Annotated in this window: 102 protein-coding genes, 1 tRNA gene, 2 pseudogenes and 1 riboswitch (2 of these 106 cut by a window edge); of the genes and pseudogenes, 62 read left to right on the top strand and 43 right to left on the bottom strand. The window is 66.0% G+C overall.

Translation table 11 applies throughout. The features are described from left to right. Positions 1-68 carry the beginning of a hypothetical protein gene (locus tag QGN32_RS04635; protein ID WP_326547475.1) on the bottom strand. Its footprint begins 127 nt before the window's first position, so only the first 68 of its 195 coding nucleotides appear in the window; the start codon lies at positions 66-68; its stop codon lies off the left edge, out of view. Between the two features lie 184 nt (positions 69-252). Between QGN32_RS04635 and QGN32_RS04630 the strand changes: the two genes are divergently transcribed. Together QGN32_RS04630 and QGN32_RS04625 are read left to right on the top strand one after the other, a co-directional pair. Then, the gene (locus QGN32_RS04630) at positions 253-948 is read left to right on the top strand and encodes an Ntn hydrolase family protein (RefSeq protein ID WP_326547474.1); all 696 of its coding nucleotides are present in this window, start codon (positions 253-255) and stop codon (positions 946-948) included. 59 nt (positions 949-1,007) lie between these two features. Continuing rightward, positions 1,008-1,652 (top strand): GNAT family N-acetyltransferase, encoded by a 645-nt coding sequence (locus QGN32_RS04625; protein ID WP_326547473.1) that lies wholly within the window; start codon positions 1,008-1,010, stop codon positions 1,650-1,652. An 8-nt stretch (positions 1,653-1,660) separates the two neighbouring features. Here QGN32_RS04625 and QGN32_RS04620 read toward each other — a convergent pair whose 3' ends face one another. From QGN32_RS04620 to crcB (QGN32_RS04610), 3 genes are read right to left on the bottom strand one after another with little or no spacing between them, the layout of a single operon-like run. Next, entirely contained in the window at positions 1,661-2,728 is a 1,068-nt protein-coding gene (locus tag QGN32_RS04620; protein ID WP_326547472.1) for a DUF190 domain-containing protein, read from the bottom strand. After that, positions 2,725-3,090, bottom strand: a complete 366-nt coding sequence (gene crcB / locus QGN32_RS04615; protein WP_326547471.1) for a fluoride efflux transporter CrcB — start codon at positions 3,088-3,090, stop codon at positions 2,725-2,727. The genes QGN32_RS04620 and crcB (QGN32_RS04615) overlap by 4 nt, the downstream gene beginning before the upstream one ends. Beyond that, positions 3,087-3,485 (bottom strand): fluoride efflux transporter CrcB, encoded by a 399-nt coding sequence (gene crcB / locus QGN32_RS04610; protein WP_326548931.1) that lies wholly within the window; start codon positions 3,483-3,485, stop codon positions 3,087-3,089. The genes crcB (QGN32_RS04615) and crcB (QGN32_RS04610) overlap by 4 nt, the downstream gene beginning before the upstream one ends. A gap of 65 nt (positions 3,486-3,550) precedes the next feature. On the opposite strand from crcB (QGN32_RS04610), the gene pgm reads away from it, so the two are divergent. The 3 genes from pgm (at position 3,551) to QGN32_RS04595 (ending at position 6,590) form a co-directional block, all read left to right on the top strand. Beyond that, positions 3,551-5,197 (top strand): phosphoglucomutase (alpha-D-glucose-1,6-bisphosphate-dependent), encoded by a 1,647-nt coding sequence (pgm, locus tag QGN32_RS04605; RefSeq protein WP_326547470.1) that lies wholly within the window; start codon positions 3,551-3,553, stop codon positions 5,195-5,197. Further along, positions 5,194-6,462 carry an MFS transporter gene (locus QGN32_RS04600; RefSeq protein WP_326547469.1) on the top strand — a complete coding sequence of 423 codons (1,269 nt, stop codon included), beginning with the start codon at positions 5,194-5,196 and terminating at the stop codon, positions 6,460-6,462. The genes pgm and QGN32_RS04600 overlap by 4 nt, the downstream gene beginning before the upstream one ends. A 55-nt stretch (positions 6,463-6,517) precedes the next feature. Then, positions 6,518-6,590, top strand: a tRNA-Ala gene (locus tag QGN32_RS04595). A 131-nt stretch (positions 6,591-6,721) separates the two neighbouring features. Here QGN32_RS04595 and QGN32_RS04590 read toward each other — a convergent pair. Continuing rightward, complete coding sequence (locus QGN32_RS04590; RefSeq protein WP_326547468.1) at positions 6,722-8,308, bottom strand: HNH endonuclease signature motif containing protein; 1,587 nt, start codon at positions 8,306-8,308, stop codon at positions 6,722-6,724. A 210-nt stretch (positions 8,309-8,518) separates the two neighbouring features. Between QGN32_RS04590 and QGN32_RS04585 the strand changes: the two genes are divergently transcribed. The 4 genes from QGN32_RS04585 to QGN32_RS04570 all read left to right on the top strand — a co-directional run bounded on the left by QGN32_RS04585 (position 8,519) and on the right by QGN32_RS04570 (position 12,259). After that, on the top strand, positions 8,519-9,277 hold the full coding sequence (locus QGN32_RS04585; protein WP_326548930.1) for a metalloregulator ArsR/SmtB family transcription factor: 759 nt from the start codon (positions 8,519-8,521) through the stop codon (positions 9,275-9,277). Further along, positions 9,204-9,461: a rhodanese-like domain-containing protein gene (locus tag QGN32_RS04580; RefSeq protein ID WP_326547467.1), complete on the top strand. Its 258-nt coding sequence runs from the start codon at positions 9,204-9,206 to the stop codon at positions 9,459-9,461. The genes QGN32_RS04585 and QGN32_RS04580 overlap by 74 nt, the downstream gene beginning before the upstream one ends. After that, complete coding sequence (locus QGN32_RS04575; RefSeq protein WP_326547466.1) at positions 9,458-10,735, top strand: MFS transporter; 1,278 nt, start codon at positions 9,458-9,460, stop codon at positions 10,733-10,735. Before QGN32_RS04580 ends, QGN32_RS04575 begins: the two co-directional genes overlap by 4 nt. Before the next feature lie 102 nt (positions 10,736-10,837). Further along, positions 10,838-12,259 (top strand): DUF2252 domain-containing protein, encoded by a 1,422-nt coding sequence (locus QGN32_RS04570; RefSeq protein ID WP_326547465.1) that lies wholly within the window; start codon positions 10,838-10,840, stop codon positions 12,257-12,259. An 8-nt stretch (positions 12,260-12,267) separates the two neighbouring features. Here the strand turns inward: QGN32_RS04570 and QGN32_RS04565 are convergent, their stop codons facing one another. Beyond that, positions 12,268-14,079, bottom strand: coding sequence for an AMP-dependent synthetase/ligase (locus tag QGN32_RS04565; protein ID WP_326547464.1), 1,812 nt, complete (start codon positions 14,077-14,079; stop codon positions 12,268-12,270). A gap of 236 nt (positions 14,080-14,315) precedes the next feature. On the opposite strand from QGN32_RS04565, the gene QGN32_RS04560 reads away from it, so the two are divergent. Further along, positions 14,316-14,582: a YdeI/OmpD-associated family protein gene (locus tag QGN32_RS04560; RefSeq protein ID WP_326547463.1), complete on the top strand. Its 267-nt coding sequence runs from the start codon at positions 14,316-14,318 to the stop codon at positions 14,580-14,582. On the opposite strand, the gene QGN32_RS04555 is transcribed toward QGN32_RS04560, so the two are convergent. Continuing rightward, complete coding sequence (locus QGN32_RS04555) at positions 14,583-15,788, bottom strand: NAD(P)/FAD-dependent oxidoreductase (RefSeq protein WP_326548929.1); 1,206 nt, start codon at positions 15,786-15,788, stop codon at positions 14,583-14,585. A gap of 408 nt (positions 15,789-16,196) precedes the next feature. Continuing rightward, a complete protein-coding gene (locus QGN32_RS04550; protein ID WP_326547462.1) occupies positions 16,197-17,168 on the bottom strand; it encodes an enoyl-CoA hydratase/isomerase family protein in 972 nt (323 codons plus the stop codon). A 917-nt stretch (positions 17,169-18,085) separates the two neighbouring features. Here QGN32_RS04550 and QGN32_RS04545 point away from each other — a divergent pair. Then, the gene (locus QGN32_RS04545; protein WP_326547461.1) at positions 18,086-19,243 is read left to right on the top strand and encodes a hypothetical protein; all 1,158 of its coding nucleotides are present in this window, start codon (positions 18,086-18,088) and stop codon (positions 19,241-19,243) included. Between the two features lie 8 nt (positions 19,244-19,251). Here the strand turns inward: QGN32_RS04545 and QGN32_RS04540 are convergent, their stop codons facing one another. Next, complete coding sequence (locus QGN32_RS04540) at positions 19,252-20,166, bottom strand: NAD(P)H-dependent flavin oxidoreductase (protein ID WP_326547460.1); 915 nt, start codon at positions 20,164-20,166, stop codon at positions 19,252-19,254. 116 nt (positions 20,167-20,282) lie between these two features. Between QGN32_RS04540 and QGN32_RS04535 the strand changes: the two genes are divergently transcribed. The 3 genes from QGN32_RS04535 to QGN32_RS04525 are packed head-to-tail and all read left to right on the top strand — an operon-like array spanning position 20,283 to position 23,056. Further along, on the top strand, positions 20,283-21,332 hold the full coding sequence (locus QGN32_RS04535; RefSeq protein WP_326547459.1) for a Rieske 2Fe-2S domain-containing protein: 1,050 nt from the start codon (positions 20,283-20,285) through the stop codon (positions 21,330-21,332). After that, positions 21,329-22,420 (top strand): NAD(P)H-dependent amine dehydrogenase family protein, encoded by a 1,092-nt coding sequence (locus QGN32_RS04530; protein ID WP_326547458.1) that lies wholly within the window; start codon positions 21,329-21,331, stop codon positions 22,418-22,420. Before QGN32_RS04535 ends, QGN32_RS04530 begins: the two co-directional genes overlap by 4 nt. A gap of 3 nt (positions 22,421-22,423) precedes the next feature. Then, positions 22,424-23,056, top strand: coding sequence for a TetR/AcrR family transcriptional regulator (locus tag QGN32_RS04525; protein ID WP_326547457.1), 633 nt, complete (start codon positions 22,424-22,426; stop codon positions 23,054-23,056). 28 nt (positions 23,057-23,084) lie between these two features. Here the strand turns inward: QGN32_RS04525 and QGN32_RS04520 are convergent, their stop codons facing one another. The 3 genes from QGN32_RS04520 to QGN32_RS04510 form a co-directional block, all read right to left on the bottom strand. Continuing rightward, entirely contained in the window at positions 23,085-23,960 is an 876-nt protein-coding gene (locus QGN32_RS04520; protein WP_326547456.1) for a universal stress protein, read from the bottom strand. Between the two features lie 85 nt (positions 23,961-24,045). Next, complete coding sequence (locus tag QGN32_RS04515) at positions 24,046-25,170, bottom strand: acyl-CoA dehydrogenase family protein (protein WP_326547455.1); 1,125 nt, start codon at positions 25,168-25,170, stop codon at positions 24,046-24,048. A 15-nt stretch (positions 25,171-25,185) separates the two neighbouring features. After that, positions 25,186-26,424 (bottom strand): acyl-CoA dehydrogenase family protein, encoded by a 1,239-nt coding sequence (locus QGN32_RS04510; protein ID WP_326547454.1) that lies wholly within the window; start codon positions 26,422-26,424, stop codon positions 25,186-25,188. A 391-nt stretch (positions 26,425-26,815) separates the two neighbouring features. On the opposite strand from QGN32_RS04510, the gene purU reads away from it, so the two are divergent. Continuing rightward, the gene (gene purU / locus QGN32_RS04505) at positions 26,816-27,712 is read left to right on the top strand and encodes a formyltetrahydrofolate deformylase (RefSeq protein ID WP_326547453.1); all 897 of its coding nucleotides are present in this window, start codon (positions 26,816-26,818) and stop codon (positions 27,710-27,712) included. A gap of 31 nt (positions 27,713-27,743) precedes the next feature. Further along, positions 27,744-28,196: a MaoC family dehydratase gene (locus QGN32_RS04500; RefSeq protein WP_326547452.1), complete on the top strand. Its 453-nt coding sequence runs from the start codon at positions 27,744-27,746 to the stop codon at positions 28,194-28,196. A 43-nt stretch (positions 28,197-28,239) separates the two neighbouring features. Here QGN32_RS04500 and QGN32_RS04495 read toward each other — a convergent pair whose 3' ends face one another. Further along, the gene (locus QGN32_RS04495; RefSeq protein WP_326547451.1) at positions 28,240-29,061 is read right to left on the bottom strand and encodes a mycofactocin-coupled SDR family oxidoreductase; all 822 of its coding nucleotides are present in this window, start codon (positions 29,059-29,061) and stop codon (positions 28,240-28,242) included. Further along, positions 29,058-30,230, bottom strand: coding sequence for an acyl-CoA dehydrogenase family protein (locus QGN32_RS04490; protein WP_326547450.1), 1,173 nt, complete (start codon positions 30,228-30,230; stop codon positions 29,058-29,060). Before QGN32_RS04490 ends, QGN32_RS04495 begins: the two co-directional genes overlap by 4 nt. Positions 30,231-30,407: 177 nt before the next feature. Between QGN32_RS04490 and fabG the strand changes: the two genes are divergently transcribed. The 4 genes from fabG to QGN32_RS04470 are packed head-to-tail and all read left to right on the top strand — an operon-like array spanning position 30,408 to position 34,235. Then, on the top strand, positions 30,408-31,157 hold the full coding sequence (gene fabG, locus QGN32_RS04485; protein WP_326547449.1) for a 3-oxoacyl-ACP reductase FabG: 750 nt from the start codon (positions 30,408-30,410) through the stop codon (positions 31,155-31,157). Continuing rightward, positions 31,154-32,374 (top strand): acetyl-CoA C-acetyltransferase, encoded by a 1,221-nt coding sequence (locus QGN32_RS04480; protein ID WP_326547448.1) that lies wholly within the window; start codon positions 31,154-31,156, stop codon positions 32,372-32,374. Before fabG ends, QGN32_RS04480 begins: the two co-directional genes overlap by 4 nt. Beyond that, positions 32,371-33,564, top strand: coding sequence for an acyl-CoA dehydrogenase family protein (locus tag QGN32_RS04475; protein WP_326547447.1), 1,194 nt, complete (start codon positions 32,371-32,373; stop codon positions 33,562-33,564). The genes QGN32_RS04480 and QGN32_RS04475 overlap by 4 nt, the downstream gene beginning before the upstream one ends. A gap of 2 nt (positions 33,565-33,566) precedes the next feature. Further along, entirely contained in the window at positions 33,567-34,235 is a 669-nt protein-coding gene (locus QGN32_RS04470) for a GntR family transcriptional regulator (RefSeq protein WP_326547446.1), read from the top strand. Here QGN32_RS04470 and QGN32_RS04465 read toward each other — a convergent pair. From QGN32_RS04465 to QGN32_RS04440, 6 genes are read right to left on the bottom strand one after another with little or no spacing between them, the layout of a single operon-like run. After that, the gene (locus QGN32_RS04465; protein ID WP_326547445.1) at positions 34,228-35,718 is read right to left on the bottom strand and encodes a class I adenylate-forming enzyme family protein; all 1,491 of its coding nucleotides are present in this window, start codon (positions 35,716-35,718) and stop codon (positions 34,228-34,230) included. The genes QGN32_RS04470 and QGN32_RS04465 overlap by 8 nt on opposite strands. Continuing rightward, positions 35,711-37,222: a class I adenylate-forming enzyme family protein gene (locus tag QGN32_RS04460; RefSeq protein WP_326547444.1), complete on the bottom strand. Its 1,512-nt coding sequence runs from the start codon at positions 37,220-37,222 to the stop codon at positions 35,711-35,713. Before QGN32_RS04460 ends, QGN32_RS04465 begins: the two co-directional genes overlap by 8 nt. Continuing rightward, positions 37,215-38,672 carry an AMP-binding protein gene (locus tag QGN32_RS04455; RefSeq protein ID WP_326547443.1) on the bottom strand — a complete coding sequence of 486 codons (1,458 nt, stop codon included), beginning with the start codon at positions 38,670-38,672 and terminating at the stop codon, positions 37,215-37,217. The genes QGN32_RS04460 and QGN32_RS04455 overlap by 8 nt, the downstream gene beginning before the upstream one ends. Continuing rightward, on the bottom strand, positions 38,672-39,463 hold the full coding sequence (locus QGN32_RS04450) for an enoyl-CoA hydratase/isomerase family protein (protein ID WP_442791782.1): 792 nt from the start codon (positions 39,461-39,463) through the stop codon (positions 38,672-38,674). The genes QGN32_RS04455 and QGN32_RS04450 overlap by 1 nt, the downstream gene beginning before the upstream one ends. Further along, positions 39,454-40,263, bottom strand: a complete 810-nt coding sequence (locus QGN32_RS04445) for an enoyl-CoA hydratase/isomerase family protein (RefSeq protein ID WP_326547441.1) — start codon at positions 40,261-40,263, stop codon at positions 39,454-39,456. The genes QGN32_RS04450 and QGN32_RS04445 overlap by 10 nt, the downstream gene beginning before the upstream one ends. Before the next feature lie 15 nt (positions 40,264-40,278). Then, positions 40,279-41,085, bottom strand: a complete 807-nt coding sequence (locus QGN32_RS04440; RefSeq protein ID WP_326547440.1) for an enoyl-CoA hydratase/isomerase family protein — start codon at positions 41,083-41,085, stop codon at positions 40,279-40,281. 96 nt (positions 41,086-41,181) lie between these two features. Between QGN32_RS04440 and QGN32_RS04435 the strand changes: the two genes are divergently transcribed. From QGN32_RS04435 to QGN32_RS04420, 4 genes are all read left to right on the top strand, one after another. Continuing rightward, complete coding sequence (locus tag QGN32_RS04435; protein ID WP_326547439.1) at positions 41,182-41,832, top strand: hotdog family protein; 651 nt, start codon at positions 41,182-41,184, stop codon at positions 41,830-41,832. Further along, a complete protein-coding gene (locus QGN32_RS04430) occupies positions 41,829-42,602 on the top strand; it encodes a FadR/GntR family transcriptional regulator (RefSeq protein WP_326547438.1) in 774 nt (257 codons plus the stop codon). Before QGN32_RS04435 ends, QGN32_RS04430 begins: the two co-directional genes overlap by 4 nt. Before the next feature lie 9 nt (positions 42,603-42,611). Next, positions 42,612-43,478: an enoyl-CoA hydratase/isomerase family protein gene (locus QGN32_RS04425; RefSeq protein ID WP_326547437.1), complete on the top strand. Its 867-nt coding sequence runs from the start codon at positions 42,612-42,614 to the stop codon at positions 43,476-43,478. Between the two features lie 64 nt (positions 43,479-43,542). Next, positions 43,543-44,718, top strand: coding sequence for a thiolase family protein (locus QGN32_RS04420; RefSeq protein ID WP_326547436.1), 1,176 nt, complete (start codon positions 43,543-43,545; stop codon positions 44,716-44,718). Positions 44,719-44,770: 52 nt separating this feature from the next. On the opposite strand, the gene QGN32_RS04415 is transcribed toward QGN32_RS04420, so the two are convergent. Then, complete coding sequence (locus QGN32_RS04415) at positions 44,771-45,493, bottom strand: TetR/AcrR family transcriptional regulator (RefSeq protein WP_326547435.1); 723 nt, start codon at positions 45,491-45,493, stop codon at positions 44,771-44,773. Positions 45,494-45,727: 234 nt separating this feature from the next. Between QGN32_RS04415 and QGN32_RS04410 the strand changes: the two genes are divergently transcribed. The 10 genes from QGN32_RS04410 to QGN32_RS04365 all read left to right on the top strand — a co-directional run bounded on the left by QGN32_RS04410 (position 45,728) and on the right by QGN32_RS04365 (position 55,974). After that, entirely contained in the window at positions 45,728-46,525 is a 798-nt protein-coding gene (locus QGN32_RS04410; protein ID WP_326547434.1) for an SDR family NAD(P)-dependent oxidoreductase, read from the top strand. Positions 46,526-46,541: 16 nt separating this feature from the next. After that, positions 46,542-47,549, top strand: a complete 1,008-nt coding sequence (locus QGN32_RS04405; protein ID WP_326547433.1) for a dihydrodipicolinate synthase family protein — start codon at positions 46,542-46,544, stop codon at positions 47,547-47,549. Between the two features lie 85 nt (positions 47,550-47,634). Continuing rightward, positions 47,635-48,498, top strand: a complete 864-nt coding sequence (locus QGN32_RS04400) for an enoyl-CoA hydratase (protein WP_326547432.1) — start codon at positions 47,635-47,637, stop codon at positions 48,496-48,498. Next, a complete protein-coding gene (locus QGN32_RS04395) occupies positions 48,495-49,703 on the top strand; it encodes an amidohydrolase family protein (RefSeq protein ID WP_326547431.1) in 1,209 nt (402 codons plus the stop codon). Before QGN32_RS04400 ends, QGN32_RS04395 begins: the two co-directional genes overlap by 4 nt. Before the next feature lies 1 nt (position 49,704). Further along, the gene (locus QGN32_RS04390; protein WP_326547430.1) at positions 49,705-51,309 is read left to right on the top strand and encodes an acyl-CoA synthetase; all 1,605 of its coding nucleotides are present in this window, start codon (positions 49,705-49,707) and stop codon (positions 51,307-51,309) included. Further along, positions 51,306-52,142 carry an amidohydrolase family protein gene (locus QGN32_RS04385; RefSeq protein WP_326547429.1) on the top strand — a complete coding sequence of 279 codons (837 nt, stop codon included), beginning with the start codon at positions 51,306-51,308 and terminating at the stop codon, positions 52,140-52,142. Before QGN32_RS04390 ends, QGN32_RS04385 begins: the two co-directional genes overlap by 4 nt. After that, entirely contained in the window at positions 52,142-53,188 is a 1,047-nt protein-coding gene (locus QGN32_RS04380; protein ID WP_326547428.1) for an acyl-CoA dehydrogenase family protein, read from the top strand. The genes QGN32_RS04385 and QGN32_RS04380 overlap by 1 nt, the downstream gene beginning before the upstream one ends. Beyond that, positions 53,188-54,387, top strand: a complete 1,200-nt coding sequence (locus tag QGN32_RS04375; protein WP_326547427.1) for an acyl-CoA dehydrogenase family protein — start codon at positions 53,188-53,190, stop codon at positions 54,385-54,387. Before QGN32_RS04380 ends, QGN32_RS04375 begins: the two co-directional genes overlap by 1 nt. A 79-nt stretch (positions 54,388-54,466) precedes the next feature. Beyond that, positions 54,467-55,489: an NAD-dependent epimerase/dehydratase family protein gene (locus QGN32_RS04370; protein WP_326547426.1), complete on the top strand. Its 1,023-nt coding sequence runs from the start codon at positions 54,467-54,469 to the stop codon at positions 55,487-55,489. Further along, the gene (locus QGN32_RS04365) at positions 55,486-55,974 is read left to right on the top strand and encodes a nuclear transport factor 2 family protein (RefSeq protein WP_326547425.1); all 489 of its coding nucleotides are present in this window, start codon (positions 55,486-55,488) and stop codon (positions 55,972-55,974) included. The genes QGN32_RS04370 and QGN32_RS04365 overlap by 4 nt, the downstream gene beginning before the upstream one ends. A gap of 85 nt (positions 55,975-56,059) precedes the next feature. Here the strand turns inward: QGN32_RS04365 and QGN32_RS04360 are convergent, their stop codons facing one another. Then, positions 56,060-57,205, bottom strand: a complete 1,146-nt coding sequence (locus QGN32_RS04360; RefSeq protein ID WP_326547424.1) for a thiolase family protein — start codon at positions 57,203-57,205, stop codon at positions 56,060-56,062. A gap of 64 nt (positions 57,206-57,269) precedes the next feature. Here QGN32_RS04360 and QGN32_RS04355 point away from each other — a divergent pair, with 64 nt between their 5' ends. After that, complete coding sequence (locus QGN32_RS04355) at positions 57,270-59,453, top strand: molybdopterin-containing oxidoreductase family protein (RefSeq protein WP_442791781.1); 2,184 nt, start codon at positions 57,270-57,272, stop codon at positions 59,451-59,453. A 214-nt stretch (positions 59,454-59,667) separates the two neighbouring features. On the opposite strand, the gene QGN32_RS04350 is transcribed toward QGN32_RS04355, so the two are convergent. Next, positions 59,668-60,882 carry a CaiB/BaiF CoA transferase family protein gene (locus QGN32_RS04350; protein ID WP_326548927.1) on the bottom strand — a complete coding sequence of 405 codons (1,215 nt, stop codon included), beginning with the start codon at positions 60,880-60,882 and terminating at the stop codon, positions 59,668-59,670. Between the two features lie 182 nt (positions 60,883-61,064). On the opposite strand from QGN32_RS04350, the gene QGN32_RS04345 reads away from it, so the two are divergent. Continuing rightward, positions 61,065-62,540, top strand: a complete 1,476-nt coding sequence (locus QGN32_RS04345; protein ID WP_442791821.1) for an aldehyde dehydrogenase family protein — start codon at positions 61,065-61,067, stop codon at positions 62,538-62,540. Here QGN32_RS04345 and QGN32_RS04340 read toward each other — a convergent pair. From QGN32_RS04340 to QGN32_RS04310, 7 genes and pseudogenes are all read right to left on the bottom strand, one after another. Continuing rightward, complete coding sequence (locus QGN32_RS04340) at positions 62,527-63,168, bottom strand: TetR/AcrR family transcriptional regulator (protein ID WP_326547422.1); 642 nt, start codon at positions 63,166-63,168, stop codon at positions 62,527-62,529. The two genes, QGN32_RS04345 and QGN32_RS04340, sit on opposite strands and share 14 nt — an antisense overlap. Before the next feature lie 3 nt (positions 63,169-63,171). Then, the gene (locus QGN32_RS04335; protein WP_326547421.1) at positions 63,172-64,380 is read right to left on the bottom strand and encodes a cytochrome P450; all 1,209 of its coding nucleotides are present in this window, start codon (positions 64,378-64,380) and stop codon (positions 63,172-63,174) included. 57 nt (positions 64,381-64,437) lie between these two features. After that, positions 64,438-64,604 (bottom strand): annotated as a pseudogene (locus QGN32_RS24240) (short-chain dehydrogenase); the annotation flags it as partial. A gap of 222 nt (positions 64,605-64,826) precedes the next feature. Then, a complete protein-coding gene (locus tag QGN32_RS04325) occupies positions 64,827-66,476 on the bottom strand; it encodes an acyl-CoA synthetase (protein ID WP_326547420.1) in 1,650 nt (549 codons plus the stop codon). 14 nt (positions 66,477-66,490) lie between these two features. Beyond that, complete coding sequence (locus QGN32_RS04320) at positions 66,491-67,105, bottom strand: PaaI family thioesterase (RefSeq protein ID WP_326547419.1); 615 nt, start codon at positions 67,103-67,105, stop codon at positions 66,491-66,493. A gap of 7 nt (positions 67,106-67,112) precedes the next feature. After that, on the bottom strand, positions 67,113-67,736 hold the full coding sequence (locus QGN32_RS04315; protein ID WP_326547418.1) for a cysteine hydrolase family protein: 624 nt from the start codon (positions 67,734-67,736) through the stop codon (positions 67,113-67,115). Next, positions 67,733-68,731 carry an aromatic ring-hydroxylating oxygenase subunit alpha gene (locus tag QGN32_RS04310; protein ID WP_326547417.1) on the bottom strand — a complete coding sequence of 333 codons (999 nt, stop codon included), beginning with the start codon at positions 68,729-68,731 and terminating at the stop codon, positions 67,733-67,735. Before QGN32_RS04310 ends, QGN32_RS04315 begins: the two co-directional genes overlap by 4 nt. Positions 68,732-68,887: 156 nt before the next feature. Here QGN32_RS04310 and QGN32_RS04305 point away from each other — a divergent pair, with 156 nt between their 5' ends. From QGN32_RS04305 to QGN32_RS04285, 5 genes are read left to right on the top strand one after another with little or no spacing between them, the layout of a single operon-like run. Continuing rightward, entirely contained in the window at positions 68,888-70,513 is a 1,626-nt protein-coding gene (locus QGN32_RS04305) for a flavin-containing monooxygenase (protein ID WP_326547416.1), read from the top strand. Next, positions 70,510-71,622 carry an alpha/beta hydrolase gene (locus QGN32_RS04300; protein WP_326547415.1) on the top strand — a complete coding sequence of 371 codons (1,113 nt, stop codon included), beginning with the start codon at positions 70,510-70,512 and terminating at the stop codon, positions 71,620-71,622. Before QGN32_RS04305 ends, QGN32_RS04300 begins: the two co-directional genes overlap by 4 nt. Further along, the gene (locus QGN32_RS04295; protein ID WP_326547414.1) at positions 71,622-72,689 is read left to right on the top strand and encodes a phosphotransferase; all 1,068 of its coding nucleotides are present in this window, start codon (positions 71,622-71,624) and stop codon (positions 72,687-72,689) included. The genes QGN32_RS04300 and QGN32_RS04295 overlap by 1 nt, the downstream gene beginning before the upstream one ends. After that, positions 72,686-73,060 carry a nuclear transport factor 2 family protein gene (locus tag QGN32_RS04290; protein ID WP_326547413.1) on the top strand — a complete coding sequence of 125 codons (375 nt, stop codon included), beginning with the start codon at positions 72,686-72,688 and terminating at the stop codon, positions 73,058-73,060. Before QGN32_RS04295 ends, QGN32_RS04290 begins: the two co-directional genes overlap by 4 nt. Beyond that, the gene (locus tag QGN32_RS04285) at positions 73,024-74,100 is read left to right on the top strand and encodes a TIGR03857 family LLM class F420-dependent oxidoreductase (RefSeq protein ID WP_442791780.1); all 1,077 of its coding nucleotides are present in this window, start codon (positions 73,024-73,026) and stop codon (positions 74,098-74,100) included. Before QGN32_RS04290 ends, QGN32_RS04285 begins: the two co-directional genes overlap by 37 nt. Positions 74,101-74,154: 54 nt before the next feature. Here the strand turns inward: QGN32_RS04285 and QGN32_RS04280 are convergent, their stop codons facing one another. Beyond that, positions 74,155-75,651, bottom strand: a complete 1,497-nt coding sequence (locus QGN32_RS04280; RefSeq protein WP_326547411.1) for an acyl-CoA carboxylase subunit beta — start codon at positions 75,649-75,651, stop codon at positions 74,155-74,157. Positions 75,652-75,737: 86 nt separating this feature from the next. Between QGN32_RS04280 and QGN32_RS04275 the strand changes: the two genes are divergently transcribed. Further along, entirely contained in the window at positions 75,738-76,775 is a 1,038-nt protein-coding gene (locus QGN32_RS04275; protein WP_326547410.1) for an LLM class F420-dependent oxidoreductase, read from the top strand. A 13-nt stretch (positions 76,776-76,788) separates the two neighbouring features. After that, a complete protein-coding gene (locus QGN32_RS04270) occupies positions 76,789-78,024 on the top strand; it encodes a cytochrome P450 (RefSeq protein WP_326547409.1) in 1,236 nt (411 codons plus the stop codon). 35 nt (positions 78,025-78,059) lie between these two features. Here QGN32_RS04270 and QGN32_RS04265 read toward each other — a convergent pair whose 3' ends face one another. Continuing rightward, complete coding sequence (locus QGN32_RS04265; protein ID WP_326547408.1) at positions 78,060-79,418, bottom strand: HNH endonuclease signature motif containing protein; 1,359 nt, start codon at positions 79,416-79,418, stop codon at positions 78,060-78,062. Between the two features lie 162 nt (positions 79,419-79,580). On the opposite strand from QGN32_RS04265, the gene QGN32_RS04260 reads away from it, so the two are divergent. From QGN32_RS04260 to QGN32_RS04250, 3 genes are read left to right on the top strand one after another with little or no spacing between them, the layout of a single operon-like run. Then, on the top strand, positions 79,581-81,323 hold the full coding sequence (locus QGN32_RS04260; protein ID WP_326547407.1) for a type I restriction-modification system subunit M: 1,743 nt from the start codon (positions 79,581-79,583) through the stop codon (positions 81,321-81,323). Continuing rightward, positions 81,320-82,609: a restriction endonuclease subunit S gene (locus tag QGN32_RS04255; RefSeq protein WP_326547406.1), complete on the top strand. Its 1,290-nt coding sequence runs from the start codon at positions 81,320-81,322 to the stop codon at positions 82,607-82,609. The genes QGN32_RS04260 and QGN32_RS04255 overlap by 4 nt, the downstream gene beginning before the upstream one ends. 1 nt (position 82,610) lies before the next feature. Beyond that, positions 82,611-85,703, top strand: a complete 3,093-nt coding sequence (locus QGN32_RS04250; protein ID WP_326547405.1) for a type I restriction endonuclease subunit R — start codon at positions 82,611-82,613, stop codon at positions 85,701-85,703. Positions 85,704-85,707: 4 nt separating this feature from the next. On the opposite strand, the gene QGN32_RS04245 is transcribed toward QGN32_RS04250, so the two are convergent. The 4 genes from QGN32_RS04245 to QGN32_RS04230 form a co-directional block, all read right to left on the bottom strand. Further along, positions 85,708-85,911 (bottom strand): YbdD/YjiX family protein, encoded by a 204-nt coding sequence (locus tag QGN32_RS04245; RefSeq protein ID WP_326547404.1) that lies wholly within the window; start codon positions 85,909-85,911, stop codon positions 85,708-85,710. Then, positions 85,854-88,148, bottom strand: coding sequence for a carbon starvation CstA family protein (locus QGN32_RS04240; RefSeq protein ID WP_326547403.1), 2,295 nt, complete (start codon positions 88,146-88,148; stop codon positions 85,854-85,856). The genes QGN32_RS04245 and QGN32_RS04240 overlap by 58 nt, the downstream gene beginning before the upstream one ends. 49 nt (positions 88,149-88,197) lie before the next feature. Further along, positions 88,198-89,745, bottom strand: coding sequence for an ATP-dependent DNA ligase (locus QGN32_RS04235; RefSeq protein WP_326547402.1), 1,548 nt, complete (start codon positions 89,743-89,745; stop codon positions 88,198-88,200). A 102-nt stretch (positions 89,746-89,847) separates the two neighbouring features. Beyond that, complete coding sequence (locus tag QGN32_RS04230; RefSeq protein WP_326547401.1) at positions 89,848-91,386, bottom strand: molybdopterin-dependent oxidoreductase; 1,539 nt, start codon at positions 91,384-91,386, stop codon at positions 89,848-89,850. Between the two features lie 101 nt (positions 91,387-91,487). On the opposite strand from QGN32_RS04230, the gene QGN32_RS04225 reads away from it, so the two are divergent. The 3 genes and pseudogenes from QGN32_RS04225 to QGN32_RS04215 all read left to right on the top strand — a co-directional run bounded on the left by QGN32_RS04225 (position 91,488) and on the right by QGN32_RS04215 (position 95,158). After that, positions 91,488-92,255, top strand: a complete 768-nt coding sequence (locus tag QGN32_RS04225) for an SDR family NAD(P)-dependent oxidoreductase (protein WP_326547400.1) — start codon at positions 91,488-91,490, stop codon at positions 92,253-92,255. Between the two features lie 71 nt (positions 92,256-92,326). Next, a pseudogene (gene poxB, locus QGN32_RS04220) lies at positions 92,327-94,064 on the top strand (ubiquinone-dependent pyruvate dehydrogenase). A 29-nt stretch (positions 94,065-94,093) separates the two neighbouring features. Beyond that, positions 94,094-95,158: a phosphotransferase family protein gene (locus QGN32_RS04215; protein ID WP_326547399.1), complete on the top strand. Its 1,065-nt coding sequence runs from the start codon at positions 94,094-94,096 to the stop codon at positions 95,156-95,158. On the opposite strand, the gene QGN32_RS04210 is transcribed toward QGN32_RS04215, so the two are convergent. Continuing rightward, complete coding sequence (locus QGN32_RS04210; protein WP_442791820.1) at positions 95,155-95,907, bottom strand: sulfite exporter TauE/SafE family protein; 753 nt, start codon at positions 95,905-95,907, stop codon at positions 95,155-95,157. The genes QGN32_RS04215 and QGN32_RS04210 overlap by 4 nt on opposite strands. Positions 95,908-96,015: 108 nt before the next feature. Next, positions 96,016-96,711: a PAS and ANTAR domain-containing protein gene (locus tag QGN32_RS04205; protein ID WP_442791779.1), complete on the bottom strand. Its 696-nt coding sequence runs from the start codon at positions 96,709-96,711 to the stop codon at positions 96,016-96,018. A 259-nt stretch (positions 96,712-96,970) separates the two neighbouring features. Between QGN32_RS04205 and QGN32_RS04200 the strand changes: the two genes are divergently transcribed. Continuing rightward, positions 96,971-97,462: a 2-isopropylmalate synthase gene (locus QGN32_RS04200; protein ID WP_326547397.1), complete on the top strand. Its 492-nt coding sequence runs from the start codon at positions 96,971-96,973 to the stop codon at positions 97,460-97,462. A gap of 75 nt (positions 97,463-97,537) precedes the next feature. Here QGN32_RS04200 and QGN32_RS04195 read toward each other — a convergent pair whose 3' ends face one another. Then, positions 97,538-99,016: a cytochrome P450 gene (locus tag QGN32_RS04195; RefSeq protein WP_326547396.1), complete on the bottom strand. Its 1,479-nt coding sequence runs from the start codon at positions 99,014-99,016 to the stop codon at positions 97,538-97,540. A 130-nt stretch (positions 99,017-99,146) separates the two neighbouring features. On the opposite strand from QGN32_RS04195, the gene QGN32_RS04190 reads away from it, so the two are divergent. Then, a complete protein-coding gene (locus QGN32_RS04190) occupies positions 99,147-99,788 on the top strand; it encodes a TetR/AcrR family transcriptional regulator (protein WP_326547395.1) in 642 nt (213 codons plus the stop codon). Between the two features lie 18 nt (positions 99,789-99,806). After that, positions 99,807-100,667: an SDR family oxidoreductase gene (locus QGN32_RS04185; protein ID WP_326547394.1), complete on the top strand. Its 861-nt coding sequence runs from the start codon at positions 99,807-99,809 to the stop codon at positions 100,665-100,667. Here the strand turns inward: QGN32_RS04185 and QGN32_RS04180 are convergent. The 3 genes from QGN32_RS04180 to QGN32_RS04170 are packed head-to-tail and all read right to left on the bottom strand — an operon-like array spanning position 100,664 to position 103,537. Then, positions 100,664-101,854 (bottom strand): AAA family ATPase, encoded by a 1,191-nt coding sequence (locus tag QGN32_RS04180; RefSeq protein ID WP_326547393.1) that lies wholly within the window; start codon positions 101,852-101,854, stop codon positions 100,664-100,666. The genes QGN32_RS04185 and QGN32_RS04180 overlap by 4 nt on opposite strands. Before the next feature lies 1 nt (position 101,855). Next, a complete protein-coding gene (locus tag QGN32_RS04175) occupies positions 101,856-102,932 on the bottom strand; it encodes a DNA polymerase IV (protein WP_326547392.1) in 1,077 nt (358 codons plus the stop codon). Then, a complete protein-coding gene (locus QGN32_RS04170; protein WP_326547391.1) occupies positions 102,929-103,537 on the bottom strand; it encodes a TetR/AcrR family transcriptional regulator in 609 nt (202 codons plus the stop codon). Before QGN32_RS04170 ends, QGN32_RS04175 begins: the two co-directional genes overlap by 4 nt. Positions 103,538-103,605: 68 nt before the next feature. Between QGN32_RS04170 and QGN32_RS04165 the strand changes: the two genes are divergently transcribed. From QGN32_RS04165 to nrdE, 4 genes are all read left to right on the top strand, one after another. Continuing rightward, positions 103,606-104,178: an NAD(P)H-dependent oxidoreductase gene (locus QGN32_RS04165; protein WP_326547390.1), complete on the top strand. Its 573-nt coding sequence runs from the start codon at positions 103,606-103,608 to the stop codon at positions 104,176-104,178. Between the two features lie 505 nt (positions 104,179-104,683). Next, complete coding sequence (locus tag QGN32_RS04160) at positions 104,684-104,932, top strand: redoxin NrdH (RefSeq protein WP_326547389.1); 249 nt, start codon at positions 104,684-104,686, stop codon at positions 104,930-104,932. A gap of 41 nt (positions 104,933-104,973) precedes the next feature. Continuing rightward, entirely contained in the window at positions 104,974-105,417 is a 444-nt protein-coding gene (gene nrdI, locus QGN32_RS04155) for a class Ib ribonucleoside-diphosphate reductase assembly flavoprotein NrdI (RefSeq protein ID WP_326547388.1), read from the top strand. A 17-nt stretch (positions 105,418-105,434) separates the two neighbouring features. After that, a complete protein-coding gene (gene nrdE / locus QGN32_RS04150) occupies positions 105,435-107,552 on the top strand; it encodes a class 1b ribonucleoside-diphosphate reductase subunit alpha (protein ID WP_326548925.1) in 2,118 nt (705 codons plus the stop codon). Between the two features lie 34 nt (positions 107,553-107,586). Here nrdE and QGN32_RS04145 read toward each other — a convergent pair whose 3' ends face one another. Next, a complete protein-coding gene (locus tag QGN32_RS04145) occupies positions 107,587-108,768 on the bottom strand; it encodes a geranylgeranyl reductase family protein (protein WP_326547387.1) in 1,182 nt (393 codons plus the stop codon). 150 nt (positions 108,769-108,918) lie between these two features. Here QGN32_RS04145 and QGN32_RS04140 point away from each other — a divergent pair, with 150 nt between their 5' ends. The 6 genes from QGN32_RS04140 to QGN32_RS04115 form a co-directional block, all read left to right on the top strand. Continuing rightward, positions 108,919-109,659 (top strand): TetR/AcrR family transcriptional regulator, encoded by a 741-nt coding sequence (locus QGN32_RS04140; protein WP_326547386.1) that lies wholly within the window; start codon positions 108,919-108,921, stop codon positions 109,657-109,659. Positions 109,660-109,756: 97 nt separating this feature from the next. Then, entirely contained in the window at positions 109,757-111,277 is a 1,521-nt protein-coding gene (locus QGN32_RS04135) for a flavin-containing monooxygenase (protein WP_326547385.1), read from the top strand. Between the two features lie 177 nt (positions 111,278-111,454). Beyond that, positions 111,455-112,417 carry a class 1b ribonucleoside-diphosphate reductase subunit beta gene (gene nrdF / locus QGN32_RS04130; protein ID WP_442791778.1) on the top strand — a complete coding sequence of 321 codons (963 nt, stop codon included), beginning with the start codon at positions 111,455-111,457 and terminating at the stop codon, positions 112,415-112,417. A gap of 58 nt (positions 112,418-112,475) precedes the next feature. Beyond that, positions 112,476-112,587, top strand: a riboswitch (SAM riboswitch). Next, complete coding sequence (locus tag QGN32_RS04125) at positions 112,569-114,116, top strand: ADP-ribosylglycohydrolase family protein (RefSeq protein WP_326547383.1); 1,548 nt, start codon at positions 112,569-112,571, stop codon at positions 114,114-114,116. Its footprint overlaps the riboswitch before it by 19 nt. After that, the gene (locus QGN32_RS04120; protein WP_326547382.1) at positions 114,109-114,489 is read left to right on the top strand and encodes a hypothetical protein; all 381 of its coding nucleotides are present in this window, start codon (positions 114,109-114,111) and stop codon (positions 114,487-114,489) included. Before QGN32_RS04125 ends, QGN32_RS04120 begins: the two co-directional genes overlap by 8 nt. Positions 114,490-114,558: 69 nt before the next feature. Further along, positions 114,559-115,343, top strand: the beginning of a protein-coding gene (locus QGN32_RS04115; protein ID WP_326547381.1) for a hypothetical protein. The gene runs 1,090 nt beyond the window's last position; 785 of the gene's 1,875 nt are visible here — the first part of the coding sequence; it begins with the start codon at positions 114,559-114,561; the stop codon falls past the right edge of the window.

The following is a 115,343-nucleotide window of genomic DNA, read 5'->3' as shown; positions in this document are numbered from 1 at the left end:
GCGCGCACCTCCCAGATGGCGCCGGAATCCTGCCAACGCTGCAAATCGGCTACTCGGTCCACTGGCATGGCCCTACCATCTCACCGCATGGGTGGCCACCCAAGCATCGAGGTCGCGCGAGGCTATGACCCGCCGATCGACCGAGCGGGTGACCGCCATCGGCGATCTGGACGGAAGTAACGCCGCCGTCCTGCGCAACGTCCTGACCCGAGCGGCGTGAGACGATCGGTTCATGCTTTCGAAACTGCCGCGATGACCGTCGTTCTCGCTATCCGTTGCGCCGACGGATTGGTGGTGGCGTCCGATTCGCAGATCACCGACCCCGGGCGAGGCCTGAGCTATCCGGCCCAGAAGCTGCATTCACTGGGTAAGCGCGCCGCTTGGGGCGGCAGCGGATCACGCGCCGTGCTTCACGACCTCGAGCGGATCTTCGACAAGGAACCAGACGCGATCGTGGAGGCGGACGACGTCGGACATGCCCTTCAGGGTCGCGTCCTGCCGGTGCTCGAACACCACTACAAGAACTTCATCGCAGACGTGCCGGAGGGTAAGTCGGGCGCCACCCCCGCGACGTATGTGCTCGCCGCCGGGTATGCCGACGACAAACCGTTCGTCATCGACATCGATCCGCATGGGCTGATCGGCCACTACGAGGAGATCGGGTTCCACGCCGTGGGCAGCGGGTCGGCGATGGCTCAGCAGGCGCATGCGCTTCTCGCGCACTTCCGAATGGATAAACGCAGTCTCGACTACGGCGTGGTGGCCGCCCTGCGGGTGCTCGACGCGCTGGACGCGACGTCGCCCAGCGTCGGCGGGCCCATGGACATCTGCCATATCACGCCGGAGGTGGCCGAACACCTCGACGAGGACGCGGTCGCCAAGGTCCGTCGAAGCGTGCACCGCTGGACCGACCTCGAACAAAAGGCGCTCGACGATTTGTTCGCCTGAGGCTGCGCGCGAGAGGAAGGTACTACTTACCTTCCTCAATTCGGTAGGGTCGGCGGGCGATGACCGAGATCGACGACGCACCTGCTCCCGTACTCCCGCGGGAGTTGACGGACGTTTCCGAGGCGGTGCGCGAGGTCGCGGCGCCGCCGACGCCGGTCGTCGCCGATCCGTACTTCATCCGGCTCGCCGATCCCGACGCGGACGCACAGATGGTCTCGGAGTGGATGAACCGTCCGCATTTGGTCGAGGCGTGGGAGTACGACTGGCCACCAGAGCGCTGGCACCGGTACCTGAGCGCGCAGTTGGCCGGCGGGTACTCCAGGCCGTTGATCGGCAGCTTCCGTGGGCAGCCGTTCGCCTACATCGAGCTCTACCGCGCCGCGAAGGATTCGATCGCGCCGCGCTACGACGCCGACCCCCACGACATCGGGCTACACGCGGCGATCGCGGAGCTGCGGTTCGTCAACCGCGGTATCGCTCCGATGATGTTGCCGCCGTTGACCGCCAACATCTTCGAGCTAGATCCGCAGTGCCGGCGCATCATGTTCGACCCGGACCACCGAAACAAGGCCGCCCGCAATATCTGCGAGTACGCGGGCTGCGCGTTCCTCGGGGAGCACGACATGTCGAACCGGCGCATGGCGCTGTACGCACTCCCGCGTACCCAGCCCGATGCCGAGCAGACCCAAGGGTCCGAAATCTGAACTGGCGGCTACGGGTAGCGAGCCAGTTGTAAGCTGCCGCGAACTCGACCATCGTCGAGCGAGACCAGCGCCGGCACCAGTTCGCTGGTGACCAGTCCATCTTCGGCAGTCACCTCATCGACGATGTCGAACGCGGCCGCGATCCTGGTCGGGGTGTCCACCACGATCGTGGTGACGGGCACCTGCCGACTCAGTTGTACCAGCCGATCGCCGCGCGGCCGCTGCCCGCCGCGAAAACCCCAGATGCCACGCAGCGCAGTGCAACCGCTCACTGCACCCGACTCGCGAAGTCGACGCACAAGAGCGCGGTGGATGGGCACACCGTCGTACACGGTGGCTTCCGACGTATAGATCATCAACTTCTGCCACAGCGGACGGCCGGCCGAGTCGTGCTGCGGAAGCCCAACGGGGCGGGTGAGAAAGTGCCCGCCGCGCTTGCAGATCTGCACCTTCTCCACCGTGTACAGCGGAGCGGTCAACACCTGCTCGAGGTATTCGATTGCGCGTTGCGCCTGTGCTGCGGCGCCCACGGCGACGATCATCTCGGGCACATCGACGTTTCTACTGAAAAATCGCGCTCGCTTGCGCTGCCCGTGCCGGGTGCCGTCGACGCCGAGAAGCACTGCAGCACCGAAGAATCCGAGGTTGTAGAGCTTGTCGCAGATCGGCCGGTGTGCCGGTCGGTCGGCGATGCGGTCCTGGCGGCCGATATAGACGGTCAGCTTGGTGGCTTCGGGTAGCGCCACGACGGGTGCGTTCGCACTGCCGACGAGCCGGGCTCGCTCGAGGGTGACCAAACCGCGTCGTGTCATCGCCGCCACGTGCTCGGCGAGCGGAGCGACTCTATCGGTGACGTCCACCGCAGCGACGGCGATCGGCGGATCCTCGGACATGCTAAGCGTCCGGTCGGTGCGCACCTGGTGGCGCGGACCGAACCCGCCGATGCCGCGCAGCACGACGCTCGTCGCCAAGCCGGCGTCGGCGTAGAGATCCAGCAGGCCATCGGCAAGGAAGCGGTCACCGACGCGCTCGCGCTCGCCGAAGTACGTCGTCAGCTTGAGGTAGCCGGCGCTCACAGCCGCACCCCGCACCAGATTCCGAATGCCGCCGCCGAGATCCCCAGCGCCACACTGACGACGATATTCGCCGCGGCCGGCAGGCCCTGCCGCTCTTCGCCGACGCGCTGGGTTTCCAGCATCCACGTCGAGAACGTCGTATACGACCCGATCAGCGCCGTGCCGAAGAGCAGAGCGAGATGTGGGCTCAAGGCAAGACCGGACAGCAGGCCCAGGATCAAAGCGCCGCTCACATTGACCGCCAACGTGCCGTAGGGAAACACGCCGTCCACCCGCGCGGACACCGCGCGGTCGACGACGAACCGCAGCACCGCTCCGACGCCCCCGAACACGACGACACCGGCCCACACCGCGACGCTCATCCGCGCACCCGCACTCGCCGCACCAGCGCGGTGGCGGTGTACACGGCGACCAGGCCGGCGAAAAGGCTGGCGCTCAGGTAACCGGCTGCGAGTCCGTAGTGTCGATACTCAAGCATCCTGACGATCTCGACCTGCATGGTCGAGAAGGTGGTCAAACCGCCGCACAGCCCTGTGCCGAGCAGCGGTCGACGGTAGCTCGAGATCGGCAGCCTCTCCAACAGTCGGGTGGTGAAGTAGCCGAGCAGGAACGCGCCGATCACATTGACCACGAACGTCGGCCATGGCCACCGGCCGGGGTCCGGCGCGGCGAGGGTCTCCAGCGTCGCGCGCGCCAGCGTGCCGATCGCTCCGCCGGCGAACACCGCCGCCAATTCCCGTCGGTCGTAACCAAACACAACGGTCAGTATGTCGTGCAGCGCCCGGCTCACGCGGAATCCCGGCGTGGAGCACAATCGGGGGCATGGTGGCCAACCCCCGAGCCGGTCAGCCGGCGCAACCCGAGGACCTCATCGACGTCGCTCAGGTCGTGACGGCGTACTACACCCGGGAACCCGATCCCGGCAACGTCGATCAGCAGGTGGTGTTCGGCACGTCTGGGCACCGCGGGTCCAGCCTCGACGCGGCGTTCAACGAGGCCCATATCGTGGCCACCACGCAGGCCATCGTCGAGTACCGCGCCGCGCAGGGCACCACCGGGCCGCTGTTCATCGGGCGAGACACCCATGCGCTGTCGGAACCGGCGTGGGCGTCCGCGTTGGAGGTGCTGGCCGCCAATGACGTTGTGGCGATGATCGATTCGGCAGACCGATACACGCCGACCCCGGCGGTCAGCCACGCGATCCTGACCTTCAACCGGGGCCGCGAGGGCGGTCTGGCCGACGGGATCGTCGTCACGCCGTCGCACAACCCGCCACGCGACGGCGGGTTCAAGTACAACCCACCCAACGGCGGGCCCGCCGACACCGATGCCACCGGCGCGATCGCCAAGCGGGCCAACGAGTTGCTGCAGGCCGGGCTCAAGGGAGTGAAGCGGGTGCCGCTGGACCGCGCGCTTCGGACCGCGCAACGCCACGACTACCTCGACGCCTACATAGCCGACCTGCCCGATGTCGTGGACCTCCATGCGATCAGCGCCGAGGGCATCCGCATCGGCGCGGACCCGCTCGGGGGCGCGAGCGTCGACTACTGGGGCGCGATCGCCGAACGGCACAACCTCGATCTCACGGTGGTCAACCCGCTTGTCGATGCGACGTGGCGGTTCATGACGCTCGACACCGACGGCCAGATCCGGATGGACTGCAGTTCGCCGAACGCAATGGCCGGGCTTCTTCGGGCGATGAGCGCCAACCCCGGCGCCTACCAGATCGCCACCGGCAACGACGCGGACTCCGACCGGCACGGCATCGTCACCCCCGACGGCGGTTTGCTCAATCCCAACCACTACCTCGCGGTCGCCATCGAGTACCTCTACTCGAATAGGCCGTCGTGGTCGGCGTCGACCGCGGTCGGCAAGACGGCGGTCAGCTCGTCGATCATCGACCGGGTGGTCGCCGGGCTGGGGCGCAAACTCGTCGAGGTGCCGGTCGGTTTCAAGTGGTTTGTCGACGGATTACTCAGCGGAACAACGGGTTTCGGTGGTGAGGAGAGCGCGGGCGCGTCGTTCCTGCGGCGTGACGGGTCGGTGTGGACCACGGACAAGGACGGCATCATCCTGGCGCTGCTGGCCTCGGAGATCCTGGCCGTGACGGGTGAGACGCCGCCGCAGCGCTACGCCGTACTGGCCGAGAAGTACGGTGCGCCAACGTATGCGCGTATCGACGCGCCCGCCGATCGGGAGCAGAAGGCGCGACTGGCCAAGCTGTCGGCCGAGCAGGTCTCGGCGACCGAACTGGCCGGCGAGCCGATCACCGCGAAGCTGACGACGGCACCGGGCAACGGTGCGCCGCTGGGCGGGCTGAAGGTGACGACGGAGAACGCATGGTTCGCGGCGCGGCCGTCGGGAACCGAGGATGTGTACAAGATCTACGCCGAATCGTTCAAGGGTGCCGAACACCTGGCAGAGGTGCAGGAAGCGGCGCGGGAGGTGGTCAATAGGGTCATTGCGTGACCTCTGAGAGATACTGCTCGACCGGGCGCAATCAGGGGACCGAGCCGAAGCTGCCGCGAGAGGTCTGGCTGCTGGTCGGTGCGAACGTGGTGGTCGCGCTGGGCTACGGCGTGGTGGCGCCGGTGCTGCCGCAGTACGCCCGCCACTTCGGGGTGAGCATCAGCGCCGCGACGTTCGTCATCACCGCGTTCGCGTTCATGCGGCTGATCGCCGCGCCGCCCGCCGGGCTGCTGGTGCAGCGACTGGGGGAGCGCCGGGTGTACATCAGCGGCCTGATCATCGTCGCGTTGTCCACGGCGGCGTGTGCGTTCGCGCAGACATACTGGCAACTGCTCTTGTTCCGCTCGCTCGGCGGCCTCGGTTCGGCGATGTTCACGGTGTCCTCGCTGGGCCTGATGATCCGGATCTCGCCCGAGAACGCGCGCGGCCGCGTCGCCGGCCTGTTCTCGACCGGGTTCCTGGTCGGTTCGGTCGGCGGGCCCGTTCTTGGCAGCCTCACAGCGGGCCTCGGGCTGGCGGCGCCGTTCGTGATCTACGGAGCGGCGCTGCTCGTGGCGGCGGGTGTGGTGTTCGTCAGTTTGCGGGGCAGCACGGTTGTGGCAGCCGAGGAATCGTCGGACGTGACGGTGTCCGTGCGCCACGTGCTGCGCCACCGCGCCTACCGCGCAGCGCTGTTCTCCAACTTCAGCACGGGCTGGGCGGCGTTCGGGCTGCGCATCGCGCTGGTACCGCTGTTCGTGGTCGAGGGACTCGGCCACGGCGCGGGTGCCGCGGGACTGGCGTTGGCGACGTTCGCGGTCGGCAACGTCTCGGTGGTCATCCCCAGCGGTTACCTGTCCGACCGGATCGGCCGGCGCACGTTGCTGATCATCGGGCTGACCGTGTCCGCGGTGTCGACGATCCTGGTCGGCTTCACGTCGTCGCTGCCGATCTTCCTGGTCGCGGCGTACGTCACGGGCGCGGCGACAGGCATCTTCGTCGCCCCGCAGCAGGCCGCGGTGGCCGACATCGTCGGCAACGAGGTGCGCGGCGGAACCGCGGTCGCGACTTTCCAGATGATGGCCGACCTGGGCTCGATCATCGGATCGCTGGTAGTGGGTCAGATCGCCGAGCAGGCGTCGTTCGGCTGGGCGTTCGTGGTCAGCGGGGGCATCCTGATGGTGGCGGCGCTCGGATGGGTCTTCGCGCCCGAGACTCGAGGACGGCCGGCCGCACACACGCCGGCCCGCGCGCTGGGACCCGAAGCCGGTGGAGAAGTGCCGTAACCAGCGGTTTTGAGCGCTTCGCGCAGGTGGTGTAACTTCGATGGGCACGACTTCAGGGGCTATGGCGCAGCTGGTAGCGCACCACACTGGCAGTGTGGGGGTCAGGGGTTCGAGTCCCCTTAGCTCCACTCCTTCGAAAGCCCGCCCCAACCTTGGTTGGGGCGGGTTCCGTCGTTCGTTGGCGCACATCAATTCCAGGCATGCTGATGCCACGCCGTCGAATTGGCCGAGGCGCGTGCTGCGATCTCTCGCGCCGGCGTCAAGCCGCCCGGTCTCCCGGGGGCGCCCGCCCGCCGGGCTCACTGGCTCCGGCGGACGACACCGTCGCATCCGATTCGGCTTCTGCGACATGGCTGTTGGTGGCGGGCACTGCAGCATCCGACTCGGCGTTGGCGATCTCATTGTCGTCGACGGGTTCGGCATCGGGCTCCGTGGCCTCAGCCGGGGTGTAGATGGCCTGGTCTTCGAGTTCGTCGTCGGGTCGGAGGAGGCGTTCGGGCCGGTGGTAGTAGTTGAGTCGGGCTTGCCCGGTGTCGAGGTCGGGTGGCGGGAGCCATTCGACCTCGCAGTGGTCGTTCATGCGGGTAGTCCAGCCGCTGTCGGTGTTGACGCTGCGATTGTGAGGTCCGCAGGCCAGCCCCAGTTCGTCGATGTTGGTGTTGCCGCCGTCGGTCCAATCCGCCACCACGTGGTGCGCTTGAGAGCCGTAGGCGCCGACCGTACAGCACGGTTTGGTGCATCCGCCGTCGCGGGCGATCAGCATGATCCGCTGGGCGGGGGAGGCGGTGCGCTTGGTGCGGAACAGATCCAGGGCGGATCCGGTGGCTTTGTCGAACACGGCCAGGTGGTGGTTGGCGTGAGCGGCCAGCCGGATCACATCAGCGATCGGCATGACGGTGCCGCCACCGGTGGTGCCGACCCCGGCGCGAGACTCCAAGTCCTGCAAAGTGGTGCGGATGATGATCGACACCGGCAGCCCGTTGAGCCGGCCGAGCTCACCACTCATCAACGCAATGCGACCTACGGCGACCAGCGCATCGTGCTGACGCTGCGCCAGGCTGCGGTGGTCGTTGTCGATCTGGGCCTGCGTCGGCGTGCCCGAGGTGCACGGCTCAGGATCATCCGGATTGCACATGCCGGGAGCGGCGTATTTCGCGAAGATCGCTTCCCACACCGCCCACGCTTCCGGGGTCAACATCGCCCGCAGCTCCACCATGCCGTCGGCGCCTTGTTTCGACGTCCTGACTCCGCGCTTGCGGGCCCGTTCGATATCCGTGGGTTCCGGGCCATCTTGATCCAGCAGAAACAGCGTCAGGTCGGCGGTATCGGTGAGTTCCTTGGGTCCGACCTTGACCGCCGTACGCACCAGGTCGAGCTCGAACCGCTCGCGGGTGGCCGCGTCCACCCAGCCCGGCAGCTTGTTGACCGATTTCCGGATGACCTCGACATGCTCAGAGTTGATCAGCCCGTGGGCTTGAGCAGCTGCAGTGGCGGGCATTGCCGGCGGCAGTGACGGGCCCGTCACCGCCTGGCGCCGCGCCAACAAATCAGCCTCGGTTAACCGCCGGCTCGCCTCACGCGTTGAGATCCGATAGCGAACCCGCAGGACCTCTTTCCACGAATGGGCACCCATCTCGTGTGGTGTCGTCTCGCACCGCAGACGGGCTAGCAAGCGGTGACTCATCGTCGGCAGCTGACACGACAACGTCTCCCACTCATCGAGGGCAGCCACGAGTTCGTGCCGGGTCAACAGGTCGAAATCGCACGCGGCCACCTCCTCGTAGGCGGCACGCAGACCGGCTATCGCCGCCTGCAACCCGTTCCCCGACATGTCTCGAACATACATTCGAGGTCTGACAAGACAGTCCGGATCGCGATCCAATCAAGCGCGGCCGCCAAGATCGCGTTCCGAGAAACGCGACTGCCTCCGCAGCTCTCTCGTGGCCTTCGTCCGCCTGGATGAGGTTAGTCATGGACCCGCCACGGCGCCGCGCTGACATCTAGAACTAAAGGCTTCGTGAACAAGCCATTCAACTATTACATTGAATAGGTGACTATGGAGGCACCGGCTAAACGCGACTTCAAAGACCGTCTCTACGGGGAGTTCGCCCGCATCGGCAAGGCGGTCGCCAGCCCGCACCGCTTGGAGATCCTCGAACTCCTGGCGCAAGGCGAACGCACGGTGGAATCCATCGCATCAGAGACCGGCCTTTCAGTGGCGAACACCTCCCGGCACCTGCAGCAGCTCCGGCAGACACAACTAGTGCTCGCCCGGCGCGACGGACTGTTCGTCCACTACCGGCTCAGCGGTCCCGAAGTCGTCGGCCTGGTGCTGGCGCTGCGGCTTGCCGCCGAAGAACATCTTGCAGAGGTCGACCGCGTGGTGGGTGACTTCTTCGGTGACCGTAACGGCTTCGAGCCGGTGACGCCAGACGAACTGGCGCGCCGCATGACCAACGGCGAAGTCGTGGTGCTCGACGTGCGGCCCGAGCAGGAGTACGCCGCAGGACACATCGCCGGCGCGCGGTCCATGCCCGTTTCCGGCATGTCGAAGCGCCTTGACGAGCTCCCCAGCGACACGGAGTACATCGCGTACTGCCGGGGACCCTATTGCGTGTACGCCGACGAGGCCGTGGCGATGCTGCGAGCCAATGGACTTAGGGCACAACGGCTTACCGAAGGCTACCCGGAGTGGTGGCTCGCCGGACGACCAGTGCGCACGACGACGAAGTGGTCACCAGGTGCTGGACGTTCGTCAACGTCCGGAGTACTTGAGCGGGCATCTGCCGGGCGCGGTTCATGTCGAACTTGGTGACATTCCCGAACTGGCAGATGACCTTTCAGACGAGCCCGCTATGGTGATGTGCGCTCACGGCGTGCGGGGGATGGGTGCAGCGAGCCGGTTCGAGCGCGCGGGCCACCATGACGAGGTCGTACTGGATGACGGACCAGCTGACTGGGCCGAGTTCACCGGCGGCAAGCTCGGGACCGGCGCATGAGCATGACCGACCAGCCCCGACTCGGATTGCGCGCCAACATCGCCCAATTCTCTCTGCTGGTCGTAGTCAACGCGCTCGTCGGCGGAATGGTCGGCCAGGAACAGGCCGTGCTTCCGCTGCTCGCCGAACAGGAGTTCCATCTCAGCGGCTACACGTTTCTGTTGACCTACGTGCTGGCCTTCGGGATCACCAAGGCCGCCACCAATTACTTCGCCGGAACCTGGTCAGATCGCTTCGGACGCAAGCCAGTGTTGCTGGTCGGCTGGCTGATCGCGATTCCGGTTCCGCTGTTGCTGATTTGGGCGCCATCCTGGGGATGGGTGATTTTCGCGAACGTTCTGCTCGGCATCAACCAGGGCCTTACCTGGTCGACAACGGTGGTGATGAAAATCGACCTCGTGGGGCCGCGGCAACGCGGGCTGGCGATGGGTTTCAACGAAGCCGCCGGCTACGGCGCGGTCGCTTTGACTGCCGTCGTTGCCGGTTACCTTGCCGCCCACTTCGGATTACGCCCGGCCCCGTTCCTCCTTGGCTTGTGTTATGCGCTGATTGGACTGGGCATTTCCGTAATCTTCGTGCGCGAGACCCGCGGGTACGCCCACCTGGAGGCCGAAAACCACCGCGGCACCGAGTTGGGCGCCCACGGCACGCTGTCCAACCGAGAAATCTTCACCCGCACCACCTTGACCGAACCCGCGTTATCGTCGGCGAGCCAAGCCGGGTTGGTCAACAACCTCAACTTCGGACTCTCGTGGGGACTGTTCCCCATCCTGTTCGCGGGTACGGGCATACCCGTCGACCGTATCGGTCTCCTCATCGCGACCTACCCTGCCGTGTGGGGTGCAGGGCAAATCCTGACGGGCGCTTTGTCGGACAGATGGGGCCGCAAACACCTGATCACCGCAGGCATGCTCAGCCAAGCGATCGCCCTTGGCTTAATCGCCCTCGGCGACAGCTTCAGCTGGTGGCTGATGGCCAGTGCATTACTCGGCGCCGGAACCGCCATGGTCTATCCGACACTGCTAGCGACGATCGGCGACGTCGCCCACCCACTGTGGAGAGCTCGCGCCGTTGGGGTGTACCGACTTTGGCGAGACAGCGGTTACGCGGCGGGGGCGATCGTGGGCGGCGTGGCTGCCGACTTGTGGGGACTGCGTGGCGCGGTCTGGGCCGCGGCCGCCATTACCGTTGCCTCTGGACTAGTCGTCGCGACGCGCATGTATGAAACACACCCACGAGACGGGATGTCCTCGATACCCAGCGTGGGTGCTTGAACGGGTGGGCGGGTTGAGCGCCGATCTCGAACGGATCCTCTTCGTCGAGCATGGTCACGGCTCCTGCTGGACTCTTCTCGCCAAACGAGGTATTCAGCTCATATGGATGGCGTCGCGGCTCCCGGGATGCACACGGTTCTCGCCGAGGCGGATGGCACTGCTTATCGGTCGTTGCGCCAGCGACCGATCACCCGGGCCGAGCGCTATGCCCTCGGCAAGAGCCTGCGTAAGCGGGTGCCGCGCAAGTCATTAGCCGACTGGACGGCACGCTCTGATCGTCCCGACCCGGTCGAACTCATCAACATCAGCCACCGGGGCCGGGTCGATCGGCTCGTCCCGATCCGGGTGGGGCGCATGGTGGATTCGCCGTACGGATTTCTGCGCGGTGCTGCCGTGGTGATGGCCGAGGACGTGGCGCATCTACCCGCGACTGGGATCACACCCGTGGTCTGCGGCGACTCGCACTTCGGCAATTTCGGGTTCTATGCCTCTCCCGAACTGGATCTCGTGATCGATCTCAACGATTTCGACGAGGCGCACCCGGGCTGCTGGGAGTGGGATCTGCGCCGGTTGGCCGCCAGCATCTGGGTTGCCGGGCGCCAGAACGGGACCTCCGAAGACCACTGTGGCAACGCAGTACGGTCCTGTGTGGCCTCCTACCGCGGCGAGTTGCGTCGGCTCGCCGACCTGCCGCTGTTCACAAGGGCTTTCGTCCGGCTCGACGTCGACAGGCTGGCCGCCGAGACGGCAGGACCGCTCAACGAACAGGTCATGCGGTCGGCGAAGCGGGCGCGACACCGCACCGGCGACCGAGCGCTGCCGCGCTTCACCCACGAGGTCGATGGTGAGCGGAAGATCGTCGAGGAACCGCCCCTTATCACGCGACCGCCCGCCCGGGAATCGGAATTGCTGGCCGAGGCGCTCGACAAGTATCTGGACACGTTGCCTCCGTTCTGGCGGCGCGTACTCGGTGGCTACACCTTGGTTGACGTCGCACACAAGGTCGTCGGGGTAGGCAGCGTCGGCCTGCGCGCCTACGTGGCGCTGCTGGAGGGCTCGTCGGACGAGGATGTTGTTTTTCTACAGCTCAAGCAGGCCCGCCGATCGGTTTTGGGGCGCTACGTGCACGGCGAATCGGCATGGCACGCGCACCAGGGGCAGCGTGTCGTGGAGTACCAGCAGTCCCTGCAGACAGTCAGCGACCCACTGTTGGGCTGGACGAGCATGGACGGGCTGCAATACTACGTCCGCCAATTCCGAAACATGAAGGGGCGCATCTCTTTAGACACTATCGACGCGGTCGCGCTCTCTGATTACGCCGGAGTGGTGGGCCAGCTCCTCGCCAAGGGCCACGCCAGAACCAGCGGTGCCTCGATGATCGCCGGGTACATGGGCAGCTCCGATCGCGTCGATAAGGCGTTGTGCAAGTTCGCACGGCGCTATGCCGACCAGACCGAAGCCGACCACGCCGCGCTCGTCGCCGCGGTCGACCGGGGACTGCTTCCCGTCGAGCGGGGAGTTTAGGAAGCGACTCAGGAATAAAACGAGTCGAGGAGTTTTTGATTCTTCTCCTCGACGACCGACCGCTTGACCTTCAGCGACGGCGTCAGCTCACCACCTTCTATGGAGAGGTCGTGGTCGAGAAGCTCCCACTTCTTGATGGTTTCCCATCGGTTCAACTCCGAGTTGAGCTCGTCCACATACCCACCGACCATGTCGCGCACCGCATCCGACTTCACCAGATCGGCGTAGCTCTTTTCGCTTAGGCCGTGCTGCTTGGCCCATCCCGATAGCGCATCGGGATCCAGCGTGATCAGCGCAACACAGAAGTTACGGGATTCACCGAAGACCAGAATGTGGCCCGCATACGGACAAAGCGCCATGAACTTGCCTTCGATGGCCGGTGGCGCGACGTACTTGCCGCCCGAGGTCTTGAACAACTCCTTGATGCGACCGGTGACCGTCAGGAAGCCGTCCTCGTCCAACTGACCCTTGTCACCGGTGCGCAGCCAGCCGTCGTCGGTCAGCGTCTCCGCCGTCTTGTCGGGAAGGTTGTGGTAGCCGTCCATCACGCACGGGCCCTGCAGTTGCACTTCACCGTCCTCGGCGATACGCACCGATGTGCCCGCGAACGCCTGTCCGACGGTGCCCAGCTTGTAGCTGTCGGGCCGGTTGATGAACGCACCGGCCGCGGTCTCGGTCAGCCCGTAGCCTTCCAGGATGAGCAGGCCGGCGGCGTGGAACCACTCCGCGATGTCGCGGTTCAGCGGCGCCGAACCGGAGATGAAGAACTTGATGCGTCCGCCGAACACCTCCCGCACCTTGCTGAAGACCAGGCGGTCGAAGGCGCCGTGCGCGACCTTCAGCGCCAGCGGGATGTCCTTGCCCGCGAGTCGGTAACGGTCGGCACTGCGTCCTACGGCGAAGGCCGCGGTGAACAGCTTCTCCTTCACGCCCTCCTGAGAGGCGACGACCCGCGCGTGAGCCTTCTCGAAGATGCGCGGAGCGGCGCCCATGAATGTCGGTTTCACCTCGGCCATGTTCGGGACGATCCTGTCCACGCGGCCGTCGATCGCGCTGGCGAAGCCACACGCCAGCTGCGCCGTGATCAACACCTTGCCGAACGCGTGGGCTAGCGGCAGCCACAACAGCTGCAGGTCGTCCTCGTGCAGGATGTCGAAGTCGGCGACGGTGGTGCCCTCGTACACCCACGCACGATGCGGCAACTTCACGCCCTTGGGTTTGCCAGTCGTGCCCGACGTGTAGATCAGCGTTGCCAACATCTCCGGCGTGATCGAGTCCGCCGTCGTCCGCACGCAGTCGGGGTGATCAGCGAGGTACTTCTTGCCGACGTCGGCCAACTCGGTGATCGTGATGACTTGCTCACCGTCGCCCGATCCGTCGAAAAGCACGACCTTCTCGAGGCTCGGCAGATCGTCGCGGCGCTCTTTCAGTTTCTCCAGCTGTGCCTCGTCCTCGGCAAAGACGATCCGGGATTGTGAATCGCTCAAGATGAAGGCGGTGTCGGTTGCGTTGGTCGTGGGGTACACCGTGGTGGTCGCGGCCCCGGCACACATGATTGCCAGATCCGCGAGGATCCACTCATATCTGGTGCTCGACGCGATGCCGATACGTTGCTCAGGTTGAATGCCCAGCGCCAACAGTCCGGCCGCCAACTCCTCGACCTCCTCCGAAGCCTCCTGCCAGGTCACCGATACCCAGCGGTCACCCTCGAGTTTGCGAAACGCTTCCCGGTCGGCAGATTTCTGAACGCGGTCGAAGAACATGGCGGCCACGTTCAGGGGCGACATGGTCGTGGGCTCTTGATTGGTTTCGGTCGACATCACTGTCTCCTGGTCGGGATCTCTTCTACGTCACCGCGAGGCGCGATGCCGCTAGTGTTGCTCCTTTGATACCCAATGCGGGGAGGTATGACGCGAAAGGGCCGTTAAACGTCGATTTCGCCGTCTGACTGCACCCGTCGCCCCCCGGCGCGGGGCACCGGGAGTTGGCGAACTCTCCGATGGTCAAGCCGGACCGCATCCGTCCAGCCTGCCCTCCAGCGCGTTATCATGCGGCCATGGGCGGCTCGCGAGTCTCCGGCGGCGTGGTGCACGAACTGCCGGTGGATCTGCGTAAGGCATTGCTGGCCAACGACACCGCGCTCGCGGCCTGGAACGACATCACGCCGCTGGCGCGCAACGAGTTCATCTGCTGGGTCGAGGACGCCAAGCAGGAGAAGACCCGCGAACGGCGGATCCGCCGAACGCAGGAGGAACTCGAAGAGGGCAAGCGCCGGCCGTGCTGCTGGCCCGGCTGCAAGCACCGCGAGCGCACCGGCAGGTAGTCACCGCTCGTAGGCCGGTGCCGACTGCAGTTCGGGCGCGGCCGCGGCAAGCAGTTCGCCGCGGTCGCCCGTCAGCGGGGGATAGATGCGCTCCCCGTTGATGATCCGCTTCGTCGCCTTGGCCGCCGCACCGGTGCTCACGACCCGGCGATCCCAGCCCTCGGTGTACACCGCACCGGCCGGGCCCAGATCGAGCACCGTGACATACCACGGGATCCGAAGCGGCATCATGGGCAGCTCCAGCAGGTCGCCGATGACGTTGTAGCCCGCGTAACGACCCATCGGGCGACCGTGCTGACACGACATCACCGACAGGTGCTCGTCGTCCATTCGTGCCGCGGCCACGTCACCCGCGGCGAACACACCGCTCACGCCCTCGACCCGCAGATAGTCGTCTACCGGTAGGCGGCCGAGTCCATCCAGCGGCACGCCCAACTGGGCGGTCAGCGGGTTGGCTCGCATACCCGCACACCAGACGACGGTGGCCGCCGCGATCATCTCACCGGTCGAGAGCGTGATGCTTCGGGCACCGACCTCCGTGACGCCGACTCCGGTGAACGCCTCAATTCCGTTGTCGGCCATCGCCTTTTCGATGATCGACCGCGCCGAGTCACCCATATCCGAGCCGATGTACGGATTCCGGTCGACGAGCACCACTCGCGGTTTCATCCGAGGGCCGAGTACCTTCGCCAGCATCGCGGGCAATTCGCTGGCGGTCTCGATGCCGGTGAGGCCCGCGCCGACGACGACAGCGGTTGCCGACGCGACGTCGTCGGGCCGCAGCCCGCAGAGGTGTTCATGCAGACGTATGGCCCCGTCGTAGGTGTCGACGTCGAACCCGAACTGCGGCAACCCCGGAATGTCGGGTTTGGCGACGCGGCTGCCCGCCGCCAGCACGAGGCGGTCGTAGCCGAGCGTGGCGCCGTCGGCGGTGCCCACCGTAGCAGCGGCCGGATTGATTCCGGTCACCTCCGCGGTCACATGCCCGACGCCGGCCGGACCCAGCAACTGCGACAGGGGGATCCGGCACGGCGTCAGGTCCGCTTCGTAGTTGCGCACCCGAATGTCGTGGTAGGGCCGCGAGCTGACGACCGTCACGTCGACCGCGTCGGCCCCGACCTCGTCGAGGCGGCGCGCGGCACCCAGCGCGGCCCACAGTCCGGCGAACCCGGACCCGATCACGAGAACGCGCGCATTCGCCCGCATCGTCCCATCGTCGTGCCGCGGTGCGCCTTGGAGCAAGGCATCGACCAACCCTGGCGCATCGGTTTCTACCGCACGGTCGCGATCGGCCGGTTCTGATGGACCCTCACGTAAAGTCGGCGGACCGGCGCCGATGGCGTCAGTGGCCGTCGCGCTCTTGGCCGCACCGATCCCCGCGCCGTAACCGGTGGGCGAGGTCGGCGGCGTCATGACGCCGGGTCGACGTGCTCAATCGGGCTGCCCACGTCTTGATGGACACCGAGATGATGTCCGGCTTGCGTTGGGCTCTTCCGCGGTCGGTACGCCGTGCCGGAAGTCGTCGAATTCGTCGAGCCAGACCGGCGCGCGGTTGGTCAGCGACCCGGTCGGCCACCTCGACGATCCGAAAGCCGGTCAGCGCGGACGTGCCGGTCAGGGCTTGCTGCGTCCCGACCGGCTCAGCCGCCACTCCGGCGGGTAGTTCAGGTCGTTGTCCTTGACCACGTTGTTGAGGCCCTTCTCAAAGGTGCCCTCGGTGAGGTCGACGTCATTGCGCTGATCGTTCTGGATGAGCGGCAACATGCCTTCGACCATGCCGGTCAACAGGCTGCCGAAGTACTCGCCCTTGTGCTGCTTGTACAGCTCGAGGAACGTCTTCTGCACGGCGACGGTGTCGGTGGGACGGGATTTCGAGCAGGCCAGCGCGTACTTCTCGGTCTCGGCTTGCAGCTTGTCCTTGGGCACCACGCTGTTGAGGAACCCGCAGTCGTACATCTCCTTCGCACTGAAGGGCCGTCCGGTGAACAGCATCTCGGAGAACTTCCGCAAGCCCATCGTCTCGGCCCACCACCACAGCCGTGGCCCCCACCCGACATAGCGGAAGGCCGGATGGCCGAAGAGCGCGTCGTCGGAGGAGATCACCAGATCGGCGTCCCCGGCCTGATAGAAGTGCCAGCCGTAGCAGTACCCCTTCGCCTCGACGATGCTGATCTTGCGGAGCTCTTGCAGCGGCCGGTTGCCCGCGCGCGCCTTGGCGTAGAAGTCGGTCACCGTCGAGAGATAGCGGTACGAACCCCCGGGCGGGTACTTGACGTCATCATCGTTGATCGCGAGTTCGTGCAGCAAAGGCATGCCGGGGTTCTCCAACATGTCGCGCTGCTCGGGCAGGTCGCCGCCGCTGCCGAAGTCCTCGCCCTCGCCCCGGATGACGACGACCTTGACGTCGTCGTCGACGTTGCATTTGTGGATCAGGTCGGCGTAGAGCTGGCGCATGCCCATCGTGGTGGAGTTCTGGGCCTCGGGTCGGTTGAATGTGATGTAGGCGATCCGGTTCTTGCGGTCCTTCTCGAACCTGATGTGCTGTTCGGCTTCCCGCTTCATCTCTTCGTAGTCGTACTCCGGCATGCTCGGCTCCTCCAATTCGTCTCAACTGGGTAGGCGGCCCGGGTAACCGGGCAGCTGAACGCCGCGGTGTAAGCGACGAACACCTTCGTCAACGCTGATCGACATCCGACTCCGCCTTCCACCGAACCGCACAGGGAAGCGATGGCGCCACGCGCCATCGCTTGCGGACAGTCTGTCAGCGCTCGACGGGGAGGGGGCCGTTTGTACTGTCCGCTTAAACAGCGCGAGTCGTCGCCCCTAAGGGAACGTTTTCCCGGCTACCGAATCGTCACCGAGATCAGCCCGCCACAGATTTGTTTTCGAGGACGGGGAGTAAACATTCAGGCCGGATCCAGCGGCCCGGACCGGGCGGCCGAAATCGCCCTGCTTGCCCCGCTGACCTGCTTCGACGGACCCCAGATTGCCACCGTTGGGGTCCATGACGGCAGTTCGAAAACCAGCACGCCATCGGGCCGTAGTCCTATTGATCTTGACCAGCCATTCCGCCGGGTCGTTCAATGGGCAAAGACTTACCCGGTGCTCCCCAGAATCCTCGCCGATACCTCTGTATTGCGGGGCCGTTCATGTGTCACAATCGTGTTTCGAACCCTCTGCAACGAGGGTTCGTTTTCGGACGGAGGGGAACCATTTCCACGTCGCCTTTGCGCATCACGGCGGGTGTCTGTGTACTCGCTGCCGGGTTGCTGTTGGGTGCCGGCGGTGCCATCGCCAGTGCTGACCCCGGCTCGGACGGCGGTGCGAGTAGTGGTTCGACGGGGGCTAGCGAGGGTTCCTCCGCGACCGACACAGGTGCCGACGCGTCCAGCGCACCGAGTGAAAGCGCCACCAACACCCAGTCCCGCATAACGCGTCGCATCCCCAGCTTCACCAGGCTCTCCCCGACACGGCAGGGCCGATTCCACCGTCCGACGACCATCGTGCGGGGCGGCATCGTGCGGGGCGGCGTCGACGTCGGCGCCCAGAACCGCAAGGGGTCGCAGGTCGGCACGGCGACCGCGGCCGAATCGGAGTCCGAGCCCACCGTCGAAACCGGAACTGCACCCGCCGTCGAAACCGGAACTGCGCCCGCCGTCGAGGCGCAGGAGAGCGAGACCGCCCCCGCCACACAAGAACTCGCCACCGAGACGGAACCCAACACCGGGGCTGCCGGTCAGTCGGTGGCGACGGTGCAGACGGCGCCCGCGGACGCCTCGGCGACTTCCTCGAACTCCGGCCCCATCGCGGACGCCACGGGGACCCCGCAGGCGGCGACGGCCCCGGTCCCGCCAACCAGTGACCCAGTGGCACCCCGTTCCAAGAGTGCCGATCCCCTCACCAACGCGTTCGTCAGCATCAACGGCGCGATGACGACGTGGTCCGAGTCGCTCGCTGCGCTGCCGACCTCGCAGACACCGATCAGAGACGTCATCACGTCGCTGGAGACGATGGTGACGACGGTGGTCGGCGCGGTCACCCGGATGCCGGGAGATTTTTACGCCATGCTCGGGATGCCCGCTTCTGCCGGTCCGCCCCAATCGCTGATCGGCGGGAGCGGTTCGCTGCACGCCGGAAGGGTGGGCGCCCCTGCCGACGGACCGTTCGTCGGGCCGCATGCCGGCGAGGTCGTCGTGCATACCGTGGCTCCCGCGCCCGGCGCCCGGCTCTTCGGCACCATGGCCCCGCGGCCGCAGCCGGAGAAGGTGGCCAGCAGCGGGGTTCAACCGCTGTCAGTCTCGGGAACCGTGCCGCTGAAGCCCGCCGCCACCCCGGTCAGTGCGAAGTCCATCTTCGAGCACGTCATCGAAGCCGTTCTCGTCCCGGCATCCCTGACGGCGCTGGCGGCCATGGCGCTGCCGGGGGTCGGCGCCCTTCTCGTCGTCGCCGCGGCGGGAGTACGGGTGGGTTACCGGCAAGCCAAGGCCGGCCTGGCGCTACGGGCCTCGGGCATCGCGCGGTTCGCCGGGCCCGGACCGCTGGGGATCGCCCGCTCGGCTTCGATGGTCGTTCTGCGCCAGCGAGCCCGTGGCCCACGGACCAAACGCGCGGTGTGTCCGGAAGCGGAGCGGACGGCGCGCACCCTCGAACGCGTCGCCTAGGCCCACGGTCACGTCCTCGACTTGGCGGCGGCCAACGCGGCCTCGATCTCGGTCCATGTGCGCCGCACGATCTGGGCTACCGGCAGCAGTTCGTCGATCCGCGATGACACCTGACCCGTGTTGGCCACGCTGGCGTCCATATCGCCGTCGAAGTACAGCTCGGTGATCTTACCCAACAGCCGGGCGTTCGGGCCCTGCGCCGCGACCTGCGCGGCCAGACCGGTGCGCAACACCCGCATCGTCGGGTTGCCCGGGATGTCAAGTAGCACGGTGCCCGCGTCGTCGGCGGTGACGATGGCATCCTTGAAGTTCGCGTGGACGGCCGCTTCCGTACTGGCCAGCATCCGCGTGCCCATCTGGACACCCTCGGCGCCGAGCACCACGGCCGCGGCCGCGGATCGCGCGTCGCACATCCCGCCCGCCGCGATGATCGGCAAGTCGACGTTCTCGGCGACCAGCGGAAGCAGCACCATGGTCGACGCACCGAGCAGCGACTTGAATCCGCCACCCTCGACGCCCTCCACCACCAACGCGTCGACGCCGACATCGGCGGCCTTGCGCGCGCCCTTGAGTGACCCGACGACATGCACGACCGTCATTCCCGCGTCATGCAGGCGCCCGGTGAACAGGGCCGGATCACCCGCTGAGGTGAAGACGTGGCTCACGCCGGCCGCCGCCAGCGTGTCGACGATCGACGGGTCGGCCTTCCAGCCCTGGATCATCAGGTTGGCGGCGACGGGCTTGTCGGTGAGACTGCGCACCCGGACCAGATCCGCGCGGCCTTCCTCGGTCAGCGTCTCGATCATGCCGAGGCCACCGGCCTCGGATACCGCCGCAGCGAGTTCAGCGCGGGCGATGTAGGTCATCGGCGCCTGCACGACGGGAAAGTCGACGCCGAGAAGCGCCTGGATTCGGTTGGCCACGAAGTCATTCTGAGGTCACGCCGACACCCGGCGAAATCACGCTGGTGACTTTTACATTGAGTGCTCTATGATTTGTCGCGACCGACCCCGCCTCAGCGCAGCCCGAGAGGACATCGATGGCCAAGCCACCCCTGTCGATGAAGCCGACCGGATGGTTCCAGGTGGCGTGGTCGGCGGAGCTCGAGCCCGGCGACGTCCGGCGGATGAAGTACTTCGATCGCGAGATGGTCGCTTGGCGAACGGCCTCCGGTGAAGCGGTCGTGATGGACGCCTACTGCGAACACCTCGGCGCGCATCTCGGCTACGGGGGACACGTGGAGGGTGAGGTCATCGAATGCCCGTTCCACGGCTGGCGGTGGAACTCCGAGGGGCGCAACGTCTGCATCCCGTACCAGGACCGCCCGAACCGCGGCCGTCGTATCCGCAGCTATCCCGTCACCGAACGCAACGACTCGATCTACATCTGGCACGATCTCGAGGGACGTGCGCCGTATTTCGACGCCCCGGATGTCTTCGGCAGCTTCGGCGCCGCCGGCAGCGCCGCCGACTATTACCCCCCGATGACCCTCTACCGGGTGGGACTGGAACTGCACCCGCAGTACGTGCTGGAGAACGGTGTCGATTTCGCGCACTTCAAATTCGTGCACAAGACGCCGATCATTCCGGTCTTCACCCGCCACGACTTCGCCGATCCATGGTCCTACGTCGATTTCACGATCACGTTCGAAGGCGACGACACGCAGTCGATCGAGGACGTCAAGAGCGGAGTGGAGGCCATCAACGGTGGGCTCGGCATCGCGGTGACCAAGAGTTGGGGGATGGTCGACAACCGCACGATCTCGGCGATCACCCCCGTCGACGACCGCACGTCCGACGTCCGCTTCATGGTGTACATCGGCCGGACCCCCGGACGCGACGATCAGCGGGCCGAGGCGAAGGCCACCGAGTTCGGCGCCGAGGTCATCCGCCAGTTCACCCAGGACGTACACATCTGGTCGCACCAGCGCTACTCCGACCCGCCCGCGCTCGCCACGGCCGAGTACGAAGGTTTCACCGCCCTGCGCAAGTGGGCGGCCCAGTTCTATCCCGACGGCCGTGGCGGCAATGCCTCGGATCTTGAATCCTCCTGTCCGGCAACTGTGTCCGAGAAAGGCCGAATCGAATGACCGCACCGACCGAACGTCCGACCCGTGTCTTCCAGGTCGCGACGGGAAACCTCGGTACCGAGATGATCAAGCGGATTGGCGAGCACCCGAATCTCGAGCTGGTCGGACTGCACTGCTACACACCCGAGAAGGTCGGTCGTGACGCCGGTGAGATCGTCGGTATCGGCCCGGTCGGGGTGACGGCCACCGGCACGGTCGAGGAGATCATCGCCGCCAAACCAGATGTGTTGACGTTCCACGGCGTGTTCCCCGACGAGGATCTCTACGTCAAGGTCCTCGAGGCGGGCATCAACATCGTGACGACGGCGGACTGGATCACCGGTTGGCACCGCGACACCAACCATCCGCATCCGTCGGGCAAGGCGGTGTCCCGGCTTCTCGAGGACGCCTGCCGCAAGGGCGGTTCGACGTTCTACGGCACCGGCATGAACCCCGGGCTGAATCAGATTCTGGGCGTGGTGTGTTCGGCCGATGTGGCCGAGATCGAGAACGTCACCACCATCGAGTCGGTCGACGTGTCGTGTCACCACTCGAGGGACACCTGGATCGAGGTCGGATACGGCCGGCCCGTCGACGATCCCGAGATCCCGGGCAAGCTGGAGAAGTACACCCGCGTCTTCGCCGACAGCGTGCTGATGATGGCCGACTGCTTCGATCTGCAACTCGACGAGGTGAAGTTCAGCTACGAATTAGGGGCCTGCACAAAGGATGTCGATCTCGGCTGGTACCAGCTGCCGAAAGGTTCGCTCGGCGGCAACTACATCAAGTACCAGGGCATGGTCGACGGTGTGCCGAGGGTGGAGACCCATCTGGAATGGCAGATGACGCCGCACACCGATCCGCACTGGGATATCAAGGGCTGCTACATCACCCAGATCAAGGGCGACCCGTGCGTGTACAACAAGCACATGATCTTCCCCAGGCCCGGCGTGGACCTGTCCAACCCCGAGGCGTTCGCCTCCATCGGTATGACGGTCACGGGAATGCCTGCGCTGCACGCGATCCGGTCGGTGGTCGCCGCGCCCCCGGGGCTGATCACCAGCGCGGACCTGCCGCTGCGCGGGTTCGCCGGGCGCTTCAAGAGGTAGCGCATGCCTCAGGTCGCCAACGTCGCGCCGCGCCGTCCTGCGAACGGCAAACAGGTCCGCGCGGATCGAACGCGCGCGATGGTCATCGACGAAACGGTCCGCTGCGTCCTCGAAGAAGGTTTCGGTGCGGCGAGCGCCAAGCACATCACCGAACGCGCCGGCGTCACCTGGGGCGTGATCCAATACCACTTCGGTGATCGTGACGGGCTGTTGATGGCCGTCGTCGACGAGGGCTTCGGTCAACTGGTGGACTGCCTGCACGGCGTTCAGCCGACGTTGCGCGAGCACGCCGGGCGCGCGCGCACCGAACTGGTGATCAACGCCGTCGCCGACGCGTTCTTGAGCCCGACATCGATTGCGGCGCTGGAGATCTTGATCGCGACCCGGACCGGCCGGACCGATGCGCATCAGCGCCATCTGACGGAGTTGTTCTCCACCCTGACCCGGCTCGGCCGCTTCGTCGCCGAGGGCCTCGACCGCAAACACGCCGACGCGGTGGGCAACCTGATCTGGACCACTCTGATGGGTGCGATGGTGGCCAAGATGGCGGTCGAGGAACCCATCGACGTCGGCCGCGAGCTGCGCGCGTTGACCGACGTCGTCACCGCCTACGTCGACCGTCGGCAGAAGGCTTGAGCCGGGCCCGGTCGGCCCGCCGCGAACCTCACCGAGGCCGGACGACGATCACCGGCGACTTGGCGGCCTGTGCCACCTTGCCCGCGACGGAGCCGAGGAGCAGGCTCTTGAATCCGCCGCGGCCTCGGCTTCCGACGACGACGAGTTGCGCCCCCTCCGACGCTTCGACGAGCCGGCGCGCCGGCTCATCGGGCACGATCTGACGTTCCACCTGCACATCGGGATACCGTTCCTGCCAGCCGGCCAGGCGTTCGGCAAGGATCCGGTGGCCTCCTTCGTCGTAGCGCTCCCAGTCGCTTCCGATGGCGGGGAAGCCGACATCAGTCCATGCGTGCATGGCGACGAGCCCGACGCCCCGCCTCGACGCCTCGTCGAAGGCCAGCGCCGTGGCTTCTTCCGAGGCCGCTGATCCGTCTATGCCGACCAACACGGGAGCGGTGCCATCGACGGTCCGGGCGCTCTCGCTGCCCACGATCGCCACCGGGCCGTGTCCGTGATGCAGCAGGCCGCTACTGACCGATCCGAGTAGGGCACGGCCGATGGCGCCGAGGCCACGGTTGCCGGACACGGTCATGTAGGCGTCCCGCGAGGCGGTGACGAGTGCCGCGGGCGCCGCGGCGTGCATTATGCCCGTTTCGATGGTCGGCGGCGCCTTGTCGCCCGACGCTGTCTGCACGATCTTCTGCGCCTGGTCGAGGATGTCGCGGCCACTCGTTTCCATCGAATCGATGTAGCTCGCTTCCAGGTAAGCCACCGGCCAGGTCACCACGACCGGAGCGATCGCGTGGAGCAACCTGATCGGCTGATCGCGCAGGATGGCTTCACGGGTCGCCCATTGGATCGCGGCTTCGGAGTCGGGCGATCCGTCGACGCCGACGAGAATTCCGTGCGGACCGGCAGCCATGTCGTCCTCCTTCGCGGCCTGACGGGTACTTCCGACGTTAGGTGCAAACCACCGTCAGGGACAGGGCCTTTGGTCCTTTGGGACGTCAGGCCCTGGTCAGCTCCGCGTACCGCGCGACGTGGTAGGCGGTGGTGCCGAACTCGTACTGCAGCGCGGTGAGCCGCTTGAAGTAGTGGCCGATCGCGAGTTCCTCGGTCATGCCCATGCCGCCGTGCAGTTGGACGGATTGCTGTCCGATGAACCGTGCGGCCCGGCCGACGGTCACCTTGGCCGCCGACACCGCGCGTGCCCGCTCATCGGGGTCGGCATCGAGCTTGAGCACCGCCAAATATGCGGCGGACACCGCCTGCTCTAGTTCCATGTACATGTCGACCATGCGGTGCTGCAACACCTGGAAACTTCCGATCGGCTGCCCGAACTGCCGGCGCTGCTTGGTGTACTCGACGGTGTCGGCCAACACCTTTCGCATGCAGCCGACCGCCTCCGAGCACACCGCGGCAGCACCCTCGTCACGTGCCTGCGCCAGCGACGGCCACGCCTGACCTTCCTCACCGAGCAGCGCGCTGCCTGCAAGCCGCAGACCGTCGAAGGTGAGGTCGGATGCTCGCCGGTCGTCGACGGTCCGGTAGTGGTGGGCCGCGACGGCGCCCGCTACCGAGTCGAGATCAACGGCGAACAACGAGACTCCGTTCGAGGTGCGCGCGGTGACCAACAGGTGGGTGGCCAGTGGTCCGCCGGCGACGACGATCTTCGACCCCCGCAGTACCCATCCGTCGCCGTCGCGTTCGGCGGTCGTCGCCACCTCCGCCCAGTTGTGGCCGGAAGCCGCCTCTGTCGCCGCGAGCGCGACGATGGCGGTCCCGTCGATGATCCGCTCGAGCAACTGCGCGGCCAGCTCACCGCCCGCCCGACGCAACAAGCCGCCGCCCACGACCACCGTGTCCACGTACGGCTCGACCACCAACGCATGGCCGAGGGCTTCGGCGATGACCATCACCTCGACCGGCCCGCCGCCGATTCCGCCGACGTCCGCCGGCAACGCCGCACCGAGAATGCCGAGTTCGCCCGCGAAGCCGGACCAGATGTCGGGTTGCCAGCCGGGGGCCGACTTCGCCGCAGCGCGGCTGCTCTCCAGGTCGTATCGGCTCGACAGGAACTTGTTCAAGCCGTCGCGCAGCATCTCCTGTTCCTTGCTCAGGTTGAAGTCCATATCAGAGCCCCCTATTCAGAGTGCGAGAGCCGCTTTGGCCAGGATGTTGCGCTGAATCTCGTTGCTGCCCGCGTAGATCGAGCCGGCCCGGTCGTTGAAGTAGCGCAGCGGTGCGACGGCCTGCCAAGGTTCACCGCTGAGGTAACCATCCTGCGGCGGCTCGAACTCGGCGATCGGACCGCCGGGACAGGTGGCGTGCGGCTGGTAGACGCGGCCCCTCGGGCCCGCCGCCTCCATGGCGAGTTCGGTGATCGCCTGGCTCAACTCCGTCGCCAGCACCTTGAGCATCGACGAGGCGGCGCCGGGGTTCTTGCCCTCGGCGACCGCCGCGAGCACCCGGTACTCGAGGATTTCGAGGACCTCGGTGCGAATTCGCGCATCGGCCAGCCGCAGGGCGATGGCCGGATCGTCGATCAGTCGGCCACCGGTGGGTCCCGGTTCGCCGGCCGCGGCCGTGGCGATCTCTTGCGCCATCACCTGCAGGGCCGGTGACGACGCGCCGCCCCCGCGTTCGAACTCCAGCAGGTACTTCGCGACCGTCCACCCGTCATCGATCTTGCCGAGCACGTTCGTTCTCGGCACCCGCACCTCGGCGAAGAACACCTGGTTCTGTACCTCTTCGCCGGACGTCATCACCAGCGGACGGATCTCGATGCCGGGGGAGGCCATGTCGATGAGCACGAACGTGATGCCCTGCTGCTTCTTCTGCGTTTTCGTCGTCCGCACCAGAGCGAACATCCAGTTCGCTTCCCGGGCGTGGGTGGTCCATATCTTGCTGCCGGTGCAGACGAGGTCCCCGGCCGATTCGTCGATGACGGCCGCCATCGACAGCGCGGCGAGATCGGAGCCCGCCTCGGGCTCGGAGTAACCCTGGCAGAAGAAGACTTCGCCGGTGAGGATGCGGGGGAGGAAGAACTCTTTCTGAGCGTCTGTCCCGAACTTGATCAGGGCGTGGGCCACCATCCGGATGCCCATCGGCGACAGCGCCGGCGCGCCGGCGATCGTGGACTCCCGGCTGAAGATGTAGTGCTGGGTGAGGCTCCAGTCGCAGCCGCCGTGTTCCACCGGCCATGCTGGTGCGGCCCAGCCCCGTTCGTGCAGGATCCGCTGCCACTCCATGCTCGCGTCGTGGTCGGCGTACACGCTGGTCATCAGGCGTCCGGCGCGGCGCAACTCCGGCGTGAGCTTCTCGTCGAGAAAACTGCGTACCTCGTCACGAAACGCCGTATCGGTCGCCGACCACTTGAGGTCCATCGTCGCTCCCCTGTCTGCTTGGCGTCCTACACAGTAAACCTAGTTCACTAAGTGACGTGACGCCGGGTCGCCTAAGTTAACGGTCATTCCGGTCGGGAACAGTGAACCGGGAGCGCCCCGTTCGGCGACGACGAGGCGGTCAGGTTCCCAATTCACCGACGACGCTACTCGGGCAGCTGCCGGCGCTGGTGGTTCTCGACCGTTTGCCGCCGTCGGTGTTGGTGCCCCCATTAGGATCCCGCGACCGTGCCGACGTATGAGGGCCGGCTTCTCGAAAGCTATGAGTGCACAACGCTGCACCGGGTATCCGACCTTGGGCGGGGCTCGCGCCGGTATCGCGCGATGTGGTGTTTTGCTGCGGGACCAGCGGCCGAGTGACACCCTGTCACGAGTGACGGGAGAGTATCCGAGCCCGGGCGCGGGGTCCGTGTCCGTCAAGGATGTCGGGAGGTTACTGCTGCGCTGCGCGGACCGCCCCGGCCTGGTCGCGGCCATCAGCGCCTTTCTCGCCACAGCGGGTGCGAACATCGTGTCGCTCGACCAGCACTCGACCGAACAGTCCGGCGGCATCTTCATGCAGCGCACCATCTTTCACTTACCCGGCCTGACGGCCGTGCGCGACGAACTCGAGCGTGACTTCGCCGAACGCGTGGGCGAACCCTTCGGGATGGACTTCCGGCTCACCGAGGCGGCCAAACCGAAACGGGTGGCGATCATGGCCTCGACGGAAGACCACTGCCTGTTGGATCTGCTGTGGCGCAACCGTCGCGGTGAACTCGACATGTCCGTGGCCATGGTGATCGCAAACCACCCCGACCTCGCCGACCAGGTGCGGCCGTTCTCGGTCCCGTTCATCCACGTGCCGGCGACCGGGGAGATTCGTGAGGAGGCGGAGCGTCGCCAACTCGACCTGCTTCGCGGCAACGTCGACCTCGTGGTGCTGGCGCGGTATATGCAGATCCTGACGCCGCGGTTCATCACGGAACTCGGCGCTCCGCTGATCAACATCCATCATTCGTTCCTGCCGGCCTTCATCGGCGCTGCTCCGTATCGGCGGGCCAAGGAGCGCGGGGTCAAGCTCGTCGGAGCGACGGCACACTACGTGACCGACGACCTCGACGAGGGGCCGATCATCGAACAGGACGTGGTGCGGGTGGACCACCGGCACAGCGTGGAGGACCTGGTCCGCCTCGGCTCAGATGTGGAGCGCGTTGTTCTGTCCCGAGCGGTGCTGTGGCACTGTGAAGACCGCATCGTCCGATTCGGCAACCAGACCGTCGTGTTCTAGCCGGGTCTCTAGCCGGTACGAAGGAGAAGTTGTGAAGAAGTTCAGCGACCTCGACGAGTTCATCGCGGCCGAGGGCAGCCAGCTCGGCCCCACCGAGTGGCTCGAAGTCACCCAGGAGCGCGTCAACCTGTTCGCCGACGCGACCGAGGACCACCAGTGGATCCACGTCGACCCGGAGAAGGCGGCGGGCGGCCCGTTCGGTGGGACGATCGCACATGGCTTGCTGACATTGTCGTTGCTGCCGCACTTCTCACACCAGCTGTACACGGTCGGAAACGTCGCGATGGCGATCAACTACGGCTACAACAAGGTTCGCTTCATCACGCCGGTGAAGGTGGGGGCCAAGATTCGCGCTCGGGCCGAGCTGACGAAGATCGATCAGCTCGACGGTGCCGTGCAGTCGACGATGACCACCACGATCGAGATCGACGGTTCGGAGAAGCCGGCCGCCGTGGCGGAGTCGATCGTCCGCTTCATCCGCTGAGACCCGTCCCTGCGGTGTGGGTCCAGCTCGCGTGGGTCCTTCGTCAGTACTGAGTAGAGCCCTGATCCACCGAGATCCCGGTAGCGGTGATGTATTTCGACTCGTCGCTGGCCAACCAGCAGACCACGTCGGAGACATCCTCGGGCTCCAGCACCCAGGTCGGTAGGAACGGCGTCATCATGTTCGCCAACTGAGGATTGGTCTCCATCGCCTTGCCGATCGCGGCGATCATGTCCCCGGACCCCATCGGGGTGTTGACCGGACCTGGATGCACGCTGTTGACCCGGATCGAGTGCTTGCCGAGTTCGGCGGCGAATGCGCGGGCCATCCCGGTGACCGCATGCTTGCTGGCCGTGTAGTGAATCATGAACGGCTGCAACTTGATCCCCGCAGCCGAGCTGATCAGGATGATGGATCCGCCGCGACCCCCGTCGATGATCTTCTGCGCGCCCGCCATCACGGTGTTCCACGTGCCCGTCACGTTGACGTCCATCACGTCGCGAAAGTCCTCCGGCGTGATCTCATCCCAGACCTGCGGCGGCGAGATGCCCGCGTTGGCCACTATCACGTCGAGGCGGCCGAACCGGTCGACTCCGTCGTCGACCACCCGGCGCAGACCGTCGTGGTCCCGGGTGTCGATTTCGGCGGTGACGATCCGCCTGCCGGTGGCCTCGACCAGTCGGGCGGTCTCGGCGAGGTCCTCCGGCGTCGCGTGGTCGTAGGGCACGCACGACGGCAGCTTTCCGGCGATGTCGATCGCGATGATGTCCGCGCCCTCGCCGGCCATCCGGACGGCGTGCGCGCGCCCCTGACCGCGGGCGGCGCCGGTGATGAACGCGACCTTGCCGGCGAGCCGAGCGGTCATGTGCGGTCCCTCTGCGCAGCCTTGACGAGGTTCGACCCGATGATGAGCCGTTGTATCTCGCTGGTGCCCTCGTAGAGCCGCAGCAGCCGGACGTCGCGGTAGATGCGCTCGACGGGAACCTCCCGCATGTAGCCGCTGCCGCCATGGATCTGGACCGCGAGATCGGCGACGTCACCGGCCATTTCGGTGCAGAACAGCTTCGCCGCCGACGGCGCCAACCGGCGGTCCTCGCCGGTGACCCACTGGCGCGCGGCGTCGCGGACCAGCGCGCGGCCCGCCAGCACACCGGTCTGCTGATCGGCGAGCATCGCCTGCACCAACTGGAAGTTCCCGATCGGGGTGTCCCCCTGTGTCGCGGTCGCCGCGTAGGCGACCGACTCGTCGAGTGCGCGCTGTGCGGCCCCGACGGCCAGCGCGGCGATGTGCACGCGTCCGCGCGCCAGCGAGATCATCGCCGCGCGATAGCCGATGTCCTCGCTGCCGCCGACGAGCGCCCCGACCGGCACGCGCACATCGTCGAAGCTGACGTCCGCCGTCCAGGCGCCTTCCTGGCCCATCTTCGCGTCCTTGGCGCCGACCCGGACACCCGCGGTGTCGGCGGGCACCAGGAACACCGCGATGCCCGCGCCGTCCGCGTCGGCGGGACGAGTGCGCGCGAACACCACGAACAGGTCGGCTGTGGGCGCGTTGGTGATGAACCGCTTCTGGCCGGTGATCACCCAATTGTCGTCAAGTCGAACGGCTTTGGTGCGCAGGCCCGATGGGTTGGACCCGGCGCCGGGCTCGGTCAGCGCGAACGAGGCGACGACGTCGCCGGTGGCCATCTGCTCGAGCCAGCGCGCCTTCTGCTCGTCGGTGCCGAACCCGACCAGGACCTGCCCGGCGATGCCGTTGTTCGTGCCGAACATCGAGCGCAGCGCCAGCGAGGTGTAACCGAGTTCCATCGCGAGCTCGACGTCCTGCGACAGGTTCAGTCCCAGGCCGCCCCACTCCTGGGGGATCGCGTAGCCGAACAGACCCATCTTCTTGGCCTGGTCGCGCAGTTCGTCGGGCACCCGGTCGCCCGCCAGAATCTCCTGCTCACGCGGGACCACCGCGGTCCGGACGAACTGACGGGTCTGCGCCAGGATCTCCTGGAAGTCTTCGTCGCTGACTTCGGACGTCGTCATGCTCCTCCTCTTCGTCGCGCGAACCTTCACCGGTTAGATCTCGGCACCGTTTAGATCTCGGCGAAAGTGAACGTTCGGCCCCCCGGCCACGGCACCCGGACGGCGCGATCATATCTGAAATATGATATTCGACTGACGCGGCCCTAGGCGGGCCTTGACCAGCGAAGGGGTGAGCAGGTGTCGCTATTGACCGGACAGACGGCGGTCGTCACCGGAGGTGCGCAAGGTTTGGGCTACGCGATCGCCGAGCGGTTCATCGCCGAGGGCGCCCGCGTGGTGCTGGGCGATCTGGACCTCGCGGCGACCGAGGAGGCGGCCAAGCGACTCGGCGGCGCCTCCAAAGATCCAGTTGCGCTCGCGGTGCGCAGCGACGTCACCAAGGCCGACGATGTCGAAGCTCTGGTCGGCGCGGCGGTGGAACGGTTCGGTGATCTCGACATCATGGTGAACAACGCCGGCATCACCCGCGACGCAACGCTTCGCAAGATGACCGAGGAGCAGTTCGATCAGGTCATCGCCGTGCACCTGAAAGGCACCTGGAACGGGCTGAAGGCGGCCGCTCCGATCATGCGGGAGAACAAGCGGGGCGCGATCGTCAACATGTCGTCGATCTCGGGCAAGGTCGGCCTCGTCGGACAGACCAACTATTCGGCGGCCAAGGCGGGCATCGTCGGTATGACCAAAGCGGCCGCCAAGGAGCTGGCCCATCTCGGTGTGCGGGTCAACGCAATTCAGCCGGGCCTGATCCGGTCCGCGATGACAGAGGCGATGCCACAACGCATCTGGGACCAGAAGCTCGCTGAGGTACCGATGGGCCGGGCGGGGGAGCCCGAGGAGGTGGCGAAGGTCGCGCTGTTTCTGGCCAGCGACCTGTCGTCGTACATGACCGGCACCGTTCTCGAGGTCACGGGCGGGAGGTACGTATGAGCACTCGTGAGACCGTGATCTGCGAACCGGTGCGCACCCCGATCGGTCGCTACGGTGGTGTGTTCAGGTCGCTGACCGCCGTGGACCTCGGCGTCACCGCGCTCACGGCCCTACTCGACCGGACCGGAATCGACCCTGCAGCAGTCGAAGACGTGGTGCTGGGCCATTGCTACCCGAGCAGCGAGGCACCTGCGATCGGGCGGGTGGTGGCGCTCGACGCAGGGCTGCCGGTGACCGTCCCGGGGATGCAGGTCGACCGGCGGTGCGGTTCGGGTCTGCAGGCCGTCATCCAGGCGTGCCTGCAAGTTGCCAACGGCGACAACGACGTTGTGGTGGCCGGTGGTGCCGAAAGCATGAGCAACGTGACGTTCTGCTCCACCGACATCCGCTGGGGCCCTGCGCCCGGCGGTGTCATGCTTCACGACTCGCTGGCCCGCGGCCGCACCACCGCCGGTGGCCGGCATCATCCGGTGCCCGGCGGCATGCTCGAAACCGCGGAGAACCTGCGCCGGGAGTACGGCATCTCGCGTGAGGAGCAGGACGAACTGGCGGTGGCGTCGCACCAGCGCGCGGTCGCCGCGCAGAAGGACGGCATTCTGGCCGAGGAGATCGTGCCGGTCGCGGTGCGCACCCGCCAGGGTGATGAGCGAATCGACACCGATGAGCACCCCCGGCCGGACACGTCGATGGAGTCGCTGGCGAAGCTGAAACCTGTGCTGGCTAAGCAGGATCCGGAGGCGACGGTCACCGCGGGCAATGCGAGCGGCCAGAACGACGCCGCGTCGATGTGCGTGGTGACCACCCGCGACAAGGCCGAGCAACTGGGCCTGACCCCGCTGGTGCGGCTGGTGTCGTGGGGTTCGGCGGGGGTGGCGCCCAACGTCATGGGCATCGGGCCCGTGCCCGCCACCGAGGTCGCGCTGGGCAAGGCGGGACTGACGCTGAGCGATATCGATCTGATCGAGTTGAACGAGGCCTTCGCTGCGCAGGCGCTCGCCGTGATGCGGGAATGGAACTTCGGCGCCGCCGACCGGGACCGCACGAACGTGCACGGATCCGGGATTTCGCTGGGGCACCCCGTCGGTGCTACGGGCGGCCGGATGCTGGCGACGCTGGCGCGGGAACTGACCAGGCGTGGCGCTCGATACGGGTTGGAAACCATGTGCATCGGCGGAGGACAGGGGCTTGCCGCCGTGTTCGAGAGGGTGGGCGCATGACGAAACTGGCTCAGACGGTCGGGTTGACCGAGGTGCAGACCGAAATCCTCGCCACGGTACGGCAATTCGTCGAGAAGGAGGTCATCCCGAACGCGCCGGAGTTCGAGATGACCGATACCTACCCGCAGCCCATCGTCGACCAGATGCGTGAGATGGGCCTGTTCGGCCTGATGATCCCCGAGGAGTACGGCGGCCTGGGCGAATCGCTGCTGACCTACGCGCTGTGTGTCGAGGAACTGGCCCGGGGCTGGATGAGCATCTCCGGAGTGCTCAACACCCACTTCATCGTCGCCTACATGCTGCGCCAGCACGGCACCGATGCGCAGAAGCAGCGCTACCTGCCGCGGATGGCGACCGGGGAGACTCGCGGCGCCTTCTCGATGTCGGAACCCGAGTTGGGTTCCGACGTCGCGGCGATCCGCACGCGCGCCACCCGCAATACCGACGGCACGTATCGGATCGACGGTCAGAAGATGTGGTTGACCAACGGCGGCACGTCGACGTTGATCGCGGTGCTGGTGCGCACCGACGAGGGTGCCGACAAGCCACACCGCAACCTGACCGCGTTCCTCGTCGAAAAGCCGGTCGGCTACGGCGAAGTCGCGCCCGGACTGACGATCCCCAGCAAGCTCGACAAGCTCGGCTACAAGGGCATCGACACCACCGAGTTGATCTTCGACGGCTACGTGGCACAGGCCGTCGACGTTCTCGGCGAGGCGCCGGGCCAGGGGTTCTTCCAGATGATGGACGGGATCGAGGTGGGCCGGGTCAACGTCTCCGCGCGCGCCTGCGGCGTGGGTATCCGCGCGTTCGAGCTCGCCGTGCGCTACGCCCAGCAACGGCAGACCTTCGGTAAGCCGATTGCCGAGCATCAGGCCATCGCGTTTCAATTAGCCGAAATGGCAACCAAAGTCGAGGCGGCGCACCTGATGATGGTCAACGCGGCGCGGTTGAAGGACTCTGGGGAGCGCAACGACGTCGCTGCCGGAATGGCGAAGTACCTTGCGAGCGAGTTCTGTTCTGAGGTCACACAGCAGAGTTTCCGGATCCATGGCGGCTACGGCTACTCGAAGGAGTACGAGATCGAGCGGTTGATGCGCGATGCGCCGTTCCTGCTGATCGGTGAGGGCACCAGCGAGATCCAGAAGAACATCATCAGCAAGCGGTTGCTTGCCGACTATCAGGTCTGACCGTGACCGCCCCGGATTTCGCGTCGCGCCCTCAACTCGCCGAAGACGTCGCACGTTTCGTGCGCAACCGCATCTTCGACGGAACCTACACCGCTGGCGAGTATGTGCGACTCGATCAGCTGGCAGCGGAACTGGGTATCAGCGTCACCCCGGTACGCGAGGCGCTGTTCGAGTTGAAGGCCGAAGGACTGCTCGCCCAACAGCCGCGCCGAGGATTCGTCGTGCTGCCGGTCACCGGCCGCGATCTCACCGACGTGTCGAATGTGCAGGCCTACATCGGCGGTGAGCTCGCGGCGCGGGCGGCGGCCAACATCACCGACGAGCAACTGCGCGAACTCAAGCAGATCCAGTCCGACCTCGAAGCGGCCTACGCTGTCGCCGACGGCGAACGCGCGGTCCGGCTCAACCACGAGTTTCACCGGGCCATCAACGTGGCCGCAGATTCACCCAAACTCGCTCAATTGATGTCGCAGATCACCCGTTACGCCCCCGAGTCGGTGTTCCCGGTCGTCGCCGGCTGGCCCGAGCGGTCGAACGACCACCACCGGCGGATACTGTCCGCACTGGAGCAACACAGCGAGATCCGTGCCCGCACCGAGATGTCCGAGCATCTCGCCGCCGGCGCGGAGCCGTTGATCGACCACCTCGCCGAGCGCGGCGTGATCACCTAGCTTGCGCGAGCAGGATCTCACGCAACTTTCGGAGATCGACCTTGCCCGTCGCCTTGCGGGGGATATCGCCGTCCGAGTCGGTGATCAGCCAAATCGTCGGAACCTTGAACGTGCTCAGCCGCTTTCGGGCCTCGGCGCGCAACTCGTCGACCGTACGCCCGGAGATCACGACGGCGCCGACCCTGCCGGCGACCTCGGTGACGATCGCGTTCTGCACCCCGTCGATGGTCCGCAGTGCCTGCTCGACCTCGCTCGGGTAGACCGTTGCGCCGCTGACTTTGAACATGTCGTCGCAGCGGCCGTGAGAGAACATGAAGCCGCCGTCGTCGAAGTGGCCGAGGTCGCCGGTGGGATAGAAACCGTCTGTGGTGAACACCTCCTCCCGGCTGCGGCGGCAGATCCCCCGCAGCACGTGCGGTCCGCGGATCTGGATCATCCCGATGGTCCCGGTCGGCACCGGCTCACCGCTGTCGGGGTCGACGATGCGGACCTCCATGCCGTCGAACGGTTTTCCGCAACTGCCCCATGCCGACCGAGGCATGTCGGTGTCGGCGCGGTAGCCGCAGTACGGGCCGAAGGACTCGGTCATACCGAACAGGTTCGCCCGTGCGCCGGGCGCGCCGCGTTGATCGGCGGGTAACAGCGCCGGCAAGCTACCGGGGCGCAGCGACGACAGATCGGCCCCGACGGTGGGGGCCTGCCGCGCTAACGCCTCTGCCTGGTCGGGCCAGCCCCGAAACAGCGTGACGCGTTCGCGTTCGAGAAGACGGAGTGTGGTCTCCGGCCTGGGGATCTCCTCGGTGACCAGGGTGGCGCCCGCCAACAGGGCGGACAGGATGCCGCTGCCGAAGCCGCCGACCCAGAAGAACGGCATGGGCAGATACAACCGGGTGTCGGCGGAGATGCAACGCGCCGCCAGACCGGATCGCACCGCGCCCAAAGCGTTGCCGTGCGAGTGGATCACACCCTTTGGCGGCCCGCTGCTGCCGGAGGTGAACATGATCGCCAACGTGTCACTCGGCGTGACGGCAGCGGCGATCTCATCGACGGGTGCCGAGCCGCCGGAGGGGAGCCGGTCGGCGCGCCAGATCTCGCGCAGGGCGGGCAGATTGGCCGGCTCGGCGGATAGATCCTCGAGGTAGTGGTGGCCGCGGAACTCTTCGACGGTGACCAGGAACTGCACTGACGCCATGCCCAGTTGCGCAGCGAGTTCCGGCGGCTGCAGCAGCGTGCTCAACGGGACCAGGACGGCGCCCACCCGGGTCACCGCGATCGCGATCCGCACCCACTCGGCACGGTTGGGCATGATCAACCCGACCCTGCTGCCCTTGCCCACCCCGGCGGACACCAACGCGGCGGCCAATTCTGCTGTGGTGGCGTCGAGTTCGGTGTAGGTGATCCGGGTCGACGGGTCGATCACCATTGGCTTTGCGCCGTGCTCGGCGGCGCGGCGGCGCACCAATGTGTCGATCGTGTCAGACATCGAACACCTCGATCAGTCGCGACATATCGACCTTTCCGCTGGACAGCACCGGAATTCGGGCACTGGGGACCGCCGCGTATCGGCGGGGCATCTTGTACGCCGACAACTCCGTCTTGAGCCGCTCGCGGCAGGCGGCCTCGTCGAATGTCGCGCCGTCCTCCAGTGCGACGACCGCGGCGACGAGTTGGCCGCGTTCAGGGTCGGGCAGGCCGATCACGTGCGCGACGGTGCCGCCGGTCACCTTCGCGATCGCACGTTCCACCTCTGCGGGTGCGACGTTGGCACCCGCGGTCTTGATCATCGCGCCGCGCCGGCCGATGAAGTAGAAGAAACCGTCCTCGTCGGTGCGGACGAGATCGCCGGTGTGGAACCAACCTTCGGCGTCGAAGCATACCTCCCGGCTGCGCTTGTAGTACCGCTGCATCATGAAGGGTCCACGGGCGCACAGCTCGCCGACGTCACCGACGGCGACGGGCCGACCGGTATCGGGTTCGACGACCTTGACGTCGAAGCCGGGTACCGGCTTGCCGAAGCAACCGCGCCGGTGCTCGGGCTGGTCGGACTCGTCTGAGCTGGCCAGGATGACGCTGCCGGACTCGGTCATCCCGAGCATGGTGTGGCGCAGCTCGGGGTCCGCGGGGCGCACCTCGGGCGCCATGATCGGGTACAGGTTGCCCCGCCTGATCGTCGACAGGTCGCGCCCCGGCAAGCTGGGGTGGCGGGCCAGATGCGCGATGCCGGCCACGAACCCGTTGGTCATCGTCGGCTTCTCGCCCTCCAGCAGGTCGAGAGTGTCACCGGGGTCGATCGCGTTGGAACACAACAACGTCGCACCGGCGAGCAGCGTGGCCAGTACCGAGTACGCGAACCCGCCGATCCAGAAGAACGGCGAGTTGCTGAACAACTTTTCGTGTGCGGTCAGGCCGCGTATCTCGTTCAGCACCACCTGGTGGTCGAGCAGTCCGGCATGAGTGTGCACGACGCCCTTCGGCGCGCTGGTCGAACCCGAGGTGTAGATGATCGCCAGCTCGTCGCACGGTTCGACATCGTCCTCGAGTGCGGCCAGCAAGCCGGCCTCCGCCGACTCCGCCGGGTCGGCGTCGATGAACACATGTCGCAGCAGTGGAAGCCCCTCGACGTCGGCCAGCCGCTGTCGGTAGTCGTGGGAGCGGTAAGAGGCGGTGGCCAACAGCATTTCGACGTCGGCGTGGCCGAGCTGGTCGCGCATCTCGGGCGTGGTCGCCAGCGTCGAGACCGGGATCACGACGGCGCCGATCCGCGCGGCCGCCAGCATCGCGATCACGAAGGCCGACCCGTTCGGATACAGCACTCCGACGTGGGTGCCCTTGCCCGCGCCGAGCGCGATGAGCCCGCGGGCCACTCGGGCCGAGAGACGGTCGGCGTCGGCATAGCTCAGGCGGTCGTCATCGCAGATCAGCAGCGGGTGCTCGCCCCGCGCGCCTGCCTGCGCCCGCAAGACCGCCGCGACGGTGTGTTCAGGCATGTCCGACGGTGGCGAAGTGCTCCCGGACCGCGCTGAGGTCGGGCTTACCCGACGGCGTGCACGGCATCTGTTCGACGATCGCGATGGCGGTCGGAACCTCGTAGCGGGCCAGCCGAGTTCGCAAGAAGTTCTCCAGCGTCGCGACGTCGACCGGTTCCCGAAGTTGCACCATCGCCGCCGGTGTCTCACCGAGCCGGTCGTCAGGTTGAGCGACCACGGCGGCGCTGTGCACCGCGGGGTGGCTTTCCAGCACTGCGCGCACCTCGTCGGGCAATATCTTGAACCCGCCGCGGATGATCGCCTGGTCGGCACGCCCGAGGATCCACACGAACCCGTCGGCGTCGATGCGCGCCATGTCCGTCGTACGCATCCACTCCGCCGCCGGGCCCAGCTGGCCGGGCTTGACCTCCAGCAGGCCGGCCTGATCCACGCCGAGCGTCTGTCCGTCGTCGTCGACGACCCGCAGCTGGGCGCCGAGGCTGGCCCTGCCCACACTGCCCCGCTTGCCCTGCCAGTACTTCTGGTAGTCCGCCAGTGTCCAGCCGGCGACGCCGCCGCCGAATTCCGTTGCGGCGTAGGATGTCAGCACCGGTATGCCGAACTTCTCGGTGAACGCGTCGGCGTCGTCGGCCGACAGCGGTGCGGTACCGGAGGTGACCGCGCGGATACCGGCCAGATCGTCGCGGGTCAGGTCCGAGTGCAGCACGGTGCGCAGCGCGGCAGGCACCAGGGACACCGCCCGCGGTCGGTGGCGGCGCACCGCGTCGGCCCACCGGTTCAGTTCGAAGCGGTCCAGAAGGGCGAAGGACCGGCCCTCGCAGACACATTGCAGGACACGGAACACCCCGCCGATGTGGACCAGCGGGGCGTTGACGATGGCCACGCCGCTCCGCAGTTCACTCGGTGGTGGGGCATCGGCGAAACCCTGACCGAGCACGCTGTGCGCCAACATGTCGTAGGTGAGGTCGACCCGCTTCGGCGGCCCGGTGGTGCCGCTGGTCAGCATCCGCACCGCGACGCCCGTGCGGTTCTGGTCGGCTACCGATGCCCCGGCGACCGTCACGCGAATGGGGTCGGATATCGACGAGATCGCGACCGCGTCGGCGCCCGGGGTGGTGACCAACCTGGTCAGGTCGTCCTGCTCGCCGATCACCAGCGGCAGCTCGAGTGCGCCGAGGTCGGCCCGGATGCGGTCGTCACCGCGGCCCGGATTGACGACCACGGCGGTGCCGCCCCCGAGCAGCACGCCGAGGAAGCCGGCGACGTGTGCGGGCTTGTTGCGCAACAACATTCCCACCTGCCGCCCCGTAACACCGACCCCGCGGACCTGGGCGGCGAACTCGGCCACCTGGCCCCAGGTGCTCCATTCGCCTTCGTATTCGATCGCCGGTGCGTCGGGCTGCAATGCGAGGATGTCCCGGACGCGGTGGCTGAGCGGATGATCGGCCATCAGCGAATCCTCGGTGCCGACCTCGCGGCGATGGGCGCCGCCGCGAGTTCGGCCTGCCCCAAGGGGTTACCGAGCCGGGTGTAGATCAGGTTCTGCTCCATCGCCGCGCGGTACGGCTTTTCCAGCGACTCCCAGATCGCCTTGACGGTGCCCTGGGTGGCCGACGGTGGCTTGGCGGCGATGCCGGCCGCGATTTCGTGCGCTCGAGCCCAGAGCCGGTCGGCGGGTACGACTTCGGTCACCAACCCGATCTGCAGCGCGGTCGCAGCGCTCACCCGTTCGTCGTTGCCCATCAGGGCGATTCGCAGTGCGTTGGCGAGGCCGACGCGGCGCATCAGCCCGACCGGTTCGAGCGCGCAGACCAAACCTGCGCTGACGTGTGAGTCGAAGAACGTGGCGTCCTGGGAGCAGATCACCACGTCGGCCTCGTTGAGGAAGTAGAACGCGCCGGCCGTGCACATGCCCTGCACTGCGCACACCACGGGCTTCCACATCTTCTGCCATTTCGGGCTCAGGTGTTCGCCGGGGTCTTCGTGGTTCCAGACGTTGTCGGGTTGGCCGTAGGGCGTCTTCATGTCGAGGCCGGCGCTGAATGCGCGCTCGCCCGCGGCCCGGAGCACCACCGCATGGACGGTTTCGTCTTCCTTGACAAGTTGCCAAGCCTGCGACATCTCCTCACACATCGTGCGGTTGAACGCATTGAGTGAGTCGGGCCGGTTCAGCGTGACGGTTGCGACGTGGTCGGCGGCGTCCACGTCGAGGAGGATGGTTCGGAACGCCGTCATCGGCACTGCCAGTTCGGGGTGCGCTTCTCCATGAACGCCTTCGGTCCCTCGGCGGCGTCGTCGGTGCGCACCACCCGTTCGCGGAACGCCTCGGCGAGGATCTCCGCCTCGTGCAGGGGCAGGTCCAGCGTCTTGTGGATGGCCAATCGGGTACCTCGAACCGCGAGCGGGGCATTCGAGTTCACGATGTCGGCTATCTCGTGTGCCCTTTCGAGCAGTCGGTCGTGCTCTACCACTTCGCTGATCATGCCCAATTCGTAGGCACGCTGGGCGCTCATCCGTTCGTGCTTGCCCATCAGCGCCATGCGCAGCGCGATGTTACGGGGCAGGATACGCGCCAACCGCACCATCTCGCGGGCGGCCACCAGGCCGATGCTCACATGCGGGTCGAAGAAGGTTGCCTGGTCGGAGGCGATCGCGATGTCGCCGGTGGTGATCCAGTCCAGACCGGCGCCACAGCACAATCCGTTGACCGCGGTGAGGACCGGTTTGGCCATCCGCCGGAACGGCGGTGTGCCCTCCTGCGGCGCCTCCCACTGGTCGTAGGTGGACAGGTAGGGGCGCTCGTAGATCACCCTGCCGTCCTCGGGGATCTCGCCGACGTCGGCGCCGGTGCAAAAGGCCCGGCCCGTGCCGGTCACGATCAGGATCCAGATGTCGTCGTCGTTCTCGGCGTCGTGGTAGGCGGCGCGGAGTTCGGCGATCATGTGCGGGCTCAGTGCGTTGAGCGCGTTGGGACGGTTCAAGGTGATCGTCGCCTTGTGCCCGTCGACCTGGTAGGTGATGTCGTCAAACCTGGTGGACAATTCTCTTCCTATCCGTCAGCGCCCGTGGAACTCCGGCGCGCGCTTGTCACGGAACGCCGCCAGTCCTTCTTTGAAATCGGTGGTTCGGCAGGACAACTCGACGTTGTAGAGCTCCTGGTTCATAGTGTCGGTAAGCGACGCGTGCTGGCCGTAGTGGATGGCCTGCTTGGCCAGGCCGAGCGCCACCGTCGGACCCGACGCCAGTCGTGCGATGAGTTCTTCGCTCGCAGTGTGCAATTCGGTTTCGGGCACCGCGGCGTGGATCAGACCCCACTCGGCCGCCTCGGCGCCGCTGACCTTCTCGCCGAGCAATAGCATCCGCTTGGCGCGCGCCAGACCGACGAGCCGGGGCAGCAGCCAGGTCGAACCCGAATCGGGGCTGAAGCCGCGGCCGAGGAACGGTTCCCAGAACACCGCGTCCTCTGCGGCGACGGTGAAGTCGGCTGCCAACGCCAGGTTGCAGCCGAGGGCCGCTGCCCACCCGCGAACCGTGCACACCACCGGGAGGTGAAGCGTGTGCACAAGTTCGATCGCCCGGTGAGCTCCGTGGGGTAGGCGCCGGACCAGGTCGCCGGTGCGGGGCCGCTGTTCGCCGGTGTTGGCGGCCACCCAGTCCGCGCCCGCGCAGAAGTCCGAACCGCCGCCGCTGATATGCACGGCGCGCAGCGAGTCGTCGGTGGCGGCAGCGGTCAGGGCGTCGACCAGCACGTCGACCATGCTGTGGCTCAGCGCATTACGCCGGACCGGTCGGTCGAGCGTGATGCGCAAGACCGCGCCGTCACGCGATGTCGCCACCACACCGTCGTCGGCCGCATCGGTCACCGTTGAACCCGCCAATCTGCCGCTATACGGTTAGCCCTACAGTATTGCTATCTTGTACAAGTTAGCAAGGACAGCATCGCTGACGGAAGGGCACCGATGGCACAGGACACGCCCACCTTCGGCGAGCAACCGCTGGCGCAGACCGTCGCCGCCGCGGGTGCCATCCGCCGGCTGAGCGGACTGCTGCTGTCGTTGGAACACAACCATCCCACCGTCGACACGATGCTTCGGCAGATCGACGAATGGGAGCGCGAACTCGCCGCCACGGCACCGTCGGACCCGACACCGCGCATCGGGCCCGACGCGACCGATTCGCAACGGGTTTACCTCGATCACGCCTTCGATATCGGCGCCTACAACCCGGCGTTCCCCGAGTACACCTTCGACGAGATCGGCGCCGACTCCGCATCGGGGCGGGTCACTTTTCCCGTCCTGTTCGAGGGCCCGCCGGGTTTGGTGTACGGCGGATTTCTCGCGGTGTTCTTCGATTGCGTCACCCAGCATCACAGTTGCGCCACTGGGCGAACGGGTAAGACGCGCTCGCTGACCGTCATTTTTCGCAGGCCGACACCGATCCTGGCCGAGTTGAGTTTCGACGTGACCCGCGTGGAGTCCGATGGACGTGTCACGTCGACCGCGCGGCTGCTGCTTGACGACGAGGTGTTGTGCACCGGGGAGTTCAACACCTCGGCGTCCTCGCCCGAGCGGTTGTCGGTCTTCGACTTCGGGAAGCGCCGGCCGAGATGACCAGCACGCACCGGATCCGTCAGCCGCGGGTGGCCGAGATCATCGCCGCGCGGTTGCGAAACGACATCCTGTCCGGGCGGCTCAAGGAGGGCGACGTGCTGCCGTCCCAAGACGGCCTCCTTGCGGAGTTCGCGGTGAGCCCGCCGGCGTTGCGCGAGGCGATCCACATCCTGGAGATGGAGGGGCTGATCTCGGTGCGCCGCGGCAACATGGGTGGCGCGGTCGTGCGCCTGCCGTCGGCGGACCGGACCGCGCACATGATCAGCATGGTGTTGCAGGCCCGCTCGGCGACACCGGCGGATGTCAGCGGCGCGCTGCTGCACCTCGAGCCGATCTGCGCGAGCATGTGCGCGGCCCGCATGGACCGCATGACCGAGGTCGTGCCCTACCTCGAAGACGAAATACAAAGGCAGATCGACCAATTCGATGACCTATCGCAGTACGTGCGCAACGCCAGGCGTTTTCACGAGACAATCGTGTCCAGGTGCGGCAACGAGCCGATGATCCTGCTGATCGGCTCCCTGGAGCTGATCTGGTCGTCGCATGAGTCGTCGGTGTGGGGCGACGAGACCGGCGCCGACCCGATGAACGACAAGACGATGCGGGCCGCACTACGCGATCACCAACGCCTGCTCGAGGCGATCCGCGACGGCAACCAGGCTCGAGCGGCGCGGTTGGCCACCGACCACCTGGCGGCCGCGAGGCGCAACACACTCGCGGTCGGAACGGACAGAACCATTGAGGCCAAGCTCATTTCCGATGTGCAGTGAGGACACCCCATGACCGATGACCGCGTGCTGTTCGAGGTCGACCACCAGAAGCGGATCGCGACGATCACCTTCAACAACCCGGCCCGGCGCAACTCCTACGACGCGGCGATGCGTGACGCGGTGGCCCGCTATCTCGATCAGGTCGCCGCCGACGACGACATCACGGTGGTCCTGCTGCGCGGCGCCGACGGCGTGTTCAGCACCGGGGCCGATATGAACAACGCCTACGGCTGGTACGGCGATGAGGCCTCGGCACAAGCCAAGAGGCGTCCCAGCCAGCGCCGGCGGTTGACCGTGGATCGCAAGACGTTCGGCTTCTACCACAACTTCATGGGATTCCCGAAGGTCACGGTGGGGGAGATCAACGGGTACGCCTTGGGTGGCGGTTTCGAGATGGCGTTGATGACCGATATCTCGGTGATCGCGCGCAGCACCAAGATCGGCATGCCGGCCACCCGGTTCCTCGGTCCCGCGCTGGGCAGCCTGCACATGTTCTTCCACCGACTCGGTCCGGTGCTGGCGCGTCGGTTGCTGCTGACCGGCGACGTCATCGAGGCGGGCGCGGTCGAGCACCTCGGGGTGTTCACCGACACCTGCGGCGCCGACCAGGTTGCGGCGCGGGCGCGCTACTGGGCGGAGAAGGCAGCCAAGATGCCCGCCGACGGCGTCGTGATCGCCAAGGAGGCGTTCCGCCTCGTCGAGCAGAGCCAGGCCTATCAGGGTGAGGAAGTGGCGAGCTACCTGTTCCATGCCTACGGAACGAACCTGCAGTTCGCCGAGGGTGAGTTCAACTTCGTCAAGACCCGTGCGCAGTACGGCGCCAAGGAAGCGTTCCGGCTGCGCGACGAGCATTTCCACGTGCCCGAGCCCGGCTAACGGCCTCGCTACAGTATCTGCTAGTTTTGTAACGTCGCTAACGTCGAAACCCGAGGTGGACAACATGCCCACACCCGTCATCGTAGGTGCCGCCAGGACCGCGATCGGCCGATCCTTCAAGGGAACGCTGGTCAACACCCCGCCGGAAGAGCTGATCACCACCGTGCTGCCGGAGGTGATCCGCCGCTCGGGGATCGACCCGAACGCCATCGACGACCTCATCTTCGCCGAATCGCATTACGGCGGAGGCGATCTGGCCCGTTATGCCGCCGACGCGACCGGCCTGCAGGAGGTGCCGGGGCAGTCGGTGAACCGGCACTGCGCGGGTAGCCTCACCGCGATCGGCAACGCGGCCGCGCAGATCGGCTCGGGCATGGAGCGTGCGCTGATCGCCGGTGGTGTGCAGTCGCTGTCGATGACGCCGCTGGTCAACTGGCGCATCCCGGGCCCCGAACTGAAGTTCGAGGAGAAGTGGATGCCGCCCACCCACGTCGAAACCCCCGACGCGCCGACCCGCGACATGTCGGTCACCGTCGGGTGGAACACCGCGCAGGCGGTCGGCATCACCCGTGAGGAGATGGACGCGTGGGCCGCGCGGTCGCATCAGCGCGCGATAGCGGCGATCGACGCGGGCAAGTTCGTCGACGAGATCGTGCCGCTGAAGGTGCAGCAGTTCGACGGCTCGGTGATCGAGTTCAACATCGACGAGCATCCGCGCCGCGACACCACCGTCGAGAAGTTGGCGGGCCTCAAGCCGCTTCATCCCGAGATCGAGGGGTTCTCGATCACTGCGGGCAACAGCAGCGGAACCAATGACGCCGCTGCCGCGGTCGCACTGGTCGACAGCGCCTACGCCGACGCGGAGAACCTGACGAAGATGGCCGCCGTCAAGGCGTGGGCCGCGGCCGGTGTGCCACCGCGCGACACGGGCCTGGGCGCGGTGAAGGTGATCGGCAAGGTGCTCGACCGCGCCGGCCTGAAGCCCTCCGACGTCGCGCTGTGGGAGATCAACGAGGCGTTCGCCTCGGTGCCAATCGCCGCGTGCCGCGAGTACGGCCTCGACGAGGAGCTGGTCAACTTCTCCGGAAGTGGTTGCAGCCTCGGTCATCCCATCGCCGCATCGGGTGCGCGGATGGTCACCACCCTGGTCTACGAACTGCAGCGGCGCGGCGGTGGCATCGGTGTCGCCGCGATGTGTGCCGGCGGTGGGCAGGGCGGCGCAGTCGTCATCGAAGTCTGAGTGATTTGGGTGCGCTACCAGTCGCTGAGCGATTGATAGCGCACCGAAATCGCTAACGTTTACGCTTGGCCGGCTTGTTGTCCGCGATCAGGCGACTCGCGTGGTCGAGTATGCACTCGAGGCCGAACTCGAAGTTCTTGTCGTCGGCGGCGCCGATATGGTGGCCCCTCTCGGTGACCAAAGCCAGCAGCGGCGTGCTGTCGGCGTCGATGCTCATCGTCTCCTCGATGTCGCTCGGTCCTTCGTTGGCCGCTCGGTTTTTCTCCCGAAGCCGGTGCAGCACAACGGATCCACGAACATGCACCGACACCGCCGAGTAGGTGTCGAACGCGTCGTCGGGGGACAGCCCGGCTTCTACCAGGCCTGCGATCGCCTTCTCGACCTCCTGCACGCCGAGCTTGGCCATCCGCGGACTCAGCGCCGATCGGATGAGAATCAGGTCGCACAGGATCGGGTTGCCCATGAACGTCTTTCGCATGGTGCGCGCGTGGTTGCTCAGCGTCTCACGCCAGTCCTTGGCCTCCACATACGGCGTGGCGAAGACATACTGGCGCAGCGCGCGGTCGGTCATCGCGTTGAGAAGATCGTCCTTCTTGCGGAAGTACCAGTAGATGCTCGTGACGCCGACGCCGAGGTGCTTGCCGAGCAGCGGCATGGACAGGTTGTCGATGCCCACCTCTTCGGCGAGCTCGAAGGCGCCCTTGATGATGTCGTCGGGATTGATCGATCCGCGCTCGCGTCGCTGACGCTTCTCCGCGGTCGCCTGCCTTGCCACCTAGGGCACCTCCATCGACTAAGCCGCGCGCGCAGCCCCCCGGAAATGGGGTTGGTGGACCTGAATGTACCGTCAGCCGCCTCTGATCTGCGCCAACGCAGGTGTGTCGCGGCCCGGCCGTTACCGTCAACCATACCGGGAGCCTTCGGGTCGCCGGTCTCCACGGTTGTTCCGCTGTTCTACTGTAAGTCCTATAGTAAGGTTTTCCACGCAATCGGGTGAGCGAAAGGCCGCATGGACCTCGGGCTGAAGGACGCCTCCGCCGTCGTGGTCGGCGGTGGGCGCGGCATGGGTTTTGCGACGGCGCGCTGTCTGGCCGAAGACGGGGCCCGGGTGGCGGTCGTCGGACGCACGCCGGATGTCCTCGGGGAGGCGGCGACGGCGCTCGTCGAGATCGGCAGCCCCGACGCGCTGGCGCTGATTGCCGACATCACCGACGCCGATCAGGTGCGGCGCGCCTTCGATGAGATCGGGCAGCGCTGGAACGGCGAACTCAACATCCTCATCAACGCCGTCGGCCCCGACGCCGTCGGCACCTTCGAGGATCTGACCGATGAACAGTGGCGCATCGCGTTCGACGGCGGCGTGATGGGCATGGTGCACTGCGTGCGGTCGGCGCTTCCGCTCTTGCGTGCCGCACAGTGGGCCCGCATCGTGAACTTCTCCGCCCATTCGACACAGCGGCAAAGCGTGATCCTGCCGGCCTACACCGCGGCCAAGGCGGCGGTGACGAGTATCTCGAAGAACCTGTCGCTGTTGCTGGCCAAAGACGAGATCATGGTCAACGTGGTCTCGCCGGGCAGCATCGCATCCGAAGCGCTGATCGGCTGGGCCGAGTCGGTGGGTGTCGACGGCACCGACCCGTATGCGTTGATGGGCGCGATCGGTGAGCACTTCGGCCACCCCGCCCATCTCCCGCGCGCCGGCCTGCCCGACGAAATCGCGCCCGTCGTCGCATTTCTCGCGTCCCGCCGCAACTCCTACATGACCGGCGCCAACGTCAACGTCGACGGCGGCTCAGACTTCACTTGACGCTGAGGAGGTCATCGTGGCGACGGCCGAAGACGCTCGAGAGTGGGCCCGCAACCATCTGCGCGGAATCGGGGACTCCCTCTACACGCCCTTCTGCGGCGTTGACGGCGACGACATCGACTGGGATGCCTATCGAACGCTGGTCCGACACTGTGTCGGCGTCCTGAACCACCCGTTGTTGTGGTGCACCAGCGGCATCGCCGAGTTCTGGGCGCTCACGCTCGACGAACGAAAGCGGTTGCTGGAGGTGGCAATCGACGAGGGACGCAAAGCCAACCCCGACGTCGTGGTGCAGGCGTGCACCGCCGCGACCGCGGCCAAAGACTGCCTTGAGCTCACCCGGCACGCGCAGGAGGCCGGCGCCGATATCGTCTACATCCAGACCCCGATGATGGAGGCGCACGGCGGGGAAGGCGTTCTGAACTTCTTTCGCTACATCGCCGATCGCACCGACATCGCGCTCGGGATGTTCAACTCGCCGTCGTCGGGCTACGTGTTGACCCCCGTCGAAAGTGCCCGGATCTACGACGAGATCCCGGCGGTGTGCGCGACGAAGGAGGGCGCGTTCCGGCCGGCTGCCAGCAGGCGGCTGCACGTGTTGGCACCGGGACTGGCGGTGTGGGAGTGCGACAAGACCGTGTATCGCGCGGGGTGGCTGCGCGACGGCATCGTCTGCCCCGCGCAGCTCGGCACCGCCGGCTACCTGTTTGAAACCCCGCAGCGACGGCTGTTCACCGAGTACTGGGACCTCATCGTCAACGACAAACTCGTCGAGGCGATGGACTACGCGCGCGAGTCCGGGCTCGACCAGTTCGACCTCGACATGGGATCGTGGTTCACCTGTTATCCGGGCCGGCCCGACTACTTCACGCACTGGGGCGGAGCGTTCAAATACGCGGCCTCGGCGCTCGGACTACCGATCGGGGAGTACCCGCACTCGCGGCCGCCGCAAGCGCACCTGCCCGCCGAGGCGAAGGTGCAGATCGACACAGCGTATCGGCGGTTCGGACTGGTCGACGCGTGAGGCGTCGGCCATTGCGGAAGGCGCTACCGATAGGTGTACAGTATGAGCATTCACGGGGCTTGGACCGCTGGAGGAGGACTGCTGGGTGAGCGCTCCTGACCACGTCGCCCAAGCCGACTCCCAGCCTGACTCCGGGGCCGCGCCGGTGCGCTACGAGCTACGCGACAGCGGGGTGGCGGTGCTCACTCTCAACCGGCCGGACCGGATGAACGGCTGGGGCGGCGGGCTGGCCACCACTTTCTACGAGCGACTGGACGACGCCGAGGCCGATCCCGCGGTGCGGACGGTCGTGGTCACCGGGAGCGGCCGGGCATTCTGCGCGGGCGCCGACATGGGCGACCTGACGACCATCAGCGCCGCCACGGTCGACGCCGCAGCAGACACCGATGTCGGCAAGCTCGTCGGCGCGCGCCATCCGCACTTCCTCATGGGCATTCGCAAGCCGGTCATCGCTGCGATCAACGGTGCTTGTGCCGGAATGGGTTTGACGCTGGCGCTGGCGTGTGACGTGCGCTTCGCGGCCGATGGTGCGAAGTTCACCACCTCATTCGCCCGACGCGGGCTGATCGCCGAGTACGGGATCTCCTGGATCCTGCCGCGGATCGTCGGCGTCGGCGTGGCCATGGACCTGTTGCTGTCCGGACGGGTGTTCTTCGCCGACGAGGCCGCGCGGCTCGGCTTGGTCAATGAGGTGGTGGCACCGGAGGAGTTGCTGTCCCGCGCGATCGGCTACGCCGAGGACATCGCCGGCAACTGTGCGCCCAGTTCGCTGGCGGTCATCAAGCAACAGGTGTACGCAGACACCATGCGCGATGTCTTCGAAGCCAGTGACCATGCCGAGAAGCTGATGCACGAGTCGATGACGCGACCCGACTTCCTCGAGGGCATCACGAGTTTCTTCGAGAAGCGCCCACCGAACTTTCCGCCATTGAAGGGAGAGGGACCATGACCCTGGACTATCGGGCCATCGACGTCGACAACCACTATTACGAGCCGATCGACTCGTTCACCCGGCACCTGCCCAAGGAATTCCGCAGCCGCGGCGTGCAGATGCTCACGGACGGTAAGCGCACCTTCGCGGTGTTCGGTGGTGTGATCAACCACTTCATCCCGAACCCGACCTTCGACCCGATCATCGAACCCGGCTGCCTGGACCTGCTGTTCCGGGGCGAAATCCCCGAGGGGGTCGATCCGGCGTCGCTGATGAAGGTCGACCGGCTGGCCGACCACCCCGAGTATCAAAACCGAGAAGCCCGGGTGAAGATCCTCGACAAGCAGAACCTCGAAACAGTATTCATGCTCCCGACTTTCGCGTGCGGCGTCGAGGAGGGCCTCAAGCACGACATCCCGGCCACCATGGCATCGGTCCACGCCTTCAACCTGTGGCTCGACGAGGACTGGGGGTTCGACCGGCCTGATCACCGCATCATCGCCGCGCCGATCATCTCGCTGGCCGACCCCGAGAAGGCCATCGAAGAGGTCGAGTTCGTGCTGAGCAGAAACGCGAAGCTGGTGTGCGTGAGGCCGGCGCCGGTGCCGGGCGAGGTAGGGCCCCGCTCCCTCGGCGATCCGGTGCACGACCCGGTGTGGGCGCGTCTGGCCGAGGCGGGTGTCCCAGTGGTCTTTCACCTGTCCGACTCCGGCTATATGGCCATCCCCGCGCTGTGGGGCGGCAGCGGTGTGTTCAAGGGCTTCGGTAAGCGCGATCCGCTCGACATGGTGATCATGGACGACCGCGCCATCCACGACACCGTGGCCTCGATGATCGTCCACCAGGTGTTCACCCGGCACCCCAAGCTCAAGGTGGCCAGCATCGAGAATGGTTCCTACTTCGTCTACCGGCTCATCAAGCGGCTCAAGAAGTCTGCCAACAACGCGCCGTACCACTACAAGGAGGACCCGGTCGAACAGTTACGCAACAACGTGTGGATCGCGCCGTACTACGAGGACGACGTCAAGCTGCTGGCCGAGACCATCGGCGTGGACAAGATCCTGTTCGGGTCCGACTGGCCGCATGGGGAGGGGTTGGCGGATCCCACCTCGTTCACCGCTGACATTCCTCAGTTCCCCGAGTTCAGCCACGAAGACACCCGAAAGGTAATGCGCGACAACGCTCTCGAACTGCTCGGTGCGAACGTGCGAGTCGGCGCCTAGAATGCCCGAGTGGACGATCGGGGCGGTGCTCGACGCGATCGCCCAAGCGGCGCCCGATCGGCTGATGACGGTCTGCGGGTCGCGCCGCAGCACGTTCGGCGAGTCGGCGGACCGTACCCGCCGGCTCGCGAATTACCTTGCCGCACAGGGGTTCGGCGCACACCGCGAACGCCCAGCACTGCAGAACTGGGAGTGCGGACAGGACCGCGTCGCGCTGCTCATGCACAACGATTTGTACCCCGACATGGTGATCGGGTGCCTGAAGGCGCGCACCGTCCCGGTCAACGTCAACTACAACTACACGCCCCGAGAGGTGGCCGAACTCCTCGACTACCTCAAACCGCGTGCGGTCATCTACCACCGGTCCTTGGGCGCCAAGTTCGCCGATGTGCTGCCGCCGGCGAGTGCCGACCTGATGATCTCGATCGACGACGACCCCGCCACGCCGCAGTTGCCGGGTGCTACTCCACTGGAAGACGCGCTGGCGCAAGGTGATACCGACCAGCCGATCACACCATCGCCCGACGACGTGATGATGGTGTGCACCGGTGGCACCACCGGACGGCCCAAGGGCGTGATGTGGCGTCAGAGCGACACCTATGTGATCTCGATGAACGGCGCCGACCATGACTCGGTCGACGAGATCCACGCCAAGGTCACCCACGCCGGACAACCGTGGTTTGCGGTGTCACCGCTGATGCACGCGGCCGGAATGTGGACCGCATTCGCCGCCCTGCTCAACGGCCTGCCGGTGATCCTCTACGACCAGACGAAATTCGATCCGATCGCGGTGCTGGAAACCGCGCAACGCGAGAAGGTCGGACTGATGACGATGGTCGGCGACGCCTACGCCGCGCCGTTGGTCGACGAGTTGCGCCGCGGGTCCTATGACCTGTCGTCGTTGTTCGCGATCGGAACGGGCGGCGCGGCGACCAATCCGAAACACCAACGCGCGCTGTTGGAACTGCTACCCCAGATCACCTTGATCAACGGGTACGGGTCATCGGAAACCGGCAACGTCGGCTTCGGCCGAAGCCAGCGCGGTGACGAGAAGGACACGTTCGAACTGCGCGAGGGCGCACTGGTGCTGTCCGAGGACTATCGGCGCTTCCTCGATCCGGGTGAGGACGAGGTCGGCTTCGTCGCCCGCGGCGGCCGGATTCCGCTGGGCTACTTCGATGACGAGGCAGCGACCCGGCTGACATTCCCGGTGGTGGAGGGGCGACGCGTGGTGATATCCGGCGACCGGGGATCGCTGGCGGCCGACGGGACGCTGCGACTGTTCGGACGCGATTCGCTCGTCGTCAACACCGGGGGCGAGAAGGTATTCGTCGAAGAGGTCGAAGAGGTGCTGCGCACGCACCCGGCGATCGCCGACGCGCTGGTGGTGGGGCGGCCGAGCGATCGGTGGGGCGAAGAAGTCGTCGCACTGGTCGCACTGCAGGACAGCACCGATCCCGCCACGCTTCATGACCACTGCACGTCGAGCCTGGCGCGGTTCAAGGCCCCGAAGGAGTTCATCTTCGTCGACCAGGTCCGCCGCCTGGGTAACGGCAAGCCGGACTACCGGTGGGCCAAGAAGACGGCCCAGCGGGTGAACGCATGAGCCACAAAGCCATTGACTGCCTGGTCAACGTCCACTTCGGCGAAACCGAGCAGCAGCCGACGTGGATGCTCAAGGTCCGCGACGACTATTTCAAGGGCCCGCAGTCGATGTTCGCGCCAGTCGAACTGAGCGAGCTGCTCGACGAGATGGACGAACAGGGCGTGGCGAAAGCCATCCTGATGGACAGCATCGCCAAGCCCTCGACGACAGCGCGCAAGTTCGTCGACGCCAGACCGGATCGGTTCGCGCTGGCGATCGGAGGCGTCAACTTGTTGCGGCCCATGCCATCGCTGCGGGAGCTGACGGCCGTGGTCGCCGACCTGCCGGTGGCGTACGCGGCGGTGGGGCCGAGCTTCTGGGGCGACGGGCAGTACCCGCCCAGCGACGCGGTCTACTACCCGCTCTACACCAAGTGCGCCGAACTCGGGCTGCCGCTGTGCGTCAACACCGGCCTTCCGGGTCCGCCGATCCCCGGCGAGGTGCAGAACCCGATCCACCTCGACCGCGTCTGCGTGCGGTTCCCCGAACTCAAGCTCTGCATGATCCACGGCGCAGACCCGTGGTGGGACGTCGCGATCCGCCTGCTGATCAAGTACCGGAACCTGCGCCTGATGACCTCGGCGTGGTCACCGAAACGGTTGCCCGACAGCCTGCTGCACTACATGCGCACGCGCGGGCCCGGCAAGGTGATCTACGCGTCCGACTGGCCGGTGCTCAAGATGCGCCGCGTCGTGCCCGAGGCGCTCGCCCTTGACCTGCCCGCCGAGGTGCTGGACAACTACCTGTACAACAACGCCCAGGAATTCTTCTTCGGATCTGACGAGGAGCAGTGATGGACCGCTACGAACTGCGCAGGCTCGACTACAGCCTGTCCGAAGATCACCAGGCGCTGCAGGCGGCGTACAAGGACTTCTTCAAGACGCACTGCTCGATCGAAACCGTCCGCGCCGCAGAGGCTTCCGGGTTCGACAAGAGCCTGTGGGAGCGGTTGTGCACGATGGGGGCGACGACGATGGCGCTGCCGGAGGAGCTGGGTGGGGACGGCGCGACGCTCGTCGACCTGACCCTGGTGGCCGAGGAGATCGGCCGGTCGCTAGCACCCGTGCCGTGGATCGACCACGTCTGCGCCGCGCGTCTGCTGGGCCGACTGGGCGGCGCCGGTCCCGACATCGTCAGCGGTACGCAGATCGTCGGTCTCGACCCGCAACACGACAGCGTCTCCGGTGTGCGGTTGGTTCCCAGCGGGTCGGTCGCCGACCACATCGTCGTGCGCGACGGTGACGAGGTGGTCAGGCTGACCTTCGCCACCCGCCCCGCAAAGGTCGACAACATCGGCCGGTTACCGATGGCATGGGTCGACCCAGCCGCCGCCGACACCCGGACCGTCCTGGCGAGCGGACCCGCCGCCTTAGCGGAATACCAACTGGCGCTGGACGAGTGGCGGGTGCTGACCGGCGCCGCGTTGGTCGGCCTGGTCGAGGAGACGATGATGATCGCCGCGGAGTTCGCCAAGACCCGCTACACGCTGGGCGTGCCGATCGCGACGCTGCAGGCGATCTCGCACCCGCTCGCCAACATCGCCATCACCGTGCAGGGCGGACGCAACCTGGCGCGGCGGGCGGCTTGGTTCCTCGACAACGAACCCGACGAGCGTCGCGAGCTGGCGCCGTCGGCGTTCCTGTTCATGGCCGAGGAGGCGTCCAAGGCCGCCACGATGGCGGTGCAGGTGCAGGGCGGGCTCGGGGTCTCCGCGGAGGCCGCAGCGAGCGCATACCTGCTGCGGGCCCGGGGCTGGGCGCTGGCGGGGGGAGACCCGGCCGCCAGCGCGAAGTACATCGCCGGGATCGTCGCGGCGCGCGAGAGTGGAGAGGGCAGGTAATGGATTTCTCACGGGTCGAACTCGCCGACGAGGACCAGGCCTTCCTCGAGGAGTCGCGCGCGTTCCTGCGGGGGATCGTCACCGAGGACGTGATTCGCCGGGACCGCGAGACCGGCGACAACTTCGACGAGGTTGTGCATCTGGCGCTCGGCAAGGCTGGATACCTTGCGCGCGAATGGAAGCCGGAATCGGAGGGCGGGTTCAACCGGATTCACCGGCGCATCTGGGAACTGGAGAAGCGTCGCGCACACGTGCCGTGGGTGACGTTCGGCACCACCGCGATGATCGCGCGGTCGGTGGACAAGTTCGGTTCACCCGAACTCAAGGCCGAAGTGATGCCGCGCGTCTACACCGGCGAGGTCCGGCTCTGCCTGGGCTACACCGAACCCGAGGGCGGGTCCGACGTCGCCACCTGCAAGACACGGGCGGTGCGGGAGGCGGATGGATCAAGCTGGGTTATTAATGGCTCGAAGATGTTCACCACCGGCGCGCATAACTGTCAGTACGTCTTCCTGATTACCAACACCGATCCCGACGCGCCGAAGCATAAGAGCCTCACCATGTTTCTCGTCCCGCTCGACTCGCCGGGTATCGAAATCCAGGGCATCCGCACCGTCGACGGCGACCGGACGAACATCGTCTACTACAGCGATGTGCGCGTCGACGACAAGTACCGGCTCGGCGAGGTGAACGACGGCTGGACGGTGGTGCGCGAGCCGCTGAACGCGGAACACGGCGCGGTGGAGGCTGCCGCCGACGGTCTGCAGGACGTCGCGATCATGATGCACCAGGCCAACACGATGGCCGCCGCGGCCGACGGGGCCGCCGCGAAGGTCGCAGAGACCCGGCCCGACGGTCGCCGGCTCATCGACGAGGGATCGGTGGCATATCGCCTGGGCCGCAGCGTCGCTCGGATGGAAGCGTCGTTCTCGACACCCAATATCTTCGGACGCGTCGCATTGGCTCAGACCATGCGCGACATCTCCCCGGACCTGATGGACCTGCTCGGCACCGCGTCGTCGCTGCCGCTGGGCACCGACGGTGCGGCCGACGACGGCGCCGCGGAGTACGTGTACCGCTTCGCGCCGCTGGTCGGGATCTACGGGGGCACACTGGAGGTGTTCCGCAACATGATCGCCCAGTACGTGCTCGGCCTCGGTCAGCCCGCGTACGCCCCCGTCGCCAAGAAGGCGTCCTAAAGTCTGCGCGAGCGTGCGTGTTTGCACACGACACGCCGCGAAAATCTGACAGTTTCCGGTCGCTCGCGAGGTAGTGAACATGACAGACACGCCCCCCATACCCTGTCGCGCACTCGTGATGGGCCCGAGCGGGTTCGTCGGCTCCCACGTCACGCGCAAGCTCGCCCAACGCGGCGACGACGTGCGGGTGTATCTGCGCAAGACGAGTTCGACGGTGGCTATCGACGACCTCGACGTCGAACGCTGTTACGGCGATCTCTACGACGAGGACGCATTGCGGGCGGCGATGGCAGACCGCGACGTCGTCTACTACTGCGTCGTCGACACCCGGTTCCACCTTCGCGACCCGGCGCCGCTGTTCGAGACCAACGTCAACTGCCTGCGCCGCGTCCTCGACATCGCCGCGAAGGCCGGTCTGCACCGGTTCGTGTTCTGCAGCACGATCGGCACGATCGCGCTCGGCGACGGACGCGGACCGGTGACCGAGGACATGCCGTTCGACTGGGCAGGCAGGGGCGGACCGTACATCGAGTCGCGGCGCCAGGCCGAGGAACTGGTGCTGTCCTACGCACGTGACCGTGGCCTGCCCGCGGTCGCGATGTGCGTGTCCAACCCGTACGGCCCCGGCGACTGGCAACCGCACCAGGGCCTGATGGTCCAGTACGCCGCATTCGGCAAGATCCCCGCCTACATCAAGGGCGTGTGCACCGAGGTCGTCGGCATCGAAGACGTCGCAGAGGCATTCCTGCTTGCGGCAGAACATGGTCGGGTCGGCGAACGCTACATCATCTCCGAGACCTACATGCCGATGCGCGACATGCTGACGACCGCGGCGAACGCGGTCGGCGCGAAGCCACCGCGGTTCGGTGTCCCGCTGCCGGTGGTCTACGCGTTGGTGTGGGTCGTCGACCGGCTTGCCAGACTGCTGCGGCGCGATCTTCCGATCAACACCAACGGCATTCGCCTTCTGCACATCATGTCACCCGCAGACCACAGTAAGGCGACCCGCGAACTCGGCTGGCAACCGCGGCCAACCGCCGAGTCGTTGGAGCGGGCCGCGCGGTTCTACGTCGAACAGGCACAGAGGACGGCCACCGGATGACCGGAGCCGACCTTGTCGAGATCGAGGCGATCAAGCAGCTCAAGGCCCGCTACTGCCGCTTGCTGGACACCGGGGACTGGGCAGCGTGGCGCACGCTGTTCGCCGACGACTTCCTCAGCGACACTTCGCCGGCCGGCGGAAAGGTGATCCGAGGCGCCGACGAGTTCGTCGCGTTCACCCGTAAGAGCCTGCGCGGTCAAGCAACGGTGCATCAGGTGCATGCGCCCGAGATCGAACTGACCTCGGCGACGACGGCGCGCGGCGTGTGGGCGCTCGAGGACGTCGTCCGGTTCGGCCCCGGCGTCAACCTACGCGGCTACGGCCACTATCACGAGACCTACGAGAAAATCGACGGGCAGTGGCGCTTCAAGAGTTCGACGTTGACGCGCCTACGCGAAGACATCTTCAACGGCCTTGTCTCCGTCTATGTCTCCGCTCGCATGCGCAAGCTCATCATGAAGGCGTCGCGTCGGGCGATGCGCTGAGCCCGCGCGCAGTCACGCGCGAATGAATCCCAGCAGGTCCGGGTTGATGACGTCGGCGTGGGTGCCCCCGCGAACAGGGCCACGGTCACCTCGTCAGGATCGTCGCGGCGGCGGTGCCGGGTGCGCCGTAGAGTTGGGCGAAGCCGACCTTCGGCTCGCCGGGCACCTGGCGATCGCCGGCCTCGCCGCGCAATTGGCGCACCAACTCGTGGATCTGGCGCAGACCCGAGGCCCCGATCGGCTCACCGTTGGCGATCAGGCCGCCGTCGGTGTTGATCGGCAGCGAGCCGGTGATCTCGGTGGCCCCGTCGGCCAGCAGCTTCTCTTGCTCTCCGTCGGCGCAGAAACCGCATTCGGCCATGTGGATGACCTCGGCTCCGGCGTCGGTGTCCTGTAACTGGATGACGTCGACGTCCTGCGGTGCGACACCGGCCCTTTCGAAGGCCGCCTTGGCGGCGTAGACGGTGGGCGCGACGTCCTCCTCGACCGGCGCGAAGGTCGTATTCACCTCGTAGGCACCGTATTTGCGGGTGCGGACCTCGACCGCGCGCAGGTACACCGGTTTGGCAGTGTAGCGCTCGGCGATGTCGGCGCGGCACATCACGACGGCCGCGGCGCCCTCGTCGGGCGCGCAGAACATGTACTGGGTGAGCGGATAGTTCAGCATCGTCGAGTTGAGGATCTGGTCCTCGGGGATGGGTTTGCGGCGGAAGGCATTGGGGTTCAGCGCGCCGTTGCGGAAGTTCTTGGCCGCCACTTTGGCCAGCGTCTGCTGCGAGATACCGTGCTCGTGCAGGTAGCGGTTGGCTTTCATCCCGAAAAACTGGGTGGTGAGGTACTGGCCGTTCTCGGCGTACCACCGCGGCATGCCCACCAAAGCCGGATCTTCGGTGAACGCGCCACGCGGATGCTTGTCCAGCCCGACTGCGATGCCGATGTCGTAGTCGCCCAGCCGGATTCCGTCGGCGCAGGCCTTGGCGGCGCTGGCGGCGGTGGCGCAGGCGTTGAACACGTTGGTGAACGGGATACCGGACAACCCGACCATGCCGACGATCGCATCCGGGTTGGCGACGGTCCAACTGCCGCCCGTGGCGAACTGGACGTCTTTCCACTCGACACCGGCGTCGGCGACGGCGGCGAAGATCGCGTCGACACCCATCTCCATGGCGGATTTGCCCTCGAAGCGGCCGAAGGGATGCAGTCCGACACCGATGATCGCGACGTCGTGCATGCGTGGTCCTCTCTGGCACACCGATCCGACGTGTAACTGTAACTCTTACAGTATCGTAATCGGCGTGGCATCGGTGACCGAGTACAAGCCGACGTTCTGCCGGATCTGCGAACCGCTGTGCGGGATGATCGCGACGGTCGAGGATGGCCGCCTGGTCGCGTTGAGGCCCGACAAGGACCACCCGCTGTCGGCCGGTTTCGCCTGCCAGAAGGGCATCGCGTTCACCGAGGTGGTCAACGACCCGGATCGGGTGACGAGGCCGCTGCGCCGCGGGCCGGCCGGCTTCGAAGCGGTGACATGGGATGAGGCGATGGCCGACATCGCGAGCCGACTGTCGGCGCTCCTGCGCCGACACGGGTCCGGCGCGGTCGGCTGGTACATGGGTAATCCAGGAGCGTTCAGCTACGCACACACCTTCGCGGCGCTGCTGTTCCTGAAGGGCCTCGGCCGTCACGGCCACTACTTCACGGCATCTTCGCAGGACACCAACAGCAGGCTGATCGCGAGCCAGTTGCTCTACGGCGTGCCGACGTCGGTGCCGATCCCCGACCTGGCGAGAACCGACCTACTCGTCATGATGGGCACCAATCCGGTTGTGTCACACGGTAGTTTCCTGACTGCCCCGCGGATCAAGGACCGCATGCACGACATCGTCAAGCGCGGGGGGCGCGTGTTGATCGTCGACCCTCGGCGCAGCGAGACCGCGGTGGCATTCGAATGGCTCGGCATCGTCCCGGACACCGACTCGTTGTTGTTGCTGTCGCTACTGCAAGTGATGTTCGCCGACGGCATGGTCGACACCGACACGGTGAAACGGCAGGCCGACGGCCTGGACTGGCTGCAGGCGATGTGCCGCCCCTTCACCCCGGAGTCCACGGCAACCCGGACCGGGATCGATGCCGACAGCGTGCGGACCCTGGCGCGCGATTTGGTGAACACACCCCGTGCGGCCGTCTACGGCAGGCTCGGCACCTGCGCGGGCAGCCACGGCACGCTGACCACCTTCTTGATCGACGCGGTGAATTTGGCGGCCGGCAACCTCGATGTGCCGGGCGGTTCCGTGTTCAGCTCGATGCACACCGTCGGCCAGAGATGGCAGAACGTCGCGATGGGTGCTCTCATGCGGCGCTCCTATCGGCGCAAACGATCGCGGATCGGCGGGATTCCTAGTGCGATCGGCTCCGAGCCGGCCGCGCTGATGGCCAAGGAGATCACGACACCGGGCGACCGCCGGATCCGGGCGATGTTCGTGTCGGCCGGTAATCCCGTGCTCTCGGTGCCCAACGGTGAGGAACTCGAGGCGGCGTTCGGGGAACTGGAGTTGTCCGTCGCGCTCGACCTTTACGTCACCGAGACGAGCGCGCAATGCGACTACATCCTGCCCGTCACCACGATGTACGAACGCGACGACTTCCCGTATACCTTTCAAGCGTTTCAGGCCACGCCGTTCCGACAAGCGACTGAAGCGGTCCTCGCGCCGGTTGGGGAGGCCCGCGAGGAATGGGACATCGTCGAGGACTTGGCGCGGCGCTTGGGGCACCGGGTGCCGTCCTTCGCCGTGTTCGCCGGTGTGCAGAAGGTGTTGCGGCTGTTCGGGTTCCGGGCGTCGCCACGGGCAATGATCGACGCCCTGGTGCGGATGTCGGAGGGCGGCGACAGGTTCGGGTTATGCCGTGGCGGGCTGACGCTGCGACGGCTGACCGAGGAGCATCCGCACGGCGTCGTGGTCGCACCACACATCCGTACCGGTGTGCTGCGCGATGCCGTCGGCTACCTGTCACGTCGGGTTCGGTTGCCCCATCCCGGGATTGCCGACGAAGTCGCCAAGCTGTCACGGCGTGCGCTGCCAGACGGCTATCCGCTGCGGATGGTCGGCTTGCGCGAGCCGCGTTCGGAGAACTCGTGGATGCACAATTCACCGCTGTTGATGCGTGGTGACCGTCGCCAGCATGCGCTGATGCATGTCGACGATGCGGCCGAGCAGCACATCGCCGACGGCGACGAGGTGCGGATCACGTCGCCGTACGGCGCGATAAGCGTGCCGGTGTTGACGACGAAGGATCTCGTGGCCGGCGTCGTCGCGGTGCCACACGGCTGGGGCCACAAGGGAACCGGAGGTTGGCGGCTGGCGAACCGGGCCGGCGGCGCCAACGTCAACCAGCTGACATCCAGCGATCCAGCCGATGTGGAGCCGCTGTCGGGCATGGCGTGGTTGACCGGAGTGCCCGTGCGGGTGGAGCGCGCCTGATCCGTTCCTGCGCGAGCGCGCGTGTTTGCACACGACGCGCCGCGCATCAACAGCACTTTGTGCACGGTCGGCGTCCCGCGAGCGTGCACAAAGCGGCGTTGAAGTCCGGTGTGTCGGCACCAGACATGCACCCTCGCAGTATGGCGAGCGTGCGTGAAATGCCAAGATTCCGCGGCGTGTCGTATGCAAGCACGCACGCTCGCGCGAAAAGGTGTTATGCGATCGCGCCGGAGTCCTTCAGCGCTTCGATGCGGTCCCAGTCCATGCCGATGTCCATCAGCACCAGCTCGGTGTGCTCGCTGGCCTGCGGGGCGCGGGTCGTCTCCAGCGGCTCGTGGTTGAACTGCACCGGCCCGCGGACCACCTTGAAGGGCTCACCACCGTCGGCCGCCTCGACCTCGACGACCATGTCATTGGCGAGCGCCTGGTCGTCGGTGGCGAGGTCGAGCAGGCTCTGGAACGGCGCCCACTGGCCCTTCATGGTCTTGAGGTGCTGGCGCCAGTACTCGAACGGCTTGCTGCGGATCTTCTCCCGGATCAGTTCGGCTGCGGCCGCGGCGTTCTCGATCAGCGGCATCACGTCGCAAAAACGGGGGTCGTCGGCGAGTTCGGGTAGCTCCAGATGCTCGAACGCATCCCGGATGTAGCCGGTCGGGCTGACGATGCAGAGGTTGATCGTGCCGCCGTCCGAGGTCAGGTAGTTCGCCATGAACGGGTTCACGCTCGGACCGGTCGCGTCCGGCATCAGCGAGCGCATCGTCTCGCCGGTCTCCATGCCCTGAGTCACGCTCGCGCCCGCCGCCCACCACGCCGTGCTCAACAACGAGACGTCGAGTTCGACCGCCTCGCCGGTGCGCAACCGGTGAAACAGCGCGGCCGAGATGCCGCCCGCGATGTTCATCCCGCCGATCGAGTCGCCGAACGCCGGAATGCCCTGCGACAGCGCACCCCCGATCTCCTCGGGGGTCAACGCATGCCCGACGCCGCTGCGGGTCCAGAACGCGGTGCCGTCGAAACCGCCGACGTCGCGCTCGGGGCCCTTGTCGCCGTATGCGCTGCCGCGCGCGTAGATGATGTCCGGGTTTGCGGCGCGGATGTGCTCGACGTCGAACTTGTTCTTCTGACGTTGCGCGGGAAGGTAGTTGGTCAGGAAGACGTCGGCGGTCTTGGCGATCTCGTAGAGGACCTCCTGGCCTTCCGGCTTCGACACGTCGATGCCGACGCTGCGCTTACCGCGATTGGGGTGTTCGATCAGCGGGTGGCGGTCGGGATCGAGCTGGAACCCGCCCATGTTGATGAATCCGCGCTGGGTGTCACCGCGTACCGGGTGTTCGACCTTGATGACGTCGGCGCCCCAGTCCGCGAGAATCGCCCCCGCCGCCGGGACGAACGTGAACTGTGCGACCTCGAGGACGCGTACGCCCTCCATGACCTTGACCAAATCGGCTCCCTGTCCCGGCTGTTGAATACCTACTGTAAGCTTTACAGTTAGTCGTCCCGCAAAGTCCGATTGTACGAGGTAGCTGCGTGAGCTCCGCCACGGATTCCGAAGAACGCATCGAAACCAGCATCGACGTCGGGCAGCGGGCAGGGCGGCGCGCCGAATCGCGAATGCTCATCGACGGACAACTCGTCGCGTCGTCGTCCGGTGCGCAATTCGACAACCTGAGCCCGGCCACCGGGCAGCTGTTGGGAAGCACCGCCGCCGCCGAACCTGAAGACATGGATCGCGCGATCGCCGCCGCCCGTCGAGCCTTCGACGAATCCGACTGGGCCACCAACCGGCCGTTGCGCGCGAGATGTCTCGACCAGCTGCAGTCCGCGATCGAGGCAGAGCAGGAAGATCTGCGCGAAGAGCTGATCGCCGAGGTCGGCTGTCCGGTGATGACAACGCAGTCCGCGCAACTCGATTGGCCGCTGGCGGACGCGTTGCGCTACCCCGCGCGGCTGATGCTCGAATTCCGATGGGAGCGCACGCTCGAAGGCGGCGGCCTGTTCGGCCAGCGCAACGTGCGCACGGTGGTCAAGGTGCCCGCGGGCGTCGTCGCCGCGATCACGCCGTCCAACTTCCCGATCGAGGTGATCCTCAACAAGCTCGGGCCCGCGCTCGCGACCGGAAACACCGTCATACTCAAACCCGATCCGAACACACCGTGGAACGCGACCCGCCTCGGCCGGCTCATCGCCGAACACACCGACATCCCGCCCGGTGTCGTCAACGTGGTACCGACGCCGTCCAACGACGTCGCCGGGCTTCTCGGTACCGATCCCCGCGTCGACATGATCTCGTTCACCGGCTCCACCACCGTCGGCAAGCTGTTGATGCGCCAGGGCGCCGACACGATGAAGCGGATGTTTCTGGAACTGGGCGGCAAGTCGGTGTCGATCGTGCTCGACGACGCCCCGCCGGCCGCGATCATCGGGTCGGCGGTCGGGGTGTGCGTGCACGCGGGCCAGGCATGTGCGGCCACGACGCGCATGCTGGTGCACAGGTCACTGTTCGACGACGCCGTCGCGACGATCACCGCCGCGTATCAGGCTGTCCCCGTGGGGGACCCGGTCGATTCCGAAACGCTGGTCGGACCGGTGATCAGCGCTGCGCAGAAGACGCGAGTCCTCGATGCGATCGAACAGGCACGCAGCGACGGCGCCGAGATCACCACCGGCGGCGGAGCGGTCGCGAACCTCCCCGAGCATCTGGCAGGGGGTCACTACGTGGCGCCGACGGTCGTCGTCGGGGTGGACAACAGTGCGGCGATCGCCCAGCAGGAGGTGTTCGGCCCGGTGCTGGTCGTGCTGCCGTTCGACGACGACGACGAGGCGGTGCGGATCGCCAACGACAGCGCGTTCGGTTTGGCGGGTGCGGTGTCGTCGCGGTCGCTGGAGCGCGGGATGGCGATCGCCGGTCGTATCCGCACCGGGTCGTTCGGGGTCAATGGCGGCATGTTCTACGGGGCCGACGCACCGTTCGGCGGCTTCAAGAGCAGCGGTGTCGGCAGGCAGTGTGGCGTCGAGGGTTTCGAGCAGTACCTCGAATCGAAGACGGTGGCCTACCGCGCATCGAGGACAAGCGCTACGCCACAGTGATAATCGCTTCGGCGTGGTCGAGGATGCTGTCCAGGATGTAGCCGAAGTCGATGTCGTCGGCGAACCCGATGTAGCGGCCACCGTCGGTGCGCTGAGCGGGAAAGCCCTCGGTGCGCTCTTGGAGTCGTTCGAGCACGACCGAACCCCGGATATGGACCGAGATCGCGCCGTACGTCTCGGCGGCCTGCTCGGCACTGAGCCCCGCTTCGATCAACGCGCCGATCGGCTGCGCGAGCTTCTGGAGCGCCCCGTGCATCGCCCGGTGCCCGTACTGTCCGCGGATCAACACCAGATCGCACAGGATCGGATCAGCGCGAAACCTGCGCCGCATCGTCAACGCGTGATCCCGCAGCGACTCACGCCAATTCGACGCAGCGATGGTGGGCACCGTGAACTCGAACCGCTCCAGCGCCCGGTCCGTCATCGCGTCGAGTAGATCGTCCTTGCGACGGAAGTACCAGTAGATGCTGGTGACTCCGACGCCGAGGTGTTTGGCCAGTTGCGGCATGCTCAGGTTCTCGATCGAAATCTCTTGCGCGACTTCCATCGCCCCGTTGAGGATCTCGTCGGTGCTGATCGAACCGCGCTCGCGGCGCTGGCGGGTACCTCCGGTGCGGGCTCGTGCCACGGTTCAGCCGGCGGGATCGAACGTGACCGGCAGCGCGGTGGGAGACCGGAACGGCTGGCCCCAGATATGGGGGTTGTCGTCGGTGACGAGGTTGACGTTGGTCAGCCGGTCCAGTAGGCACTCCAGCGCGACGCGGGTTTCCATGCGGGCCAGGTGCAGACCCATACAGGTGTGCTCGCCGGCCGCGAACGAGATGTGGGGCACGCGCTTGCGGAAGATGTCGAACTCTTCGGAGCGCTCCCAGCGCTTCTCGTCGCGGTTCGCCGACCCGATGCAGACGTCGATCACCGAACCCTTGGGAAGGGTGACTCCTTCGAGTTCGGTCTCCACCGTCGCAGAGCGCTGCACGGTGGTCAGCGGGGTCTCGTACCGCAGGCCTTCCTCGATGGCCGCCGGCACCAGGTCACGGTCGGCCTGGACCGCCTGGAACTGCTCGGGATGGGTGAGCAGTAGATACAGCAGATTGCCCGACGAGCGGAAGGTGGTCTCCAGGCCGGCGGGCAGCAGCAGGCGCAGGAACGAGTAGATGGCCTCGTCGCTGAGTTTCTCGCCGTCGATCTCCGCGGTGACCAGATCGCCGATGATGTCCCCGGTCGGCTTGGCCCTGCGCTGCTCGATCTGTTGCAGGAAGTAGTCCTTGAGCGCCGCGGACGCCTCGAAGGCGCGCTTGTACTTGACGTGGTAGCTGATCAACTCGACCGCCCGCTTGCGGAACCACGGCAGATCCTCCTCGGGCAGGCCCAGGAGCCTGGAGATCACCCGGGTCGGGAACTCCAGCGTGAAATCCCGTACCAGATCTGCGCTCCCGGTCTGGACGAACTCGTCGATCAGCGCGGTGACGACCGGCCGGACCACCTCTGGTTCCCACCGCGCCAACGACTTCGATTTGAACGCCGAGGACACCAGATTGCGGTGGTCCCAGTGGGTCTTGCCCTCCATCGCGAGAATCGTGGGACCGATGAACAAACCGATCGTGCTGTCGTAGATCTCGGAGTTGAAGACCTTGCCGTCGCGGAACACGCGGTTGACCGCGTCAAAAGAAACCGCCGCATAGAGGTTTTCCGGCATGGCCTCCGGCGCCTTGGACCAGTCCATGACGCTGCCGCGGAACACGCCGCTGGTCTCGTGCCGTCGCTTCGCGAACAGGGGATAGGGGTTGCGAAACAGGTCCGCCACCTCGTCGGGGCCGACGTCCAGAACAGGACTTTCCACCGGTTACTCCAGCCGTCCGATCGTTCCTGCGAGAGCTACTGTAAAGATTACAGTAGACTATAACAGCTGGACAGCACCCGCGGTCATTGAGCTGAAAGACCGCGTCGACCCTGAAGATCCTGCCCGGTGATCCAGCGCGCCCGCGGGGACCCCAGGAACGAGATCACCGCCACGATGTCGTCGACCGAGGCATGGCGCCCGACGGTGGCCTTGCACGCGTTCAGCCACTACCGCACTGCGGCCGGCACGGACCTGCCGTTCAAACGATCACCGGGCGCGCGGCGCCGCCGTTCACACCGTCGATGCGCGCGACCACGGCGCTCGGACTGCGGATGGCGCGCAACCGGACCAGGCGTCGGCTCAGGCGTTCGGCCGCGAAATAGCACTCCTGGCTGTGATCGCGGCGAATGTACGACCGGGAATGCTATTTCGGCGGAAAAGGGGGCTTAGGCGTCGGCGCTGATCGCCTGCTCGCGGGCCCAACGGTAGTCCGCCTTGCCCGCCGGGCTGCGTTCGATCGTCGAACGGAACACCACTGCCTTCGGAAGCTTGTAGCGCGCAATCGAATTCGCGGCGTGGTCGATGAGCTCCTGCGCGTCGGCACCGGCACTTTCGGCCAGCGCGACGACCGCGACGACCTCCTGCCCCCACCGCTCGCTGGGCCGGCCGGCAACCACGACGTCGGCCACCGCGGGGTGCGACAGCAGCGCGGTCTCGACTTCCTCGGCGAAGATCTTCTCGCCGCCGGAGTTGATGGTCACCGAGTCGCGGCCCAGCAGTTCGATGGATCCGTCGGCCAGGTGCCGAGCACGGTCACCCGGGATCGAGTAGCGCACACCGTCGATGACGGGGAACGTCTTGGCGGTCTTTTCCGCATCCCCCTTGTATCCCAGTGGCACGAAACCGCGTTGCGCCAGCCACCCGTTGTCGTCGTGCCCGGGTTCGAGGATCGCGGCGAAATCCTCTGCTGCGACGAAGGTGTCCGGGCCGGCGTTGAACTTGCCGGTCGACACGGCGCCGGGAGCGGACATGTGGTTCATCTGGATGCCGGTCTCCGACGACCCGACACCGTCCATGACGATGAGGCCGGGTTTGACGTCGATGAGCCGCTGTTTGGCGGTGGGGGTTAGCAGCGCCCCGCCGTTGGCCACCACGGCGAGTGAGGACACGTCAGCCGAACCGCGCTCGATCGCGTCGGCGAGCGGGCGCGCCACCGCATCACCGACCACCTGCACCACGAGCGCCTTCTCCCGCTCGATCGTGCGCACCACCTCGTCGGCGTCGAGATGGCCCGGATTCGCCATGAACACGATGGTCTGTCCCGTGGTCATCGCGGTCATGGCGGCCCACTGGGCGGCACCGTGCATGAGTGGCGGCAGCGTGAGGATCTTGGTGCCGGGACCCCCCGTGACGCGCATGGCAATGTCGTCGAGGGATGTGATCAGCTCCCCGGTGGCCATGTTGCGGCCACCGAACGACGTCATGAAGATGTCGTGCTGACGCCACAGCACACCCTTCGGCATACCCGTCGTGCCGCCGGTGTAGAGCACGTAAAGATCGTCGGGCGACGGCTCGAGCGGCGGCAGCACCGCTGTGCCCGACCCGACGATCGACTCGTAATCGACCGCGCCGTCGAGCAGGTCGTTGCCGGATTCATCGGCGATCTGGATCAGCACCCGCAGGTTGGGCAGATCCGGCAGCACCTCGGCGACGCGCGGCGCGAACGTCGCGTGGTACAGCAGTGCGCTGGCGCCGGAATCGTCGAGCAGATACTGCAATTCGTTCTTGACGTAGCGGTAGTTGACGTTGAACGGTGCGACCCGGGCCCGCCAGGAGCCAAGCATCCCCTCGATGTACTCGGGCCCGTTGTACGCGTAGATGCCCAGCAGGTCCTGACCCACTTCGTGGCCGGCGAGTTCGGAGCGCTCGACATGGCAGCCCAGCCCGCGGCTGTGCAGGAACGCCGCCAGGCGGTTGGCTCGTTCGACGACCTGGGCGTACGTGTAGCGACGGTCGCCCTGGACGACGAACTCGCGGTCTCCGATCACTGCGGCGACCGTGTCGGCGGCGGCCGGGACGGTGAACTGTGTGGTCACAGATTTCGTGCCTTTCAAGGCTGGTGGGCAAGCAGTTTGATCATCAGACCGTTGGCCTCGGATAGTACGTTGCCCTCGGCGTCGCTCATCACCGCCCTCACGAACAGTTTGCGGCCCTCGACCGAGTCGATCCACGCCCGCGCCTCGAGCATCGCGTCGATCGGCGTCACCCGCCGGTAGTCCACGTGCAGGTACGCGGTCCGGCTGTCGGGCCGGCCCGCGGCCGAGACCACCATGCCGAAATGCCAGTCGTAGAACAGCGGTATCACGCCGCCGTGGACGGCGTCATTGCCGCCGACATGGAAGCGGCTGAACTGCCCTTGCATTTTCACTTCGTCCGGTCGGGACGACACCACCTGCCACGGTGGCATCAGCGGGTGGCCGTTACCCGGCAGATTGGGCGCCCGGCCCGCAGGCACGATACCGGCGGGCGCCTGATGCCCCTCCAGTCGCGCGCACAGCTCCTCGAGGAGAGTAGCGCCGTCGTTCCACAGCTCGGCGTCGGGATCGCTGGAGACGGTGACGTCCTGCAAACGGCGCACTGCTGCGATGAAGCGGCCCATCTCCGGGGAACCGAGAGTCGGTTTGACCCTGGCGAATTCGCGGATGTGATCCTCGGTGTCGGTCACTGGGCGGCTACTTCCAGCTGTTGATCAGCTCGTCGGTGGTGGTGATCGTCGCCAGCAACGACAACGTGTTGTCGATGATCGCATTCGCATAGTCGGTGGGGATGCCTGCCACCGCGTCACGCGGCAGGACGACGCGGTACGCGGCGTTGACGGCATCCATCACCAAATTGGTGATCGCGACGTTCACCGACACCCCGACCGCGACGATCGTCGACACCCCCAGATTGCGCAGCACAGCGTCCAGGTCGGTGCCGCCCATCGGGCCGATGCCGTGCCACCGGCGCAGCACGACGTCGGACGGTTCCGGGCCGAGTTCGGGCAGCAGTTCGGCACCGGGCGTTCCGGGGGCGATCGCGACACCGCCGCCCATCGCGAAGATCTTCGCGTTGTGATTGGCCCCGCGTCCGTCGGGACGGCGCTGGACGAGGCAATGCACAACGCTCGCACCGGCATTGCGGGCCGCAGGCAGCAGTTTGGCAATGTTCGGGACGGCCTCGCGGCGGGCCTCTTTCGCCAGGGCTTTGAGTCCGGCGTCGGGGCCGACGACCGCGCCCTGGCACTCCTGCGTGACGATCGCGGTGTGGCCGGGCGCCGCGATCGCGGCGAGGTCGCCCTTTTTGTCCGGCGTCATACCGAAGTAGGCACCTCGTAAAACTGCGTCGCCCATTTCCGCATCGCCATGTAGGGCTTCGCGTCGACCTTGGACAACGCGGGGTTCTCGACGTACTCCTGGTAGCGCCAGATGTTGAGGTCGTCCCACACTGTCCCCATGAACTGCTTCTCCACCTTCTTTCGCACCTCTTCCGGTGGCACGTCGGAGGTGTCACCGGGCAACCGCGGCCACCAGATGGAATAGAACATGTCCGAACAGCCGTCCTCGACGGGCGTGCACGCGAAGATCAGGCGATGGTTCGAGGAGCCCTCGAATGCACTGATCGCGAAGCCCAATCCGGAGAAGTGACTGTGGATGTACAGCGCCATCTTGTCGGGGTCGTCGCTGCGCGCATCGGGCCAACCGGTCAGAAAGCGCCATTCCTCGTCGACGGCTTCCCAGTTCAAGCAGACCGGGGTGACGGTGGCCCCATGGACGTAGTGGAAATGGGCGCTGTCGGGGCCGTTCTCCGCGACGATCTGCGGATGCACCGGCTCGCGTTCCGCGCGGCTCGAAAACTCCGGATACGGGCGGTAATACGCGTCTTCGTCGGTCGGGAACTGCGGGAACTTGCGGAACAGATCAGGGAGCTCCCACCGCGGCGGCTCGCCCTCGGGGTGATGCCAGGCGAACACGCAGCCGTATTGCTCCACGACGGGATAGACGCGCAGCCGCAGCGCTTTATTGGGCCGGTCGGGTTGGTAGGGGATGTAGCGGTTGGTGCCGTCGGGTCCCCACCGCCAACCATGGAAAGGGCATTCGACGCAGTCGCCGACGACCTTGCCGCCGTGGCCGATGTGCGCGCCGAGATGCCGGCAGTGTGCGGAGAGCACGTGCAGTTCACCGGACTCGTCGCGGTAGGCCACCAGGTCGTCGCCGAAGTACCGCAATGGCCGCGTCTCACCGGTGGGAAATTCCGCGGACCAGCCGATCATGAACCAGCCGGTGACCTTCCAGGTGAACGGTACTTTCATTCTGAAGCCGCCTCCTCATCCGCAGACTAATAGAAGAGCTTACAGTAGCGGTTTCAGGAAGTGCCAGACCGCGATGTTCGGCCGAAACCGTCCGGCGGCCCGCCGAGATACTGTAATACTTACAGTATCTCCCCTACGGACGTGAGGTGCTCATCTGTGACGACATCCGACACCGCCCGCTTCGACGCAATCGTCATCGGGGCCGGGTTCTCCGGCTTGTACGCGCTGCATCGACTCCGGGAGCAGGGGCTGCGGACCGTCGTGCTGGAGAAGGCCGAGAACGTAGGCGGCACATGGCTGTTCAACCGGTATCCGGGCGCGCGCTGTGACATCGAGAGCATCGAGTACTCCTATAGCTTCTCCGACGAGATCCAGCAGGAGTGGGTGTGGACCGAGACGATGCCGCGCCAGCCCGAGATCGAGGCGTACCTGAACTTCGTCGCCGACCGCCTTGATCTCCGGCGCGACATCCGGTTTCACACCGAGGTCACCGCGATGGCCTTCGACGAGATCGCCGCCGAGTGGGAGGTGCGGACGGCGACGGGGGAGGTCCTCACCGCGCCGTTCGTCGTCGCGGCGACGGGCATCTTGTCGGTGCCGAAGGAACCGGAGATCCCCGGCATGGGTTCCTTCGAAGGGCTTTCGTTGCACACCAGTCGGTGGCCCGAGCACGACGTCGACCTCACCGGCAAACGGGTCGGTGTCGTCGGCACCGGTTCCACCGGCGTGCAACTGATCCCGGTCGTGGCCGTGCAGGCCGCCCACCTCACGGTGTTCCAGCGATCACCCGCCTACACGCTGCCGTGGCAGGTGCGCCCATTCGACGACGGTGAACTCGACGAACTCAAGGCGAACTACGCCGACATCCGGATGGCACAGCGGCAGCACGCGGTGGGTGCGGCGCGGCTGAGCGCGTTCTCGGTGATGTTCGAGATGATGACTAAGCCGCCGCTGAAGTCCGCGTCGCGTGAGGAGCAACTGCGCGCCGTCGACGAGGGCGGCGTCATCGGTGCGCTCAGTTGGGGCGACGTGTTCTTCGACATCGAGGCCAACCAGATGGCGGCCAAGCTCTACGGCGAGGCGGTGGCGCGGATCGTCGACGACCCCGCGACCGCGGCCGCGCTGACACCCACGCATCCGTTCGGGTGCAAACGCCCGATCATCGACCAGGGCTACTACGAAACGTTCAACCGCGACAACGTGACGCTCGTCGACCTGCGCAAGGGGCCGATCGTCGAGGTGACCCCGACGGGGATCCGCACCGAGCAGGGCGACCACGAACTCGACGTGATCATCTATGCCACCGGCTTCGACGCCATGACGGGGGCGATGACCCGGATTTCGGTCACCGGTCGAGACGAACAGTGCCTGGCCGACTTCTGGACGACGGAGGGGCCGTACGCATACCTGGGCATCGCGGTGGCCGGCTTCCCGAACCTGTTCATCATCCAGGCCCCCGGAAGTCCCGCCCCGGCAAGTAATTTCGTGACCGCGCTCGAACAACACGTCGAATGGATCGGCGAATGCATCGAGTACCTGGGAGCTAACGGATACCGCACCATCGAAGCGTTGCCCGACGCCCAGCGCGAGTGGATCGAACACGCGACATCGCTCGTTGCGCCGACAGTGCTCGTCCACCCGACGTGCAACTCCTGGTACAACGGCGGCAATGTGCCCGGCAAGAAGCGAATGTACATGGGTTACACCGCAGGCATTCCCGAGTACCGGCGTCGGTGCGACGAGGTCGCCGACGGCGGCTACACAGGGTTCAAGCTCGGATGAGGACGCCCGAGCGCGTGTACCGCATCGGCCGGGACTTCGCCGGTGTGGTGCCGCGGGCACATGCTGCGGTCAGCGAGCCGGGTGGCTGGCATCCGCTGTCGCGCGGCGGTGCCAGGCAACTGGGCGAGGTCGTGCTCGACGAACTCGCGCTGACCGGAATGACGCTGACCGCGCCGCCCCCGAAGCTGGAGCGCAACGTCGGGTCCTGCGCGGCCGCCGCCGACGAACTGACCGGCTTGGGCGTGGTGGGTGTGCACGCCGAACCGGATCCATTGCAGCCGAGAATGATCCGGCGACGCCGGTTCGGGCGGGCCAGGTATGAGCAACTGGTGTTCGAGCATGACCCGCACCTGCCAGCGTGCTTGGCCGCCGAGGGATTCGGCGGCCCTACCACCGCCATGGTGCATCTGTGCCGAAGCGGTGACGAGGCGCGGCCGTGGCTGGTGTGGGTGCACGGCGCCGGCCAGGGCCAGCCGATCGACCTGGTGTTCTCGCGGGCGCGCCGTCTGCAGGAGCGCCTCGGGTACAACATCGCGTTGCCGGTGCAGCCGGGCTGCGGGGCCCGACGCAACAGGTGGCCGGTCTATCCGAACATGGATCCGCTGAACAACCTGGCGGGCATGATCCGCGTGGTGTCCGAGGTGCGGGCCGTGCTTCGGTGGTTGCGGCCGCAGGCGAGTGCCCTTGCGGTGTCCGGGGTTTCGATGGGCAGCCCGGTGGCGAGCCTGGTTGCTCACCTCGAACCAGTCGATGCCGTCGCCCTGTACACCCCGATCTTCGGTCTCAACGCGATGATCGCCGCGCACCTGGGCCGTTGGGGGCCGTCGGTGCGAGACACCATCGGCCTGTTGCGGTCGGAACCCGTCGAGCGGGTGATGTCGGTCGTCGACTACCAGGCCGTCGAACCGTCCGCGCCGCCCGACCGCAGGTTGATCGTCGGAGCCTGGCACGACCAGATGGCCCGACGGGAGCCCGCCGAGCAATTGCACGAACGGTGGGGCGGCGAGTTGTACTGGCACCGCGGGAGTCACGTCGGCCACCTGTTCGCCGGCGGGGTGCAGCACGCGTCGGAGCGGTTTCTGGCGTCGGTCAAGGACGGGGCCAGTTGATGACGGCGACCACGGCCGCGGTGCCCGGGGGTATCGACGAAGTCGACGCGGATTGGCTGACCGAGGCGCTTCGCGCCGACGCAGGAATCGACGGAGCGGTGGTCGAGGCTGTGCATGCCGAACAGATCGCGATGGACAGCGGCTTTTCGTCGCTGCTGTACCGGCTGCATCTGACGGGCACCGGCGTGCCGGCCACGCTGATCGTGAAGCTGCCGGCGGAGTCGGAGGCGCGCGGGGCGATGGAGTTGCTCGGCGGGTACCGGCGCGAGTTGGCCTTTTATCGCGATGTCGCAGCGCACGCACCGATGGAAACGCCGCGCGTGTACACCGCCCGGATGACCGATGGCGGAGTGGATTTCGTGCTGTTGCTCGAGGACCTGTCGGACTGGGACAACGCCGACCACTTGGCGGGGCTGACGATGGACCGAGCCCGCGTTTGCATCGGCCAGTTGGCGGGACTGCACGCGTGGTCCTGCGGACGCGTTGTTTTGGAGCAGTTTCCTAGCATCGACACCCCGATCGCGCGGGACCTGCTGTTGCCCGCTTTCGGGCCCGGATGGGAGATCTACCGCGCGCAGACCTCGGCTGTGGTACCGGCTGCAGTGGCCGCGTTCGCGGAGCGTTTCGCCGAGCGCGCGGTACAGGCGCTGCCAGTGCTGACCGAACGCGACATGCTGCTGCACGGCGACATCCGCGCCGACAACCTGTTCTTCGCCGGTGATCGGATGAAGGTGGTGGACTTCCAGTTCGCCGCCCGCGGCGCGGGTGCAGCGGACGTGGCGTACCTGGTGACCCAGGGCCTGCCCAGCACCGCCAGGGTGGGACACGACGAGGCGCTCGTCCGCGAGTATCTCGAGCACATGTCGGCGGGAGGCGTCAGGGACTACCGGTTCGACGAAGCGTGGCGTCACTATCGTTTTGCGGCCGTCTACCTGATGGTTTTGCCGGTCATCACGCTCAACGGCTGGGCAGCGCTGCCGGAACGGTCACGGCAACTGTGCTTGACGCTCACCGATCGGGCGGTGGCCGCGATCGACGATATCGGCGCCCTGGAGGTGTTCGCATGACCCGGTCCGCCCGAGAGGTGGTGGAGCTCTACAACCTGGTGGTGTGGAATCAGCGTGACTGCGCGCTAGCCGAGGAGCTGTTGGGCGAGAACGTGATTCGTCACGAGGTGGGGGAGGCGCAGACCTTGACCCATGAACAGGCGGTGCGTCGCGTCGTCGACATGTGGGAGGTGACCGAGAGGATTCGCTTCGACCTGAACCTGGTGGTGGCGGGCGACGACGGCGAGCACGTTGCGATCGTGTACGAGTCCCCGATGAAGTTGAAGGACGGGACGGAGACCACGATCGGCAGTATGGAAGTCTTCCGGGTAGTCGACGGCAGGATCGTCGAAGTGTGGAACTGCGGCTACAAACAAGGAGTCTGGGCGTGAACAACCGGGTGCTCGACGAACTGGGCTACTACCTGTTGGCCGGCGCCGGTGGTGAAGGGCCGGCCACGCTGATCGACGAGGCCCGCCGCGGCGAGGAGCTCGGTTTCGGTACCGCCTTCATCTCCGAGCGGTGGAACGTCAAGGAGGCGTCGTCGCTCGCCGGCGCCGCGTGTGCGGTGACGTCGCGCATGCAGATCGCCACGGCGGCAACTAATCACAACACCCGTCACCCGCTGATCACCGGCTCGTGGGCGACCACGATGCACCGGCTCTCCGGAGGCCGCTTCACGCTCGGGATCGGGCGCGGTATCGGGGCGATCTACGGCGCGTTCGGGATCCCGGCCGTGACCACTGCGCAGATGGAGGACTTCGCCCAGGTGATGCGCCGGTTGTGGCAGGGCGAGCTGATTTTCAATCACGACGGCCCGATCGGCAAGTACCAGGTGCTGTTCCTCGATCCGGATTTCCGCGAGGACATTCGGCTGGCCATCGTGGCGTTCGGCCCGCAGACGCTGGCGTTGGGCGGTCGGGCGTTCGACGACGTCGTCCTGCACACCTACTTCACGCCGGAGACGCTGCAGCGCGCGGTCAAGACGGTCAAGGACGCCGCGGAGCAGGCGGGCCGTGACCCGGCCAGTGTGCGGGTGTGGTCGTGCTTCGCGACGGTCGGCGATCATCTGCCCGAGGAGCTGCGGCTGAAGAAGACGGTTGCCCGATTAGCGACCTATCTGCAGGGCTACGGCGATCTCCTGGTCAACACCAACGGCTGGGATCCAGCGGTCCTGCAACGTTTCCGGGACGACAAGGTGGTGCAGTCGATCCCCGGCGGCATCGACCACAAGGCGACACCCGAGCAGATCGAGCACATCGCCACCTTGATTCCGGGTGAGTGGCTGGAGCCTGCTGCCACCGGCTCGGCGCAGCAGTGTGTCGACCGCGTCCGCAAGGAGTTCGACTACGGCGCCGACGCGGTCATCATGCACGGCGCAACCCCCGATGAGCTCGAACCGATCGTCACCGCCTACCGCTCTAGCGAGTGATTTCGGTGCGCTACCAGTCGCTCACCGACACGTAGCGCACCGAAATCGCCTGTCTCAGGGCGTGATCGCCGTACGGGAGACTGGCTCCGCCGCGGCCTGCCGACTGTAGATGGCTCGCTGCAGTCCCGCCAGCAGAGCGTTGCGGGTCTCCTCGGGATGGATGAGGTCGTCGAAGCCGAGGTGGCCGGCCGAGCGGAAGGACGCCTCGACCTCCATCTTCCGGAGCCGTGCCTCGACATCCTCGGCGGCGTGCGAGGCCTTACTGAGCGCGGCTGCGCTCATCGCGCCCATCGTGGCGCCGGGGTACGCGAATGTCGCGCTCTGATTGTCAAACCCCAACAGCGACATAACCATCGACCCGAAGCCATACGCTTTGCGCAACGTGACATGAAGCTTGACCGTCGTCGCCGCGGTCTGCGCGGCGAACATCCGCGCACCGCTGCGCAGTACGCCCGCCTTCTCCGACCGGCTGCCGGGCAGCATCCCGGGATTGTCGGCCAGAAACACGATCGGCAGGTGAAACGAGTCGGCGACGGTGATGAAGTGGGCGGCCTTGTCCGCGGCGTCGGCGTCGATGGAGCCGGCGATCACCTGCGGTTGGTTGGCGACCACCGCGACGGGATGGCCGCCGAGATGGGCGAGCGCGCAGATGATCGCGGGCCCGAACTTGGGCTGAACCTCGAACCAGTCCGGGCGGTCGAACACGACGTCGAGCACGCGCCGCATGTCGTACACGCGCCGGTTGCCGCGCGGCACGATGCCGAGCAGTTCGGGCGTCGGTCGCGCTTCGGTGGCTTCGTCGGCGGGCAACGACTCCGGATACGACCAGGCGCTGGCCGGAAAGTAGGACAGATAGCGGCGGATGTCGTCGAGTACAGCGGCATCGTCGTCGGCGAGGTTGTGGATCACGCCGCTGGCGAGCGCGACGTTCGGTCCGCCCAGGTCTTCCTTCGAGATCTCCTCGCCCGTCGACTCTTTCACTACGGGCGGCCCCGCGGTGAAGATGGCGCCCTGCCGGCTCATGATGGTCCAGTCGCAGACGGGGGCGACGAGCGCGCCGTGGCCTGCGGACGGCCCCAGCAGACCGGCGACCATCGGCACCTTGCCGGAGCATTGCGCTTGGGCGAGCAGGTCCGTCGGCGTGCGCCCGTAGTGCTCGCCGCTGGGCCGAAAACCCGCGCCCTCGAGCAGCATCACCAGCGGAACCCGGTCGCGCAGCGCCAACTCGGCCAGCCGGTACCGCTTGGCATTTCCGCCCGGGCCGATGCTGCCGGCCAGCGTCGTGAAGTCCTCGGCGCCGATCATCACCGGTTTGCCGTCGATCAACCCGGAGCCGGCGACGATGCCGTCGGCGGCGATGTCCCCGCCGCCAAGTGTGCCGAACTCACGGAACGAATCCTCGTCGAGGAGATGGGCTATCCGCGCTCGGGCGTCGAGCTTGCCCTTGCCGCGATGCTTGGCGACGCGCTCGGCCCCGCCCATCTCGTGGGCATGGCGGCGCCGACGGGACAGCTCGTCGAGAGTGGCATGCCAATCGTCGGCCTTGGTCATCACAACTCCTGTCCCCGGATAGGCGATCGTCGCACCCGCCTGCGCTCGTTGACCATACTGAATTGCTTACTGTAGCGTCTACGACCATGCTTAGCGGCGCCGGCCTGAAGGTCGACGGGGCGGTTTCCAGCCAGCTCGCCAACGTCGTCGGTGCAGCGAGCAAACTGCAGCGACGCGGCTACGACGGGTGCTGGACTGCCGAGGTGGCCCACGATCCGTTCCTGCCGCTGACGCTCGCCGCCGAGCACACCGACACCCTGGATCTGGGTACCAGTATCGCGGTCGCGTTCGCCCGTAATCCCATGACAATCGCCAACATCGGATGGGATCTACAGGACTTCTCGCGCGGCCGCCTCATCGTTGGCCTCGGCTCTCAGATCAAGCCGCACATAGAGAAGCGGTTCAGCATGCCGTGGAGCCAGCCGGTGCGTCGCATGCGCGAGTTCGTGTCGGCGATGCACGAGATCTGGACGTGCTGGCGCGACGGCACGAGGCTGGAGTTCGAGGGTGACTTCTACACGCACAAACTGATGACGCCGATGTTCACCCCGGAGCCGCACGACTACGGCTTTCCCAAGGTGTTCCTCGCTGCGGTGGGTGAGGCCATGACCGAGATGGCCGGCGAGGTTGCCGACGGGATGCTGGCGCACGCCTTCACGACCAAACGCTATTTCGCCGAAGTGACCACGCCGGCGTTGCAGCGGGGAATGGCCCGGACGGGCCGACAGCGCAGCGACTTTCAAGTGTCATGTCCGATCTTCGTGGTCACCGGCGTCGAGGAAGGCGAACTGGCGGCTGCCGCCGTCGCCACGCGCAAGCAGATCGCGTTCTACGGTTCGACGCCGGCCTACCGCAAGGTGCTCGAGTTGCACGGCTGGGGTGATCTGCACACCGAACTGCACCGGTTGAGTCTGGCCGGGCAGTGGGACGCCATGGGCACGTTGATCGACGACGAGGTTCTCGAGGCGTTCGCGGTCGTCGCGACGGTCGACAAGCTGGCGGCAAAGCTTCGGGACCGGTGCGACGGGGTGATCGACCGCGTTCTGATCGGCTTCCCGTCGTCGGTTCCCGAAGAGACTGTCTCCCAGGTAGTTGGAGAGTTGCGCGGCCAGTCGGCCGCATGAGTGAGAGGTCATGATGAGCGCTCGAGTGATCGACCACGCAGCGAAGGTGCTCGCCGACCCCCGGGCCTACGCCGATGAGCCCAGGCTGCACGCCGCCCTGACGCACCTGCGCGCCAACGCCCCGGTGTCGTGGGTGGACGTCCCGGGCTACCGCCCGTTCTGGGCGATCACCAAACACGCCGACATCATGGAGATCGAGCGCGACAACACGCTGTTCACCAACTCGCCACGGCCAGTGCTGATGACCGAGGAGGCCGACGAACAACAGGCGGCGGTCGGCATCAGCACGCTGATCCACCTGGACGACCCGCAGCACCGCGAGATCCGTGCGATCGGGGCCAACTGGTTCCGGCCGAAGGCCATGCGCGCGTTGAAGGTTCGGGTCGATGAACTGGCGAAGCGATACGTCGACGGCATGCTCGAGCGGGGACCGGAATGCGACTTCGTCCAGGAAGTCGCGGTGAACTACCCCCTCTACGTGATCATGTCGATGCTCGGCCTGCCTGAATCCGACTTCCCGCAGATGCTGAAGTACACGCAGGAACTCTTCGGAAACGACGACGAAGAGTTGCAGCGCGGTACGACGAAAGAAGAGCAGATGGGGGCGCTGCTCGAAATGTTCGCCTACTTCACCACCGTGACCGCCTCCCGCCGTGAGAACCCGACCGAGGACCTCGCGTCTGCGGTCGCCAACGCCACGGTCAACGGGGAACCGCTGTCCGACATCGAGACGGTCTCCTACTACGCGATCATCGCCGCTGCCGGTCATGACACCACGAGCGCCGTCGTCTCCGGGGGTCTGCACGCGCTGATCGAACATCCCGATCAGCTGGAACGGTTGCGCGCCAACATGGACCTGATGCCGTTGGCCACCGAGGAGATGATCCGGTGGGTGAGCCCGGTCAAGGAGTTCATGCGGACCGCCCGCGCGGACACCACCGTTCGCGGTGTCCGGATCGCCGAGGGGGAGTCGGTGCTGCTGTCGTATGCGTCGTCCAACCGTGACGAAGACGTCTTCGACGAACCGTTCCGCTTCGATGTCGGTCGTGACCCGAACCGGCACAACGCGTTCGGCTACGGTGTACATTTCTGCCTCGGCGCCGCGCTGGCTCGAATGGAGATCAGCAGCTTCTTCAGCGAATTGGTACCGCGGCTGAAGTCGATCGAGTTGACCGGACCGGCACAGCATATCGCGACGATCTTCGTCGGCGGGCTCAAGCACCTGCCGATCCGCTACGAGTTGACGTAGTTCGGCTCCGGTTGCTGCGACGGCCACGGCGCAAGTTACGCGGCTGCGTCGGGTTCGGGTGGCCTCTTGGGTCGCCGGTGGTGCCGGTTTGCCCGGGGTTGCCGGCTGGGGTCTACGGATTTCGGTGGATACCACAGGGTTTGGCCCAGCGTCTTTTCGTCATAGCGGCGACGTGCTTGCCATTCCTCATCGGATGGGCCCGCGTTCTGGTGGTTGACTTCGCAGGTCATCGTGAGCCGGTCGATGTCGGTGGTGCCCTCCGGCATCCACTCGATGAGGTGGTGCACATCCGAGTGGTAGCCGGGTTGATCGCAGCCCGGGACCGTGCAACCGCCGTCGATGGCGTGTAGCACGATCCGTTGATCCGCCGAGGCCAGCCGTCTGGAGCGGCCCAGGAACAGTGGCCGGCCGCACGTCTCGTCGTAGATGTAGAGGTAATGGTGGGCGTGGGCGGCCAACCGGATCGCGGTTTCCATTGGAACGGTTGATCCGCCGCCGGTCATGGCGAGCCCGGACGCCGATTCCAGTTGTTCCAGCGTCATCGTGACGATGGCGGTGACGGGCAAACCGCGGTGTTGGCCCAGTTCTCCGGAAGCCAGCAGTGCGCGCAGCGCGGCTTTCAGTGCGTCGTGCTGGCGTTGACCGGTGGTGCGGAGATCCCCGGCCGCAGCCATCGGGTCGGGCTCACCGTCCACCGCCGGGATGGGGTCGGCAGCGTTGCACATGCCGGGGCGTGCGAGTTTTGCGAACAGGATCTCAAGGTATGTGCGGGCTTCGGGGTCGACGCAGAACCGGCCGCGGCTCATCCCGTCAGCTTCCTGGGGGCCGAGCACGAACTCGCTGCGCGCCTTACGGCTGCGTTCCCTACTGACGGGGTCACCGTGGGTGGCGTCGTATTCGGCGAGCAGGAGGGCGGCGTCGCGGCGCAGGATCTCGGGGCGCTCGGCCACCGCGACGCCGGTCAGTTCGAGGTCGAAGCGGGTCCGTTCGACGTCGGTGGCGGTGTCGGGGAGTTTGGCGATGGTGTCGCGGATGATGCGGATGTGCTCGTTGCCGATGAGGCCGTGTCTGGCAGCGGCCGCGGATTCGGGCAGCGTGGGTTGCTTCTCGTTGAGATCAGCAGCGGTCGCGATGCGGGCACCAGCCTCTGTCGCCGAGAGGTGAAGCAGGTTGGCCAGGTGGTCACGCAGGCGACCGACCCGAGTGGGCCATTGGACGCGCAGGCCGTTTACGGCGTCGTACCCGACGGTCGACAGCGTTCGCTGAGCGGACTCGACACTGCAGAGCACGGAGTCGAGGACGTCGGCGGGCAGGTCGTTGAACGGCAGTTCGGCCAACTCGGCGACCGCAGCGTGCAAGCGGGCCTGCCGAGCCGCCACGTCGTCGAGATCCACCGCCGCCACCTCCTGATTCGAAACTGTGTTCGAGTATGTCAGGCGGGTGTGACATGAGAAGCTCGGTTTGGCTTCGCCACCGGAAGACGACAGTAAGGTCCCTAAAGGGGGATGAAATGAAAGTCCCCGCCGTAGATCGAACCGTCGAGAGAGACTGAGCGCTTGAGCACTCTGGGCAACTTCGTGTGGTCCATCGCCGACCAACTGCGTGGCGTCTACAAGCCGCACCAATACGGCAACGTCATCCTGCCGATGACGATTCTGCGTCGGCTGGATTGCATCATGGAACCGACCCGCGCCGACGTGCGCGTGCTGGCTCAGAAGTACGACAACCCCGGCGCGCTGACGGTCCAGGTCAAGCGCAAGACTGGCCTGGGCTTCTACAACACCAGCGAATACGACTTTCAGTCCTTGCTGGCCGAACCCGAGGGCCTGCGGGCAAACCTCGTCGACTATTTGACGAAATTCTCGTCGAACATCGACGTGTTCGAGCGCTTCAAGTTCGAGAACGAACTGGCGACGCTGGAAGAGAAGAACCGGCTGTTCCTCGTCGTGTCAAAATTTGCCGAAGTTGACCTACATCCCGACGTCGTGCCGAATGCCGCGATGGGAGATCTATTCGAGGAGTTGATCCGCAAGTTCGCGGAGGCCTCGAACGAGGAAGCGGGCGAGCACTACACGCCGCGCGATGCGATCCGGCTCATGGTCGACCTGCTGTTCGCCGAGAATAGTGTGGCGCTACTCGAACCCGGCACGGTGCGCTCCATCTACGACCCGACGGCCGGTACCGGGGGAATGCTGTCGGTGGCCGAGGAGCGGCTGTTGGAACGCAACCCCGACGCCCGGCTGGCGCTGTATGGGCAGGAGATCAACGACCAGTCGTACGCGATCTGCAAGTCCGACATGATCGCCAAAGGGCAGGACGCCTCCAACATCCGGCTCGGCGACACCCTCGCCGAGGATCTGTTCGCCGGGAGGACCTTCGACTTCTGCATGTCCAATCCGCCCTACGGCGTGGATTGGAAGGCGGCCGAGAAGCAGGTCAAGGAGGAACGCCAGCGCGATGGCGCCTACGGCCGTTTCGGCCCGGGCCTGCCCCCCGTGTCCGACGGTCAGATGCTGTTTCTGATGCACCTCGCCAGCAAGATGCGGCCCGAGCACGAAGGCGGGGGACGGGCCGGCATCGTGCTCAATGGCTCGCCGTTGTTCAACGGCGGCGCGGGGTCGGGTCCGTCGGAGATCCGGCGCTGGCTGCTCGAGGAGGACGTGGTCGACGCCATCGTGGCGCTGCCGACCAACATGTTCTTCAACACCGGCATCGCCACGTACGTCTGGATTCTCGACAACACCAAGCGCCCTGAGCGCAAGGGCAAGGTGCAGCTGATCGACGCGACGTCGTTCTGGACGAAGATCCGCAAGAATTTGGGGTCAAAGAATCGTGAGATCGATGCCGATGCGCGTAAGAAGATCCTGGCGCTCTACGACGCATTCGAGGATTCTGAGCACTCGAAGGTACTGAACAGCAATGCCTTTGGGTACTGGACGATCACGGTCGAGCGGCCTTTGCTCGACGATGACGGTAATCCGATCCCCGATCGCCAAGGCAGCCCGAGACCCGATGCGAAGAAGCGCGACACGGAAAACGTGCCGTTCACTTACGGCGGCAACGAACGTGGCGGCGAGGGCGTGGCTGAGACGGTCAAGGCGTACCTCGAGACCGAGGTCCTGCCGCACGTTCCGGATGCGTGGGTTGACCACGGGAAAACCAGGGTGGGGTACGAGATTCCGTTCACGCGGCATTTCTACAAGTACGTGCCGCCGAGGCCGCTCACGGAGATCGACGCTGACTTGGAAGCGCAGGTGGCGAAGATCTTGGGCTTGTTGCGGCAGGTGGAACAGCGTTGAGCTCCGCATCGCGAAAGCCGTCCGGGCTTTCATGGACACCGACAGTGCCGTCTCATTGGGATGTCGCCAACATCCGGCGCTTTGCGCAGATGAAAACGGGACATACTCCAAGCAGGTCCAATCCAGAGTATTGGTGGGACTGCTCGATTCCGTGGTTCACGTTGGCAGATGTTTGGCAATTGCGCGACGGCAAGCGGATGTACATAGAGTCGACGGAGAATCAGATAAGCCAGCTGGGGCTCGCTAACTCGGCGGCGGAGTTGCTCCCCGAAAGGACTGTCGTGCTGTCGCGAACAGCGTCGGTTGGATTCAGCGGAATCATGAAGCGACCAATGGCGACGAGTCAGGATTTCTGGAACTGGGTCTGCGGGCCACGTCTGCTGCCAGAGTTCTTGGTCTATGTCTTTCGTGGCATGCGCGCAGAGTTCGAGGCCTTGATGATCGGCTCTACGCATAAGACCATTTACCAGCATGTCGCCGCGGCAATCAGAATCCCCGTGCCCCCCATCGAAGAGCAACAGGCGATTGCCGACTTCCTCGACCGTGAGACCATTGGTATCGACACGCTGACTCAGGAGCAGTATCGACTCAACGATATGCTGCGTGAACGGCGCGATGCAGCGTGGGCGGGCGATCTTGACCAGATTGCGTTGCAGGCGCCCATGATCCAACTGCGCAGAGTGATTGAGTCGATCATCGATGGTCCCTTCGGCTCCTCGTTGACATCTGCGCACTATGTGGAAAGTGGTGTACGAGTAATCCGCCTAGGCAACATCGGAATTAACGAGTTTAAGAACGAGGATATGGCGTTTATCTCGTCCGACTACGCTGCGACGCTGTTAGCTCATGCCGTACACGCGGACGACGTCGTGGTGGCTGGCCTCGGAGATGAGAGAATGCCCCTCGGCCGGGCATCCGTAGTCCCGGACATCGGCCCCGCGATAGTCAAAGCCGACTGTTATCGAATTCGGCCCACGCGCGCGATTCTCCCCAGCTACCTGGCCTGGGCGCTTTCAGCCCCGCCAACGCGAAACCAGATGGCTCTCCTCGCACGCGGAGCAACCCGTATGCGTCTCAACACATCTGTAGTGCGTGAAGTGGCAATTCCTGTGCCGGAAATTGAAACACAGAGACAAATTGTCGCGCAATCTCGGCAGCAACTCGCCAAGATCGACACCCTCATCGCTGAGACCGAGCGGTTCATCGAACTATCGAAGGAACGTCGCGCCGCGCTGATCACCGCGGCGGTGACGGGGCAGATCGATGTTAGGGGAGAGGCGGCCTGACTTGGCTGACTTCCACGAAATCGCCTTCGAAACAGAGCTTTGCGAGTACCTGGCGAAGCACGACTGGCTGTACTCCGCCAATGACAAGGGGTACGACAAAGAACGGGCGCTGTTCCCCGGGGATGTCATCGGATGGCTCGAGGATACCCAGCCCGACGAACTCGCCAAGGTCGTCAAGCCGGGCCCCCACGAAGAAAAGCAGAGAAGCCAACTGCTCGACCGTCTCACCAAAGTGCTCGACAGCCCGATCGCCAACGGCGGCGGCACCATCAACGTGCTACGCGGTGGATTCCAGTCCGCGCCAGCGCGATTCGCCATGAGCGAGCCCAAGCCTGAGAGCACCAAGAATCCAGCGACGGTCAAGCGTCACGAGCAGGTGCGACTGAGGGTGATGCGCCAAGTGCATTTCTCCACCGCCGACACGCGCAGTATTGACCTGGTCTTCTTCGTCAACGGTATCCCGGTCGCCACCGCCGAACTCAAGACCGACTACACCCAGTCGGTGGCCGAGGCCATCCGGCAGTACAAGAAGGACCGGCTGCCGAAGGACAAGGGCACCGGCCACGTTCAACCCCTACTCGGCTTCGGGAACCGGGCGGTCGTGCATTTCGCCCTTTCCAACGACGAAGTCTGGATGACCACGCGGCTTGCCGGCGACGACACCCACTTCCTGCCGTTCAACATGGGTTGCGGCGGCGGCAAGGGAAACCCGCCCAACCGCCACGGATCGGAGACGTCGTACCTGTGGGAGCGCGTCCTGCAACGCGAGGCGTGGCTCAACATCCTGCATCGCTTTGTGCTCGTCGAGGAGCAGGGGATCGTCTTCCCCCGCTTTCACCAGTGGGAAGCCGTCACCAAACTCGTCGAAACCACCGCCGCCGAAGGCCCGGGCCACCGCTACCTGATCCAGCACTCCGCGGGTTCCGGCAAGACCAAATCGATCGCCTGGACCGCGCACCGGCTCGCGCGGCTGCAAGTCGACAACGTGCCGGTGTTCGACTCGGTCATCGTCGTCACCGACCGCAACGTCTTGGACTCGCAATTGCAGGCCGCGATCCGGCAGATCGACCGGAAGACGGGATTCGTCGCCACGATCGACGCCGACACCGCGAGACGTGAAGGCGGCTCGAAATCCAACCTGCTCGCCAAGACGCTTCAGGACGGCAAGCGGATCATCGTCGTCACCATCCAGACATTCCCGTATGCCATGAACGAGATCCGAAAGAGCAAGGGACTCAAGGGTAAAAAGTTCGCCGTCATTGCCGACGAGGCGCACTCGTCGCAGTCCGGTCAGGTCGCCGCCAACCTAAAAAGGGTTCTGAGCGCAGAGGAACTCCAGGAGATCGAGAACGGCGGCGCGATCGATATCGAGGCGGTGCTCGCCGCAGAGGCTTCGGAGCGGGCGTCCAGCGAGAACATCTCCTACTATGCGTTCACCGCGACACCCAAAGGCAAGACGCTCGACATGTTCGGCCGCAAGCCCGACCCAGATGACCCCGAGTCGCTGCCCGAGCCCTTCCACGTCTATTCCATGCAACAGGCGATCGAAGAGGATTACATCCTCGACGTGCTCGCCGGTTATCACTCGTACCGCACGGCGTTTCAGATTGCAGAGAAGGTCAAAGGCGCAACACAAGTCAAGGAAGTCGAACAGTCCGAGGCGACCAAGCAAGTCATGCGCTGGGTGAAACTCAACCCGCAGACCATCAACCAGAAGGCCGCCGTCATCGTCGAGCACTTCCACGACAACGTCGCGCACATCCTCGAAGGCCACGCCAAGGCGATGATCGTGGCCGACTCGCGCAAGGCCGCAGTCCGTTACAAGTTTGAGGTCGACAAGTACATCGCGGTCAAGTCCGCCAAGGACCCCACCTATGCGTTCCGCACTCTGGTTGCGTTCTCCGGTGCCGTCGATGACCCCGAGTACGGGCCGGAGCCCTTCACCGACGCAAACCTCAACCCGGGCGTCTACGACCTCGCCAAGACCTTCCACGGTGACGACTACAAAATCATGATCGTCGCCAATAAATTCCAGACCGGCTTCGACGAGCAGCTGCTGTGCGCAATGTACGTCGACAAGCAGCTGTCCGGTGTGACTGCGGTGCAGACACTTTCACGGCTCAACCGTACCCACCGCCGCCCCTCGGGTTTGACGAAGACAATTGAGGACATCTTCATCCTCGACTTCGTCAACGAACCCGCCGAGATCCGCAAGGCCTTCGAGCCCTACTTCACCACCGCGTTCCTGGAGACATCTACCGATCCCAACCTGGCTTATGACATCTCCAACAAGCTCGATCAGGCCGGCATATTCACCTCTGAGGAGGTCGACAAGGCAGCCGAGGCCTACGTCAAGGGCGGCCACGAGGCTTTGCGTGCGGTCACCGGGGCGGCGAAGAAGCGCTTCGCGCAGCGGTACAACGCTGCGATCGCCGACGACGACAGGGCAGCCCGCGACGAGCTCGACATGTTCCGCAAGGACGTCGGCTCGTTCGTGCGGGTGTACGACTTCATGAGCCAGGTGATCGACTACGGCGACGTCGAACTCGAGAAGCGGGCCATCTTTCTGCGGCTGCTCGAGCGGGAGATACGCGGCACCAACTACACGGCGCCGATCGATTTGTCCGACCTGACGCTGAAGAACGTCAGGACGCTCGACAAGGGCAAGACCGATCTGTCACTCGGAAAGGACAGGGTCGGGCTGAAGGGTGTCACTGCGGCCGGGTCGGGCACGAAGCGCGACCCTAAACTCGTTGCGATGCAAGCCGTTATTGACCGACTTAACGACCTCTTCGGCGACGAAGATCTGGTCGAGGACAACAACGCGTCGTTCGTCGAGGCGCTGCTGCGGACGCTGCTGTCGGATCAAGCGCTGTTGCAGCAGGCCAAAGCCAACACGCCCAAGCAGTTCGCCGAAAGCCCCGACCTGTGGGACTCGGTGCTTGCGGCCGTCGCGGACAACCAGGGTGCCCACAACAAGCGGGCCGAGTACTTCTACGGGGAAGGCGCCGAGGTCGGACACATCATCCGCGACATCGCATGGATGGTGTATGAATATGCAACACAACCGGAAGTCAGCGAATCTGCCCCATAGCGTCTTAACAGCAGCGCGCGTCCGGATTGGCGTCGGTGGCGGCGTGCCGCAAGCGCCAGTACTCCCGCTCCGAGAGCACCGGTTCGCCCGGATGGGTGCGCAACCGGTGTTCGACGTAGCGCCGGTAGTGGGTGTCGCCCATCAGGTCCCCTACGAATGTGCCCCAGTACCAACCGATCTTGCGTGCGATTTCGATAACGCGTCCCACTGCTTCTGCACCTCCTTCTCGGGCTTGGTCATGATGAGGCCCGACGGCCCGAAGATCCGTGAGGGGATCGGTACGTCCTCGGTTGTCGGCAAGGCGGTGCCGCGCAGGAATCGGATCACCATGATCACCCCGGCGATGAACACGATCAGCACCAGCAGCGCGAACACGATCGACAGCGTGCCCTGGATGAAGGTGTTGCGGATTACCGCGTCGAGTTGGTCCGCGTTCTTGGCCGCGCCGAACGCCGTCTCACCCGCCTCCTTGGCATTGCGGTATTGGAAGTGCTGGGTCCAATAGCCGACCTTGGGATCGCCGGAGAAGATCTTCTGGAACGACGCCGTCATCGTCACCGTCAGGTCCCACAGCAACGGAACCCCGGGTATCCAGGCCCATTTCAGCAGTCCCTTCTTCACCACCACGACGGTCACGACCGTCAGCGCGATGGCGGCAAGCAATTGGTTGGCGATGCCGAACAACGGGAACAGCGTGTTGATGCCGCCGAGTGGATCGGTAACGCCCATCAGCAGAATGCTGCCCCACGCCGCAACCACGATCAGGCTGCAAATCCACGCTCCGACACGCCAACTCGGATCCCTCAGCTTGCGCAGCGGACCACCCAGGTTGCTCACGCCGTCGGAGAGCATGAACCGCGCGACCCGGGTGCCCGCGTCGACGGTGGTGAGGATGAACAGCGCCTCGAACATGATCGCGAAGTGGTACCAGAACGCCTTGAGCGCGTCCCCGCCGAAGACCTTGCTCAACACGTCGGACATGCCGAACGCCAGCGTCGGTGCGCCACCGGTTCTGGAGACGATCGACTCCTCGCCGACGCTCTCCGCGGCGCTGGCGATCTGCTCGGCGGTGACCGGCGGGCCGTCGATCGGCAGGCCGTTGACGTAGGCCGCCGCCGTCTCTGCGGTGGCCCCCGTCGCAGCCGCGGGCGCATTGATCGCGAAGTACAGGTGCTGGTTGATGATCGCCGCGGTGATAAGCGCCATGATCGCGACGAACGACTCGGTCATCATCCCGCCGTAGCCGATCAGCCGCATCTGCCCCTCCTTCTCGAGGAGCTTGGGCGTGGTGCCCGACGAGATCAGTGCGTGAAAGCCCGACAGCGCACCGCAGGCGATCGTGATGAACAGGAACGGGAACAGCGATCCCGCGAACACCGGGCCGGTGCCCTCGCCGGCGAACGCCGAAACCGCCGGCGCCTCCATGACCGGGCGGGCGAGCAGGATCCCGATGGCCAGCAACCCGATGGTGCCGACCTTCATGAACGTCGACAGGTAATCCCGGGGCGCCAGCAGGAACCACACGGGAAGCACCGAGGCGGCGAAGCCGTAGATGATGATCGCCCACGACAGGGTCACCTTCGACAACGTGAACCAGTCGGTGCCCCAGGATGTTTCGGCCACCCACCCGCCGGCGACAACCGCAAGCAGGAGCAGGGCGACGCCGATCACCGACACCTCGGAGACCCGGCCGGGCCGGAGGAAGCGCAGATAGAGGCCCATGAAGATCGCGATCGGAATCGTCATCGCGATCGAGAACACGCCCCACGGACTCTCGGCCAAGGCGCCGACGACCACCAGGGCGAGGACCGCCAGCAGGATCACCATGATGACGAGCACGCCGACGATGGCTGCCACGCCACCGATGGTCCCGAGTTCGTCGCGGGCCATCTGCCCGAGCGAGCGGCCGCGTCGACGAGTCGAGATCGAGAGCACGAGATAGTCCTGCACGCAGCCCGCCACGACCGCACCGATGATGATCCAGATGGTGCCGGGAAGATAGCCCATCTGCATTGCCAGCACAGGGCCGACGAGCGGGCCGGCGCCGGCGATCGCCGCGAAGTGGTGACCGAACAACACCCGCCGATCGGTCGGCATGTAGTCGGTGCCGTTCTCGAATAGCTCGGCGGGCGTGGCGTTGTCGTCGCGTGGACGCACGATCTTCATCTCGATGAACCGGGCGTAGAACCGGAAGCCGATGACGTATGTGCAGATCGCGGCGATAACGAACCACACTGCGTTGATTGTCTCGCCGCGGAAGAACGCGATCACCGCCCACGCGAGCGCGCCGAGCACGGCGATGATCCCGAAGACGATCCGGTGTCTGACGGTGATCGGTGAGCGGTCGATGATCGCGATCGGGGGCAAATCCTTGTCGGTCCGGATGTAGGTGACGTCGCCTTCGGTTTCCTCTGTGTGCTCGGACGAAGCGGTTGGAGATGCCATGGGGCGATCCTTCCATCGGCCGCGACGGTCACGTGCCGAAACGGCGCCTTTAGCTTCCGCGCTGGTAGAAGGCGCGGACCGTGTCGATGGTGTCCGCTTCCGCGGGGCTCTTGTCGTCGCGGTAGCGCAGCACCCGCGCGAATCGCAGTGCCATCCCGCCGGGATACCGCGACGAACCCTGCACGCCGTCGAACGCGATCTCGACGACTTGTTCGGGTCGCACCCGCACGACGTAACCGTCGGCCGGTCCGTCGGCCAACTCGAGAAACCGCGTGGTCTGCCATTCGAGCATCGCGTCGGTCATGCCCTTGAAAGTCTTTCCGAGCATGACGAATTCGCCTGTCTCGGGATCTCTGGCTCCGAGGTGGATGTTGGAGAGCTTGCCGGTGCGACGGCCCGACCCCCACTCGACGGCGAGAACCACCAGATCGAGGGTGTGCACGGGTTTGACCTTGAGCCACCCGGCGCCGCGGCGTCCGGCTTCGTACGGCGCGCTCAAGGACTTCGCCATCACGCCTTCGTGACCCGCCGCAAGCGTCGCCTCCAGGAACTCCCGGGCTGACGTGACATCGCCGGTGACGAGCCGGTCGACCCGGTTCACCTTCGGGACAAGGGCGTCCAGCGCTTCGATGCGCTCACCGGCCGGTCTGTCCAGAAGGTCGACACCGTCGACGTGCAACAGATCGAAGACGAAAACGGACAGCGGCTGCGCGGCCGCGGCGGCTGCGATATCGACGGAGCGCCCGAAGCGCGACGCGGTGACCTGGAAGCGGTGCGGACGCCCGTCGGGTTTGAGCGCGATCGCCTCGGCGTCGGCGATCAGCGTGGTGACGGGCAGTGCCAGTGCGGCGTCGACGACCTCCGGGAGGCGTGCGGTCACATCGTCGAGGCTGCGGGTGTAAATGGACACCGCGTCGTCGGTACGATGCACCTGCACTCGGGCACCATCCAGTTTCGTCTCGAAAACCGCTGAGCCGCCGAGGCGTTCGAGCGCATCGGCCACGCCGGCGGCCGTCTGTGCGAGCATCGGTCCCACAGGACGGCCGACCGTGAGCGTGAACTGCTCCAGCGCGGCCTCGCCGACGGTCAGCGCGGCGGCCGCGACGGCGGGCAGGTCGCCACCGAGCATCGCGGCGCGGCGCACCGCGGCCGCCGGAAGGTCGGCGGCCTTGGCGACCGCGTCGGCCATGACGCCGATGAGTGCCCCCTGACGCAGTTCGCCGCCGAGCAACCTGCGCAGGAACGTCTGCTCCGGTTCGGTTGCGGCGCCGAACAATCTGCCGAGCAGTTCCGCACGCCGCGCCTGCGACCCCTTCCCCGCGACCTGTCCGATCTCGGTTAGGCGCGCGTGGACCTCCGGGACCGTCAGGGACGCAGCTGACGCCGGCGGTGGCAGGGAGCGCAAAGCGGCCCAGCCGACACCGATCTGGCGCTGCGGCAGTTCCCCGGACAACCACGACACGACGACGACCGCCTGGTCGGCGTCGCCTTCCTCACCGGCGCGGGCCAGCAGGCCGGCAATTCTTGCGGTCTTGGCCAGCCGCGACGACGAGGCGCCGACTTCTGTGGACGCGGTGGCCACGTCGAGCAACTGCACGTCTTCAGCCTGCCACGGCCGCCAACCTCGGCGCGAGTGACCGCGTTTGTACGGAGTTTCGCGGCGTGTCGGTGGGCAGACACGGGCGCTCGCGCCGGAAGGTCAGGCGACCGTGAAGTCGACGCTGTGCCAGCCGGTGGCGCCGTCGGGGACCGGGGCGGCGACCTCGGCGGTCTGCACTGCGCCGGTGTTGTCGGTGGCCCGCACCGTGATGGTGTGCGGCCCGGACTCGGTGGCCTGCCACGGAAAACTCCACAGACGCCAGGTGTCGTTGGAGTAGGCGGCGCCGAGATCGGCTCGCTGCCAATCACCTTGGCCGTCTGGACGATCGATGCGCACCTCGACGTCGCGCACCCCGCGGTTCTGTGCCCACGCGACGCCGCCGAACGTCACCGGCCCGCGGGGCACGTCCTGACCACTGCGCGGCACGTCGATCCGGGACTCGGTCTTGATCGGCCCGCGCGCCGACCAGCCCAGTCGCGTCCAGTAGGCCTCGGCGCGGTCGAATCGGGTCACTTCGAGGTCGACGACCCATTTCGTCGCCGAGACGTACCCGTACAACCCGGGCACCACGAGCCGGGCGGGGTAGCCGTGGTCGGTCGGCAGCGGTTCGCCGTTCATGCCGACCGCCAACAGCGCATCCCGCTGGTCGACGAGCGCGTCGACCGGAGTGCCCGCGGTGAACCCGTCGATGGACATCGACAGCACCATGTCCGCGTCGCGATGAATACCCGCTTCGGCCAACAGGTCCCGCACACGATATCCGGTCCAAGCGGCATTTCCGATGAGGTCGCCGCCGACCGGATTCGACACACACGTGAGCGTGACCATTTTCTCGACCACCTCGAACCGCTTGAGATCGCCGAAGCGCAAGGTGATCTCGCGGTCCACCATGCCGTGGATCCGCAGCTGCCAGTTCTCGCGGCTCAACTGCGGCACGCTCAACGCCGTGTCGATCCGGTAGAAGTCGGCGTTGCTGGTGACAAACGACGGCAGCGCAACGCCTTTGGGCTGCACCGTCGCTGGGACTGGTGGCGCGGTGACGTCGATCGCCGGCAGCGCGAAGGCATTGCGATCGCCCGAGACGGAGCTCGTCAGGCGGGACAGCACCGCGCCGCCCACCCCGGTCAGGGCGCCGGCCCCGAGGAAGCCCAGCGTCACCAACGACAGCCGTCGGCCGCGGTCGGGCCCGTCGTCCGTGGGTTGCGGGGCGTCGGTGAACCGGCCGGAGACGAGCAGACGCAGCACCGCGACGCCGCAGACGGCACCCACCACCGTCGGCACGATGTCCAACAGGGTCGCCCCCGCCCGGGACAGCACAGCCGCGCAGCCCGCGACTCCCGCCGTGAGGATCGCGATGCTGCCGAGGGGCACCCGCTTGCTCTCGAACGCCGCGGTGGCCGCGGCGACGACGGCGATCACCGCGAGGACGAGCATCGCCAAGACGAGTTTGTCGGCCATGCCGAAGGTCTGGATCGCCCATTCCTTGACCGGCCCGGGGGTCAGATCGATGACCGCCGAACCGACCGCAGTGCGCGCGTCGGCCTGCGGTCCGACAAAGACGGCGAGAAGTTGGGTGACGCCGAGCGCGACGGCGGCCGCCGCGATGCCGCCCATCGCTTTGGTGCTGCGCGCCGTCATGCCGCCAAAGTACTCACGTCGGCGACCCGAAGGGCTTACCAAGCGATGACGTCGGCTAGGTTGCTTTACGATTCGAGCACTTTTTGGAAAGGGGAGATCACGTGGAGATCTCGGGCAAGAAGGCCATCGTCGTCGGCGGCGCCTCGGGCTTTGGGAAGGCGACCGCCGAGTTGCTGGCACAGCGCGGCGCGGATGTGGCGGTGCTGGACCGTCCGCAGTCGAAGGGCAAGGAAGTCGCCGATGCGATCGGCGGCACATTCTTCGAGGTGGACGTCACCGACTTCGAGGGCACCGAGAAGGTGCTGCAGCAGGCGATCGACGCGCTGGGCGGGCTGCACATCATCGTGACGACGGCCGGGGGCGGCGCCGCGGAGCGCACGGTCAAGAAGGACGGCCCACACAGCCTGGACACCTTCCGCAAGTGCGTGGACCTGAACCTCATCGGCACTTTCAACATCAGCAGGCTGGCGGGATGGCAGATGAGCCAGCAGGACCCGGTCGACGACGAGCAGGAGGAGCGCGGCGTCATCATCAATACCGCCTCGATCGCCGCGTTCGAGGGGCAAATCGGTCAGGTGGCCTACACCGCTTCCAAGGCCGCGATCGCCGGGATGTGCCTGACGATGGCCCGCGACATGGGCAGCCTGGGCATCCGGGCGTTGGCGATCGCACCGAGCCTGTTCGCCACCGGCCTCACCGAGGGCATCCCCGACGAGTTCGCCAAGGCGCTGACGAAGGATGCGGCATTCCCGAAGCGGCTCGGCAAGCCGGAAGAGTACGCCAAGCTGGTGGCCGCGATCGTCGAGAACCCGATGCTCAACGGCCAGTGCCTGCGGCTGGACGCGGGGCAGCGTTTCGCCCCCAAGTAACCGGTGGTTTCGGTGCGCTGCCTGTCGCTGATCGATTGGTAGCGCACCGAAATCGCACTAGGGTGGTCGGGGTGGCGACCTTCGCCGATCACCTCATCGACGCGTTGCGGATCAGCGGCGTGCGCCGGGTCTACGGACTGCCGGGCGACAGCCTCAACGGCTTCACCGACGCGATCCGCCGCTCGGGCGAGGTCAGCTGGGAACTTGTGCGCCACGAAGAGTGCGCCGGATTTGCCGCAGCGGCCGACGCGGCTCTCACCGACGGGTTGGCGGTGTGTGCCGGCAGTTGCGGCCCGGGCAATCTGCACCTGATCAACGGCCTGTTCGACGCGCAACGCAGTCGGGTGCCCGTGCTCGCGATCGCGGCGCACATCCCGCGCACGGAAATCGGCTCGGAGTACTTCCAGGAGACGCACCCCCAAGACCTGTTCCGCGAGTGCAGCGTCTACTGCGAACTCGTCAGCACACCGGAGATGGCGCCGCGCATCGTCGAGATGGCGATGCGGGCCGCGGTCGAGGAGAACGGCGTCGCGGTCGTCGTGATCCCCGGTGAAATCTTCGATCATCGCGCCGACGCGTCGAGTTGGAACATACGCGCCGTCACCGCGACGCGGTCGATCACGCGACCCGACGACGAGTCGCTGCGGCAGGCGGCGGCGATCCTCAACGACTCGCACGCCGTCACCATCCTCGGCGGTGCGGGCGTCGCGGGGGCGCACGACGCGCTGATCCGTACGGCGGGCACGCTCAACGCGCCGGTGGTGCATGCGCTGCGGGGCCAAGGAGTTCATCGAGTACGACAACCCGTACGACGTCGGCATGACCGGACTGCTCGGCTTCGCGTCCGGCTACAAGGCCATCAAGGAGGCCGACGTCCTGCTGATGCTGGGCACCGACTTCCCGTACCAACAGTTCTATCCCGACGACGCGAAGGTGATCCAGGTCGACATTCGCGGTCGGCATCTCGGCCGCCGCGTTCCGGTCGACCTCGGCCTGGTCGGCACCGTCGCTGATACCCTCGACGCGCTGCAACCACTGCTGCGCCCGAAGGCCGAACGCGAACACCTCGATCGGTCGCTCAAGCACTACCGCAAGACCCGCCAAAAACTCGACGAACTGGCCGTCAACGACCGCGACCGCGAACCCATCCGGCCGGAATATGTTGCGGGACTGACGAATCAGCTGGCCGCCGACGATGCGGTGTTCACTGCCGACGTCGGTTCGCCGGTGATTTGGGCTTCGCGCTATCTGACGATGAACGGTCGTCGCCGGCTCATCGGGTCGTTCAACCACGGCTCAATGGCGTGTGCGTTGCCACTGGCGATCGGGGCGCAGACCGCCCACCGTGACCGCCAGGTCGTCGCGCTCGCCGGTGACGGCGGCCTGACGATGCTCTTCGGCGAACTCATCACGCTGATCCAGAACCGCTTGCCGGTCAAGGTGGTCGTCTTCAACAACTCGTCGCTGAACTTCGTCGAGTTGGAGATGAAGGCAGCGGGAATCGTCAATTTCGGCACCGATCTGGTGAACCCCGACTTGGCCGCCGTCGCAACGGCTATGGGCATTTTCGGCCGACGGGTCGAACACCCGTCGGATCTGGAACCGGCCTTAACGGATGCCTTCGCCCAGGACGGACCCGCGGTCGTCGACGTCGTCACTGCGCGTCAGGTTCTGTCCATACCGCCGGTGATCACCGCCGAGCAGGCCAAGGGCTTCTCGCTGTACGCCATCAGGACGATCCTGGCCGGCCGGGCAGACGAATTGCTGGATCTGGTGACGACGAACGTGGCGCGTCGGATCCTGGACTGAGCGCGCACCCGACCTGACACGATGACTGCATGCCCGACGACGCGCAGAACCTTCCGACACTGAGCAAGGAAGACCAAGCCGCCCTGCAGCACTGGGTCCGTGGGCAGGGTCTGGGGTCGACGGTCAGCAACGTCGAACCGCTGACCGGCGGGACGCAGAACATCGTGGTTCGCCTGCGCGTCGACGACCGGCCCATGGTGTTGCGCAGGCCGCCGGCGCATCCGCGGCCGACCAGCGACAAGACGATGCTGCGCGAGATCGCGGCGCTACGCACGCTCGCGGGAACGCCGGTGCCCCATCCGGGCTTCATCGCCGGCTGTGAGGACCTCGGCGTCCTCGGGGTGGTGTTCTACCTGATGGAGGAGGTCGACGGCTTCAACCCCGGCGACGCTATGGCCGAGGCCTATGTGCGCGATCCGGCGATGCGCCATCGGGTGGGCCTGTCGTATGCGGCGAGCCTGGCGATGCTCGGGCAGGTCGAATGGGAAGGCAGCCCGCTGGCCGAACTCAAGCGGCCCGGCCTGTTCCTGGAGCGTCAGGTTCCGCAGTTCCTGCGGCTGCTCGAGAGCTATCGGCACGACCGGTACGACCCCGCGTCGTTGGCGGTGGCCGAACTCGCCGGGTGGCTGGTATCGAACTTGCCGCCGGAGGGCCGTCCAGGGGTCCTGCACGGCGACCCGCATTTGAGCAATGTGTTGCTGCGTCGCGACAAGCCCGAGTTGGCGGCGTTCGTCGACTGGGAGATGTGCACGATCGGCGACCCGCTACTGGACCTGGGCTGGATGTTGATCTGCTGGCCGCTGGAAACCAACACGATAACCGCGGGGGCACGACTGGCTGCGCTCGGCGGACTCGCCAGCCGGCGCGACCTCCTCGAGGCTTACCACGCCGCCGGCGGCCGCGAAACATCAAGCCTCGATTGGTATATCGCGATGGCGTGCTTCAAGCTGGGCATCGTCATCGAGGGCACCTGGTCGCGTTACCTGGTCGGCCAGGCGAGCCGGGACGCGGGGGAGCGGTTGCACGCCAACGCGCAGAACCTGATCGACTTGGGCACCCGAGTGGTCAAGGGGGACAGCCCTTTCGAGCTCTAGCCGCTGTAGGTGTCGACTCCGAGTTTGAGCGCCAGCGCCACACCCGCCGCGCCGATCGCGACCCGAAGCGGTCCGGCAGGTGAATGCCGGACGACGATGGGGCCCAGCCGGGAGCCGATCAGGCAGCCAAGGCCCAGCACCGATACCGCCCACCAGTGCACCGGCGCCAGCAGCGTGAATACCACGGCAGCAACAGCGTTCGCCACGCCGAGGATGACGTTCTTGCCGGCATTGGCGTGCGCGAGTGAAGCGTGGCCGGTGCGCAGCAGGAGCGCAAGCATCAGCACCCCCGCGGCCGCACCGAAATAGCCGCCGTAGACACAGATCAGGAAGACGGCGCCGGTCTCGACGAGGAGCCTCGCACGGTATCGGCCCCGGCTGTCGGTCTCGCCCGACGCGCGTCGTGGGAGCAGAATCGCGATCGACGCGACGCCGAGCAGGATCGGTACGGCGTTCTCGAAGCTCTCGGCGGGCGTCGAGAGCAACAGCGCGGCACCGGCCGCGCCGCCGAGTAGGGCGACCGGCACGATGCGCCGGATCCACTGACCCTGTCCCTCGAGTTCGGGGCGCGACCCCAGTACCGATCCGACGCCGTTGAACACCAGCGCGACGGTGTTGGTCACGTTAGCCGTCACCGGCGGCAGCCCGAACAGCAGCAGGGCGGGATAGGTGGCCACCGAGGCGAGGCCGGCGATGCTGCCGGTGAGCCCGCCGAGTACGCCAGCGGCGAACAGCAGGACCCAGTTCATCGACGGCCCGAAAGAGGCTCCGGCCATGCGGAAAGCTGCGCATGACCGGTAGACACCAGCCTCACGATAGGGCCGTGGGGGGAGACAGTCCTCGCTCGGGCCCGCGCCTCAGCAGGCGTTGCTGCTCTCGCCGCCCAATCGCCGGATGCGCCGGTGGGAGGTGAGCAGCAGGTGGTCGGCTCGCTGGCGAATGTCGTCGGAGACCCGCAGCTCGCTGGTGAAGTCCTCGAGGATCTGCGACGCCAGTGTGCGCAGCTTGGTGTTGGTCTCCTGCGAGCGCCACACCAGGAGGTCGAAGGCGCGCTCGGCCGGGATGCCGTAGGTCATCATCAACAGGCCTTTGGCCTGCTCGATGACCGCCCGGTGCTCGGTGAAGTCGGGGACCGCCGCGTCGACCGTGGCGGTGTCCTCGACGTCGCTGAGGTCCACGTACAGCCCCCGGGTGCCGATGATGTCGCCGTTGTCGTCGTGCAGTCGTTCGCCGATCACGAGAACGGGACGGACGTGGCCGAGCGTGTCGATGATGCGGTGGCGGCTGCTGAACGGGCGGCCCTCTCCGGTCACCGTCTCGATCAGCAACGCAACGCTGGCCGCGTCATCGGGGTGCTTGTGCGACATCACCAGCGAGGTGCTGGGTTGCGCCTGGCCAGGCGGGTAGCCGTGCATCTGGGCCACGGCGTCTGACCACTCCCAGCGGTCTTCGGTGCGAAAGTAGCGGAACGACCCCACGCGTTCGCCGACGGACGTCGATTCATCGATCGCGTTCGAATTCTCGCCTTTGACCGTGCCGACGTTTCGCATCATCCCCCCAGCTCATCGGGACACCAGAAGTAGGAACACACGATCCCAAAAGGTAGAGGGAAAGACCAGCCGTAATGCGAAAACACACCTACAGTTTGCGAACCGAATTCTCTTTGCGGCCGCATACGCGGGCGGCTACGATCGGACGCGTGCCGAGGCGACTCGTAGTAGCAACCCGCAGCGGGGTCTGATCCTGACCGACCCCTCGCTGTGGGTCGTCGCTACGTAGTCGGTCACCTTCTTTCGAAGAAAAGACCGGCACATGACCTCGTTCGCAACACAATCCGCTACCAGCGCAGCTTTCGCGGCCCACGTCGACGCCCCGATTCCCCGCGACCTGCGCGAGGAGGCCGACGCGATGTCCTTCGAATCGTTTCTCGCCGAGTATGCGCCCAGTTCGGGTCCCTTGCGGCTGGGCAACTGGAGCTGCCTCGACGGAGATCGCCCCGCCACCAGGCTGGGGCCCCAGGCGCGCAACTATCAGGCGACGCTCGCGATCGGAGACCGGATCTGCACGACGTCGGCGGCGGCGTCGGGTCCTGTCGCCGCGCTGACGTCGATGCTCTACGACCGTGGAATTGCGCTGGAAATGACCGCCTTCCACCAGATACACGCGGGCGAGCGCACCGCCACGTTCATCCGCGGTTCCGATGGAATGCGGTCGAAGTGGGCGATGGGCCTGTCCGACGACCCGACACAGTCCGCGCTGAGCGCGGTCATCGCGTGTGCGAACCGCCTACTGTCCGACGCCTGAGTTCCGCGAAATTGTTTTCCAGCAGGCCGTCACTCGAATTTCTACTGCTGGAATACCGTTTCGCGGCGAAGAACGTCAGTGCAGCGGACGCAGCACGAGCGGCATACCGTCCATCGGCACCGGCATACCCGCGTAGTCGTAGCGCGGTTTGTAACCCGGTCGCGCCAGCTCGAGACGGTACTTGCGCAGCAGCCGGTGCATCACCGTCTTGATCTCCAACTGGCCGAACACCATGCCGATGCACTTGTGTGCGCCGCCACCGAAGGGCGCGAACGCGTAACGGTGCTTCTTGTGCTCGGAGCGGGGCTCGGCGAACCGGTCCGGATCGAACTTGTCGGGATCGGTCCACAGCTCCGGCAGCCGATGGTTCATGCCCGGCCACGTGATGATGTTGGTGCCCGCCGGAATGTAGTAACCGAGCAGGTCGGTGTCGCGTACCGCCTGACGAACGTTGAACGGCAGCGGTGTGACCAGCCGCAACGATTCGTTGATCACCAGGTCGAGTGTCTCCAGCTTCTCCAGGGCCTCGATGTCCAGCGGACCGTCGCCCAGCCGCGACGACTCGTCACGACAACGCTCCTGCCACTCCGGGTTGGCGGCCAAGTGGTAGCCCATCGTGGTCAGCGTCGACGTCGAGGTGTCGTGGGCGGCCATCATCAGGAAGATCATGTGGTTGACGATGTCCTCGTCGGTGAACCTGTTGCCCTCTTCGTCCTCGGTGTGGCACAGCACGGTGAGCATGTCGGTGCCGCCGGAGTCCCGCTGCTCCTTCACCCGCTCCTGGAAGTAGGCCTCGAGCACCTTGCGCGCCTGCAGTCCCCGCCACCATTTGAAGGGCGGCACACTGGTGCGGATGATGGCTCCGCCGGCGCGGGTGGTGATGGCGAAGGCCTCGTTGACCTTTGTGACCAGGTCGTGGTCGGTGCCCGGCTCGTGACCCATGAACACCACCGAGGCGATATCGAGGGTGAGTTTCTTGAGGGCCGGATGAAGAAGGAAGCGCGCGTCGTTGGCCGCCCAGTCCTGCGCCACCACCTTCGACGCCACCTTGTCGATGTGCTCGACGTAGCCGGTCAACCGGGTCCTGGTGAACGCCTCCTGCATGATCCGGCGGTGGAACATGTGCTCTTCGAAATCGAGCATCATCAGGCCGCGGTTGAAAAACGGGCCGATGACCGGATGCCAGCCCTTCTGCGAAAAGTCCTTATTCTTGTTGGAGAAGACGGCCTGGGTGGCGTCCGGCCCGAGCGCAGACACCGACGACAGGGCAGGCGAATAGGCGTAGTGCACCGGGCCGTACTTGCGGTACACCTGCAGTACGTACTCGGGACCACCCCGGAACGCCTCGATCATGTGGCCGAGGATCGGCAGGCCGGCGTCACCCATGACCGGTTTGAGTCCACTGCTCGGAGGCGGCTCGGCCAGAACGAACTGCTTCCACTCCCGGTCGTTCAGCCGCCGCTCGATCGGACCCAGAGGCAGGTTGTTCAACGTGGGGGTCAACCGCCGCTTCGCCTGGTCGACCAGGTAGTCAACGGTGCTGATCGTCGCCATTCACGTACTCCTCGAGCAAAAAGACTGTGGCCGCACTGTGGGCGTTGTCACTCTCATCCTCATCCTGGATGGCATACTTGACGCATGTCAAGTTTTGTTCTGGCGCGCCGCGGTGCGAAGGTCTAGGAAGATGACCGCCCAACCAGCATCGCAGCACCGTCGCAGCCGTGGCGACCGGCAGCGCGAGGCGATCATCAATGCCGTCCGCGGCCTGGTGCAAGAGCAGCCGTTCGCGGACCTGTCCGTCAGCGCGATCAGCGAACGCGCCGGCGTCGCCCGGTCCGGTTTCTATTTCTATTTCGACTCCAAGTACGCGGTGCTCGCCGAGATCCTGGCCGGCGCCGGCGAGATGCTCGACAGCCTGACCCACCACTTCGCGCGCCGTGAGCCTGGGGAGACGCCGGAGGCGTTCGCGAAGCGCATGGTTGGCAGCGCGGCCGCGGTGTACGCCAATGACGATCCGGTGCTGTCGGCGTGTGCGGTGGCGCGCAATACCGACGCCAAGATCCGCGAGATGATGGACGACTTCTACGACGGCATCATCGACAAGCTGATCACGCTGTTGGAGAACGACGCCGACGCCCGCCCCATCTCCGGGGATCTACCCGCGCTCGTCCGGACGCTGGCCGCGACGACGACGATGACGCTGACGCACGACAGTACGTTCGTCGGGCGAGGCATCGACCCCAACCGCGCTGTCGACGCCCTCGAGCGGTTGTGGGTGGCGGCGTTCTGGGGGAATTCGCGACCGTCCGAGGAGCGGGAGAGCTAGGCCAGTATCCTGACCGCCATGGCGCACACCGGCTTTGCGAACAAGCGTTGTTTTCTCACCGGGGCCGCCAGCGGTATCGGCCGGGCGACCGCGTTGAAGCTGGCCGCCGAGGGCGCCGAGCTCTACCTGACTGACCGAGACCCCGAGGGCCTGGAGACGACAGTCGCCGACGCGCGCTCGCTGGGCGCCGAGGTACCCGAGTACCGCGCTCTTGATATCTCCGACTACGACGCGGTGGTCGCGTTCGCGGACGACATCCACTCCCGCCATCCCGCGATGGACATCGTGATGAACATCGCGGGAGTGTCGGCGTGGGGCACGGTCTCCACGTTGACGCACCAGCACTGGAAGTCGATGGTCGACATAAACTTGATGGGTCCGATCCACGTCATCGAGGCGTTCGTGCCGCCGATGGTCGCCGCCGGCGCGGGTGGTCATATCGTCAACGTGTCGTCGGCGGCCGGCCTCGTCGCGCTGCCGTGGCATGCGGCCTACAGCGCGAGCAAGTACGGGTTGCGTGGTATGTCGGAGGTGTTGCGTTTCGACTTGGCACGGCACCGGATCGGCGTATCCGTGGTCGTCCCGGGTGCGGTGAAAACGCCTCTGGTGCAGACGGTTCAGATAGCCGGCGTGGACCGGGAAGACCCGCGGGTCAAGAAGTGGACCGATCGGTTCGGCGGGCACGCCGTATCGCCGGAGCACGCCGCCGAGTGCATCCTCAAAGGCGTCCGCCGTAACCGGTTCCTGATCTACACCTCGGCCGACATCCGAGCGCTGTACCTGTTCAAGCGCACGTTGTGGTGGCCGTACAGCGTCGCGATGCGTCAGGCGAACGTGTTGTTCACCAAGGCGTTACGGCCGGCGACGCAACGCGGTTAGCGCTTGCCCCAGTCCCACGGCGGCGTGCTGAGCAGGCCCAGCCCCTCGACGCGCGTATCGCCGAAGTCCTTGTACAGCGGGATTTCCACGGCGGACACTTCGGTCTTGGCGGCATCGCCGACGGTGACGGTGTCGAGGTGGTCGAGCAGCGCTTTGGAGTGGGTGACGACGACGACCTGGGTGGTGTCCGCCGCGGCGCGGATCAACGACGCCAGCGGGTCCACGAGGTCCGGGTGCAGGGACGTCTCCGGCTCGTTGAGTACCATGAGCGACGGCGGCCGCGGGCTCAGCAGCGCGGCGGCCCAAAGTAGGAATCGCAACGTGCCGTCGGATAATTCGGCGGCCCGCAGCGGGCGCAGCATGCCGGGTTGATGCAGTTGCAGATCGAACAGGCCGTCGTGCACGGTGACCGACACCGTCGCCCCGTCGAAGGCGTCGGCCATGGCTTGCTGGAGGTCGTCGTGGCCGGCCTCGATGATGGTCTGGATCGCGGCGGCCAGGTCGCTGCCGTCGTCGGAGAGCACGGGTGTGCGGGTGCCGACGGTGCGTTGGCGCGAGGGTGCGGCGGCATCTACGCGGAACCCGTCATAGAAACGCCAGTCGCGCAGTCGATCTCGCACCCGCGTCAGTTCCGGGTGCGCACCGGGGTGGGCGAATTCGGCGAGCACGCTGCGATAGGGCGGCAGCGACTGTGACAGCTTGTCGAAACTGCGCCCGGACTCCGCGCTTGCCTCGACATAGTCGCGGGTGCGGCGCACCAGGGTCGAGCTGTTGCGCATGACGGGGCCGGCGAACACCGCCTCGCGTTTGATCTCCGGATCGAGCGCGAACAGCGAGCCGTGGCCGGCCATCTGAGGCAGGCCGAGGTCAACGAGATAGCCGAAGTCGTCTGATGCGAATCCCATTTCGAGTGACACCGGGCCGGTCCGCGTCGTGCCCTCGACCCGCCCGGTGCGGCGCGCGCCGCTGGGCTGCTCGGGTCCCGCCCACAGCACCGACTCCACTCCGCCCTCACGCGCCAGCGATCCGATCACCTCGCCGCGGCCACAGTCGGCCAGCAAGCGCAACGCCCGATACAGCGACGACTTCCCCGTCCCGTTGGCGCCGGTGACCACGGTGAGCCCGGCGAGCGGAAGCACGATATCGCGCAGCGACCGGTATCCCCGGATGGCGACCGTGTGCAGCATCTCAGTACCCGCCTTCGGGCGAAGCCAGTTCCAGTCGCACGCCCAGCAGTCGCACGGGCCGGTCGAGTTCGAACTGGCCGAGGAGGTCGAGCGCCGTCCGCGTGATCAGGTTCAGGTCGACCGTCGGCTCTGGAAGCTTGCGAATCTTGGTTCTGGTGAAGAAGGTCTTGGTGCGCACCGTCACGGCCACCCGGGTGACGACCCGGTGCTGCTCGATGATCTCGGTCAAGGTCTGCCGAGCCAAATCGATTACTGCCGATTCCATTTCGCCGCGTTCGGTGAGATCGCGGGGGAAGGTGATGACATGGCTGCGTGAGCGTGGTACCCATGGCGTCGCACTCACAGTGGTGTCACCGCCGCCCTTGGCCAGGAGCAGGATCCACAGCCCGGTCGTCGGACCGAAGGTCTCGGTGAGTGTCGTCGCGTCGGTGGCGGCGAGATCGGCGACGGTGTTAATACCCATCGTGGCAAGCTTTTTCGCCGTTCTGGGACCGACTCCCCAGAGTGCGTCAACCCCGCGGGGACCCATTACGGCCATCCAGTTCTCGTCGGTGAGCCGGTATACGCCCGGCGCGACATCCGCTGACGGTGTGCTCGCCGGCTTACCGAATCCCGTCGCGACCTTGGCTCGTTGCTTGTTGTCGCTGATACCCACCGAACAGGACAGCCCGGTCTCGGCGGCGATCACCTCGCGGATCCGCTGGGCGAACTCCAGCGGGCTGTGCGAGTCGTCGAGGTTGGCGCCGACGTACGCCTCGTCCCATCCCCACACCTCCACCGGGTGCCCGAAGTCGCGCAGTAGGCCCATCACCTCCGCGGAGGCCGCGTCGTAGGCATCGGTGTCCAAGGGCAGGAACGTCGCATCGGGGCACTTGCGGGCGGCCGTGCGTAACGGCATGCCCGCATGCACGCCGTACCTACGGGCCGGATACGACGCGCACGTCACGACCTTGCGGGGCTCGTTCGGATCACCGTTGCCGCCGACGATGATCGGCTGGCCCGCGAGTTCGGGGTTGCGACGGATCTCGACCGCGGCCTGGAACTGGTCGAGGTCGACATGCAGGACCCAGTGCTTCATTGGCCGCAGAGCTTGCGCGCCACCGTTTCCCACGCGTCGCCGAGTGACTCGAGCGTGTTAGCCCGCTCGTTGAGTTCATGGTGCACGTAGTCCGCGTCCAGCAGCGTCAGCAGCGCGGCGGCCTGCGCGTCGAGATCTCCTGAGGTGTTGGCCGATTCGAGTAACACCCGAACATGCCGGTGGTGCAGCGTCGCGGGGGCGTTGAACCGTGTCTGTGGGTCGCGATTGGCATCGGAAAGCAACGCGTGGTGGGTGTGCGCGAATTTCAACTGGGCGCGGCCGTACGCCAGCAGTCGCTCGAGCGGCGGAGCACCCGGACCCAGGGGCGGCGGACCGAACAGGAACGCCTGTTGATGGGCTTTCTCGTCCTCGTCGAGCAGGACGAGCATCAAACCGGCACGGCTGCCGAACCTGCGGAACAGCGTGCCCTTGCCGACACCGGCCGCCGCGGCGATGTCATCGGTGGTGACCGCATCGGCGCCGCGCTCGGCGATCAGGCGCCGCGCGGCATCGAGAAGCAGGGCGCGGTTGCGTGCGGCGTCACCGCGCTCGTGCGGAGCTTGATCGGTGATCGGCAGCTCATTGAGGGGACGAGGAGCGGCCATGTCAGCAGTTTAATTCAGAAGGAATTATTCGGACTGCAGTCCGGTTCTGCTGTGCGAGGATCTTCACGATGAACGAAGGGACCATGGAAGTGTCGGACACCTCGAACACCAAGGTGCTGGTGCTGTTGGGCAGCTTGCGGGCGGCATCGGTCAACCGGCAGTTGGTCGAACTGGCGCGGGAGACCGTTCCCGACGGAATCACCCTGCAGTGGTTCGACCGGCTCGGTGAGCTGCCCTTCTACAACGAGGACATCGACAACGCTGACGTCGCCGAACCCGTGGTGGCACTGCGGCGCGCCGCGGCCGATGCGGACGCCGCCCTTGTCGTCACGCCCGAGTACAACGGCAGTATCCCGGGCGTGCTGAAGAACGCGATCGACTGGTTGTCGCGACCGTGGGGCAACAGCGCGATCAAGGGCAAGCCACTTGCGGTCGTCGGCGCGGCGCTCGGGCGCTACGGCGGCCAGTGGGCGCATGACGAGACGCGTAAGAGCTTCGCGATAGCCGGGCCGCGCGTCGTCAAGGACCTCAAGCTTTCGGTGCCGACCAAGGCGCTTGACGGCAGGCATCCGCGGGAGGACGCCGAGGTGGCCGCAAACCTGCGCCACATCATCGGCAAGCTGGCAGCCGAGGTCGGCTGACTCGTTTGGCCTAGGCCGGCGGTTTGCTGTCGTCGTACCGCAACTCCCGCTGAAGGGTTGATCGCTGGCATCTCGTGGCTGCGATCAAGCCGTCAGGCATCAGTCCCGCTCGAGGTGACGGCATCGTCGAATCCGAAGGCGGCGACACCCGCCGGATGTGACGTGCGACACGCCGACGTCGGCACCGAAGCGAGCTCGCGACCTGGGAATTCCAAGATTGTCATTCAGAACATCTGGTATTCCTCCGCAATGTCGGACACTAGGTGTAGTGTTTCGAGCACCGACAGGCCCCACGATTCCCAAGCTCTCCGAGGGTCGGCCGGAGCCCCCGAACCCGGTCGTGTCGGGCGTCCCGACACACCGGCGGTGGCCTCGGTCGGCAGGAGGACGGCAGGAATTTCCAGGGTCTTCGGACTGCTGAAATTCGATGAATCTCGGCGAGATGAAGTTTTCGACCAGTTGCCAGTCCCCGTGCAGTGCCAGTTGTAGAGGAGCCGTACCGCAGATGACTCAGCACTCGATCACCGTGTACACGAAGCCAGCATGCGTGCAGTGCAACGCCACCTACAAGGCGTTGGACAAGCAGGGCATCGTCTACGAGACCGTCGACATCAGCCTCGACAGCGAAGCCCGCGACTACGTGATGGCGCTCGGTTATCTGCAGGCCCCGGTCGTCGTGGTCGGCAACGAGCACTGGTCGGGCTTCCGGCCCGACCGCATCAAGGCGCTCGGAGCGGTCGCTGCGACGGCTTAGCGGTATTCGACGGGTATTCGACGAGCAGAAAGGAGAGCGCGGTGAGCAACCTCGTCTACTTCTCCAGCGTCTCGGAGAACACCCACCGCTTCGTCGCGAAGCTGGGCCTGCCCGCCATCCGGATTCCGCTGCACGGGCGCATCGAGGTCGATGAGCCCTATGTGCTGGTGCTGCCCACCTACGGCGGTGGGCGCGCCACGCCGAACATCAACGACGGTGGCTATGTGCCCAAGCAGGTCATCGCGTTCCTCAACAACGAGCACAACCGGTCGTTGATCCGCGGCGTCATCGCCGCGGGCAACAACAACTTCGGCGCCGAGTTCGCCTATGCGGGCGATGTCGTGTCCCGCAAGTGCGCCGTCCCGTACCTGTACCGCTTCGAACTGATGGGAACCCCCGACGACGTCGACGCCGTCCGATCGGGTTTGGAAGAGTTTTGGAAGGACCAGACGTGTCACCAACCGTCACAGCTGCAGAGCCTGTAACGTCCGCGCCGGCCACGCTGCCGGGCGAGACGGATTACCACGCGCTCAACGCGATGCTGAATCTGTACGACGCCGACGGCAAGATTCAGTTCGACAAGGATGTGCTGGCCGCGCGCGAGTACTTCCTGCAGCACGTCAACCAGAACACGGTCTTCTTCCACAACCAGGACGAGAAGCTCGACTATCTGATCCAGAAGGATTACTACGAGCGCGAGGTGCTCGACCAGTATTCACGCAACTTCGTCAAGACGCTGCTGGATCGCGCGTACGCCAAGAAGTTTCGGTTCCCGACGTTCCTCGGCGCGTTCAAGTACTACACCTCCTACACGCTGAAGACGTTCGACGGGAAGCGCTATCTGGAGCGTTTCGAGGACCGCGTGGTGATGGTGGCGCTCACGCTGGCCGCCGGTGACACGGCGCTGGCCGAGAAGTTGGTCGACGAGATCATCGACGGGCGGTTCCAGCCGGCCACCCCGACGTTCCTCAACTCCGGGAAAAAGCAACGGGGAGAGCCAGTTTCGTGCTTCCTCCTTCGCATCGAGGACAATATGGAGTCCATCGGGCGCTCCATCAACTCGGCGCTGCAGCTGTCCAAGCGCGGTGGCGGAGTTGCGTTGCTGCTGACCAACATTCGCGAGCACGGTGCACCGATCAAGAACATCGAGAACCAGAGCTCGGGTGTCATCCCGATCATGAAGCTGCTTGAGGACTCGTTCTCTTACGCCAACCAGCTTGGAGCTCGCCAGGGCGCGGGCGCGGTGTATCTCCACGCCCACCACCCCGACATCTACCGCTTCCTGGACACCAAGCGCGAGAACGCCGACGAGAAGATCCGGATCAAGACGCTGAGCCTCGGCGTCGTGATCCCCGACATCACCTTCGAGCTGGCCAAGAAGAACGAGGACATGTACCTGTTCTCGCCCTATGACGTCGAACGCGTCTACGGCGTGCCGTTCGCCGACATCTCGGTCACCGAGAAGTACTACGAGATGGTCGACGACGCGCGCATCCGCAAGACGAAAATCAAGGCGCGCGAGTTCTTCCAGACACTGGCCGAGTTGCAGTTCGAGTCGGGCTACCCGTACATCATGTTCGAGGACACGGTGAACCGGTCGAACCCGATCGACGGCAAGATCACCCATTCGAACCTGTGCTCGGAGATCCTGCAGGTGTCGACCCCCTCGGAGTTCAACGAGGACTTGTCGTACAAGAAGATCGGCAAGGACATCTCGTGCAATCTGGGGTCACTGAACATCGCCAAGGCGATGGACTCGCCGGACTTTGGGCAGACGATCGAGGTGGCCATCCGCGCGCTCACGGCGGTGAGCGACCAGACCCACATCACGTCGGTGCCGTCGATCGAGCAGGGCAACAACGACTCTCACGCGATCGGCCTCGGGCAGATGAACCTGCACGGATACCTGGCCCGCGAGCGGATCTTCTACGGGTCCGAGGAGGGCGTCGACTTCACGAACATCTACTTCTATACCGTGCTGTACCACGCGCTGCGGGCGTCGAACCGCATTGCGATCGAACGGGGTACGGCGTTCAAGGGCTTCGAGAAGTCGAAGTACGCGTCGGGGGAGTTCTTCGACAAGTACACCGAGCAGGTGTGGGAGCCCAAGACCGACAAGGTCCGTCAGCTCTTCGCCGACGCCGGCATTCGCATCCCCGATCAGGAGGACTGGACGCGGCTCAAGGAGTCGGTGCAGCAGCATGGCATCTACAACCAGAATTTGCAGGCGGTGCCGCCGACGGGTTCGATCTCCTACATCAACCACTCGACCAGCTCGATCCACCCGATCGCGAGCAAGGTCGAGATCCGCAAGGAAGGCAAGATCGGACGCGTCTATTACCCGGCGCCGTACATGACCAACGACAACCTGGAGTACTACCAGGACGCGTACGAGATCGGCTACGAAAAGGTCATCGACACCTACGCCGCAGCGACCCAGCATGTGGATCAAGGCTTGAGCCTGACGCTGTTCTTCAAGGACACGGCCACCACGCGCGATGTGAACAAGGCGCAGATCTACGCCTGGCGCAAGGGAATCAAGACGCTGTATTACATCCGTCTGCGGCAGATGGCTCTACAAGGGACCGAGGTGGAAAACTGCGTCAGCTGCATGTTGTGACGACTGGTCGCTGACAACGCCCCGGCCGGCGGTGTCACTTGACGGTGTGCTGCGGGCCTTGGGCCTTCTTGTACAGCGCCTTGAGCATCCGGTCGCGGAACGCCGCGTTGTCGATCAGCTTGACGCCGGCGTCGGCCAACTTCGGATACCCGATCAGTTTGTGCATGTAGCGTCCTCGCCGGTACTCCCGGCCCCACGCCGCCTCCATGCGCTGCGCGTAGTTCGTGAAGTCGTCGGGCCCACCGTTCAGTAGTGCCGCGATCGCGCATTCACCTGCGGCCAAACCGGATTCCAGCGCCTTGGAGATTCCCGCGCCCGAGGCGGGCTTGCCCGCGCCCAGTGCGTCGCCGGTGAACAAGACGCCCGGTCGCCACGGCGGCCACGCGGTGAAACCCATCGGCAGGCGCCAGGCTCGTACGCTTTTGTTCTTCTTGAGCTCCTCGATCGGCGGCAGCTCCCATTCCGGGGGAAGCGTGCGCAGAAAATCGCCGAGGAACTTCGTCGCGTTGATCGACTGCCAGTTCTTGTAGCTGTTGACGTAGCCCAGTCCGATGTTGAAAACGCCGTGACCCATCGGGAACACCCACGCGTAGCCCGGCAGCTGGTCGCCCTCGAACACCAACTTCAGATAGATGTCCAGGCTGTCGGAGTCGGGGCGGTTGGCGGGCATCTCCGAACGGATCGCGATCGCCGAGTAACCGTTGTACTCCGAGTCGATCTTGAGCGCCCGTTTGATGGGGGAGTAGGCGCCGTCGGCCGCGATCACCGCGTCCCCGTGGACCTTCTCGCCACCCTTGAGCGTCACGCCGACCACCCGGCCGTTCTCCACGATCGGCCCGGTCACCTCCGCGCCTTGGCGCACCTCGGCGCCCGCGGATTCGGCATGCTTGAGCAGCACCGTATCCAGATGTGTGCGGCTGACGGTGTGGCCGTGGTCGGGCATACCCGGGCGGCGCGGGAACGACAGCTCCCACCGGCTGGGGCTGAACACCGTGACACGGTTGACGCGATGAAAGGTGGCGACCTCGTCGGCCAGCCCCATCTTCTGCAGATAGCTCACCGCGCGGGCGGTCAGGCCGTCGCCGCACGGCTTGTCGCGCGGGAACTCGGCCTTGTCCAGCATCACGACCTTCGCGCCGGTCTGAGCAGCCTGCCACGCGGCGGCTGAGCCCGAGGGTCCGCCACCCGCGATGATCAGGTCGTATCGCTGCGTCATGAAACTCATCTCGTCAAACGGTTGTCGCAGCGATAGTACTCGCGCCGGCACGGCTTCCTCGCTGGACGGAGCTGCCTCGCCGATGCCGCGCGAAATACGGTGCTGCATGGTCTGAGCAGGTCAGCAGCGCCTGAGCGGTAGAGTAGCCGGGTGCGACGAGGGTCGAGGCCACGCTCGAGTGGTGAGCCGGGTGCCAAGGTGGACGCCCGCAGCGAACGCTGGCGTGAGCACCGCAAGAAGGTGCGCGCCGAGATCGTCGACGCCGCCTTCCGCGCCATCGACCGCCTCGGCCCCTATGTCAGTGTGCGCGAGATCGCCGAGGAGGCCGGCACCGCCAAACCCAAGATCTATCGCCACTTCACCGACAAGTCGGACATGTTCGGTGAGATCGGCCAGCGCATGCGCGACATGTTGTGGGCGGCGATCATCCCGTCGATCGATGTGGAGAACGACTCAGCGCGCCAGATCGTCGGCCGCGGCGTCGCGCACTACGTCGATCTGGTGGAAGAGCATCCGAACGTGGTGCGGTTCCTGCTGCGGGGACGGTTCGCCGACAAGTCGGCCGCCGCGATGACGACGGTCAACAAGGGCAGTGAGATCACCTTGGCCGTCGCGGACATGTTCAGCGCGGAACTCAAGGACCTGGCACCCGATCCTGCCGCCTTCGAGCTCGCCGCGTTCGCGATCTTCGGTACCGCGGCGTCCGCGACGGACTGGTGGCTGAGCGCCGCCGACGACGGACCTCGCCGTATGCCCACCGACCAGTTCATCGCGCACATGACCACGATCATGGTGGGTGCGATCAACGGCACGGCCGAATTGCTGGGTATCCAGATCGACCCCGACCAGCCGATTCACACCGCGGTTCGCAAGCAGCAGCCCGTCGCCTGACGGCGCGTTGACACGTCGCCTTCCGCGCCGGACACTGACAAGTACCCGGTACCGGCGTTCCCAGGAACGGCCCATACGGAAAGCAGGGGAGACCACCATGACGGTTGCCGAGCAGACGGCCGACGACACCACCGCCCAACAACCGGTGTACACCCGCGCCCTGATCATCGGCACCGGCTTCTCCGGTCTTGGGATGGCCATCGCGCTGCAACGCCAGAACGTCGAGTTCCTGATCCTGGAGAAGGCCGACGAGATCGGCGGCACCTGGCGCGACAACACCTATCCCGGGTGCGCCTGCGACATCCCGTCGCACATGTACTCGTTTTCCTTCGAACCCAAGCCCGACTGGCGCCACATGTGGTCGTTTCAGCCCGAGATCTTCGACTACCTCAAGGGCGTGACCGACAAGTACGGACTACGTCGCTACATCCGGTTCGGCTCCCACGTCGACCGAGCACACTGGGACGAGAGCGAGCACCGCTGGCACGTCTTCACCAAGGACGGCCGCGAGTTCGTCGCGCAGTTCGTGATCTCCGGAGCCGGCGGGCTGCATATTCCCCTCGTTCCCGAGTTCCCCGGCCTCGACGAATTCACCGGTGCCGCTTTCCATTCCGCCGAGTGGGACCACAGTGTCGACCTGGCGGGCAAGCGGGTGGCGGTGATCGGCACCGGCGCCAGCGCGATCCAGATCGTGCCCGAGATCGTCACGGACGTCGGCGCGCTGCACCTGTTCCAGCGCACACCGGCGTGGGTGATGCCGCGGCCGAACAACCCGATTCCACGGTGGATGCGCGAGATGTTCACCAACGTGCCGGCCACCCGGCAGCTGATGCGCGCCGGGATCTACTGGATCCACGAGGGTGTGGGCTTCGCGATGACGCGCGAACCGCGGTTACTGAAAATCGGCGAACTGCTCGGCAAGTGGAATATCCGCAAGTCGATCAAGGATCCCGAGCTGCGTCGCAAGCTCACCCCGGACTACCGCGCCGGCTGCAAGCGAATCCTCAACTCCGACACCTACTACCGCGGCATCGCCGACCCGAAGACCGAGGTGGTCACCGACGCGATCACGCGGTTCACGCCGACGGGCATCGTCACTGCCGACGGCACCCAACGCGATGTGGACGTGGTGGTATTCGCCACCGGTTTTCACGTCACCGATTCCTACACCTACGTCCACATCAAGGGACCGCGTGGTGAAGACCTGGTGGACCGGTGGAACCGGGAGGGCATCGCGGCGCTGCGCGGCATCACCGTGGCCGACATGCCCAACCTGTTCTTCCTGCTCGGTCCGAACACCGCGCTCGGGCACAACTCGGTGGTGTTCATGATCGAGTCGCAGATCCGCTACGCCGCCCAGGCCATCGCGGCGGTCGACCGCGCCGGCGCACAGGCGCTGGCACCGACGCGCGAGGCTCAGGACCGCTACAACGAACAGTTGCAGGACGAACTCGCCGGGACCGTGTGGAGCACCGGCGGATGCCGGAGTTGGTATCTCGACGAGCACGGGGTGAACCGGACGCTGTGGAGCGGCATGACCTGGCAGTACTGGCTGGCGACCCGCAAGTTCGACAAGTCGGAGTACCGATTCTTCGGCGGGCGGCGCGCCGCGGCCTAGTGTGCGCTGAGATCGCGATTTCACATTGGCCGGACCGGTAACATTCCCCGGCGGGAGGCGACACGCCAAACACACGATGTTGTGCTGCGGGTGGAAATCGCCCCCCAGGGGTAGTGTCGAAACTGCCGGTTCGGCGACCTACTTCTGTGGCGAAATGGGGTTTTCGTGAGTGATGGCATGAAGCTGATTGACCGTGTCTCGGCGATCAACTGGAACCGTCTGCAGGATGAGAAGGACGCCGAGGTGTGGGACCGGCTGACGGGCAATTTCTGGTTGCCGGAGAAGGTGCCGGTGTCCAACGACATCCCGTCGTGGAACACGCTCAACGACCACGAGAAGCAGCTGACGATGCGGGTGTTCACCGGCCTGACGCTGCTCGACACCATCCAGGGCACCGTCGGCGCGGTCAGCCTGATCCCCGACGCGCTGACCCCGCACGAGGAAGCCGTCTACACCAACATCGCGTTCATGGAGTCCGTGCACGCGCGCAGCTACAGCAACATCTTCTCCACGCTGTGTTCGACCGCGGAGATCGACGACGCGTTCCGCTGGTCGGAGGAGAACCCGAACCTGCAGCGCAAGGCCGAGATCGTCATGCAGTACTACAAGGGCGACGAACCGCTCAAGCGCAAGGTGGCCTCCACGCTGCTGGAAAGCTTCCTGTTCTACTCCGGCTTCTACCTGCCGATGTATTGGAGCAGCCGGGCCAAGCTGACCAACACCGCCGACATGATCCGGCTGATCATCCGCGACGAGGCCGTGCACGGTTACTACATCGGCTACAAGTACCAGCGTGGCCTCGCCCTCGAGGACGCCGCCAGGCAGGCCGAGCTCAAGGACTACACCTACGAGCTGCTCTTCGAGCTCTACGACAACGAGGTCGAGTACACCCAGGACCTCTACGACGGTGTCGGGCTGACCGAGGACGTCAAGAAGTTCCTGCGCTACAACGCCAACAAGGCGCTGATGAACCTCGGCTACGAGGCGCTGTTCCCGCGTGACGAGACCGACGTCAACCCGGCCATCTTGTCGGCGCTGTCACCCAATGCCGACGAGAACCACGACTTCTTCTCGGGCTCGGGCTCGAGCTACGTGATCGGCAAGGCCGTCGTCACCGAAGACGAGGACTGGGACTTCTAGCGCGTCCTTCGCATCTAGGCCTGCCGTTTTGTCGGCCGGCTGAGGTAACCTTGGCTTGCTTCACGAGACACCGTCGCCAAGCTCCGACTTGACGGTGCGCCAACCCCACGCTCGTGGGTGGCTCGGATGACGAAGCGGCCCGCACTAACCGGTGTGGGTAAGAGCGCCTTCCTCACCGAAGGCCCGGGATCTTCCGGGAGTACTTGTGGACTCGTCACAATCGGATCTGACTGCTCTACAACGTGATCGCGCCGTCGGCGTCCTGGTCGGAGCCGCGGCCGGCGACGCACTCGGTGCCGGCTATGAGTTCGGAGGGTTCGTGCCGTCCGATCACCCCGTCGCGATGATAGGAGGTGGTAGGGGCCGGTTTCAGCCCGGCGAATGGACCGCCGACACCTCGATGGCGATCGCGGTCGCCGAAGCATTGGCCGCTCGAGCCAATCTGCGCTTCGAGAATTCTCTTGACGCCCTTGTCGAACGGTGGCAGTGGTGGGCGCGCAACGCCAAGGACGTCGAACGACGGACCTGGGAAATTCTCCTTGCTGCCGGCCAAAGGGGAGCCACCGCTCACGCGGTTCGCGACGAAGCCGCCGCGTTCGCTGACAGGACGGGTCGCCCTGCGAGCAGCGGCGTGCTGACCCGGGCCGCTCCGGTCGCGTTGCGCTACCTCGACGACGAACGTGGGCTCGTCACGGTAGCCCGGGCCGTGAGCGAACTCACCCATCCCGGCCCCGACTCCGCTGATGCCTGTGTGCTCTGGTGCGCGGCGATCCGCCATGCCGTGTTGACCGGGCAACTGGATATCCGAATCGGCTTGAACCATATCGATTCTCAGAGGCGAGAACTGTGGCGTTCGCGCATCGACGATGCGGAACGGGCGAAACCCTCGGAGTTCGCCGACACGAACAGTCACGTGGTGCCGGCGATGCAGTGCGCGTGGTCGGCCATCGTCACGACGTCGGCGCCGACCGAGTGCCCGTCCGCCGAGGTGTTCCGTGCCGACCACCTGCGGTTGGTGCTGGAGGCAGCCGTCCGCGCAGGCGGTGACACCGACACCGTGGCCTCCGCTGCGGGTGGATTGGTCGGCGCTCGCCACGGTGTGTCGGCGGTGCCGTGGCAGTGGCGGCTGGCGTTGAAGGGCTGGCCGGGGCTCAACACCCACCTACTGGCTCATCTCGCCACGAAGATCGTCGATTCCGAAGTCATTCGTCGGTTCGACTACACCCACGGGGCCCGGCGTGAGCCTCCGCGGCCGATGCGTCACCCGCGCGACGACTACCTGTGGATCGGAGCCGCCGCCTCGCTCGACAAACTGCCTAAAGGTATCGACGCCGTCGTCTCCCTGTGCCGGGTTGCCGACGGGCGAATTCCATGCGGCGTAACACACCTCGACGTGGGTTTGGAGGGCGAAAGGGGAGCGAATGCCAACCTGGACTTCGTACTCCTCGACACGGTGCGCGCGATCGAGGGACTTCGCGCCGAGGGGCGCGAGGTGTTCGTGCATGACTGGACGGTGACAAACCGTGCCCCCGCTGTCGCCGCGCTGTACGGGTCACGGCGCCGTGACATCGACATTTTCGAAGCGCTTCAGGACATCCGCGTGGTGTTGCCAGCCGTGAATCCACGGCCGGAATTCTGGATGGCGTTGCGGCGCCTGAGACCCTACCTCGGCACGTTCGTGAGGAGTGGTAATGACTAACCCCCACAGCGGACCCAAGAGGTCTTCGACGCAACTGTCGGCCTGCTACTCGAGTACCTGGGGACCGTACTGGGATGCGATGTTCCCGCCGGCGATGGTGACCGACTGGATCGACTGGAAGCGAGGTTCGACGGGGGTGAATATCGCGCGCCGATTCTGGGACCAGCGTGAATATCTGCGTCGCACATACGAATCGGTATACGGGAATGACCCCGAAGCCTGGCCGTCGCGGCACCCCGGCGTCGTCCTCGACGCGGTACCCTCCATCGACCATGCGGCTTGCCTGGGCTGCCAATGGTTCGATGTGGGTCGCGGTGCACCGTACCGGCGAGCCAAGCTCCACGAGACGACGGAAGGGGAGTTTCGGGGCTGACGGCGCGTGGAGGTTCGGCCGAGTAGGTCGCTGAAACCTCGTGTCGGTGGCCACCGATAGGTTCGACGAATGAACGTACCGCCCGAGGTGAATCGACTGATCATGTACAAGCACGGCGTCGCCTTCGTGGAGCGCGGCGGGCCGATCGACGGGGATTTCGATCTGACGTTTCGACGCGACGACATGAAGGACGTGCTCAAGTCGCTGTCGGTGACGGTCGTCGACGGCGACATGTCGGTGGGCACCGTCGGATTCGACACTCCCTCGGATCCGCGCACCGAGCTGGGCCGCCGCAACCTGCTGTTCGAATCGGGTGAGGCGCTGCTCGGCCTGCTCGACGCGCTGCGCGGGCGGGCCGTCGAGGTGCACTGCGGCGATCAGCGACATCAGGGCGAGGTGATCGGAGTCGACGGTGCCGGTGAGCAACACATGCGTCGGCTGCTCGTAATACGGGCGGAATCAGGGACGGTCAGCCTGGTGGACCTCGCTGACGCGCACCGCGTCGAGTTACTGGAGGAACCGTCGCGCAGCGACCTCGACTATCTGATCGACCGGTCCCGCGCCGCCACTGCCGGCGAGAACCGCAGCATGACGGTGCAGGTCCGCGGCAGGGCCGACGACGCTCGGGTGTCCTACATCGTTCCAGCGCCGGTATGGCGGGTCTCCTACCGCGTGATCCATGACGGCGACACGATCACGTTGGCGGCGATGGCCATCGTCCACAACCCGCTCGACGAGGATCTTGTCGAGGTCGCCCTGACTCTCACCACCGGGCAGCCGGTCTCGTTCGACATCGATCTCTACCACGGCAAGCACGTCCAACGAGCGGTCGTCGAGGAAAGCGAACGCGTCGC

It is taken from the genome of Mycolicibacterium sp. ND9-15 (genome assembly GCF_035918395.1).
Classification (GTDB): domain Bacteria; phylum Actinomycetota; class Actinomycetes; order Mycobacteriales; family Mycobacteriaceae; genus Mycobacterium.
Note: the sequence above shows the minus strand (reverse complement) of the source record. Positions and strands in the feature narration are given on the sequence as shown.

Bases quoted from the DNA above. Each gene is read 5' to 3' on its own strand.
- QGN32_RS04630 (WP_326547474.1), top strand. From the start codon at position 253: ATGACCGTCGTTCTCGCTATCCGTTGCGCCGACGGATTGGTGGTGGCG.
- QGN32_RS04625 (WP_326547473.1), top strand. From the start codon at position 1,008: ATGACCGAGATCGACGACGCACCTGCTCCCGTACTCCCGCGGGAGTTG.
- crcB (WP_326547471.1), bottom strand. From the start codon at position 3,090: ATGAGCGTCGCGGTGTGGGCCGGTGTCGTCGTGTTCGGGGGCGTCGGA.
- pgm (WP_326547470.1), top strand. From the start codon at position 3,551: ATGGTGGCCAACCCCCGAGCCGGTCAGCCGGCGCAACCCGAGGACCTC.
- QGN32_RS04590 (WP_326547468.1), bottom strand. From the start codon at position 8,308: ATGTATGTTCGAGACATGTCGGGGAACGGGTTGCAGGCGGCGATAGCC.
- QGN32_RS04585 (WP_326548930.1), top strand. From the start codon at position 8,519: ATGGAGGCACCGGCTAAACGCGACTTCAAAGACCGTCTCTACGGGGAG.
- QGN32_RS04575 (WP_326547466.1), top strand. From the start codon at position 9,458: ATGAGCATGACCGACCAGCCCCGACTCGGATTGCGCGCCAACATCGCC.
- QGN32_RS04570 (WP_326547465.1), top strand. From the start codon at position 10,838: ATGGATGGCGTCGCGGCTCCCGGGATGCACACGGTTCTCGCCGAGGCG.
- QGN32_RS04565 (WP_326547464.1), bottom strand. From the start codon at position 14,079: ATGTCGACCGAAACCAATCAAGAGCCCACGACCATGTCGCCCCTGAAC.
- QGN32_RS04560 (WP_326547463.1), top strand. From the start codon at position 14,316: ATGGGCGGCTCGCGAGTCTCCGGCGGCGTGGTGCACGAACTGCCGGTG.
- QGN32_RS04555 (WP_326548929.1), bottom strand. From the start codon at position 15,788: ATGCGGGCGAATGCGCGCGTTCTCGTGATCGGGTCCGGGTTCGCCGGA.
- QGN32_RS04550 (WP_326547462.1), bottom strand. From the start codon at position 17,168: ATGCCGGAGTACGACTACGAAGAGATGAAGCGGGAAGCCGAACAGCAC.
- QGN32_RS04535 (WP_326547459.1), top strand. From the start codon at position 20,283: ATGGCCAAGCCACCCCTGTCGATGAAGCCGACCGGATGGTTCCAGGTG.
- QGN32_RS04530 (WP_326547458.1), top strand. From the start codon at position 21,329: ATGACCGCACCGACCGAACGTCCGACCCGTGTCTTCCAGGTCGCGACG.
- QGN32_RS04525 (WP_326547457.1), top strand. From the start codon at position 22,424: ATGCCTCAGGTCGCCAACGTCGCGCCGCGCCGTCCTGCGAACGGCAAA.
- QGN32_RS04520 (WP_326547456.1), bottom strand. From the start codon at position 23,960: ATGGCTGCCGGTCCGCACGGAATTCTCGTCGGCGTCGACGGATCGCCC.
- QGN32_RS04515 (WP_326547455.1), bottom strand. From the start codon at position 25,170: ATGGACTTCAACCTGAGCAAGGAACAGGAGATGCTGCGCGACGGCTTG.
- QGN32_RS04510 (WP_326547454.1), bottom strand. From the start codon at position 26,424: ATGGACCTCAAGTGGTCGGCGACCGATACGGCGTTTCGTGACGAGGTA.
- QGN32_RS04495 (WP_326547451.1), bottom strand. From the start codon at position 29,061: ATGACCGCTCGGCTCGCCGGCAAGGTCGCGTTCATCACCGGCGCCGCC.
- QGN32_RS04490 (WP_326547450.1), bottom strand. From the start codon at position 30,230: ATGACGACGTCCGAAGTCAGCGACGAAGACTTCCAGGAGATCCTGGCG.
- QGN32_RS04480 (WP_326547448.1), top strand. From the start codon at position 31,154: ATGAGCACTCGTGAGACCGTGATCTGCGAACCGGTGCGCACCCCGATC.
- QGN32_RS04475 (WP_326547447.1), top strand. From the start codon at position 32,371: ATGACGAAACTGGCTCAGACGGTCGGGTTGACCGAGGTGCAGACCGAA.
- QGN32_RS04465 (WP_326547445.1), bottom strand. From the start codon at position 35,718: ATGTCTGACACGATCGACACATTGGTGCGCCGCCGCGCCGCCGAGCAC.
- QGN32_RS04460 (WP_326547444.1), bottom strand. From the start codon at position 37,222: ATGCCTGAACACACCGTCGCGGCGGTCTTGCGGGCGCAGGCAGGCGCG.
- QGN32_RS04455 (WP_326547443.1), bottom strand. From the start codon at position 38,672: ATGGCCGATCATCCGCTCAGCCACCGCGTCCGGGACATCCTCGCATTG.
- QGN32_RS04435 (WP_326547439.1), top strand. From the start codon at position 41,182: ATGGCACAGGACACGCCCACCTTCGGCGAGCAACCGCTGGCGCAGACC.
- QGN32_RS04430 (WP_326547438.1), top strand. From the start codon at position 41,829: ATGACCAGCACGCACCGGATCCGTCAGCCGCGGGTGGCCGAGATCATC.
- QGN32_RS04425 (WP_326547437.1), top strand. From the start codon at position 42,612: ATGACCGATGACCGCGTGCTGTTCGAGGTCGACCACCAGAAGCGGATC.
- QGN32_RS04420 (WP_326547436.1), top strand. From the start codon at position 43,543: ATGCCCACACCCGTCATCGTAGGTGCCGCCAGGACCGCGATCGGCCGA.
- QGN32_RS04410 (WP_326547434.1), top strand. From the start codon at position 45,728: ATGGACCTCGGGCTGAAGGACGCCTCCGCCGTCGTGGTCGGCGGTGGG.
- QGN32_RS04395 (WP_326547431.1), top strand. From the start codon at position 48,495: ATGACCCTGGACTATCGGGCCATCGACGTCGACAACCACTATTACGAG.
- QGN32_RS04390 (WP_326547430.1), top strand. From the start codon at position 49,705: ATGCCCGAGTGGACGATCGGGGCGGTGCTCGACGCGATCGCCCAAGCG.
- QGN32_RS04385 (WP_326547429.1), top strand. From the start codon at position 51,306: ATGAGCCACAAAGCCATTGACTGCCTGGTCAACGTCCACTTCGGCGAA.
- QGN32_RS04380 (WP_326547428.1), top strand. From the start codon at position 52,142: ATGGACCGCTACGAACTGCGCAGGCTCGACTACAGCCTGTCCGAAGAT.
- QGN32_RS04375 (WP_326547427.1), top strand. From the start codon at position 53,188: ATGGATTTCTCACGGGTCGAACTCGCCGACGAGGACCAGGCCTTCCTC.
- QGN32_RS04370 (WP_326547426.1), top strand. From the start codon at position 54,467: ATGACAGACACGCCCCCCATACCCTGTCGCGCACTCGTGATGGGCCCG.
- QGN32_RS04365 (WP_326547425.1), top strand. From the start codon at position 55,486: ATGACCGGAGCCGACCTTGTCGAGATCGAGGCGATCAAGCAGCTCAAG.
- QGN32_RS04360 (WP_326547424.1), bottom strand. From the start codon at position 57,205: ATGCACGACGTCGCGATCATCGGTGTCGGACTGCATCCCTTCGGCCGC.
- QGN32_RS04350 (WP_326548927.1), bottom strand. From the start codon at position 60,882: ATGGAGGGCGTACGCGTCCTCGAGGTCGCACAGTTCACGTTCGTCCCG.
- QGN32_RS04345 (WP_442791821.1), top strand. From the start codon at position 61,065: ATGCTCATCGACGGACAACTCGTCGCGTCGTCGTCCGGTGCGCAATTC.
- QGN32_RS04315 (WP_326547418.1), bottom strand. From the start codon at position 67,736: ATGACGCCGGACAAAAAGGGCGACCTCGCCGCGATCGCGGCGCCCGGC.
- QGN32_RS04310 (WP_326547417.1), bottom strand. From the start codon at position 68,731: ATGAAAGTACCGTTCACCTGGAAGGTCACCGGCTGGTTCATGATCGGC.
- QGN32_RS04300 (WP_326547415.1), top strand. From the start codon at position 70,510: ATGAGGACGCCCGAGCGCGTGTACCGCATCGGCCGGGACTTCGCCGGT.
- QGN32_RS04295 (WP_326547414.1), top strand. From the start codon at position 71,622: ATGACGGCGACCACGGCCGCGGTGCCCGGGGGTATCGACGAAGTCGAC.
- QGN32_RS04290 (WP_326547413.1), top strand. From the start codon at position 72,686: ATGACCCGGTCCGCCCGAGAGGTGGTGGAGCTCTACAACCTGGTGGTG.
- QGN32_RS04280 (WP_326547411.1), bottom strand. From the start codon at position 75,651: ATGACCAAGGCCGACGATTGGCATGCCACTCTCGACGAGCTGTCCCGT.
- QGN32_RS04275 (WP_326547410.1), top strand. From the start codon at position 75,738: ATGCTTAGCGGCGCCGGCCTGAAGGTCGACGGGGCGGTTTCCAGCCAG.
- QGN32_RS04270 (WP_326547409.1), top strand. From the start codon at position 76,789: ATGAGCGCTCGAGTGATCGACCACGCAGCGAAGGTGCTCGCCGACCCC.
- QGN32_RS04240 (WP_326547403.1), bottom strand. From the start codon at position 88,148: ATGGCATCTCCAACCGCTTCGTCCGAGCACACAGAGGAAACCGAAGGC.
- QGN32_RS04230 (WP_326547401.1), bottom strand. From the start codon at position 91,386: ATGACGGCGCGCAGCACCAAAGCGATGGGCGGCATCGCGGCGGCCGCC.
- QGN32_RS04215 (WP_326547399.1), top strand. From the start codon at position 94,094: ATGCCCGACGACGCGCAGAACCTTCCGACACTGAGCAAGGAAGACCAA.
- QGN32_RS04210 (WP_442791820.1), bottom strand. From the start codon at position 95,907: ATGAACTGGGTCCTGCTGTTCGCCGCTGGCGTACTCGGCGGGCTCACC.
- QGN32_RS04205 (WP_442791779.1), bottom strand. From the start codon at position 96,711: ATGATGCGAAACGTCGGCACGGTCAAAGGCGAGAATTCGAACGCGATC.
- QGN32_RS04200 (WP_326547397.1), top strand. From the start codon at position 96,971: ATGACCTCGTTCGCAACACAATCCGCTACCAGCGCAGCTTTCGCGGCC.
- QGN32_RS04195 (WP_326547396.1), bottom strand. From the start codon at position 99,016: ATGGCGACGATCAGCACCGTTGACTACCTGGTCGACCAGGCGAAGCGG.
- QGN32_RS04190 (WP_326547395.1), top strand. From the start codon at position 99,147: ATGACCGCCCAACCAGCATCGCAGCACCGTCGCAGCCGTGGCGACCGG.
- QGN32_RS04185 (WP_326547394.1), top strand. From the start codon at position 99,807: ATGGCGCACACCGGCTTTGCGAACAAGCGTTGTTTTCTCACCGGGGCC.
- QGN32_RS04180 (WP_326547393.1), bottom strand. From the start codon at position 101,854: ATGCTGCACACGGTCGCCATCCGGGGATACCGGTCGCTGCGCGATATC.
- QGN32_RS04175 (WP_326547392.1), bottom strand. From the start codon at position 102,932: ATGAAGCACTGGGTCCTGCATGTCGACCTCGACCAGTTCCAGGCCGCG.
- QGN32_RS04170 (WP_326547391.1), bottom strand. From the start codon at position 103,537: ATGGCCGCTCCTCGTCCCCTCAATGAGCTGCCGATCACCGATCAAGCT.
- QGN32_RS04165 (WP_326547390.1), top strand. From the start codon at position 103,606: ATGAACGAAGGGACCATGGAAGTGTCGGACACCTCGAACACCAAGGTG.
- QGN32_RS04160 (WP_326547389.1), top strand. From the start codon at position 104,684: ATGACTCAGCACTCGATCACCGTGTACACGAAGCCAGCATGCGTGCAG.
- QGN32_RS04145 (WP_326547387.1), bottom strand. From the start codon at position 108,768: ATGACGCAGCGATACGACCTGATCATCGCGGGTGGCGGACCCTCGGGC.
- QGN32_RS04135 (WP_326547385.1), top strand. From the start codon at position 109,757: ATGACGGTTGCCGAGCAGACGGCCGACGACACCACCGCCCAACAACCG.
- nrdF (WP_442791778.1), top strand. From the start codon at position 111,455: ATGAAGCTGATTGACCGTGTCTCGGCGATCAACTGGAACCGTCTGCAG.
- QGN32_RS04120 (WP_326547382.1), top strand. From the start codon at position 114,109: ATGACTAACCCCCACAGCGGACCCAAGAGGTCTTCGACGCAACTGTCG.